We start from the raw sequence: 115,343 nt of genomic DNA, 5'->3' as shown, positions 1-115,343 counted from the left end.
ACCGAGGAGCTGCACGAACAGCCGGGCCACGAGGACGCGCAGCATCATCGGCGCCGGTTCCCGCCCGGCGGGGACGGTCCGGTCCACGGCCCGGACGGCGCACTGCCGCCACTCCCGCTTGCGGTCGGGCGGTATCACCGGCGGCGGGGACTCCTCGGGGTCGCCGTCCGGCCCGTCCGGGTCCTCGTCGTCGGTCACGGCCTCGGCGGTCAGCCCCCAGCGCGGCCCGAGGGTGAGATCGGGGGTGCCCGTGCCACCGAACAGTTTCAGGGTGAGGGGCCGCCCGATGGTCCGCTCGCATTCGTCCAGGTAGGCGGCGTAGCGGTCGTGGACGGCCGACGCCTGCGCCGGTGCGGCGGCGGACCGGGCGGGCAGCGCGGTGCGGTTCTCGGCGACGAGGTCGGACAGCCGCAGCAGGTCGTAGCGGAACCGGCGGCCCAGCTCCTCGTCGGTGAAGATCTCTTCCTCGGTGTAGCCGTGGCGCAGGCGCGGCCGGTTCGCGTCCGCCTGGCGCCGGGCGCAGCGCGCGGGGTGGACGACGAAGACGGGCGGCGACTCGGCCCGGCCGCCCGCGTGCGGGTCGGCGATCCGCACCACGGCGCCCGCGAACTCGGGGACGGCGAATTCCTGCGAGGTGCGCCCCGCCGGGACGGTTCCGACCGTGGTCCACGACCCGGGCGAGCCGTCCGGCGACACCTCGACGGCGACGTCCACGTCATAGGGACGCGCCAGAGTGACCTGGAGCAGGCCCGCGCCGGTGAGCAGCGCGCCGAGGACGAGCAGGCTCGGGCGTGCCTCCACCGGCCGGACGGTGCGCCGCCCGCGCAGATGCGTGACGGCGACGGCGGTGCCCTCCGGCAGCAGTGGCGACGGCACCTCCGCGAGCACGCCCAGCTCGCAGTTGCCGCCGCCCGCGACGTTGTCCAGCAGCGCGGCGCCGGTGAGGTTGGCGCTGCCCGTCAGGGCCGTCCACCGGTCACCGGTCCGCCATTCCAGCAGCTTGCCGTGGCGCGGCACCTGCTCCGCCAGCAGCCGCAGCTCTGCGCCCGGCGAACCGGCGAGCGACGCGAGGACGGCGTCCCCGTCGTAGCTGCTCCAGCGTTCCTGAACACCGAGCACGACCCGCGACGGCGCGAACCGCTCGACGATCCGGGCCAGGGCACGGCCGCTCCGGTCGACGAACGGCGCGTACAGATGCAGCTCGTCGACGGGCCCGTCGGGCAGCTGGTCGATCAGCCCGGTGCCGAGGTTATGCAGCACCCGCGCCGGATGCCGGACGGCGGGGAACTCCGCGAGCCGCGCGGAGATCTCCGCCAGCAGCTCCGCCGCGTACCGCGGCATCGGCACGGGCCCGCCCAACGCGGCCAGCCACCGGCTCAGCTCGCGGAACGACTCGGGGGCGCCGGTGTCGTGACCGCGCAGGACGGTCCACAGCTCGTCGTTGTACCCCCATCCGGCCATGGTCGGGTTGCCCGAGCCGACCGCCGCGACGGCCTCGCGAGCGCCGATCAGCAGCGCGAGCTTCGGGTGGAACGCGCCGCGGCAGGCGGCGAGGCCGTGGAAGTAGGACCGTCCGGCCATCCGCACGTCGACCGGGTCGTACAGGCCCTGCCCCGCGTCGCCGATCACCGTGATCCGCGCGCCGAGCGCACGCGCGGTCGGGACCAGCGTCTTCTCCAGGAACGGCAGGTCGACGGTGAAGCCCAGCAGCAGGAGCTCGTGCAGCTCGGCCTCGTCGGTGCGGTCGCGCCATTCGCCGAGCAGCGTGAGCGGCGAGGTGAACTCCCAGGTCATTCCCCCACCTCCAGCAGCTCGGCGCCGAGCGGTGTGAGCGACGCCGTCTCGTCCTCGGCGCGGTATTCGAGGAGGCCGAGCTGCTCGGCGATGTCCCCGGTCTGGTGCAGGCGGGTGCCGATGTCGCCGTCGCCCTCGTCGCCGGTCTTGTAGTAGCGGCCGCCCCGTTCGTGGACGCGGGAGAACACCTTCATCCGCCCGTTGGCGTCGGGACGGGTCTTGGCCAGCGCGACGCGTCGGGCCTGCGCGAGCATGTCGTCCACGAGCCGGACGGACAGGTCCCGCATCGGCCGGTCCGCGAAGTCGTCGATCAGCCGGGCCACCCACAGCGGGTTGAGGATGTCGTGCTGCGCCCCCAGGAACGTCGTCCGCGCCTCGCCGGACAGCTCACCGGCGCGGCGCCCGCCGGCCAGCAGCAGCCTCACGTTCAGGAGCGGGTCGCGGCGGTCGGTGTCCTGCGTGATCTGGCGTTCGGCCGGTGCCGGATGCCCGCCCGCCATCGTGGCGGGCAGCTCGCCGAGGCAGGCCCGTAAGGACGTGGCGGGCATCGGGTCGGCCAGCCATGCGCGCAGCTCGTCCCGGCTCCGGTCGGCTTCGCCGTCCTGCGATCCGATCGACCGGACCAGCGCCGCCCAGAGCCGCCGCCACGCGCCGACCGAGTAGTTCCGCAGCAGCAGCCCCCGCCACCCAAGAACGTTGTCCACGCGCCGGAGCACCGGATCGGTCTCGACCTCGTTCCCGAAGGCCACAGCGGACCGGACGCACTCCTCCCAGCCGTGGGCCGCGTCGCCGCCGTGCAGGCCCGCGGCACGGCCGAGCATCCGGAACGTCGCCCGGCGCCGCCGGTCGTCGGTCCCCCACTCCTCCGGGTCGTGGCGGCCGTCCCGGGTCGCGGTGAACAGCCCGCGCATCCAGCCGGCCTCCGGGCGTTCCGGGGCCTGCATCGCGAGCGGCGCGAGCGCCTCCAGCCGCGTGCCGTCGAGGACGTCCGCGCCGGACTCGCGCCACAGCGGCGCGAACAGGGCCGCGACCTCCGGAGGGCAGACGTGCCTGCCGGGACACGGCGCGCCATCCTCGTTGACGGCCGTGCCGAGGACCGCGCTGGGTCCGAGGTAGGTCTCCCAGGACCCGGAGCGCCGCGACGAGTACGCCTGGTCGCCGTCCAATTCGGCCGCCGCGCCGACGTGGAGGACGTCGCCGTCGAGCGAGGGCCGCACCTCGTCGACGGCGTGCGCCATGCCCGGCCGGCCGTACGGGTCGTCGTACAGGCGCGACACCCCGGCGAGGACGACCTCGCTGCGCCGCAGCAGCCGCAGGCTCGCCGCACCGTCCAGGTCATGCTCCGCCGCGTGGGCGCCGAGTGCCGCGTACAGGGCGTAGTAGCGGACGTACCTGGTCACGGACGAGATCCCCGGGACCAGCAGTTCGATCGCCCGCAGGATCGGCGCCTCCACCCGCAGCGGATACCGTCCCGCCCGTTGCTCGATCCCCCGCTGCGACCATTCCGGACCCTCCATCAAAGCGATACGCCCCTCTTCTCCCGTTCACCAGGAAATTTAGAGAGAACGCCCTACCCGCGCCCGCTAGATGGGGAAACGCGACCCTGAACCGTTATCGCTCCGCTTCGGCGGTCGTATCAACGATCTGCGGGATGGCCGAGAGAATGCGGGCAGATCGCGCACCCTCCCGGAACGCGGTGCGGAACACTGCGTCCACCTGGCCTTTCGTCCGTCCGAGGCGGCGACGCGGTTCCCGGACCCGCGCACGATTTCCCAGGGGACGCGGTGCGCTGCACCCCAGGCGTACGCGCCGACGGCCACTCCGAAGGCGAGAAGCGCGCCCCCACGCAGCAGCCCAGCCCGCGCACGCCGTCCATGCCGAACCACGGCCACAAGGCCGCGCGCGACCGCCACCACGCCGACGACCAGCCCGGCCAGAGAACCCAACAGCAGGACGAGCGCGAACATGATGGCTCCCCTGAGGGACGGTCTCGGGAACGAACGGCTACGCGATCAAGGATAGAGCGCCGAACGCATCAAGATCAGTGGATGACCCCGCGCGCGGCACCACCACAGCCCGGGCCGCCGATCCCCCGGCGCATGGAGCGTTGAGTGTCGAGATTTCCGGACCGGGATAATCGTCGTACTCCTGTACTCGCCAGATGGCCGGAGTCAGCAAGAGGAAAGCCAGGAATAGCGAGGGGACGCTGATGAAGCTCGCCCAGAAGGGCGACCTCCGCACGGCGGTAAATGCGACCAGGGCCGAGATCATCGCGAGCACGAATGCCGTCAGCGAGAACACTGGAACAATGAACGGATACCCTTTCGTCCACTGCGCCGTCAACGGGTTCACGTCACATGCCCGATAGGTGGCACGGACAGCCCGATCTCCAAGAAGATTCATCAGCCAGAGAAGCAAGGCCCCCGAGACGCTGAAAACCGCCGCGCCCAGGCATGACCACCTCCAGAGCCGTTGACTTCTTTCGCTTGATCCCACAGCAGATCCCGTCGTCAAGACGACCCCCGGGCGGCCTGCGCCTCGCGGAGGCGCCTCCCACCCGGGGGTGTCAGGAAATAGCAATTACCGAGTGCTTCGTCACAGCGTCGGCCCGCTACCGCTCAGTCTCCTCGGCCCGGACGCCACCCCACTCGGCGTCCTCCTCGCCCGTGCCATTGCTTCACCCACGGCAGCACTTCACAAAGGCCCGCCAGCAGCGGCGCCAGCTTCTCCGAGTCCCAGGCCCGACCTCGGCCCGGTCATTGACGAGGTTGCCAATGGCCTGCGCCTAATCCTCGTGATCCCAGCCGGCCCACCCGAGCAGCAACGAGTCATCTGCGTCCGGACTGCCCCAGATACGAAATGAACCGCTCCTTCGGCGCGTACTTCGGCGGAACCGCGATGTCGAGCCGCTTCCCCGTCCGGTCATCCTCGCTGGTCCTCCCAGGGCTGCTCCCACTCCTCACGCTGCCGCAGCCCAGTGTCCTTGTACCGAAGCGCCGCAAGCTACGGCACATCGGCACGTGTTCGTCCGCGACGACCTCGGCCAGCACCTCCGCCAGCGGCAGACCCCGCTTCCCCAGATGATCGGACGCATGCAGCGCCGCCACTCTGCATGTCCGCGTCCTCCTTGAACAGGTCGGCGAGCTGACTGGGCACGCCGGTCACACACGGGCAGAACCCAACGGAGATGGTCGCGAATTACTGAACAGTGACGCTATCCCGTGCCCGAGCCATCTTCTGTGAAGTTCGCCCGGTTCGTTCCCCAGTGGCAGCCCCGATCGCGTTGCGGGAGCACCGTGGCGGGTGCCCCTAGGGCCTGGTGCCCGGCACAGGGACCGCCGCGCGCCCACGCACGTCGCATGCATCAGAACGACGAAGAGGCCGCTTCCGGAAGATCGAAAGGGCCTCTGAACTGGGTGTCTGCAGGGTGGGCGATACTGAGTTCGAACCAGTGACCTCTTCGGTGTGAAGGTCCCGGACAGCGAACCGCCCGCCGACGAGTAGTCAACGGGCGGGCTCAGATCCACCAGCTCAGGTCGCCGCGCCCTCGAAGGTGAAGCTCTCGTACTCGAAGCCCGGGGTTAGCTCCACGCTGACCGTCTTCAGGTCCGCCGCACCCTCGGCCGCGAACATGTATTTCACCGTGGCCGTCCGGCCGGGCGCGACGGTGCCGGTGAACCCGTCCCCGTAGCCGCGCTCGCTGTCGAAGACCTGGTCGGCCTCGGTGCCGTCTGCGCCGACCCGCGTCCCGATCTGGAACATCGTCGTGTCAAATCGGGTCTTGCCGGTGTTGCGGATCTGCACGGTGACGATGACGGCCGGGCCGCCGGGCTTCCCGCCCGCGGCGTAGGCGCCGACCTTGGCGCGCTTCAGCTTCGCCACCCGGAACGAGAGGCCGTCTTCAGCGGTCGCCCACGTGCCGACCTTGGTGACGTTGTCGCCCTCGTCGGGCTCCTCGCTCCCGCCGGCCTTGGCCGCGGACGTGGGGGCGCCGGGCTTGGTGGACACCTCTTGCGGTGCCGCGCAGCCGGTCAGCAGCAGACCGCCCAGGAGGGCGATGAGCACCGCGATCTTCTTCATGTGGGGAAGTTCCTCTCGCAGAGTCCGCGGCGGGGGACGCGAGTACGACGCTGGATCACGCCCTGCCGGTTCACAGCGAGAGGCTGCTGTCACCATCCGGCCACGCTCCGGCCGGGGTGCGCACGATGCGTCTTATCTAAATGATCACGCACCAGGAACGCATGGGATAGAAAACGGCCCCCTCCTCGGAAGTCGAGAAGTAGGCCGTGACCTGCGGGTGGGCGATACTGGGTTCGAACCAGTGACCTCTTCGGTGTGAACGAAGCGCTCTCCCACTGAGCTAATCGCCCTGGACGTCGGAAACTCTAGCGCATGTTGGGGGATGTGTGCGCCTTCACGGTCACGTCCAGAAGGTGGGGTTTTCGATGTTCCAGGGGACGACCAGACCGTAGAGGGCCAGGTAGGCGGTGAGGGTGGCGGCGGCTAGGACGGCGGTCAGGGTGCCTAGGACCAGGTTGCGGCGGCGGGCTCGGGGGTCCAGGGCCTGTTCCTTCGCGCGGTCGGCGGCGGCCTTGGCGCGCTGGAGGGCGCGCTGGGCCCAGGCGAACTCGGTGGCGAGGATGGCGAGGCCGACGACGATGCCGAGGATGCCGGGGCCGGGGGTGACCATCATGACGAGGCCGCCGAGGAGGACGGCGGAGCCGACCGCGAAGACGCCGAGGCGCCAGGCGGTGTTCAGGAGCCGGTTGCGCCGGACCCGTTCGCGGAACCGGTGCAGGCGGCGCTGCTGTGTGGGTGGGGCTTCCTTTTCGGTCTTGATTGCCACGGATTTACCTTAAAGGCAGGTGGACGGGGGTGGGAACACAGAGGTTTTACCGCACCGATCGTTCGGCCGGGACGGGGGCACATGGCGGGAAACATCCGTCTTTGCGCAGGTCAGGCGCGGTGAGATGAGTCACAAACGCCGGGGACGCCGGAATGTTCGGCCGCGATCAGGCAGTTAGGCGTCATAGATCGCGGGGATGTCCGTGGGGAGGACAAGCACTCACGGGGAGCCCCGCCTGCGGGACACGACGTTATGGGGAATGGCCTATGAACACCACAGTCTCAGCGCAGCTGGGCCTTCGGCTCGTCGTCCCCGACCGTACGACCGTTCCCCTGCTCGCCGGGCTGGAGTACGCGGCCGACGATCCGTACGCGATCCGGATGGCCTTCTACGTCGGCGATGACGAGCCGGTGGAGTGGATCTTCGCCAGGGAGCTCCTGACGGTCGGCATCGTGCGGAAGGTCGGGGACGGGGACGTGGAGGTCTGGCCCGGCTCCGATGACGGCACGCTCAACATCGGGCTGTCGTCCCCGTTCGGGGACGCGCTGTTCGAGGTGCCGCTGTCGCCGCTGGCCGACTTCCTGCACCGGACGTACCAGACCGTCCCGGCGGGCGAGGAGACCGAGTTCATCGACATCGACGCCGAGCTGGAGAACCTGCTCTGGCCGTCCTAGGAGGACAGCCGGGCGATGTGGCGCATCTTGTTCATCGCGTCGAGCGCGGCGACCTTGTAGGACTCGGCGAGCGTCGGGTAGTTGAACACGGCGTTGACCAGGTAATCGACGGTTCCGCCGCAGCCCATGACCGTTTGGCCGATGTGGACCAGTTCCGTGGCGCCCGTGCCGAAGACGTGGACGCCCAGGAGGCGTCTGTCCTCGGGTGAGACGAGGAGTTTCAGCATCCCGTAGGAGTCGCCGATGATCTGGCCGCGGGCGAGCTCGCGGTAGCGGGACACGCCCACCTCGAAGGGGATCTTCGCCTCGGTGAGGGCGTCCTCGGTGCGTCCGACGAAGCTGATCTCGGGGATCGTGTAGATGCCGATGGGCTGGGTCTCGTGGATCTCCGCGACGGGCTCGCCGCAGGCGTGGTGGGCGGCTAGGCGCCCCTGCTCCATGGACGTCGCGGCGAGGGACGGGAAGCCGATCACGTCGCCGACGGCGTAGATGTGCGGGACGTCGGTGCGGTAGTGCTCGTCCACCTTGATGCGGCCGCGGTCGTCGGCGGCCAGGCCGGCGGCGTCCAGGCCGAGCTCGTCGGTCATGCCGTGCCGTCCGGCGGAGTACATGACGGTGTCGGCGGGGATGCGCTTGCCGCTTTCGAGGACGGTGATCGCGCCCTGCGGCATCCGTTCGACGGACGCGACGCTCTCGCGGAACCGGAACGTGACGGCCAGGTCGCGCAGGTGGTACTTGAGCGCCTCGATGATCTCCAGGTCGCAGAACTCCAGCATCCGCTCGCGCCGCTCGACGACGGTGACCTTGGTGCCGAGCGCGGCGAACATCGAGGCGTACTCGATGCCGATCACGCCGGCGCCGACGACGACCATCGTCTCGGGGATGCGGTCCAGGTTGATGATGCCGTCCGAGTCGATGATCGTCTTGTCGTCGAAGGCGACGGTGTCGGGGCGGGCCGGGCGCGTGCCGGTGGCGATCACGATGCGGTCGGCGGTGACCTTCTGCTCGCGGCCTCCGTTGCCGGCGATCCCGATCACGTTCGGTTCGAGGAACCGGCCGTGGCCCGGCAGGACGGCGACGCGGTTGCGGGCGAGCTGGCTGCGGACGACGTCGGTCTCCCGGCCGATGACGTGCTGGGTGCGCATCCCCAGATCGGCGACCGTGATGTCCTCTTTGACCCGGTAGCTCTGGCCGTACAGCTCGCGCTGGTTGAGGCCGGTCAGGTACAGGACGGCTTCGCGGAGCGTCTTGGACGGGATCGTCCCGGTGTTGATGCAGACGCCGCCGATCATGTCGCGATGGTCGACGATGCCGACCTTGCGGCCCAGCTTGGCGGCGGCGATGGCGGCGCGCTGCCCGCCGGGGCCCGATCCGAGGACGAGGAGATCGAAGTCATTCACGTGCCCAGTCTGAGGGGCCGTGGCCGTCCGGTTAAAGGTTCGGCTCAGGATCGGCCGGCGATCAGGCTCTCGGACGGTCGGTGGGCAGGGTGCCGGGCGGTGTCGTGAGCAGGGTTTCGGTGAGGGTGTCCAGGCCGGTCTTGATGCGGTCCAGGGGCATGCCGCGGGTTCGGCGCTGGTAGAGGAACAGGTTCGCGGCGAAGGGGGCCAGGAGCGCGTCGGCGAGGTAGGCGGTGTCCGCGCCCGGACGGATCTCGTCGAGGAGCATCGCCACGTGCCGGTGGTAGAGACCGTAGGAGCCGTCCCGGAAGCGGGCGTCGGACGGGCCCGACTCGGCCATGAGGAGGAGGTCCGCCTGGGCCTCGGTGCGGTCGGCGAGGGCGTGGAGGAACGCGCGGAGGCGGTCGGACGGGGACGCGCCGGGCCCCAGGGGCGGCGGGCCCTGGATGAACGCGGTCTGGAAGTCGCGTTCGCGCTCGTCGATCACGGCGTAGACGAGGCGGGCGCGGTCGCCGAAGCGGCGGTAGACGGTGCCGACGCCGACGCCGGCGGCGCGGGCGACCTCGTCCATGGAGACGGCCTCGGGGCCACGGGTGGCGATCATCTCGGCGGCGGCGCGGAGGATGCGGCGCCGGTTGAGCGCCGCGTCCGCGCGCTCGGCGGGCGGGCTTCCCACGACCGGCAGCTCGCGCATTCCGTCCCCTCTCGGCACAGCACAGCAGACTAACCGGACTTGTATCCGGAGAACTCTCCGGTTAACCTCACTAAACGGAAACTTCTCCAATTAGGGCCGGAGGCTTGGACATGACGGCTGAACTCGCAGGACGCGCAGCTCTGGTGACCGGAGGCGGGCGCGGCATCGGCGCCGCTATCGCGCTGCGGCTGGCGCGGGAGGGCGCGGACGTCGCCGTCACGTACGTGCGGGCCCCGGAACGGGCCGCGGAGGTCGTGCGCGGGATCGAGGCGGCCGGACGGCGCGGGCTGGCCATCGCCGCCGACCTCTCCGGGTCGTCGAGCGAAGCTCGTCCGTTGAACGGCGGCGGGCGGGGGCTAGCGGACGGTCCGTCGAGCGGAGATCGTCCGTTGAACGGCGGCAGGTCGGAGCTGGAGGACGGTGCGGCGGTCTCAGCCGCGGCCGTGGCCGTGGACCGGGCGGCGGCGGAGTTCGGACGGCTCGACATCCTGGTCAACAACGCCGGGATCGCGCCGTTCGGGCCGCTGGAGGACGTCACCGCCGAGGAGCTCGACCGCACGCTGGCGCTGCACGTCCGGGCGGCGTTCGTGGCGTCGCAGGCGGCGGCCCGCCATCTCGGGCCGGGCGGGCGGATCATCAACATCGGCAGCAGCCTCGCCGAGCGCGTCCCCTACCCGGGCTGGACGCTGTACGCGATGAGCAAGTCGGCGCTGACCGGGCTCACCCGGGGCCTGGCCCGCGATCTCGGACCGCGCGGGATCACCGCGAACGTCGTCCAGCCGGGGTCGACCGACACCGAGATGAATCCGGCCGATTCGCCGGACGCCGAGTTCGAGCGGGGGTTCACGGCGCTCGGCCGGTACGCGCGGGCGGAGGAGATCGCCGCGATGGTCGCGCACCTGGCGGGTCCGGGCGGCGACTACGTCACGGGCGCGGCGATCGCCGTGGACGGGGGGTACGCCGCCTGATGGCCTGGGTACTGCTGGTCGTCGCCTCGCTGATGGAGCTGGTGTGGGCGACGGCGCTGAAGGAGTCGGACGGCCTGACGAAGCTCTGGCCGACGGTCATCGGGCTCACGGTCGCGGTGCTCAGCGTCGTGGTGCTGTCGCTGTCGCTGCGGACGCTGCCGGTCGGCACGGCGTACGCGATCTTCGTCGGGCTAGGCGCGGTCGGTGTGGCGCTGGCGGGGATGTTCGCGTTCAGCGAGAGCGCGTCGCCCGCCCGGCTGGGGTTCCTCGCGCTCATCGTCGTGGGCGTCGTCGGCCTGCAACTGGTCGAGGACTCGTAGGCCCGCCCCAGGCGGAGGCTCGCACGCGCCAACCCCAAGCCAAGACTCGTACGCGCGGCCCCAGGCAGAGACTCGTAGGTGTGGCCCCCATTGGGCACAGTGAAGGCATGGGCACGGAGATGCTGGGGATCGACATCGGCGGGTCTGGGATCAAGGGGGCGCCGGTCGATCTGTCGGACGGCTCGTTCACCAGGGACCGGTTCCGGGTGGACACGCCGCGGCCGTCCAAACCGAAGCCGATCATCAAGGTCATCCGCGAGATCGTGGAGCATTTCGGGTGGGACGGCCCGGTCGGCGTCACCTATCCCGGGGTGGTGATCGACGGCGTGACGCTGTCGGCGGCGAACGTGTCCAAGCACTGGATCGGGCTGGCCGCGGCGTCCATGATCGCGGACGCGACCGGGCGGGACGTGACGCTGCTCAACGACGCCGACGCCGCCGGGCTCGCCGAGATGCGGCTCGGCGCGGGACGCGGGCGAAGCGGGACGGTCGTGGTGCTCACGCTGGGGACCGGCATCGGCAGCGCCCTGTTCACCGACGGCGTCCTCGTGCCGAACACCGAGTTCGGGCATCTGGAGATCGGCGGGCGGGACGCGGAGGAGCGCGCGTCCGCCAAGGCGCGGGAGGACGAGGGGCTCGGCTGGGAGAAGTGGGCGAAGCGGCTCGGAATCTACATGCGGCATCTGGAGGCGCTGATCTCCCCGTCGCTGATCATCGTGGGCGGCGGGGTGAGCAGGCGGTCCGCGCATTTCGTCCCGCTGATCACGGGGGTGCGGGCGGAGATCGTCCCGGCGCGGCTGGTGAACAACGCGGGCATCGTGGGCGCGGCCATGGCGGCGGCCCGCACGCGGTCCGTTTCTAAGGTCTGAGCCGTACCGTCGCGATCTCCCATGGGCGCAGGGCCAGCGCGGCCGTCCCGTCGTGGACGTCGATCGGCAGGCCGGGACGTCCGCGCAGGTCGACGCGAGTGGCCTCGGTGAAAGGGCCGCGCAGGACGGCGGTCGTGGGCTCGTCCGACTGGGCGACCATCCGGGTCTCGATCCAGCCGTCGCGGGACCGGAGGGAGGTCATGACGACGCCGTCGCCCGAGATCGCGACGCCCTCGCGGGGCGGCGGGGGCGGCGCGGTGGCGGGGCCGTAGCCGGCGGCGGTGAGCAGGTCGTGCCGGTACGCCTCGGCCGCCCGGAGGACGTCGGTGCCTGGACGCTCGGTGCCTGGACGCTGGGCGGCGTACGGCATGATCGCGAAGGTGGCCGTCCGGGTGCCGGGGCACTGGGCCTGCGGGGTCGGGAGCTGCGGGCCGGCGGGCTGGTCGCGGTAGGCGTTGTGGTCGCGGGACAGGTGGCCGATCGAGCGGAGCAGGGTGAGCGCCAGCTCCCGTCCGCCATCGGTGATCTCGTACTCGGTGGCGTGCTCCACGAGGACGGCGAGCCCGCCAGCGGCCACGAATCCGGACGCCGGGTACGTCGGCACGGGACGTTCCCCGAATCCGCCCTCGGCCGTCAGCCCGCGCTCGGTGATCGTGAACTGGCCTTCGGCGAACGACGACGCGGCCTGGTGCGGCAGCGGCAGGTGGAGGCGCACGCGGTGGTCTTCGCAGCGGTTGTCGAACGTGACGCGCAGCCGCAGGAACGGTTCGCCCGCGCGGAGTTCGGCCCGGGTGGTGACGGTGACGTCCTCCTCGGCCGCTGAGCGCGCGTCGCCGTCGAAGTCGCCCGACGCGGGCCAGCGGTACGTCCGGACGATGTCATACGCGGCCAGCAAGGGCCCATCCCAGACGGGTTCGACGTGCACGGACAGCGGGGTCTCGATGAGCCGGTCGGCGGCGGGTGGGGCGTGGTTGTAGGAGTCGCCGAGGTCGCCGCCGTCCACGATCCGGCCGAGGCCGGTGGTGACCTCGCCGGACGGGGTGCGCAGGCCGAGCGTGCCGTCTTCCTGGATCTCCGCGCGCAGCAGGCCGTTGTCCAGGACGTTCTCCGCCGCCGTGACCGGGCCGTCCACACCGACCGGGCCATCTGGCGTGGTCGGGGTCACGGTCGTCAGGCCCAGGGCGGGCACGTCGACCAGCGCGGCGACGGTGCGGCGCGGGTCGGCCAGGATCCGGACGCGCCACTCCCCCGCCGCCCCGCGCAGCGCCTCCCGCACGTCGCCGATGTCGAAGGGGACGTCGGCGCGGGACGTCACGTGGAAGGCGAGCGTGCGGTCGTCCCGTGACACCGTCCAGTCACGGATCTCCTGCCCGAACAGCACCCGCCCGTAGATGCGCTCCAGCACGATGGGCAGGTCGGAGGCCGGATGGACGGCGTCGTCCAGCACCGTCGGCGCGATGTCGAGGGTCTGCACCGGCACGGGACGCCCGTCGCCCGTGACGAGACCCGGCTCCCCGTCCGGCGCCGGGACGTCGACCGTGATCAGGCCGGTGCGAGGCACTGGGGTCGGGTTGAACACCAGGTGCGAGCCAAGAGGCACGGACGCGGCGCGCTCGGCGGTGACGAGGTCGCAGACGGCGCGTCCGAGCTGCTCGGCCTCCGCCATGTGCGCCGCGACCTGCTCGGCGGTCTCGTCGCTGCCGCAGCCGGTCACCGAGTCGTGGCAGCTCGTCTCGATGAGCCGCCGCCACGCCAGGTCGAGGAAGATGCGCGCGTCGCCCGCGTACCAGAGGGCGGTCAGCGGCTCGGCGTAGCGTTCGACGATCCGCTCGGCGCGTCCCAGCAGCTGCTTGAGCCGGACGCGTGCGGAGATCACCCCGGGCAGGATGTTGGCGCGGGCGTGCGACCGCAGCTCGCCCCGGACGCGCGGCAGCCCGTCCACCGACACCGGCTCCCCCGCGAAGTACCCGGCGAGGGTGTCGAGGCGCATGCCGGGCCCGGCGCCGGAGATCCGGTCGGCGAGGTCGGCGGCGGGCGCGGTGTGGTCGGCCCCGTACATGGCCAGCAGCGGCCCGCCGCGCGGATACCAGCGGGCCATCGCCGCCGCGAATCCGGCGGCCCGGTCCGGGAGCAGCGACGCACCGTCCTCCAGCCCCCGCCCACCACCATCCAACGGACGAGCTCCGCTCGACGGCCCGTCGCCGAACTCTTCGAACATCGACGCGGCGTTGCCGTAGCCGCCCTCGGGCAAGTACTGGGTGCGGATGGAAGTCCCATCAGGGGCTTCCCAGGCGAACGCGTGCGTCTGGACGCGGCCCGGGACGCCGCGCCACACGCACGCGTGCTCGATCCCCGCCAGCCTCAGGATCTGCGGCATCTGCGCGCAGTGCCCGAACTGGTCGGGCAGGTAGCCGACCATCATCGCGGCGCCCAGCTCCTCCGCGCGCCGCATCCCGAGCTCCAGGTTCCGGACGATGTTCTCCCCCGAGCACAGGAACTCGTCGTGCAGGATCTGCCAGGGCCCGACGGCCAGCCGTCCCTCGGCGACCAGCGCGGCCACGCGGGCGCGCCGTTCGGGCCGGATCTCCAGGTAGTCGTCGACCGCCGCCATCTGCCCGTCCAGCGTGAAACGCCAGCGCGGGTCGGCGTCCATGTGGTCGAGGACGCCGTCGAGCAGCGACACGAGCCGGAGCCGGAAACGCTGGAACGGCAGGTACCACTCGCGGTCCCAGTGGGTGTGGGGGACGACGACGATCTCCGGAGCCTCGCCCTGCCCCGCGGCCTCTACCCGCACAGTGCGATCACCTCGTTCTCGTGGGTCTCCAGGCGATGCATTCCCGGGCCGTGCGCCGGCATCCGGACTCGGTCGCCCCGGATCGCGGCGCGCCGCCCGTCCGGCCGGACGAGGACGGTCCCGTCCGCGCCGATCGCGATCAGCTCGCCGTCGACGCGCAGCAGGACGGGCTCGTCCGGCCCGGCGGAGATCGACGTCCGGCCGGCCGCGAGACCGCCCAGCACGTCGCCGTCCTCCGCGAGGACCCAGGTGACGGGCTCACCGACCTGCTTGACCTGGTCCGGGTCGTGGAAGTCGCTGCCGCCGAGCGGGACGACGCCGCCGGGACGCCACACGTCCGCCCAGGCCAGCGGCGCGCCCCAGCGCCGGTCCCACCAGCTCGGATGCCAGATCTCGGCGAACCGGGGCCGGGACGCGGACGGCAGCGGGTGGCGCCAGGCGCAGTCCCCGCTCAGCGGATGGTTGATCGACATGAGCCCGCCGCGCGCGTCGGCGAACGCGGCCCAGTCGGCGCTCGGCCGCCGGAAGTCGACCCAGCCGATGTCGCCGAACACGTTCGCGTGCCCGAGGTCGGTGGTGACCTCCTGGCCGGGCAGCAGCGCGATCCCGGCGTGCGCCCCGGCGGCGGGCAGGTGCGGATGGTGGCTGACGGTGTTGTGGTCGGTGACGGCGAGGAAGTCCAGCCCGCGGGACGCGGCGAGGCACGCCAGCTCGTGGACGGTGAGCGTCCCATCGCTGTGGACGGTGTGGGAGTGCAGGTCACCGGCGAGCCATCGCATGCCGTCCGACGCGGGCAGCTCCCGGCGGGGCGGGCGTTCCGGCCGTGGCGGCGGCGGTGTCTCGTCCGTCCTCGGCGGAACCGTCCCGGAAGTGGTGACCCTGACCTCATAGGGGACGCCGTCCGGCGGGATCCGGTGCAGGCCGAGCCAGACGTGCCACGTGCCCGGTTCGATCTCCCCTGGCAGGTATCCGGGCGTCGCCCACTCGGCGCTCACCGTGTACCGGTGCCGCGCCCCACCGGACCAGCCGCGGAACCCGTCCGGGCCGTGGCAGCCCAGGTCGATGACGCCTCCCTCGTAGGACAACTCGACCGTGAGCGAAGCCGTCCCTGGCCGGACGTCGAAGGGCAGCTCGCGGAGCCCTTGTTCCAGGCGGTCCTCCAGGCTCCAACGCCCTCGATGCACCGTCACCGTCATCCGGATCCCCCGTCCTTGATCGTCAGGGAGTGGCTTGTGGCGTCCTGGATCGTGAAGGCGAGCGGAACCGCCTCCCGGTCGGCGACCGCCTCGCGGTCAGGGACCGGCGCTCGGTCACGGGTCCATGAGCTCGGCGGAACGGGAGGCGAACGCGGCCATGGCCTTCGCGGTGATCGGGCCCGGCGCGGCGGGCAGGACCGTTCCGTCCACCGCGCGGATCGGCTGGACGTCGCGGGTCGTGGAGGTCAGGAACGCCTCGTCCGCGCGGTACAGGTCGTCCAGCGCGATGTCCTCCTCCTCGCCGCCGCACCACTCCAGCACCAGCGCGCGCGTCACCCCGGCCAGGCAGCCGGACGGCAGCGGCGGCGTGACGAGCCGCCCGCCGAGGACGACGAAGATGTTCGAGCCCGTCCCCTCGCACAGGTTCCCCACCGTGTTGCCGAAGATCGCCTCACCGCCGCCGCGCTCCCTCGCGTACGCGAGGGCCAGGGCGTTCTCCGCGTAGGACGTGGTCTTGAGCCCGGACAGCGCGCCGCGCTCGTTGCGCACCCACGGCACGACCGTCACGTCCGCCGTCGCCGGGAACGGATCCTGCGGCGCCGCGATGATCGACACCGTCGGCCCGGCGTCGCCGCGCGCCGACCCGAGCGGCCCGGGGCCGCTGGAGCAGGTGATGCGGACGCGGGACAGCGGCCACTTCGGCGCCGCCGCCAGCACTTCGAGGGTGCCCTGGGCGAGGGCGTCGTGGTCGGGCTCGGGCAGGCCGAGGCCGGCCGCGGAACGGGCCAGCCGCCGCAGATGCCGGGTCAGCGCGAACGGCTCCCCATCCGTCGCCTTCACCGTCTCGAAGATCCCGTCGCCGACGAGCATGCCGTGATCGAACACCGACACCGTCGCGCGCTCGGGGTCGACGAGTTCCCCGTTCAGCCAGATCGGGACCTGCGCCGTCACCGGATGCCACCTCCAAAGCCGAGCCGCCCGCGGCCCGGTCTCGCACCGTTTCGCAAAGCGGACCGGCCCCGCGTGATGCCCGCGAGAGCGCCGCGCATGGTGGCCGCGTCCACCCAGCCGATGGGCCCACAGTACGGCCCGCGCCGCCCCGTTTCGAGCCTGCCCCACCCGCCTGGGCCGGATCTCACGGCAGGACGCAACCGAACGAATCGGCCAGCCCCGCCAGCCCCTTCTCCGTCACGGTCAGCGCCCGGCGCGTCGTCCCCCGCTCGAACCAGCCCAGCTCGATCATCCGCGCCGTCAGCGCCGCGCCCAGCGCACCGTTCAGATGCGGGCGACGCTCCGTCCAGTCCAGGCACTGCCATGCGAACCTGCGGCGCGCCTTCCGCAGCGCCGCCACGTCCAGGCCCAGCGCCCCGAACCGCTCCGCGCCCTTCTCGGTCACCTCGAACGCGTCGTCGCCGGCGGCCTCGATGAGCCCGCCGTCCACCAGCGCGGCGAACAACGCGACCCCCGCCTCCCCGGCCAGATGGTCGTAGCACGTCCGCGCCTCGTGCAGCCGCCGCGCGTCCCGCGACTGCCGCAGGCTCCGCACCTCCATCGGCGGGCTGATCCGCGACAGCGCCTCGATCAGCTGCGCGACCTCCCCGCCCCGCAGCCGGTAGTACCGGTGCCGTCCCTGCTTGACCACCGTCACTAGCCCGCCGTCCAGCAGCCGCGCCAGATGCGCGCTCGCGGTCGGCGCGCCGACGCCCGCGACCCGCGCCAGTTCCCCCGCGGCGAGCGGGCGCCCGTCCAGCAGCGCCGTCAGCATCGCCGCCCGCGCCCGGTCCGCCAGCAGCGCCGCGACCGGCGCGAAGTCCGCCCTCAGAACGTGCTCCGTGCCCATGCCCCGACACTAGGCGACGCATCCTTCGTCGCAGGTCGAAGCATCCGGTCGCGAAACCGGTTTGGGGAACCGCCCAGGACGCGCTAAGGTTTTCCCCGTCGCCGCCAAGCGGCGCAAGCGGAAGTGGCTCAGGGGTAGAGCATCACCTTGCCAAGGTGAGGGTCGCGGGTTCAAATCCCGTCTTCCGCTCTGAGGGGCCTTTCAGGCTGTGAACCAGAGGGTCTCCTTCTGGTGGAGTGGCCGAGAGGCGAGGCAACGGCCTGCAAAGCCGTGTACACGGGTTCAAATCCCGTCTCCACCTCGCAAGGGCGATTAGCTCAGTGGGAGAGCGCTACCTTGACACGGTAGAGGCCACTGGTTCAATCCCAGTATCGCCCACCACATCAGCCCAGGTCAGGCCACGAACGCCGACCTGGGCTCTTTCGTTTTGGTGCAGTTGGTCCCGAAATCGGGAGCACGCTGCTCCCGGGCCTCCAGCCTGCGGCTCCCCACCGCAGCAGCGCCCAATCGGCAGCGTTCCGCTGCTAGGCGATCGTGCCCCTGATGGCAGCGCGGGCCGGCCTAGGGCGCGCTGCGCGCCGTGACGTGCGGCCTCTGAGGTGCCCCAGGCTCGTGAAGTCCGTGATCGTTGGCCGGGTCGGCAAGGACGATCAATTGCCCGGCGCGCCCGAGCGGGACGCCGTTGTCGGTGACATTGCCTCACTGGCCGAACAGGGGCAGGATCGCCCGGATGGTCTCGACGACGCCGTAGATCAGCGGGATGCCGACGATGGACCACGAGATGACGAGCCGCGGCAGATCCGCGGCGCCCCTCCCGGTCCGGCCGTCGTCCGGGCCGCGGTCCTCGGTTGCTGCCATTGGTGCGCTCTTCCTTCGGTGTCGGGCCGGAGCGGTCGTCAGGTGGCGGGGCTGGGGTCGGAGACCGAGGGCTCCGCCGCGGACGTGCGATGTCGTTCGGCCACCGGCCGGATGAACAGGTTGGCGGCGAATCCGATCGCGAGAACTCCGACCATGGTGAAGAGGGCGGGCCGGTAGTCGGCGGCCACCAGGGCGCCCGGCTCTCCGCGAGCGTCGAGGAACCGGTTCACGATCAGCGGTCCGGCGATGCCCGCCGCCGACCACGCGGTCAGCAACCGGCCGTGGATGGCACCCACCTGGTAGGTGCCGAACAGGTCCCGCAGGTAGGCCGGGACGGTCGCGAACCCGCCGCCGTAGAAGGAGATGATCAGCGCGGCGAGGGCGATGAAGAACGCGGTGGAGGCGTCGCCGAACAGCGCCAGCAGGACGTAGGCGGCCATCCCGACGCCGAGATAGCCCACGTACGTGGGTTTGCGGCCGATGTAGTCCGAGGTCGAGGACCAGACGAACCTTCCGGCCATGTTGAACATCGACAGCAGCCCGACGAACCCGGCCGCCTCGGTCGCCGACACCGAGGTCGAGGCGCCCGAGCGGAAGAAATCGCTGATCATCGGCCCGGCCTGCTCGAGGATGCCGATGCCCGCGGTGACGTTGCAGAACAGCACCGTCCAGAGCAGCCAGAACTGCGGTGTCCTGATGGCCGACGCCGCCGAGACGCTGTGCGCTGTGACCATCGTCCTGGAGCGTTCCGACGCCGGGTCGAAGCCCGCCGGACGCCATCCCGGGGCGGGGACCCGGACGTTGAACACGCCGAGCATCATCACCAGGAAGTAGGCGGCGCCCAGCGTGACGAAGAGCAGGGCGACGGCCGCGCCGGACGGAGGGGAGCCGTCCGGGTCGTAGAGGGACAGCAGCCTGCGGGACAGCGGCGAGGCGACCAGCGCGCCACCGCCGAATCCCATGATCGCCATGCCCGTCGCCAGCCCGGGCCGGTCCGGGAACCATTTGATCAGCGTCGAGACCGGCGAGATGTAGCCGATGCCCAGGCCGATGCCGCCGATGAACCCGTAGCCGAGGTAGACCAGCCAGAGTTGCCCGGTGGCGATGCCCAGCGCGGCGACGAGGAACCCGGACGCCCAGAAGCAGGCCGCGGTGAACATCGCGCGCCGCGGCCCGACCCGGTCGACCCAGGTGCCCATGACCGCGGCGGAGGCGCCGAGCATGACGATCGCGATGGAGAAGATGACGCCGATCGCGGTGAGGCTGACGTCGAAATGCTCGACGAGGGCGGTCTTGTAGACGCTGGTGGCATACGCCTGGCCGATGCAGAGGTGGACGGCCAGCGCCGCCGGCGGAATCAGCCAGCGGTTGTAGCCCGGTTTCGCGACGGTGTGCCGCTGGTCGAGGAAGGAGAGCGCCACTGCGGGCCTCCAAGTTCGGGGAGCGTGCGGGGGGCGTTGTCTGGTGCCGGACAGGTCGTGAGGCCCCGATACCGAAGAAACATAGACACGAACGTGCTACTAGAACAGTCCTCTGCGCAGTTGAAGTGTTGAGCGTGCCGTCTGTCCGGCACTACCGGGCCGTGCCCTCCAGCAGGAGAAAGATTCGACCAGAGCGGTGCCGATGAGGGCGGTCGCTTCCGGACTGCTGCCGTGCCTGACGCTCCGCTCGCCTATTGCGCGGGCGCAGTCCTGCGCGAGGGCAGCACGTTGACCGAGTGGAAAGCAGGGCGCGGGCCATTCGAGGCAGCCGTCTGGATGAGGTCGAGAGTGCCGTCCGGGGCCACCGCGAACGCGTTGACGATGCTTTCGGTGTAATCGCTGACATACAGATGGCGTCCGTCCACCGAGAACCCGACGCCGATCGGACTGGCCATCGTGACGCGCCGAGGCGTTTCGGTAAGCCTCCCGTCGTCGCCGATCGTGAAACCAAGCACCTGGCCCGCGCGCGCATCCGGGTCGTTACTCTCCACGCCGACCGCGGCGACGTACAGTCCGCGTCCGTCCGGGCTTATCGCGGCGCCCTCCGGGAAGTCGCCGCCGTCGACGGGTGAGCGCGGCACGCGAGTCAGGGTGCCGCCGGAGCCGATGCGGAACCCGTGCACATCGTTCGAGCCCTGGTTCACGACGTACACGAAACGGCCGTCCGGGGTGATGACGGTCTCCGCACCGGAGATCCCGATCTCCTTCCGCGCGACCTCGCGCCCCACGGAGCCGTCCGATCGCAGAGCGAAGCCGGTCATCACGGTCGGCGTGGTGTCGCTTGGCGAGCCGTGGCTGACGTACACGAACCGTCCGTCGGGGGTCACGGCGACACCCTTGGCGGCCTCCGCCCCGGTGTCCACCGGGCGCAGCGGATCGAGCTCGCCCCCTGCCCCGACCGTGAACGGCGACACCATGCGGGTGCCGGAGTTGCTCACGTAGATCGTCTTTCCGTCCGGGGCGATCGCCATCGCGAACGGTCCCGGAGTCTCGACCTCACCGAGACGTTCGAGCGCGCCACCGGGCCCGATCCGGAACCTCACCACCCGGTTGACCAGGGTGTTCGCCAGGTAGGCGAATCGCAGGTCGGGGGTGAAGACCATGCTGCGCGCCCCGCCGCGGTCGCCCAGCGCCACCGCGTCGACCGGCGTCAGGGCGCCGGTGCCGCCGATCGAGAAGCGGGTGACATTGGCGGCGCCGCCGACGTTCGCACTGTTCGTCACGTAGACCGTGCGCCCGCCAGGGGACGCGGCGCTCCGCCACGCGGCCGCCGCGTCGGCCGGTGCGGCCACCGATAAGGGCGCGACCACGGCCGCGGTGGTGAGCAGGCCGATGGCCGCGTCGATCGCCACCCGGCCACGAGCGAGTCGTCGCATGGTGCAACCTCCCATGTGTGTTCATCAAGCCGGCGCACGTCGACGACGCCGTCACACCACACACGTACCACGCGGAGAATCGGTTCAAAAACGCACACATATTCCGCGGTGATGCGGGGCGGAGGACGAAAAGAATTGACTGCGGGCCGGAAGACTCGTGATCATTCGCGGCCGGCGGCTCAGGCGGGAGAAAGCCGGGCGTCGGGTGTCTGGCCGACATGGATTGGGTCCCCAGAACAGGAACGGGACAGCGTCGTGGGTTTCCCAACTTCGGGGCCCAACGGGCGAATTACCTATAGACCGTTGACCAGGGCGGAAAGTCACGCGAGAGCGCGCGCCACTTGATCCCGTTGTCGACCACGCAGCGGATCGCGTGCACGATCTCGCGGCGCGGGTGGGCTTCGGGGCGGCCGCCGGTGGGATCTGACAGGCCGGGACGGGAAGCAGCGGTTCGATCAGTGCCCACTCGGCGGCCGTGGTGTCGGAAGGGTCGCGGCGCCGACGCATGGCAGAGCTCAGGGGTTGCGTGGTCACCGGGCGGCGCCGGCGAGGACCACCATGTCCAGGCCCGCCTTCATGCCGGAGATGTGCTCCAGGGCGAGCCGGGCGAACTCATGACGGAACACGCATCTCCTCGCCACGCGTGCCACGCGGACGGCTCCACGGGTACTACGTCGAACCCGGAAACCGGAATGGCGGATATGGGCATGGCCGTGCCGTCACGCGCGCGGATGTCGTCCTGAACGACGAGGTCATGGGGCGAAGGGCGGCGAGGAAGAGACTCACCCGCGATTGACCGGCTCAGGCCGGGCACCCTGCGCTATTTACTCGGTTCGCGGCCTGGGATACGAGAGGGGACGGAAATGATCAATGCCGATCCCCCGGGAGGTACGGGATGCCGCGCTCTCCGCTCCGGCCAAGGCATGCGACCCGCGTCCTGGCACTCATCATGATCCTGGCTCCGGCGACCGTCCTAGCCGCCGTGCCGGCCGACGCGGACACCGCGACGCCAGCCGCTCCGCCACGGCCGCGGGGGCCGATGGCGCCGGGAGAGTTCAAGGCCCGGCAGGACACCTCCGGCGATCTCGGGCTGCCGGAGCGCGCCCTGGTCAGGGCTTCGGAAGCGGCTGCGAAGGGGCCCAGGCTGCCGGTCGAGTGGCGCTCAGAGGGGCCCGCCAACATCGGCGGCCGGGTCACCGGGATCGCCGTCGATCCCAACCGGCGGGACACCGTCTACATCGGCGCCGCCAGCGGCGGGGTCTGGAAGAGCACCGACCGGGGCACCACCCTGACCTCCGTGTGGCCGCGGCGCAACCCGCAGGCCATCGGCGCGATGGCGGCCGGCTCCGACGGGGCGATCTACGCCGGGACCGGCGAGGCCAACCCCGGCGGCGGCTCCATCACCTACGAGGGCGACGGCGTCTACAAGTCGACGGACGGCGGGCGCTCGTGGACGCGGCTCGGCCTGCGGAACTCCGCCACCATCTCGCTGATCGCCGTCGACCCGGAGAACCCGCGGCGGATCTTCGTGGCCGCGACCGGGTCGCTGTTCCGGCCGGGCGGCGAGCGCGGCGTCTACCGCTCGGAGGACGGCGGCCGTACCTGGACGCTGGTGCTGGCCGGGGCCAACGACACCACCGGCGCCAACAGCGTGGTCATCGACCCGGGGAATCCGCGGCGTGTGTGGGCGTCGATGTGGGACCGCCGGAGGAAGCCCGACCTGCGGCGCTACGGCGGCGTCGGCTCCGGGCTGTTCCGCTCCGACGACGGCGGGAGCACCTGGCGGCGGCTGGAGAACATCGTCACGCCGACGCCCGGCGACGACATCGGGCTCCGGTCCGACCCGCGGCTCGGGCGCATCGGCCTCGGCGTGGCGCCCGGCGATCCGGACCGGGTGTACGTGCTGACCTCCACGTTCAGCCAGTTCGGCGACGTGAAGGGGTTCTATGTCTCCGACGACGGCGGCGGCTCGTTCAGGACCGGCACGCTGCCGGCCAGCGACGTCCCCTTCTGGTGGACCGGCCACCTCTGGGTGGACCCCGCGGACCGCGACCACCTCTACATGCCCTCGGCCAGCCTGCGCGAGTCGGCCGACGCCGGCCGGACGTGGAAGGTCAACCAGGGCATGCACGTCGACCACCACGCGATGGTCTGGGACGCGAAGGTGCCCGGCCGGGTGTACGAGGGCAACGACGGCGGCCTCTACCGTTCCGACGCCAATGGCGCCACGCAGACCTGGATCAAGGCGGCCAGCGAGCCGTACACCCAGTTCTACAGCGTGACCGCCAGCGCGCAGGACGTCACCCGTATGGCGGGCGGCACCCAGGACAACGGCTCGGTGCGCACCTGGAACGGCCCGCGCTGGAACGAGTTCCTCGGCGGCGACGGTGAGGCCAACGTCATCCACCCGCAGAACCACGACATCCTCTACAGCTGCTACCAGTTCGGCGCCTGCTTCCGCTCGGACGACGCCGGCGACACCCTCACCGAGTTGCGCGGGGCGGCGGCCGACCGCTTCAACTGGTTCAGCCCGATCGAGCTGCACCCGGCCGATCCGAGCGTCGTCTACTTCGGCGGCGACCGGCTCAACCGGTCCGCCAACGGGCTCGACTTCACCCCGATCAGCCCCGACCTCACCGGCGGACCCGGCCGCGACGAGGTGTACCCGTTCGGAACCCTCACCACCGTGGCCGCCGCCAAGACCGCCCCGGGCACCGTCGTCGTCGGCTCTGACGACGGCCGCATCTCCCTCACCCGCGACGACGGCGCCCACTGGTCGCAGGCACTGAAGGACCAGCCCTGGGTCACCCGAGTCGAAATCGATCCGCAGAACGCCCGCCGGATGTTCGCCACCCTTTCCGGCTACCGGGCCAACGGCACAGGCGGGCACGTCCTGTACTCCGATGACGGCGGCGACACCTGGCGCGACATCAGCGGCAACCTCCCCGGGGCACCGGCGAACGACATCGTCATCGGCCCGCACGGGCTGCTGCTGATCGCCACCGATGTCGGCGTGTACGCCGGGCCGCCGTCCGGCGGCTTCTGGTTCCGCCTCGGCGACCTCCCGCTGGCCGCGATCACCGACATCGAATTCCAGGCGTCCTCCAGCCGCCTCATCGCCGCCACCTTCGGCCGCGGCATCTACAGCACCCGAGTTCCGCGCGGCCTGGCCGGCAAGGTCCAGGCCGCCGGCCGTCAGACGCCGTAGGCCGCCGCGCCCGTTCGGCCCCGGAGCCCTAGCTCCCTGCCTCTGGAAATCGGGGCGAAGTCCGCCCCGACATCGATTGCGGAGCCGGCGCGCGTCTTCTGCTCGCTCTCATGCAGGGACTCCACGTCCTCGCCTGAGCGGAAACCGAGCCCGTCGACTCACCGACGCCATCGACACCCCCCTCGCCCCGCTGACCGTCCACGGTGGCGCTCCGCAGGCTGACGCTGCCGACGAGCACCCCGCAAACCCCTTGGTCTTAGCCGAGGTCGCGCAGCACCATAGTCCGTACCCAGCCCCGACCAGGTCCAGCCGTCCGGCCGAGCGGGGCCGGCCGCCGCCAGCAGGAGCCGTCTCGCGCGGGCTTTCGCGGACCCGGTCAGCTCGGCGGCGCGCCGGAGGGTCCGTCCCGCGGTGAGGTGACCGCCCGCGTGGCGTGCCAACGCACCGCCGCGCGCCGGCCTCGCGTCCTCTATCGATCCGGCGACACGCGCACACTCCGCCGTCCGCCCACCAGCCCTTCTATGAGCTGCCGCCCATCGTCGACCCCCTGCGGAAGCGCTTCCTGCCAGAATCAAAATTGCTCAGGATCAGAACTCGATGAGAGCCAGAGCAGCCTCTCGTCGAACGAGTACGGGGTTCGTCTTCAGTCCCGCCCCGATGGTCGCCCAACCATTGCCGCTCGCACATCCGGGCAGGCACTGACTTTCCCAGCACCGCAGCGCGAGTCCAATCCCGTGGACGCCCCTTCTCCTGACCCGACTCGTCCAGCACTCCGATGGCAAGGTTGTTGCGGGAGACCAGGGTTTCGGTGATCGAGGCCCAGGGCACGCTCCTTCTCGGAGCAGGGTCCTGTACGGCCCGTGATTTCAAACGCCGATCATCGGGAGGTGAAGTCACCGGTCTTGCCGGTGTGCTCTGCATTGATCCCGTCGCGGCGCAAGCCGCGCCTGGAGAGCCGGGCAGCGATCCGTGAGATTCAGATGAGGGCGTCAGACGTCTCCGGCGTGCTATCGGCCTCCTCGCGAACGGGGGCCTGTTCGTGGCGGGTCAGCAGACCGATCACGATCGCTCCGGCGGCGACGATGGCGGCGCTGATCAGGGTCGTCACTTGTAGTCCTGTGGTGAAGGCGTCCCGTGCGGCATCCAGCATCTCGGGGCCGGCCGGTCCGGGAAGCCGTTCCGCGGTCTCAACGGCGCCGGCGAGACTCTCCCGGGCCGCGCTCTCGGCGGCGGGCGGGACCCCGGTGGGCAGGGAGTCGCTCAGGTCGCTCCGGTAGATCGCCGTTCCCAGGCTGCCGAGCAATGCCAGTCCGGCGGCGAGCCCGAACTCCTGGCCGGTCTCGGAGATCGCCGAGGCCGCGCCGGCCCGCTCCGGGGGTGCCGTGGAGATGATCCGGTCCATTGCCAGGAGGATCCAAGGGCCGAAGCCCAGGCCCATCACGACCAGCCCAAGGATGACCCATGCCAGGCTGCCGGTGCTGATCAGTAGCACGCCGGCCGCGACGACGCCCATGGATCCCGCCAGCACCATCGCCGGGCGGAACCTGCCGACGACCCTCGGTGCGAACTGGGTGCTCAGCAGCACCGAAGCGGCCTGCGGCAGCATCCACAGACCTGCTTCAAGGGGCGACAGGCCCCGGACCAGCTGCAGGTACTGGTTGACGAAGAGCATCACGCCGCCCATCGCGATGAGCCCCACCATCATCGAGGCGAGCGAGACGCTGAAGTTGCGGTAGCGGAACAGCCGTAGATCGATCATCGGGTCGGCCAGGTGCCGCTGTCGACGCACGAAGACCACGCCGAGGGCAAGGCCGGCCACGATGGTCACCGCCACTGTCGCGTCCGTGCCATGGGTGGCGATGCGCTTGATGCCGTAGATGAGCGAGAGCACGGTGCCCAGGGAAAGGACGGCGCTCAGAAGGTCGAGCCGTCCGGCCTCCGGGTCGCGGTACTCGGGCAACAGGAACGGCCCGGCGAGCAGCAGGATCGCCATCACCGGAACGCCCAGCAGGAAGACCGAGCCCCACCAGAAGAACTCCAGAAGCAGCCCGCCGACCAGCGGACCGATCGCGGACCCCACCATGAACCCGCCCATCCATACGGCCAGGGCCTTGGTGCGTTCCGCGTCGTCGGTGAACATGTTGCGGATCAGCGACATGGTCGACGGCATCAACGTCGCTCCCGCCACGCCGAGCAATGCGCGGGACACGATGAGCATCTCGGCGGTGGTGGAGTACGCGGCCAGAAGGGACGCCGCACCGAAGGCGGCCGCGCCGGCCAGCAAGACCTTGCGCCGCCCGATCCGGTCCCCCAGCACCCCCATGCTCACCAGGAATCCCGCGATCATGAAGCCATAGATGTCCAGGATCCACAGCAACTGGTTCGCCGTCGGGCCCAAGTCAGCGCCCAAGTGCGGGACCGCCAGATGCAGCACGGTCATGTCGATCGAGATGAGCAGCGTGGGCAGGGTGAGCACAATCAGCCCGATCCACCGCCTGCGAACGGCCACCATAACCGGTCCTTCCTTCGCTCGGGGGCTCAGCCGTCCGGCCGCGCGCCTACGAGTAAGAAGCCATCAACTGAGCACTCGATTCCGCGAAGTCGCCTGGCTCGGCCGAAGGTCTCGCGCCGGCTCGGTCACGCGGCCTAGGCCGTGTCTCGAAGTAGGTGGAGCCATTCATTGATGGCGGGTGATCTCAACGACGGCCTGGTAGCGGACGGAGAGCTTGTCATGGCGAGTCGCCACGGCCCGGTGCCGCTTGAGACGGTTGATACCGCACTCCACTGCATGGCGGCCGCGGTAGCCGCCTGGGGCGAAGGCCGGCGGGCGGTCGTCCTGGCCGGCGCCGGTCGGTGAAGGTCCACTTACGGTCGACCAGGTTGCGGTGCCATCGGAGGACCGTGGCCGGGTCGACCGGGAAGACCTCGGACCACTGCCGCCGGTTCACCAGCCGCGTCACCGTCGCCGGCCACAGCCGGTCGGCGTGCTCCCACCGCGGCCGACCACGCATCTGCTGGCGCAGCACCTGGTTCTCGTCGCGGAGCACCAACAATTCCGCGTTCTTGGACAGGTCCGCGGGACCCGCATGGATCGGCACGCCACAACTCGCAGACTGCGGCGGCTCGCAGCGGCATCTGTGGTGCGTCTACCGCGGATGGACCCTGCACATGCTCTGGCGCACCTTCGTGACCACCATGCTCGACGCCGGCGTCGACCCCCGCGACGTGCGAATCGCCGCACGCCACACCGACCCACGCACCACCATGTGCTAGGAACGAGCCCGCAACAACCTCGACCGACACCCCCACTGCATCCTCGCCGCCTACACGGCCTCAGGCACCTGAACCAAGGGGCTGCAAGTAGGTACGCGCTGGTCTACCGACGAGCACGTGTTGTGCTTGGTGATCGGTGGTCACCGCGCCGACGGTGGGCAGCCCTCACTCTCAGCCGCCGTCAACACGCTCTATGACGATTGAGTGTCCCGACGACTCGTTTCCCGAACGCTTCGCCGCCGTCGGCCGATGGAGGCTGCCCAACGGGCACCTTGGCGTCATCATCGAAATCCCGGAATGGAAGGCGCAGCTGTGCCTGGTAAGTCGGCTCTAGCCCTCTAGCCCTCTAGCCCGCTGAGCTCTCTTCAGTTCGCCGGTGGGGTGAATTGGCTTGTGGTGAAGGCGGCGCCCTGCGGGTCGCGGACCACCGCGGCGCGGGTCCAGTCGGTGTCCTGGGTGCTCACCACCGTGCCGCCCAGACGCTCGACTTTGGCGACGGTGTCGTCGCGATCGGTAACGGTGAAGGTCACGTGCCAGCCAGGCTGCTCGTCGGCAGCGGCCGCCGTCAGCCAGCCGATCGCATCGGCGAAGCCGGGTGGCGCCTCGATCGCTGCCTGGCGCTCGTGGATGTGAGGATCGACGGTCGCGGCGAGGTGGTCGCCGTAACCTGGTCGCCGGATCATCGCACCGAACCCGATGTCGGTGACCTGCCAGCCGAACACCGCGGTGTAGAAGTCGGCGGCCCCTGCGGGATCGGCCGAGTGGAGATCGCTGAAGTTCCAGGTGCCGGGTGCGTTGGTCAGCTGGGCACCTGGGCGGTTGCGGGCTTCCCATAGCCGAAACGGCACGCCGCCGGGGTCCTCGCACAGCGCCAGCCGTCCGCCATCGCCGGCCGTTGTCGGAGGAAGGACGACACGCCCACCCGCTGCGGTCACCTGAGCCGCGGTCCGGTTCGCGTCGTCGACCGCGACGTAGGTGTTCCAACCTCCGCTGCCGGGCACGGCGGCATCGGCACGCTCGGCGAGCCCGGCGACATCCCGGCCATCGAGCTGCGCGACGACGTACTGCAAACCTCCACCCCCGACCCTCAGGAACGTCCACCCGAAAAGGCCGCTGTAGAACTCACGGGCGGCGGCGAGGTCGGGATGCTCGACATCGATCCACGAGGTGACTCCCGCCGGGTAGGTCCGCTGCGCGTCGTGCCGCATCTCCATGACAGCGACCCTAGGACACATTCAGGTCAGATGACGTCCGCAATAATCCAAGACGCTGCAGGTCTCAGTGCCGATTCACAGTCTCGAGCCCTACAGGGCTGGCTTCGGGGGCAGGCGGGGCTGGAGGCGGCGTGCTCGTCCACCATGACCGGATGACGCTGATCCGTCCGGCACGGCGTGGTTGCCCGATGCGGCGTATCCTTCGTCCGTGGAACTGCGCTTCGGGACGCGCCGGTCCGACTCGCCGTGGGTCGACGCCGTCTGGACCTGCACGAGCGAGCAGGTCACGGCCAGCCGCCCAAGCCGACACTTGGGCAGGCACACGCCACCACCGGGCAGCAGGTCACGCAGCAACGCGTAAAAGCTGGTTCGTCGTACGCACCGGTGTGGGTGCGGACGTAGTCGGCGGTGGTCCGGGTCTTGCGCAGGATGAGGGCGGGGGTCATCGGGTCTTCGCCTCCCATGCTCTGGTTGTCGTTCGGTGGACCGTGGCGGTGACGGTGATCGGCGGCGGCCGTTGGCGCCGCGGGAGACTCCGGGTCAGAACCCGCCGAGGCCGTGGTCATGGGTGGTGCGGGGCGCTGCCGTCGGCTGATGCCCGGCCTGGGTGGCTTGGGTGGCTTGGGTGGCTTGGTGGGCGTGGATGGCGACGTCGACTGAGGCGTAGATGGGAAAGACCCGGGTGAGCTGGGTGTCCCGCAGGACGACGCGGACGCCGCGGTTGACACCGGCGAGAGTGACCGAGCCGTGGCGGGCTTGCAGGTGGTTGTGCAGTGCGAGCAGGACACCGAGCCCGCCTGAGTCGATCAAGGGGACCGCGCGCAGGTCCAGGATCAGATGGCGGGCGCCGGAGGCGACCAGGCGGGCCAGGTTCTCGCGCAGGTGGGCGCTGGTGGCCACGTCGATCTCACCGGCCAGGACCACCACTGCCAGGTCCAGGTGACGGCGGTGTGTGATGGTCAAGTGCATGGCGCTCCTCCCTCCCGTCCCCGCGCTCGGACTGCACCGCACCCTTGGCTCGCACGGCGCCCCGGATCGTGCGTTCAGGGTGGAGCAGCCGCGCTACCCGGGCCGCTCAGCTCGTTCAGCCGGCGGGCGAGTTCGTCGCGTTCGCGGGTCACCTCGGCCAGCGCATGCTGGAGCTCGAAAATGCGGCGAATGGCAGGCAGGGTCATGCCCTCGCCCACCATGCCGACGACCTGCTGGATGCGGCCGATCTCATACCGGGAGTAGCGGCGCTGCCCGCCCGCCGAGCGTTGCGGGGACACGACCTGGTGGTCGTCGATGCGGCGCAGGAACGCCTGCTGCACGTGCAGCATGTCGGCGACCTGCCCCACGGTGAACAGAGCCGCGTGCTCGTCGTCCATGGGCAGCGTCACAGGCCCCTCCCTTCGTTCATGACCCTTCAGGCGCGACCGGTTGCCGGGTGACTGGTGTAGCCGCGCCGACCGGTCGGGAAGGCGGGCGGCCCCGCTCGGCGAGCCGGCGCTGTGACCCTGAACGCCGATGCTCGCCGAGGCGGGGCCGTACGCCGGCTCGCCGCTACTGGCAGTGGCCGCCGGCTCATGCGCGGCGAGCCGGAGACCAGCAGGCTCAAGCCTGGATGGACTTGTGGTTGTCGCCGCTCTGCTGGATGGCGACCTTGCGGGGCCGGGCCTTTTCCAGCACCGGGATCCGCACGGCCAGCACGCCGTTGTTGTAGGCGGCCTCGATCTTGTCGGCGTCCAGGTGGTCGGATAGGTAGACGCGGCGGGTGAAGGAGCCCATCGGCCGTTCGCGGACGAACACCCGCTCGTCCTCGCCGAACTCCTCCTCGCGCCGCGCGGTCACCGACAGGACACCGCGGTCGACGGTGACCTCGATCGAGCCGGGGTCGATGCCGGGCAGGTCGAACCGCAGGACGACGTCGTCGGCGCGGCGGATGCCGTCCATCGGCATGCTCGTGCCGTTGGCGTGCCCGGTGACCTGGCGGACGGCCCGGTCGAACTGGCGCTCGAACTCCTGCACGAAGGGGTCGATCGACGTCAGCAGCATCGTTGCTTCACCTCCGAAGATCCCCGGGTTCTCCAAGCCCGGGGCATGTGGGCCGAACAAGAAGGAAACTTGCAACTCAAAGTATAAGTATCTGCTCTTCGTCGTGTCAACCCACCGCCGCGGGCCGCCCGCCGTCTCCCTGACAGAGATGCGTACTGACCTGCACATCCGGCACGCGCCTTCCTGCTTGACGAGGTGTTCCACCGGATCGCATGAACCACTACGCCGGGCCCGCCAGAGGAGGATCAAGGCCCGCGACAACGCCCTGGTCTTCAAGACGACATTGGATACCTTTAACTGCACTTGGCAGTTTCTTGAGCCTGAGTTCGCAGAGCTGATCTGCGCCGACGGCCCGTGGCTAGGCGAGGAAGCTCCAGGAGAACGGACGTGCACCACCCGCTACACCTTCTGGCGTCGTGGTCGTTCGTCTAATCCCGTCCAATTTCGTTCCGCCGGTTCTCTGGACGGCCGGACGCATATTCGATGTGCGGGGGTCTCCTCGGGGCGGAGGCAACGGGGGCTGGATGTTCATACACGGGGGTAACGTGAGCGGACGCAACGGGGAATCGGAGATATCCGTCAGGGTGCTGGGTCCATTCCAGGTGGCGGTGAACGGACGTGCGGTGTCCTTGACGGCGGGCAGGCTGCGGGCCCTGCTGGCGGTGCTGGCGCTCTCGTCAGGGCATACGGCCTCGGTCGATCACCTGGCGGCGGCATTGTGGACGGACGGGGATCGGCCGGGCAACGTCCGGCGGAGTGTGCAGACCTATGTCGCGCGGCTGAGGAACGCGCTGGGCGCGGAGTCGATCGGTTCGTCCCCGAATGGATATGTCCTGCGCACCGAGCCTGAACAGGTCGACGCGCTCCGGTTCACCGAGATGCTGCGCAAGGCCGATGCGGCGGCGGACGCCACGGTGGAGCGGATGTGGCTCGGGGAGGCGCTCGCGCTGTGGCGGGGGGAGCCTTTCGAGGGGGTGCCGTCCGCCCGGCTTGAGGAGTCGGAAGCCTCCTGGCTGCTCGAGCGCTACCTGACCGCGCTGGAGCGGCGATTCGACCTGGATCTGGCGGCCGGCCGGCACTTCGAGTTGATCGCGGAACTCAGTGAGGTGGCCGGACGGTATCCGTTGCGAGAGCCGTTGTGGATGCGGCTGCTCATCGCTCTCGGCCTGGCCGGACGCCGCGCCGAGGCGCTGGCGCGGTACGAGACGATCCGTCTCCGGCTGGCGGCCGAACTGGGCGTGGACCCCGATCCGTCCCTGCAGCGGGTGCACGCCGATCTGCTGGTGCGGATGCCGCCGCGCCCGGCGCATATCCCATTGGCGGGCACGCCGTGATGATGTTCGGAATCGCATTCCACTCGACCGTCATGATCGGTCAGAATACTGGCCATGGTCTCCGGGGAAGACGACAGCGGCGGCGAGACGAGGGAGCAGGTAACGGTCGGTTCCCTTCCGCTTTCGTCCGGTGAGGTCGAGTGCCCTTACCAGGGGCTCGCTCCTTTCGAGGCCGACCGGGCGGATCTATTCTTCGGACGCGTCCAGGCGACCCGCGATCTCCTTGACCGGCTGGCACCGCGCCTGGAAGGGCAGGGGACCATCCTGCTCGTCTCGGGTGCTTCCGGTGTGGGCAAGTCGTCGCTGCTGAGGGCGGGCCTGATCCCGGCATTAGCGAAAGGCGCGCCGCCGCTCAAGGAATCAGCGGATTGGCCACGGCTGATCGTCACTCCGACCTCCGTTCCGCTGCGTGCTCTGGCCGAGGCATGGACGCGGACGTTCGGTGGCGATCCCGGTGAGACGCACCAGCGCCTTCTGGACGATCCCCATGAAGTCTTCTCCGGCGCCGATCGCCTCATCCTGGTCGTCGACCAGTTCGAAGAACTGTTCACCCTGGTCACCGACGAGGCGGCGCGGCAGGCCTACGTCCGCGCCCTGCACGCGCTGGCCGCCGGGCCCGCGGCCGCCGGAGTGGTCATCGGCCTCCGCGCCGACTACTGGGACCGGTGCGCCGCCTACCCCCGGTTCGCCCACGCCATCCAGGACGGCCAGGTCATCGTCGAGCCGATGGACGAGGACGACCTGCGGCTGGCGATCACCGGCCCGGCCGCCGCCACCGGCCTGGAGATCGAACCCGGCCTGGTCGAGACCATCCTGGGCGAGCTCCGCGCGGACCGCGGCGGCGACCGGTACGAGGCGGGCGTGCTGCCGCTGCTGTCCCAGGCGCTGCGGAACACCTGGGACAGGCGGGAGGACGGCCGCCTGACCGTCCGCGGCTACGAGGAGTCCGGCAGGGTCCGCGACGCCGTGCGCCGCACGGCCGAGGACGTGCTGGAGACGCTGGCACCGGGCGACCGCAAGACGGCACTGCGGATCTTCCGCCGCATGACGCTGATCACGGCGGGCGGGCGGCTGGCGCGGCGTCGCGTGACGCTGCGCGAGCTCCACACCGCCGCGTCCGGCGACACCGAGGAGCATCGGGTGGCGGTGGACGCGCTGGTGTCGGCGTTCGCCGGCCGGCGGCTGCTCACCCTGCACGAGGACGCCGCCGAAATCTCGCACGACGCGCTCCTCACCTCCTGGCCCAGGCTCCGGCAGTGGATCGAGCCCGATCTGACCGCGCAGCGCGTGTACGACCAGCTGATCGATGACGCCGAGGCGTGGGCCGAGCAGTACCGCGACCCGGACATGCTGTACCGGGGCGCCCGCCTCCTGTCCGTCCAGGACAGCGAGCGCCGATGGGAACGCGACCCGGGCAGCTTCCCGCCCCCCGGGCCCACCGTGACCGCGTTCCTGGCGGCCTCCACCTCGGCGGCACGGCGGGCCGGTCGGCGCCGCCGCCTGATCATGGCCTCGCTGGCGGGCCTGACCGTGCTGGCCGTGGCCGCCGCGGGCATCGCCGTCAGGGCCGCCGACCGCGCCGACGCCCAGCGCAGGGTGGCCGTTTCCCGCCAGCTGCTGATGCAGAGCGAGATCGAGCAGGATCCCGCCGTCTCCGCGCTGCTGGCCGTCACCGCGTGGCGGATCGCCCCCTCCGCCGAGGCCCGGCACCGCCTGCTCGCCGCGGCGACGCGCACGGAACGGGGCGCCCTCCCCCCTCAGGGCGGGAAGGTCACCGAGCTGACCTTCAGCCCGGACGGGAAGATCATCGCCACCGGGACCGTCGACGGGTCCGTGCGGCTGTGGGACGCGGCGTCCCGCCGGCGGCGGGGCGCCCCGATCGTCCACGACGGCGATGACTGCGCGACGGGAATGCACGCGGCCTTCAGCCCGGACAGAAAGACTCTGGCGACGGGCTGCTTCACGACGATCCGCTTCTGGGACGTCGCCACGCACCGTCCCCTCAGCGGCCCGCTGAGCATGGGCGAGGAGAGCGCCGGGTTCACCGCGTCCGTGCGATCGATGGCGTTCAGCCCTGACGGCAGGCTCCTCGCGACGCCGAGCTATGAAGGCACGATCACTCTCTGGGACGTCCCGGGCCGGCGGCGGCTCTCCCCCGTCATCGGCCGTCCGTCCAGCGACGCCGGCAAGGGCATCAACGCGGTGGCCTTCAGCCCGGACGGAAAGCGCCTCTACACCGCCGGCGCCGACGACACCGCGCGGGCATGGGACACCGCCACGCACCGCCAGATCGGCGACGATTTCACCGGTCACACGGATGACGTCGTCGGCATGTCCCTCAGCCCGGACGGCAGGACGCTCGCCACCGCCGGCGACTCGACCGTCCGGTTGTGGGACACCGCGACCCGGCGCCAGATCGGGCCGCCTCTCCGGGACACCCGGGAGGGCCGCCCTTTCAGAGGGGTCGCCTTCAACCCGGACGGGACGAGGCTCCTGACTTCCGGCGAGAACGGCCAGATCCGGCTCTGGGACTTCCCCGGCCGCCGTCCGGTCGGGCCGCCGCTCAACGAGCAGCGGATCTATGGCGAGAAGGTCGCGTTCAGCCCCGCTGGAAGGCTCGTCGCGGCCACGGATCTGGACGACTCGGTGCGGCTCTGGGACCCGGTGCCGCACCGGCAGATCGGCCATTCGATCCCGGCCATGTCCGATGTCCGGTTCAGCCCGGACGGCGCGACGCTCGCCGCCCCCGGTCCCGGGCTCAGACCCGAATCGAAGGCCGCCGACCGCGCCGTCCGGATATGGGACGCGGCCACCCAGCAGCCGATCGGCCGTCCGCTGTACCCGAGCGGCGTCCCGGACACCGTGTTCACCGAGGTGGGATTCGGGCCGGACGGGAAAGGGCTCGCCACGGTCGGCAACAACGCGGTGTGGCTGTGGGAGACGTCCACGCAACGTCAGATCGGCCCGCCCGTTCTCACCGACAAGCGCAACTGGCGGGCGAGCTTCAGCCCCGACCTGCGGTTGCTGGCCATCAGGGCAGAGCGCTCCCTCGTCTTCTGGGACGTAGCGCAGCGGCGTGAATCCGGGCAGGGGATCACGATTCCCGAACACACCGAGTCCATCACGGCGCTCTCGTTCAGCCCCGACGGGCGAATCCTGGCCACGGCCAGCCCGGAGGACCGCACCGTACGCTTCTTCGACACGGCCACCCGCCGCCAGATCGGCGCGCCGCTGAACGGCGCGATCGACAGCGGCGTCAGCCATGACGTGGCCTTCAGCCCCGACGGAGAGACGCTGGCCGTCACCTCCCCCAACGGAACGGTGCGGCTCTGGGACGTGGCGCGTCGCCGGCAGATCGGGAGCACCTTGACCGGCCACACCGGCAACGTCTACGCGGCCGCGTTCAGCCCCGACGGAACCACGCTGGCGACCGGGTCGGCGGACAAGACCGTTCGGCTGTGGGACGTGGCGACCCAACGCCAGATAGGCGCCCCGCTGACGGGCCACACGGACTACGTGCACGTCCTCGACTACGCGCCGGACGGGACCCGGCTCGCCGCCGTCGACACCGACGGCACCGCGCGGATCTGGCATGTGGCCATGCCGGCGGACCCGGCCGCCGCGGCCTGCGCGGCCGCGGGCCGTTCCTTCACTCGGGGCGAATGGAACCGGTATGTGCCGGGGGAAAAGTTCCAGCGCGTGTGCCGATGACACGACCGCCACTTCACGGACGGACACAGCAGTGATGTTCATTCGAGGTTTCAGGAGAAGGACCGGAAGGCCGACTCCCGAGCTCGCCGAGCTGTTCCGGTCGATCGTCGAGGACGGGCGGCGGTTCCATCCGATGGCGTCCGACTTCCTGAACCATTTCCTGGACGGGGCCGCCGAGTCCCGGACGCTGCCGCAGCGCTGGATCCGGTCGTTCCGGGTGATCCGGAAGGCGGAGCGAAAGAACCGGCGCAGGTTCGAAAGGCAGCTCGAACAGGCGGCCCGGAGGCTGCCCGACGGTGAGTCGTCATGGCTGAACGATTACTGGGACGCACGGATCAACGCGTTCATCGGCACGGAGCTGTTCTACGTCAGCCGGATGAGTTCGCTGCGCTCGCGGGGCTCCTTCGTCCTGACCAGATCGGGTGCGGAGGTGCGGTTGTCCGGGACGGTCAGGCACCACTGGTTCGATCCCTACGACTGGGATCGCGGCCGGTGGGTGTTCATTCCCCGGCACGGTTTCGTCCCGATCTCGGTCGGCCGGGAGCTGGTCGAGAACGACGAGGCCCGCAACTTCCTCATGGAGTCGCGCCACGTGCAGACGCTGGAGGGGACCTGCCGGGACGCCCGGGGGCTCCGGCGCACCCGGTCGCGGTTCGACTGGACGCTGGTGACCGGATGACCGAGGACCATCCGTTCCCACCAGGTTCGCCACCGCCCGATCCCACCGGGGCGGGCACGGCCGAAGAGTTCGTGCAGACCCTGGTCGAGCTCAGGAAGTGGGCGGGCGAGCCGTCACTGAGCAGGCTGCGGCAGCTCGGCGGTCAGACCGAGTCGCCCGAGGGCGCCACGATCGACCTGCTGCCGAAGAGCACGGTCTCGCACACGCTGCGGCAGACCGACCGGCTGCCGCGCTGGGATTTCGTGCGCGCGTTCGTCACCGCCTGCTTCCGCTACCGCGACCATCCGGCCGGGCGGATCCCCGGTGAGCTGGAACGCTGGCGGGTGGCCAGGGCGGCGTTGACCGCGCCGACCCCGACCTCGTCCACCCCGGACGGGGCGCCTGCCAAGGCCACGCCGGACGGGGTGCCCACCGAGGCCACGCCGGACGGGGTGCCCGCCGAGACCGCGCCAGAGGGGGTGCCCGAGGAGGCCGCGGCGTCGGCGGCCGGTCACCGTCCGGCGCTGGACCCGGCCATGGAACTGCTGGCGCGGCGGGTGGCCAACGAGGAGGACCGGGCGCGCAAGGGGCTGCTCGGCGGATACAGCCTCGCACCGGTCTCCTTCGGCCCGGGTTCCGCCGACGCCGGGGAGAGCGTCGACGGGATCGGGACGTTCTTCGCCACGCTGAGCCCACCGCGGCTGCTGGTCGTGGGGCCGTCCGGGGCGGGCAAGACCGTCCTCGCGATCGAGCTGGTGCTGCAGCTGGTCGAGCCGTTCCTCGCGGCCGGCCCGCCGGCCGGTGACCGGTCGATGGTCCCCGTTCGGCTGAACGCGGCCCGCTGGAGGTCGGGAGAGGCATTCGAGCCCTGGCTCGCCGAGCAGCTCGTGCAGAACCACGGGCTTGCGGGCCGGGACGCGGCGCGGCTGGTGCGCGACCGCCGTGTCCTGCCCGTCATCGACGGGCTCGACGAGCTCGATCCGGAACCGTCCACCGGCCCGCCCCGCCGGGCCATCTCGCTGCTGGCCGAACTCAACCGGTACAGCGACCTTTCCGGAAGGCGGCCCGGCGCCGCCGTGGTGACCTGCCGCTCCGACCGCTACGCCCAGCTGGCCGGGGCGCGGACGGGGCTCGACAACTCCACCCGCGTCCACCTGCACCGGCTGACCAAGGAGCAGATCGGCTCGTACCTGCGCACCCGCTGGCCGGACGGGCACGGCTGCGCCCCGTACCGCGACGAGATCCTCGCGGCCCTGTCCGGGGCCTCGGGCGAGGCCGCCCACATCGCGCTGGCGACACCGTGGCCGCTGCTGCTGGCCGCGACCGCCGTGGAGTCCGGCGCCGACCCGGACGGGCTGCTCCGCGCCGACCCGGACGCCGATCCCCGCGCGGAGGCGGAGCGGATCACCCGCAAGCTCCTGGACGCCTACGTCCCCGCGGCGGCCAGGCTCACCCCGCGCAGCGGGCACGGCGCCGGATACAGCCCCGAGCAGGTGCGCGCCTGGCTCGGGCACCTCGCCTCCCACCTGCGCTGGCAGGCCGTCCACGCCTCGGCGGACCGGTCCCCGCCCGGCCTGACGGCGACCGACCTCGTCCCGCACCTGCTGTGGCCGATCGGCGGGCGCCGCCGGATCCGGCTGCTGCACGGCCTGTGCTGCCTGGCCCTCTCGATCACCGCCATGGCGGCGTTCTGGGTGGGTTCGGGACTCGACCGCACCGGCGACCTGCTCGACCGGCCGGCTCCGGGACAGGTGCTCACGCTGGCGCTGATGGCGGGCTGGGTGGCCATCGCCACCGTCCTGTCGCTGTCGCCCTGGCCGGCCGCCGCCGGCGGGCGCGCCAACGTCCCCTGGCGGCGGCGCGCGGCCGGCGGCCTGATCGGTGCCGTGGCGGCCGCACCGGCCGGTGTCCTCGGCGGCCTGTGCGGGCTCGCGCTGACCGGCGGCCGCGTCTTCGGCCCCGGCTTCGCCGTCGCCGCCGGAGCGCTGGGCGGCGCGGTGCTCGGAGCGGTGGTCGGGCTGACCGCCGCCGGGCAACGCCGGGCCGGACGCCTGACCGTGGCCCAGGCGGCCCGCGCCGGCCCCCTGAGCCTGCTTGGCTTCGGGCTGTGCGGAGCCCTCACGGGGCTGCCGCCGCTGCGGCTGTCAGGCGCCGGCCCCGTCCCGCTGGTCGCGGGGCTCTCCGGCGCCTTCGCGCTGGCGGTCGCGCTCGGGCTGGTGTTCCGGATCGCCACGGGCGGCTGGAGCAAGGACGCGGAGCTGGCCCACCCCCGTGAGGCCCTCCACCGCAATCCGACGATCGGCGTGGCGTTCGGCCTCACCGGCGGCGTCGCCGCGTTCCTGGTGTTCATCATCGATCAGGACCTGCCCGTGTCGCTGGCGAGCGCGATCATCGGAGGGATCGCCTTCGGCCTGTCCTTCGGCGCCATCGCCTGGTCCCGAACCATGATCGGCCTGCTGGTCGCGGCCGCCCGCGGCCTGCTCCCCCTCCGGTTCTGGACCTTCCTCGACTGGGCCTGCGAGGCCCACCTGCTGCGCGTCAGCGGCGCCACGTACCAGTTCCGCCACCGCCAGCTGCAGGACTTCCTCGCCTCTCCCGAAGGCGCGGCCGGTGTTCCCCGTACCGGCCCTCCCTCGTGACCGGGCCCGCTTCCCCGTCGCGGGCCCGGTCACGACGCTACGGCCGGTCCGTCAGCATCCGTGCAGCCACTGGTGGGAGGAGTAGTCGTTGTCGTTCATCCCGGCGTCGTACGTCTCCCCGGGAAGGACGCAGATGTCCATGTTCGAGTAGCCGGCGTGGATGTACACCGCGACGTTGTCGGGCACGGTGCTGCTCGACCGGGCGTTGTTGAAGACCGAATCGGCCCGGTCGTTCATGTTCTTGTCGCCCCAGTTCCGCGAGTTCCCGAACCACTGGGCGAAGGCGCCCTTGAACCCGTCATTGTCCCAGGCGCAGAAGTAGCCCCGGCCGCATTGGCCCAGGTCCGCGCTGGCGGTGCCGGGGACCGCCACGAGCGTCGCGGCGACGATGGGCAGGCCGATGGCCAGGGCCTTGAGAGACTTGATCACGAGACTTCCCTTTCGGTCGTTTCCGTCGAACGGTTCTGCGGGGCTCAGCTCCCGGCCAGGGCCTGCCTGGCGCGGGGAACGGCTCTGTGCTCGAAGGACCTCAGCGCGTCGAGCTCGCGCGCGAACCTCCTCTCGATCTCCGGTCGGTACCTGCGCTCCAGGGCCCCGGTGGTCCGGGAGAACCCGGTGGAGGCGGCGCACTCGGCCTCGGTCCTGGCCGCGGCGATCTCGCGTTCCCCGGCCTGCTCACCGGCCGGCCTCGCCCCCTCAGGGGCGACGAGTGCACGCAGCTCGCGCGGGGAGGACACCGCATACCCGCGCCCGCGCACGCACCCGGCCCAGGCCGCGAGCCCGGTCCGGTACTCGGGGGCCGCGGTCACCTTGCCGGCGACGTAGCTGCCGAGGTGGTCGACGATCCGCCGCACGCGGTACCAGCCGGGGAGATCCCCGTAGAGAGCTCGCGACGCTTCGGCGGTGCAGCCGTTGTCGGGTGCCGAGAACCGGCCCAGGTCCGGCAGGTCCACGGCAAGCCCGCGTCCGGACCCCATGAGGGTTCGCTGCCAGGCACGCTGCCGTTCAGGTGTCAGCTTCGCCAGGTGCCCGGAGTTGACGTCCTGATCCCACGCACCGGGCCTGCCCAGCAGGCTTCCGTACCCATGGGCGCGGGCACGGCCGACATCGCCGAGCACGTACCGGAAGTCCGGCTCGGTAGGCGCGGGCGGCGGCTGCTCGGTGTAGGCGAAGCCATGCCGGGCCATGCAGCGTGCGATCAGCCGCTCCGAGGCCCGGTGCAGCAGTTCGTCACCGGTAGCGGTCACGCGCTGCTCGCCGCGGGACGCCGCGTTCTCGGCGGAGCCGGTTCGATCATCGGTGGCCACCCACGCGGCCCCGGCGCAGAGAACGACGGCGGCAGCGGCACCGGCGAGCTTCAGCCCGCGCGGCCTCGTACCGCCGTCCCGCTCACCGGTCGCCTCGTGTGAAGGCCCGGAATCGTGCCGTGGCATGCGCCGTACTCCTCAGTGTCGGTGTGTCACCGCCACGCCGGCGTTCGACCACGTTGACCGGCGCCGGCGAGCTGATCGCTGCACCATCGTCACGTCGACCGCATTCACAAAAGCTTCAGAAAGGCTTCACCGCTGATCAGCCCCACCACAGGCCACCCACCGAGCGGACAGCACCGACGCGGCCGGCGCGGGAACCTGCACGACACCGAGTCCGCCCACTGCCGCTGAACGTCCACATCTCCGGCCCTGTCGATGTGAGACGAGCGCTGCGCCCACGCCTAATCGGCTCCCTCACCTTGTTGGAGCCGCGCTGAAGAACTCATGGGCTCGGAGACCCGACCGGGGTGAAACTTCCCAGCGGCCCGGACGTCTCCCACCAAACCGCCGATCGGCCTTTCGCCGGGCGGGACGGCAGGTCAGGGGGAGAGACGATTCCCGACCTCGGTGCCGATGACCTTGCCGCCGTGTCTGATGATGATCTTTCGGCCGCGGATCTCGTAGGTGTAGCTGCCGTTGTGAGCGATGTAGCCGCGCGACGTCCTTTCGGCCTGAAGATCGATCGATGAGGAAGGGTCCCCCGTCACCTCCCCGTGGTAGACGTACTCGCCCGAGGACGTTCGGCAGATCATCACGTCGTGTTCGTCCGTCCGGTAGGCGACCACCAGATCCAGGGTCGTACTGTCCTGCATCTGCGGGGCGACCTGCTGCGGACAGGTGCCGGCACTGGCTTCCTCGGTGGGAATGTGCTCCCGAACGAACCGCGTGAGGTCATCGAGGCGGCTCATCGAAAAGAGCAGGACCACTGCCGCGAGAACGCCCGCCAGCAGCTTCCTTCCGGCGCGTGACCCGCCCCTTGGCGGCAGGGGCGGGCCGGCGGGGGGCGGCGGTGCTGCGGGCCTCGGAGTCCCCGGCCGGTACCCGGCGCCCGTGGGCGGTACGAAGATCTCGTCCGGCGGCTTGGGACGTTCCGCACCCGGCTCGCGGAGCCGAGGGCCGCCCCGTGGCGGCGCGGCTCCCGTGCCTCCACTGCTCGCGGACGCCCGTGGAGAGAAACACCCGATGCATTCCTCCGCATCTCCCGCGTTGAAGGTGCTGCAGGAGCCGCAGTGCCACTGTGAGGCCAACGGTGCTCACCCCTTCACGGGCTCGCGGCGTGGCCGGATCCGCGGTTCCGCGCCCAACCGGCCAGGCCGTCGCGCACCTCGACAGTGCCGGTCATCGGAGAGAAGAACGCCCACTCTTCGTTCCGCGTGGCGTACCAGACGGTAGGCCGTGCCTCCGTGGGCGCAGGTCGCGGTACACAGCGACTGAGCCGTTCCGCCATCATTTCCGCATCGTGCAGGTAGGGCTCGTCCACAAAGAGCCGCAGGACGATCAGTACAGGAGATTCCTTCGCGCTTCCGGCGTCGGGCGCTGAGGGTGCTCCGAGCGCGAAGTGCAGCACGAACTGGAGTGTTCGCGCCCCAGGGAGCGGCCGCACCGCAACTCGGACGCACCAGCCGATCGGCAGGCTCTGATGCCCTGCGCCGGGCACGGCCAGTTCGACGCGTTGACCGTCGAACGCCAACTCGGCCCCTCGGCAGTTCAGCACCGGCCTATCCGCCGTCAGCGGTTCTCCGGGAGCCGTCGCGAACTCGCCGGTCTGCCCGGCGGCATCCTGAGACTGTTTCGGCTCGTCTCCGGACGGTTCGGCGGCGTGCTTGGCCTTTCCAAGCTTTCGCTTCATCTCAGATGCTGTTCGCGATCGTGTTGATGATCTCGCTCATCTCGACCTCTTCCAGCCCCTGGCCCGCCGCCGAGGGGAACAGGATCGTCATGTTCCACTCATCCGCGATGTCCTTCCAGGGGAACTCGTCGGGGGCGAAGAGCACGAGCCGCTTGGCCGAGTTCTCCATGAGGGCCTGCTGGCTCCGCGCGTAACCCCATTCCTCCAGCAGCGCGTCCCCGTCCAGCGGTAGCCCGGCGGGGTAGGTGTGCGCGGCGCGCGCCTTCGGGTCTCCGAGGGGGTGGGCGGGTGCGTCGGTGAACATCACGATGACGTGGCGGCGGCGGTCCAGGCCGCGCTCCCACGGCGCCCGGATCGCGAGTGCGAGCGCCTCCAGCCCCGACTCGGGCGCATCGCCGCCGCCCTCCGGTGTCAGCCCGCGGACGAACGACTCGAACTGGGCCAGATCATCCGGGATCGCGAAGAAATCGCTCTCCTCCATCGCGTCATCGGCGAAGTCCGCGAAGTCGCGGAAGGCGATGACCTTCAACCGGAACTGGCTGATGGCCTTGCGCTTCTGCGCCATCTCCGCCTTGAGCCGCGCCGGGAAGGACAGCGCGCTGTTCTTGACCTCATCAAGGACGGGCCCCATGCTGGCCGTCGCGTCGATGCACATCACGATGTCGACCGCGTAACGCAGGTTGCCGCGGTATTGGCCGGTGTCGTCGGTCATGTCGATTCCAATCCGGGTCAGGAGCGGTCATCGCCGCCGAGGTTGATCCGCAGCCGGGAGATCTTGTCGGGGGACGGCGCCGGAACCGCCGCGGTGGTGGACACCGACGGGCCGGGCTTCGCCGAGGACGGTGAGCCCTTCCGCGGATCTCCTGATCCCCTGCCACGCAGGCGCGTCACCGGCCTGGCCTCCGTCGCGGACTCGGCCTTCGTCGCCGGCTCGGCCTTCGTTGCCGGGGCGCTCAGCGCACAGAGGGCCGGATCCTTCATCGTCTCCAGGAACTCGCCCACATCGGGACGCTCCGTGGGAGCGGCGAAGGTCATCGCGGTGAGGAGGTCCCGCAGGGGCTCGCTCAGCCTCGTGTCCCACCTCAACGACCGGCCCGCCGCGACGGCCTCGGCGGGCGCGGCGAAGGCGTCGCCGTGACCGGGCGGGCTCTCGGTGAGGTAGTGGTGGGTCAGCAGGGCCAGCGAGAAGACGTCGGCGGCCACCGTCAGGTCGCGCGCCCGGACGGTCGAGTCTCCGTGCAGGTAGCGGATGAACTCGGGTGCGCCGAAGAACTGGTCTCCTCCCATGATTCCGGCGGCGGGAGGGTGCCCGGAGATGTACGCGTCGTCGAAGTCGATGAGGCGGGCGCGGTAGAACGCCGAGTCGTCGGCCTTGCGCTGGATCAAGATGTTGGTCGGTTTGAGATCCCCGTGCACGATCCCGATGCCGTGCAGCGACTGCAGGCTGAGGCCGAGTGTCCGCAGGAGTGTCAGCTTCTCCCTCGGGGAGAACGACTCCGGTCGGCGGTCGGCGACGTCGACCTTCTCGGTGACCTTGTAGTAGGTCGAGCCGTCCGCGAAGAAGTCGAGGGGGACGACCAGGTTGCCGGTTCCCGGCAGGCCGTGCCGCTTCTCCAGGGCGTCGGCGACTTCCTGTTGCCGCCGCTCGAACTCCCGGCACTCCTGAAGCCGCAGCTCCCTGCTCCGTGAACCGGCCGTCGAGCCGCTGCGAGGCCGCTTCGGCTCCAGGAAGCGCTTGATGAAGTACTGCGAACCGTCCTTCATCGCGAACGCCCACACGCTCTTACCCGCGTCGTCGTTCCCCGGCCGGGTGATCACCCGGTAGCCGTTGATCGTGTCTCCGAGTTTCATGCTCCCTCTCCAAGGCCGGTGGTGGCATGAGGCGTTCGTAGACGCCCCGGTAGCTGTCCCAGGTCTGCTGCCGCCACTCCCTTTCACGGCGGTCGGCCCGCTCCTCGGCGCCGGGACCATCCGGGCGCCTCCCGTCCAGGGGACCCGGGCTCTCTCGCGGGCGGCCGCGCCAGTACAGGTGCTCCAGGTGCCGGCCGCGTCCGGCGAACGCGGCGCGCAGGGACGGGAAGCCGGCGAAGCCGAGCGCGACCACGCTGAGCGACGCGTCGTCCGCCGCGTAGCCGGAGATCTCCCGGCCGAGCCGCCTGCACCAGTCCGCCATCGACTCCGAACCTTGGAGCACCGCCAGGAGCCGGTACTCGAAGTGGGCGGGCGTCTGCACGTAGCCGAAGAAGCCGTCGGTCGCGCACAGCAGCACGCACGGCAGTTCGAAGGACAGCCGCTGCTCCTGGACGAAGAACGGCGCGTCGGCGCAGATCACGTTGGCGAGCGGCGGATCCTGCAGGAGCTGGACGAGGCCGTCCTCCTCCTCGGTGTGATCCCGGCTGAGGACCTGGAGACCGTCGCCCGGCGTCAGCACGTAGGCCCGGCTGTCCCCGGCCCAGAGGGCCCGGCAGTCGGCGGCTCCGTGCTGCAGCCGGTATTGCAGCGCGGCCATCGTCGTGGGCAGTTCCTTATGCATGCGCCCGACGATCCGGGACGGTGTCGTCGGCCGCATCGCCGCCAGCATCTGGGCCAGTCGCGTTTCCAGATCCGCGACCTCGAACCGCGCCCGGTCCTGGACGGACACGCCGAACCAGGACTCCAGCGCGGTCCTGGCCACCCGCGCTCCCAGCCATGCGCCGGTGCGCGGCTTCCCATCGGAGGTCCAGTAGGCGGGAGTCGATCCCGCACCACCGGAACCGTCGAAGACGCCGATGATCCCGTGCCCGGTCGCATGGTGATGGACGAACAGCGGCTCGGCGTCCTGCCCGCTTCCCGGGACGGCCTCGGTCCAGACTCCGCCGGCCGCCGCGTCGCCGAACTCGCAGGACCACTCCCGCGGGCCGGGCACCAGCTGCCCCGGGTCGTTCATCGCCCGGGCTCCCCTGTGCGGAAACCGCGCAGTCGGCTCACTGGGCCTTCGCCGGGGCTTGCGCCGGAGGCGGCGTCGTCGGCTTCGGTGTCGTCGGCCGACTGCTCCCACGCGGCGTCCGAGTCCCACGCCGTGTCAATGCGCGTGCCCGAGTCGCGCCGGGGCCCCGTGTCCGCGAGGTTCGGCGAGTCCCCGAGGCCGCCCGGTGGTTCATCGTCGGGCGGGCCGGTCGGCGTCTCGGCACCGGCATCGGTCAGGGGCACGTGGTGCTCGTCGTCCCGCCTCGGCCGTGGACGGGAGCCGCCCGGCTCCTCCGCGGACGCCACCTCGTGCGGCGGCTCGTGCGGCGGCTCGATGCTGCCGATGATGCTCGGCTTCATCGAGCCGCGCAGCCGCCCGGAGCGGGTGCCGCCGAAGGGCGCTGAAGAGCCCTCGATGTACTTCCCCAAAAGTTCCTTGTGCGCCTCGATCAGGAGGTACGGCTCGACGGGCTCGTCGGTGTGCTTCAGCACCGTCTCCCAAGCGTTGAGGATCTCGCTCCGCTCCTCCCCCTCGATCTCACGGATCCGTGCGAGTGCCGCAGCCGGCCCCTCTCTTTCGAGGATGTCGGCGATCAGCCCTTCGACGCCCGTGCTGCGCAGCCGATCGAGTTGGTGGTCGATCTTCACGTCCGCGAGCCGCTGCTCGCGGATCACGTCACGGAACGACCGCCCGCTCTCGGCGGCCTCCTCCTCGTCCACCAGCAGCTCGATATGGATGCCGTGCAGCCGGATCGCCGCATCGCCGGTGAAGTAGCGCATCTCCCGGTTCAGTGCTTCCTGCGCGGGGTGGAAGTCGCCGATGTCGTAACGCTTGGCGGCCTCCTGCAGAATGGTCTTCAACGGTCCGTACAGCGCTCCGCTCATGTCGCGGATGTTGCGGGCGACCACCTTCTCAGGAGCGGTGACCTGGCAGGTCAGGGTGGTTCGCGCGTTGAACGCGAAGGTGTGGTCGCGGCTGAGCAGTGCGAAGTCCAGGGTCAACCGGTGCTCGGCCACGTCGACCAGGTACAGGCGGCGGTAGTCGGCGAACCGGGCGCCCGGGATGGGGTCGCCGTGCCGGATCGTGAGCATCGGGCCGCGTCTCGGCGCGAGCACGAGGGCCTCGTCGACCTCCGGCGCGCGCGGTGCGATCACCCTGACCCGCGAGAGCGCCCGCACCTCGATGATCGGGTCGTACGTCGTGTGGTCCATGGTCACCTCTCCGTCCGGGGGGTGGCGTGTGCGGTGGTGTGCCGGCGGGACGTCCCGCCGCGCAGGAGGGTCGCCCGGATGTAGGCGGCCGTCTTGTTGGATCGCTTCCTGTCGTCCGCCCAGAGGCCGAGGTAGTAGAGCAGCCGCTCCCGGTGCTGGCCGGGCTGCGCCGCGACCCCGACCAGCAGCTCGCGCATCTGGGTGCGGACCGCCGGGTCCCGGTCCGCGTGCGTCTCCATGCAGCTCCGCAGCCTCGCCAGCGCCTGCGTCTTCACCGGGTTGCGCGCCAGGGACCGCGCCCACAGCGCGACGAGCTGCGCGTGGTGCTCGGCGGCGTGCGTGAGCAGGAGCGGCGCGGCGTCCTCGTCGGTGGCCGGGAGGCCGAGCCTCGACCGGTTTCTTCGCGGTTCGTCCGCCGTCGCGCGGACCGCCAGACGGAGTTCGGGGGCGGGTTCCGTCGAGGCGAACACGAAGGCGGACAACGTCTTGGTGACCAGCGGGGACGTATCCTGTGCCGCGCTCCACTCCAGCAGCGCCGCGAGGACCTCGCGGGCCCGGCCGAACTCGATCAGCTGCAGCAGGCTCGCCGCGACCGTGGGCAGCAGGGCCCAGTCGTCGCGGTCGAGGGCCGCGCGCAGAACCGACACCGCGCGGTCCGGATCGCGGCTGCCCATGATCTGTCCGGCGGCGGCACCGGCGGTGAGCGCCAGCCGCCGCGGCAGCGCCCCGGTGCCGCCCTCCGCGGCCCACGAATCCAGCAGGGTCCAGATCTCGCCGGCCAGCCCCGGCCTGGTGCTGAGCAGGTCGAGTGTGGTGGCGGCGGCCTGGCGCAGCAGCGGTGAGCCGTCCAGCGCCCACGGCCGGACGAGCCGGTGCAGCGCGTGCGCCGGGTCGCTGCCCGCGAGCATGCCCGCGGCCACGGCGGCGCGGGCGCGGACCTCCACGTCCGAATGCGTCACCAGCCGGCGAAGCCACAGGACGAACGCCGGCCGGTCGCTGTCAAGGTACGTCCAGGCGTACTCCAGGACGGCCTGCTGTAAGAGCGGCCTGCGGAACCGCACCTGGGGGGTACCGGGGCGCCCGTCCTCGCCGGGAGAGACGGCGACCTCGATCCAGTTCTGCTCCGCGCCGAGCCGGTCGCGGAACCTGATCCGCGACAGCGGTGGAGTCTCCTCGTCCGGGACGAGCATCGCGTAGAGATCGAGCGCCGCGTCGGACACGGTGAGGTAGCCCGAGCCTTCGAGCACCGCCGACGCCACGGCGAAGCTCACGTACTCGGGGTCCTGGTATCGGCTGAGCCGCCGGTGCACCTCGCCAGTCGGGTCGCGCAGCTCCTGGACAACCGTGGTCAGGTTCAGCCCGGTGTCGACGGCTTCGGCGATCCGCGCCGCCACGCGGGGTTCGGGGTATTCGTGCAGGAGACGCTCGGCGCCGCACGCCGTGAGCTTGGCGTGTAACTCCCGGCGCCGGACGGGATCGTGGTCGGCGCCGAGCACCCGCCGTTCGATGATCTGCATTGGGGGAACACGGCCGAGCATCGTGACGACGTGCGCGGAACGCTCCGCCGCTTCCAGCAGCGCACCGCGCGCCGGACCGGTCAGCACGATCATGTAGCCGTGCGTCTCCCGCAGCGCGGCGGCCGTCTCGGCGATCCAGCGCTCGTCGATGCGGTCGGCGGTGAGGCCCCCGTCCTGCCGGTGCGCGTCGATGGCGCCGTCGAGGTCCACCACGAACGCGCCGTGCCGGATGTCCGGCCGCCAGCCCGGCGTGTCCAGCGGGGCGGTCTCCGAAAGCAGCATCGATTCCGGCCGCGTGTTCCCGTTTCCCGGGTTGGGGAGCCGGTCCAGGAGGTTGTAGACGGCCGCCTCCCGCCCGGTGCCGGGCGGGAGCGCCAAGATCAGCAAACGCCGTTCGCGCAGCACCTGGACCGCCGGGGCGAAGTTCGGAGGCTCGACGAAGCCGGTCAGATACGAGCCGAGCCGGTCGAGATCGATCCTGGAGGATGCCCGTCGCCGCCGCGCAGCGCCGCCCGTGTTGAAGTCTCCGCCGAACTCCACGGTGTCCTGGAACAGCGCGAGCGTGCCGATGGAGGGCCCGGCGGCGTCACCCGCGTACCGTTCGGTGATCTGCTTGATGATGTCCAGATACTGTGCGTGCTGCGACGGGCGGCCGGAGTCCTCGCCTTCGCCGAGTGCGCGGAGGGCCTCTTCCTCCGAGGCGGGGTACCCCTCGCCGGAGGCGGCTTCCTCGTCCTGCCGGGCAGAGGGCTCGGCGGGCTTCTGCTGCTCTTCGGCGCCGCCGCTTTCCTGTTCCTCCGCCGGCTCCCTGCTCTTCGCTCCGTCGTCGGGTTGGCTCATGGCTCGTAACCTTTGGATTCCGTGCGTATGGGGTTGTGCGGGGTGGAGTCCGTGCGGACAGGAATGTGCGGGGCGGAACCGTTCAGCAGTTCCAGTCGCCCATCTGCACGTCGCCGTTGAACGTCACGACCTTGCCGACGCGGTTCGCGTTGACGACGGTGCCGGTTCCTTGGGACGGGGCCTTGTCGAGCCTGTCGATGAGTTTCCGCAACGATTTCAAGAAGGGGCCGTGGCTGAGCATGCGCGCGACCAGTGCGTCCCGCAGCTCCTGAACGGCGCCTGCCCGGTCGGGCGCGGTCTCGACGGCGGCCAGCGCGCGGAACCCCGGAGTGTCCGGCCCGAATTCCCGCTGCACCCTGTCCACGAGCTTGCGCTCGACGGGAGCCTGAATCACGACTCTCCCGGACAGCGCCCGCCGGGCGCTTTCCGCGACGGCCATGGCGGCGACCTCGCCGATCTCCTCGATCCCGCGGTGCGCCTCGGAACCCTGCGGCGCTTCGTCCGCTCCTTGGGAGAACCCGCCGGGTGAGGCAGGGGCGTCTTGGGTTGTTGTGCTCTCCTGCTCGCTCTCGGCTCGGTCCACGTGGACTCCTTCCGGGGTGTCGCGATCGCGTGATGCGTTGGAGGGCGGCCGCAGCGGGAGTTCCTCGGTGAGGATCTGCTGATGCAGGCGCCGCAACGCTTCGCCGGGTTCGTGCCCGACCTCTTCGATGGAGCGGGAGCGGTGCCGCCGGTACATGTTCAGGGCATCGTCCTGCCGCCCCGACAAGTACTGCGCACGCATCAGCAGTGCGGCGAGAGCGTCGTCGGGCGGATCGGAACGCGCTGTCAGCCGCTGCAATTCGGGGACGAGCGCGGCAGGGTCCCCTATACGCAGTTCCAGTTCCAAACAGGACGTCAGCGCCTGGTAATACTCGGTACGCAGGGAGGAGCGGGTCGAATCGATCCATTCGCTGTCGCGCAGGCCGCCGAACGGCTTCGCCGTCCACGGTCCGTCGGGCAGGGGCCCCCACTGCTGCATCGCATTCCGGTAAAGGCGTGCCGCTGTCAGGTCGTCGTGTCCCCTGGCGCTCTTGGCGTTCTTGACGAAGTCCCGGAAACGGCAAAGATCGACCTGCCGGCGATCGACTTCCACCCGATAACCGCTCTCGCTTCGCGGTAGCAGTGAACGGGCGCCCTTCTTGGCCGCGTCGAGGCTGCCGCGCAGCTTGGTGATGTGGTCCTGCAGCATCTGGCGGGGATTCGCGGGCGCCTCGGGCCACACCCGGTCGATGAGCACCTCGCTGGAGACCAGCATTCCCGGCTGCTCCAGCAGGATGGCCAGGACCAGGCGTCTCTTCTGGTCGCCGAGCGGTATCTGCGAGCCGTCCAGCTCCGCCCGGACGTTGCCCAGGACGGTGAACGCGATCTCGCCGGGTTCGGGCCGGTCCGCCGGGGGCTGTTCGCCGGGCGCCGCCGCGTTTCTCATCGCACCACCTGGAAAGTCACCTGGAAAATCTCCTGAAAGGCGCCGGAGAAACCATTGATAAACCACCTGGATGCCCGTCCGATGCTCTTTTCAGAGCGGCCGAGTGGTCGCCGCCGAAAAGAAGGGAAACGGAAATGGGTGGTTCCGACAGCAGGCTGGCCGCCGGCCTCTGGCGCAAGAGCACGCGGAGCGAGGGCATGGGCGACTGCGTGGAGGTGACCGTCGCCCACTGGGTCGGCGTCCGCGACAGCAAGGACCCGGACGGGGCGGTGCTCTGGTTCACCGGCACCGAGTGGAACGCGTTCCTCGCCGGGGCCAAGGACGGCGAGTTCGACCTGCGCTGATGAGGGGGGACCGGCGACGCGGACGCCCCGCGCGGACGCGCCGCCGGTCCCGTCTTGTCCGGTCGCCGACCGGCCGGAGCGAACTCGCTCGTCATGTGCATTCCGGCAGCCTCCGCAGGCTCGCCGCGATTTCGGAGAGAAGATCTTGCTTCGCATCGTCGAAAACCGCCATTTGCCGGAGCAACGACCATCGGTCCTCGTAAAGCGCGATGTCCTCCGGCTTGTGCGCGGTCACTCGCGCGTGGATCGCTTCTGTGATCACGATCGATTCCTGTTCCAGGGCGTCATCCGCCGCGTAGATGACGAAACTGTGCGAAAGGTAGGTGAGCGCGCGGGTGCTCTGCGGGATGAGCCCGATGGACACGTTCTCCAGCGTCGCGAGGGAGGTGAGGCGGTCCAGCTGGGCCAGCTGGTCCGCGACCGATCCTGGCCGCCAGCGCAGCGCCGCCTCGGTGATGAGGAACTCGAAGCGCCGCTCCGTGTCGAACAGCGCCAGCTGCCGGTCGAGCCGCCCGGCGACCGCCGCCGCGAGATCCTCCTTCGCGTACGGCACCTCCCGGTACAGACCGAAGACGAGCCGGGCGTACTGGGCCGTCTGCAGCAGGCCGGGCACTACCGAGTGCTGGAAGCAGCGCGTCCTGCGCGTGCGCGCCTCCAGTTCTCCGATCTCGTCCTGCAGGTGGGGCCGATCGCCGAGCACGGTCAGCCAGGCGTCCACCTCGGTGTAAGCCGCCTCGGTCATCGCGATCAGCCACGCCTTCGTCTCCGCCGTCGCCTTGACCGCGGTGGCCCACTGCTTCACCTGCGGCATCGTCGGCGGCGTCTTCCCCGACTCGATCCTCGATATCTGCGACTGGCTGATGCCGATCCGGCCGGCCAGCTCGCGGCCGGACTGACCGGACAACTCGCGCAGGGCTCGCAGCTTCTCGGCCAGTTGATGACGGACGCTCGGCGCCTCGTCCTGCCTTCTCGCCGCGGTCATTCTGGTCGTCCCACCGTTCCGGGAGACCTCGGCGACGGCCCGACCCGATCTGATGCGGCTTCATGCGAATCGGCCCCAGATCTCGCCGTGCTCGAAGTGCTCCTGTGCCCCAAGTCCCAAGTTGATCTCCTGATGTGCGATCGGCACCCCAAGAGGGGATGATTCTATATGACCCCAGATGATTCTGTGCCTCATGACACTGTTTCGCAGGGTGAGTGGAAAGAGACGGAATGTGGCGGTACGCGGCCGAGGCAAGCCTGCCAGAGCGACGCCCTTGCCACGGGGCGAAGAACACCGGATCGGCCCAAGGTGGCCATGATCGCGCGGCGCGGCCCGGTCACCTTCCCCGCCGGCGCGGCCCGCAGATGCGCGATCTTCATCGTGGACATCAAGGACTTCACCGCCGAGGACCGCGACGACCTGGTGCAGCTCGGCCTGCGACGGTTCCTCTACGGCCTGCTGTCACGCTCCTTCAACTCGGCGGGCATTCCCTGGCGGCTGTGCGTGCGGGAAGACCGCGGCGACGGCGTCTTCGTGGTGCTGCCGGTGCCGGTGCCGGCTTCAGCGCTCGTCCCGTCCCTGGTGGCCCGCCTCGTTGCGGGACTGCGCGATCACAACCGGTCGGCCCTGCCTCGTGACGGGGTCAGGCTGCGCGCCGCCCTGCACTTCGGCGTCGTCCACCGTGACCTGTACGGCATGGCGGGCAGCTCGGTGAACCAAGCCTTTCGGCTGGTCGACTCCGATGCCGTCCGGGAGGCGCTCGACTCCTCGGCGGCGGACCTCGCGCTCGTCGTCTCCGAGGAGGCGTACCGCGAGCTGTACCGGACCGGCGTCCCGTTCCGCCCCGTGATCGCGGAGACGAAGAAGACCGAGCTGTCCGCCTGGCTCTGGACCGGCGCCGATTAACGCGAAACCAACAAATGCTGATCTGGAGTGAGGGCCGCAAACTACCGCGAAGTGCACTATGTTCGGGCGGCGCCTAACACGATCGGCTCGGAAGAAGGCATCGCCTACACGCCGAAGAACTCCAACATCGGCGGCACCGCAGTGGTGGACAACGTGATGAGGCAGGCAAGGGAGGCCTCTTTGACTCGACCACGAAAGTCGCTTACAGCGAGTTGCTCATTCCGTGAGCGGATCAGGTGGGCACCTCGTTCACGACCGCTTTCTGGGTCGGTTTCAGGGGGTGCAGCGGGTGAGTCTTGCGACCGTGTCGTCCAGTGCTTGGACCTGCGAGGTCTCGCCGGCGTAGGCGTGAACGAGCGTCAGAAACTCCTGTAGGCCGTCGGGGAATTCCAGGCACGTGCGGACGATCGAATGGACGTCCAGGTGTGGCTGGGGTCGGCGTGGAATGCGGATCGCGATGTCCTTGCGCAGGGCGTCCACGATCTGCTGGCGGCCTTCGCTTGTCGTCAGCAGCGGAATGTCCATGAGGCGATCCACGATCTCGAAGAGGGCGGGAAGACCGTTGCTTTCCGCCTTTTCCGATCGTGCGTCGATACTGGGGCCGGGCGGCTCGGCCTCGCTGACCGGGTGCGGGTCCACCCGCGCGGGCGCTGCTGTGGCGCTCCCCGTAGGTGCGGGCGGTTGCGTGGTGCGCACGCAGAGCCAAGCGGTGGTGTTGGTCTCCTTGACGCGTACATCGATCGGCCGGAACTCCGTGGGGTCGATGGCGCCGCGGCTCTCGCGGATCACCTCGCCGTAGAACTTGTCGGACGCGAGGATCCCCAGGACGGCCGGCACGGCGGCGAGCTCCTCCTTGAAGGATGGCGCGTCGAGGAGCCGGTTGACGTGGTTGACGGTGGTGCCGACGATGCCGTTGTCGTCCGATTCGAGCGGCCCGCTGTGCAGCGCGATCCGCAGGCGCATCCGGGCGTGTTCGGCGGCGAGCTCGTTGTGTCTGCGCAGAAGACCGCGCAAGTGATCGGGCAGCGGGTGGACGAGACCCGCCGCGTCGTACGACGGCGGCAGCACGACGATGACGCCGTCGCCGCGGTCCTCCCGGTAGCAGCCGTCGAGCGGCATGCCCGACGCCTCGAATCCGCTCCTGAGGCTCTCGTAGAGGACTGTCCGCAAATGGCTTTGAGTGCGGTCCGCACGTTGCCCGAAACTGATGATGTCGCAGACGAAGATCGTGCAATGGCCGGTCGGGGTCCAGTCGCTCCCCGCATCGCCGAAGCCGTTCCGCATGACCGCTGCTGCCCCCTGAACGGTTGGATTGCTCCCAACTGTGCACGCATGGTGCTCGCTCGGCAAGTGGTATGCCGATCGACAGCGGCCGGACGGTTGTTTTTGCGGTCGCGTGTAAATCCATTGTGTCCGACGACGCAGACCCACCTGGCGGATGGGGCCTAGATTGACCGGCGTAACGGCCTTGGGCGGAAGGCGGTAACGGCGCATGGCGGACGACGAGACGAGGTCACCGGCCTTGGTGCCGAAGACGGCGATGTCGCGAGGGCACGCACCGGATCTGGTCCGTGCGGAGCAGACGACCGCCGAGATCGTCGCGATGCTCTTGGACGTATCAGATCTGCGGGAGCCGGCCGGCCGTTCCATCGTCGTCCATTACATCGGTGAGCACGTGCAGGCACCGCTGCTGCTGCCGGATCTGCCGCAGCCGAGATATTTCCTCTACAACCTCGTGCTCGCCTGCCGGGAGATACCCGACGGGCTCCAGTTGCTGGTCCGCGCGGTGGAGTTCGTGGCCGGCCCGACCACCGCAGTCGCGCGTCTGAAGCGCATGCTGAGCCCGGTCCGCGCCCACCTGGAGCCGGTCGCCGAGAGCCAGATCGAGGATCTGCTGACCGGCCTGCGGGTGCCGTCCATCACCCGGCTCTACATGGCCGCCACCGGAAACAGCATCGCCACCGTTCCGTTCCGTCTCACCGACGCCTGGGACGCGTTCTCGGCGCTTCTCGACCACAACACGGCGCCCGGGAAACCGTCGCCGCACCTGATATTCGTCGCGATGCTGCTGCAGACCATGCAGACACAGCAGTCCGCGGACAGCAGCGGTACCGAGCAGGCATGGCGGCTCAAAAAACTGCGCGACTGGATGACCCTGCACATAGAGCAGCTGCGTGCCGGGGGCCATGACGCCCAGGCCGATTATCTCGACCGAATGCGGGACCGTTCCGGGGCGCTCGCGGCGGGCGCCGACAAGCCGATCTACCTCATCATCCAGCTCGAACCGCTCCCGGATCTCGTCGAGGGCGAGGTCACGTGCCGGCTTTCGCACTGGCGGCAGATACATCCGCTCGAATGGCGTCCCGAGCCCGGTGAGGACCGGGTGGTGCCGCTGAGTGCCGTGCCCGAGCAGGTCGGCGCCCTGATCCACGAGGCCGAGCGCAGCTGGGCCTACGAACTCGACGACTCGCTGGTGCTGGAGTTCGTGCTGCCGCTGGACATGATCAATCTTGATGTGGACCAGTGGACGCGCGACGCACCGGAGACACCGGACCCGCCACCGCTGGGCGCGGAGTACGAGGTCCTCGTCCGGAGTCAGGAAAGGCTGCGCGCGCTCGGTTTGCATCGCGCGTGGCGTCGCCGATGGCAGGTGCTCGTCGACGCCATCGACGGCATCACATATTGGGCGACCGCAGAGGAAATCGGTCATCCGCGTCCGATGGGCGATCAGCTGCTGAGCAACCGCGAGATCGTCGCGTGCGTGCTGAGCTGTCCGCCCGACCGCGAGCCCGGTCGCAGCGAACTCTGGAAGGCGCTGCGCGCGGGGGTGCCCGTGGTGCTCTGGCACCGGGCGGACGGGCTGGCGACGGAAATTCGGGAGGCAGTGCGGCAGATCGTTGACCGTCCCGACATCAGGGCCCTGCCCACCGACATCATGCGGCTTCGCGGAAACGCGCCGCCGGCCGATGACCATAATGCTCGGTCCGCTTTGGAGGTAACCCTCCTATGGGATGACCCGAATCACTTCTTGGACGACGCCCGTGCCTTGCGCGCACCGGCATCACGGACAGGACAGTCGATGTGATCAGTGCGAAGAGCCATCTAACTCGGGCAAGACCTTGCGATGTGGCACGCCGGAGGGGATCCTCGACTTAAGGTGGCTTTCACGGGTGCTGCCCGAGATCGGCCATCCCGCAAAACCCAGAAGCCACACCAGAAGGGGACATCGTCGATGGCCGCTGACGTGCCGCCCGAGGTCCCTGGGCCCCGCGACGCTCCCACCGGTCCGGCGCGCGCTTCCGCGGACGATCGTGCCGCGTGGTGGATCTATCGCGGCAACGGCCGTCCCCTGCCGGAGGGCAGGACCGCGGCGGCGCTGCCGCCGCCGCCCCCGTGGCGCGCCTTCGACGGCGGGCCGCCGCTGCCGCCTCCACCCGGCGACGAGCAAGACCTGATCCGCAGGCTCGGTCCCGTCAGCGCCCGGCCGCCCCGCATCGCCGACCCGGCTGAGGTCGACGCGGTCAACGCGGCGCTGTTCCTGCGGCGACCGCTTCTGGTCACCGGCCAGCCAGGTGTCGGGAAGTCGACCCTCGCATACAGGATCTCCCGCGAGTTAGGGCTCGGGCGGGTGCTGCGCTGGCCCATCGGCAGCCGGAGCACCCTGCGCAGCGGGCTCTACGAATACGACGCGATCGGCAGAGCGCAGGACGCGGCGACGGCCCGCAGGATGCCCGCCGGCCAGGCCGGAGATCTACCAGAAGCGCCGGCCTCCGACGATTCGAGCGTCGCCGCCCTGACCGACGCCGGATTGGGGCACTACCTTCGGCTCGGCCCTTTGGGAACCGCGCTTTTACCTTATGAACTGCCCCGCGTACTCCTCATCGATGAACTCGATAAAAGCGATATAGACCTGCCGAACGACCTCCTCCATGTATTCGAGGAGGGTGAATACGGAATCACCGAGCTTTACCGCGTCAGTGCTCGCGAACCCGTGGTCAGGGTGCACACCGCCGACCCGGAGGGCATGGCCGACATCACGCGGGGAAGAGTGCGGTGCCGGGCGTTTCCCGTGGTCATCATCACCAGCAACGGCGAGCGGGAGTTCCCGCCCGCGTTCCTGCGCCGGTGCTTGCAATTCACCATGAAAGAGCCCGACGAGAGCCGGCTCGTCGACATGGTGACGGCACACTTCACCGAACGGTCGGATGACCCCACCCGGCGGCTGGTCCGCAGTTTTCTGGAGCATCGCTCAAGCCAGCGAGGGCTCGCCGCGGACCAGTTACTCAACGCCGTCTACCTCGCGACCTCCGGCGCGCGAGATTCGAACACAGGCTGGGAACGACTTCTGGACCTCATCTGGCAACGGTTGGAAGTGGCGGCCCCTGAGTGAGCGACCGGATCGGAGACGCAGCGGAGCGCGGCGAGGGACGTCCCGGCGCCCCCGCGAGTCTTCCCGTATGGCACCAGCTCTCCGACGCCGTCTGGCTGGCGGCGCAGATGAACGCCGCGGAACGCGAGGCCGGTAACGCCGTCCGGCGGCCTCCTCGGACCGGGGCCCGGCCGCCCACCGGTGAGTCCCCCGGTGCCGATCGCGCCAGGTCTCCGGGAGGCGACGACCGCGACGAGGCCGACCGGGACGAGGCTTCGCGCGGCTCATCCTCCCGCGCGCGGTCAGGGGCGCCGTCCACCGCGGGCGGGACCTCACCGGCGGCGCATTCCCGGTTCTCCCGAGCCGGCGGCCCGCTGGACCCGCTGCCCCGCCGGGCGCTGCAGCGGAACGGGCACGCCGTACCGGTCCCCTACCTCCTCTCCGGACGGAGCGACCCGTTCGCCGGGGTACGGCCGCTGGCCGACCGCCGCCTCCTTGAACGGGCGCTACGCCCTTTCAAGCGGGCGGTCGCGTCCCGCCGGGGGGAGGTCGAACTGGATGACGAGGCGACCGCGATCCGCGCGGCCCAGGACGGGCTCTGGCTACCCCAGACACGCCCCGTCCCGGAGCGGTGGCTCGATCTCGATGTCGTCGTGGACAACGGACGACTCGCCGCGCTCAACCGGCCGACGACCGGCCGGTTCATCGACTGCCTCGAATCCGTCGGCGCCTTCCGGGTCGTCCGCACGCACCTCCTCGACACCGACACCGGCGAGGACGGGACGCTGGAGCTGCGCGCCTCGGGGCCGATGGCGGCCGCACGAGCGGCCACGGGGCTCAGCCACCAGGGGTGCCATGGCCGGCAGCTCATCTTCGTCCTGACGGACGGGATCGGGGACGCCTGGCACTCGGGAGCCGCCCAGCGGCTGCTGGCCCGATGGGGCCGGGACACGCCGATCGTGCTGATCAATCTGCTCGCCCGGCGCCAGTGGCGGCGCACGGGCCTCCTCACCCGGCCCGCCAAGCTGTACACGGCGGGGCCGGCCATCGCCAACCACCTCTACCGCGTGCGCTACCCCGCGGCGCCGTTCGGCGGCGACCCCGAGATCGCGGCGCGACGTGCGGAGCGTTCGCACGTCCACGTGCCCGTGATCGAGCTGGATCCCGGTCAGCTCGCCGGCTGGGCGGGGTTCGCGGCGGCGCGCCGCAGTGACTGGTACGGCGCCGTGGCCGTCTGCGGCGCCGCTCCGGAACCCGCTCTGGCACCGGATCCGGCGGACGGCGACGACATCCTGTCCGAGGCGTCCGCGCCCGAGATCGTCCGGCGGTTCCGGGCCGCGGTCAGCCCGACCGTCTACGCGCTGGCGGTGCATCTGGCCGCGGCGCCGTTGAACACGCCCGTCATGCGGCTCGTCCAGCGGACGATGCTCCCGGAATCGCGGCCCTCGGACCTCGTCGAGCTGGTCGGCAGCGGCCTGCTGCATCGGCTCGGACCGGAGCCCGGGCAGGCGGCCGACGCGCGGGACGAGGTCGTCTACGACTTCACACCCGGGGTCCGGGACGAGCTTCTCGCCGGAGGGCGCCGTTCCGACACGACCCGGGTGGTGATCACGGTGGCCCGGCATCTGGGCGACCGCATCGCCGGGCTGCATGATCTGGCGCGGTTGGTCACCGCGCCGGAGCAGGGCGAAATACCCGAATTGACCGCCGAACTGGCGCCATTCGCCGTTCCGGTCGTCCACGTTTTCAAGGCGCTCGCGGGCCCCTATCTTCGTCCGGCCAGAGAGCTGGACGCCAAATTGCACGGCAAGCTTGGGCACGATTCTACAAAAAGGCCGGATAGAGTACGGGATGCGGGAAGGACCGGTTCCATGCAATCGCTGGACATCACCGATCTCGACAGGCTCACCGGACCCGAAGACCTTGTCAAGGCCCCCCACCTTGGAGTCGGTGTGATAGTTCGGGATATTCCGGAAAAAAACGGACGCAAGGCGAACGAGCCGCCGCCCGTCTGGGGTAACGTACCTCCCCAGAACATCAACTTCACCGGACGCGAAGAACTGCTGGAGCAGTTGCATGAGCGTCTTTCACTGGGAACGACCGCGGCGGTCCTCCCCCAGGCACTTCATGGGATGGGCGGGGTCGGCAAATCCCAGATAGCGATCGAGTACGTCTACCGCCATATGGCCGAATACGACGTGATCTGGTGGATCAGATCAGAACGGTCCGGTCAGATCCAGCAGGACCTCGCCGAACTGGCCGCCGAGCTCGACCTGCCGGTCAGCCAGGAGGTCAACGTCGCGGTGCCGGCCGTCCGCGAGGCGCTGCGTCTCGGCCGCCCCTACCGCAACTGGCTGCTGGTCTTCGACAATGCCGAGGAACTGCAGGACGTCCAGGGCTTCTTTCCGACGAACGGCCCGGGCAAGATCCTCATCACCTCCCGCAACCAGGACTGGACGAAGGTGGCGAACTCCCTGGAGGTCGACGTCTTCGCCCGGGAGGAGAGCAAGGCGCTGCTCCGCCTGCGGGGTCCCGAGCTCGCCGACGACGAGGCGGACGAACTCGCCGATGTGCTCGGCGACCTTCCGCTGGCGATCGCCCAGGCCGGAGTCTGGCTCGCCGAGACGGGCATGCCGGTCGACGAGTACCTGCAGCTCTTCCGGGAGAAGCACGAGAAGGCCGCCGAGCTGCTCGCGGACACCGCACTCGTGGCCAACGAGCTGCCGGTCGCCGCGGCCTGGAACGTCTCGCTGGACCGGCTGCGGACGAGCGACCCGGCGGCGCTGCAGCTGCTCCAGGTCTGTGCGTTCTTCGCGCCGGAACCCATCTCGCTGGGGATGCTGTCCGGCGCGCGCAACGTCGACGGCCCCACCGAGCTGGTGGAAGCGCTGGGAGATCCGGTCAGGAGGGGACGCGCGATCCGCGCGATCCACCGGTATGCGCTGGCCAGGATCAGCCACAAGCACAACACCATCATGTTGCACAGGCTCGTGCAGCGTGTCCTCGTCGGGCAGATCCCCGCCGGGGAGGCGGAAGAGCTCCGGCGGTGCGGTTACCAGCTGATGGCCAACTTCGACCCGCGCGACCCCACCGTGCCGGACAACTGGCGGCGGTACGCGGATCTGCTGCCGCACGTCCACTACTCGGGGATCATCGGCTTCGACGATCCCTGGACGCGCCGGCTCGTCCTCAACGAGATCGACTTCCTCTTCCAGTGGGGGGACCACCGGGGCTTCCTCGAACTGGCCGAGACCGCGGTCAAGACGTGGTCGGAATCGCTGGGCGAGAGCAATGAGCAGACCCAGGAGGCCATGCTCCACCTCGGCCGTGCGCTCCGCCTGCAGGGACGGTTCGAGGAGGCGTACGCCAATCACGTGCGTGTTCGCGATCTGCGTGCGGAAGAGCACGGTGTCGACGATGAACGCACGATCGAGGCGCAACGCTTCGTGACGGCCGACCTGCGTTACATGGGTGAGTTCAAGCGCGCTCTCGAATACGACAAGCGATCCTTCGAGACACTGCGCCGCATGTACGGCGAGGACGACCCGATCACGCTGCAGCAGGCACATCTTTACGCCATCAGCCTCCGGCTCAACGGTGAGTTCCGGTCGGCGCGCGATCTCGACCGGCAGACCTACCGGCACCTGCTGAACGTTTTCGGCGAGAATCACACCCGGACCCTGTCGTCCCTGGCGGCAATCGCCGTTGACGAGATGGAGATGGGCAACTTCGATGAGGCGAGAGAACTCACGCGGCAGAACGCGCAGCGGCTGGAGACCGTCTTCGGCAGCAGCTTCGCAGGACTTGCCGAGAGCCTGACGGCATTCTCCGTCATGGAGCGCAAGGCCGGTGAGCACGAACGGGCGCTCGACCTCTCGACCGAGGCGCTCGAACGCTACAACGAGCAGTTCGGGGAATACAATCCCGGCTCAATCTCCGCCGCACTGAACCACGCCGTGAACCTGCGCCAGGTCGGCAGGCTGGCCGACTCGATAGAGCTCGCACGCGTGACGGCGCAGAACTTCCTGCAAATGTTCGGCCCTGATCATCCCAACACACCGACCGCGAACATCAACCTCGCGGTCGCCCTCCGGCTGAACGGGCAACTGGAAGAGGCCAAGAAACTGGACGAGACGGCGTTGGACGTCCTGACCCGCGTGCTCGGCCTTGATCATCCGCGCAGCATCGTCTGTGCGATCAACCTGGCCAGCGACGGCTACGCGATCGGCAATTTCCAGGAGGCCATGGAGAGGGACAGGGGAACGCTGGAGCGTGCGCGCCGCGTCCTTGGCGATGAACACCCCACCACCCTCGCCTGCATGTTCAACCTGGGGCTCGATCTGCGCGCCCTGGGCGAGGAAGAAGAAGCCGATGAACTGACGACGCGGACCATCGACGGCATGCGCAGAGTGCACGGCCCTCAACACCCCGCCACCACTGCCGCACGGGAGGGTATCCGCGCGGACTGTGACATCTATCCGATTCCGGTCTGAGCCGAACCGAGCGGCAAGGACGGCCGCCTTCCGGGCGCCCCGCTCTGACTAGGACTTGTTTCATTGAAGGTCAACTTGGGTAAGTTTCGATCTCGATGTAGCGTCCCGTTGCAGGCGTCAGGACCGTAATTTCCGGACCTGGACACGACTATGTCCCCCACGTATAGTAGGGAGACAAATTGTGCGCCTGCACGAGTCGTTTTATCATTGGCAATTATCGGCGATCACATGAGCGTCGCGGGAATCTGCCGATCCGGCCGCCAAGGGATCGGGCTCGCGGACAGCGCCGTCCTCTCACCGAAACCCACGCGATGCTCCCGAGGACGGAAGAGGCGATGGGCGGTCAAGGAGACTGGGACAAGGCTTCATGGCGCAAGAGCAGGAGATCTGGCACGGACGGGGGGTGCGTCTCCCTTGCCACTTCTGCCTCGCGCGGAGCCGTCCGGGATAGCAAGAATCCGTGCCGGACGACCATCGTCCTCCCCAAAGCCGTCTTGCGCAGGATGTTAGAGGAGATCAAGAGCGGGGCCTTCGACCTGCGGTGATGCGGTCCGGCTCGGCACCTGTTGGAGGCGCGGGGGCCGCCGGTGCCGCGCACCGCGCGATCCGCGCCTCCACTCCTGTCCGCTTAGCCGTCGAACGCCTCGGCCTTGACCGCGCCGATGAACGCGCGCCAGGAGTCCATGGACAGCGAGAGCAGCGGGCCCTCTGGGTCCTTGGAGTCCCGGATGGCGCGAGTGGTGCCGATCGAGGCCACCTCCACGCACACCGCGAGGTCAGGGTCGCTGCTCCGGCTGCTCTTCCTCCAGACAGGCGTGGACGAGCTGGGATGACTCATATCTGAATGCTCCTTATAAAGAATTCGGCGCCACCGGGATGACCGTTGAGTCATGCCGGTGACGCATGGCGGGGCTTAACCTATCGCATGGAGCATGCCTTGGCCGTTATTCCCCGCGTGCCACTGCCGGCGCCCGTCGCAGATAGTCCTGCTCAAGCATGAGGCAACCATTGCCCGATACGGAGTAAAAAGCGCAGAGAGTCCGATGAAGTGAAATTTTCTCCAGCGGAAACGGCCTGATACTCACGTGTTCTAGGAGCTGGTGGCTCCGCATGCCTTTCTCGGGCGCCGCCGCCGTACCTATCTCCGGCTTCCCGAACTGATGGGCGCGGGCGGGGTGAGTCGATCGGGTCAACCGGTCCGGGGGCTTCGTGTGCGCTCTGGGGGGTCGACGCGCTCGGTCGGGGCGGGCTGAGGGTGTGCGTGTTTTCGGCCGGGGAGCCACCATGCGGCCGGGCCGAGCAGGCTCATCACTGCCGGTACGAGCATCATCCGGATCACCGTGGCGTCCACCACGACCGCCACCGCCAGGCCGATGCCGACCATCTTCACCAGCGGGTTGTCGATCGCCGCGAAGCTGAGGAACACCACGGCCATGATCGCCGCGGCGGAGGTGATGACCCGGCCGGTCGCGGCGAGTCCGGTGACGACGCCGCGGAAGGCGTCGCCGCTCTCCAGGTAGTCCTCCCGCACCTTGGACATGAGGAAGACCTCGTAGTCCATGGACAGCCCGAAGAGCACGGCGAAGAGGAACATGGGCACCACGGACATGATCGGCACCGGTTCGGCGATGCCCAGTAGCGACAGCCCCCAGCCCCACTGGAACACCGCGACGATCACGCCATAGGCGGCGCCGATGGACAGCAGGGTGAGGACGGCGGCCTTCACCGGCACGAGGATCGACCGGAACATCAGCAACAGCAGCAGGAACGACACCACGACGATGCCGCCGACGACCCAGGGCAGCCGGGCCGCGACGCGGTCGGCCGTGTCGATCATCGTCGCCGTCAGGCCGCCGACGTAGCCGCGCGCGCCGGTGCCCGCGAGAGCACGGGGCAGGACGTCGGCGCGCAGCCGGTGGACGAGTTCGGTGGTCTTCGCGTCCTGCGGTGCCGTGGCCGGCACGGCGGTGAGCAGGGCGATCCGGCCGTCCTGGCTCAGCTGCGGCGGGGTCACGCGCGCGACGCCGGCGGCCCCGCCCATCGCGGCGGCCGCCCGGTCCGCCGCCGTGCGGTCGCCGCGGGGCAGTTCGACGGCCACCAGCATCTGGCCGTTGTAGCCGACCCCGAACGATGCGGCGATGAGGTCGTAGGCCCGGCGCTGTGTCGTCGACGGGGGCTGGACCCGGTCGTCGGGCATGCCGAGCCGGAGTGCCAGGAGGGGCGCGGTCAGCACGAGGAGCAGCACGGTCACGCCGATCGCGTAGGGCCAGCGCAGCCTGCGGACGTGCTCGCCCCAGCGGAGCCACCCGTCGCGGGAGGCGCCGCGCCGCCGCAGCCGGAGGCCGTCGATCCGGGTGCCGACGACGCCGAGCAGGGCGGGCAGCAGGGTGAGCGCGGCCAGCACCATGACCGCGACGACCAGCGCGGAGGCCAGGCCCATGGCGCCGACGAACGGGATGCCCGCCAGGTACAGGCCGAGGATGGCGACCATGACCGCGCCGCCCGCGAACAGCACCGCCTTGCCGGACGTCGCGGCGGCCATGGCGACCGCGTCGAGCACGTCCGTCCCGTCTTCGATGTGCTGCCGGTAGCGGGTGACCATGAACAATGCGTAGTCGACGCCCGCGCCCAGGCCGAGCATCACGGCGACGATGGGGGCGGCGCTCGGGATGTTCACGGCCGCGCCGGCGAGCAGCACCAGCGCGGAACCGGTGCCGAGTCCGACCAGTGCGGTGGCGATCGGCAGTCCCGCGGCGACCACGGACCCGAAGGCCAGCAGCAGGACCAGGCCGGCCGCCACCAGGCCGACGATCTCGGCCGGCCCGGTCTCGGGCCGGCTGGCCTGGTCGACCACCCAGCCGCGGAACTCGACCTGGACGCCCGCGGCGCGGACCGGCGCGGCGGCCGCCTGCAGCCGGTCCAGCGCCTTGACACCGAGCTCGCCGGTCGGTCCGCTGTACTGCACGGAGGCCAGGGCGGTCCGGCCGTCCGCACTGACCATGCCGGTCCGCACCGGGTCGACCGCGGAGGTCACGTGGGGCTGGCGGCCGACCTCGCCCAGCATCGCGGCGATGGCGGCGGCCGGCCGCGCGTCCCGCACCGAGCCGGAGCCGGCGTGGAACACGACGTCCGCGCTGACCTCGCCGGCCGAGCTGAAATGCGCGCGGGTGAGGTCGAGCGCGCGTTGCGAGTCGGCGCCCGGTACCCCGAAGTCGTCCACGAACGCTCCGCCGGCGAGCTGACCGCCGCCGAACAGGCCCGCGAACAGCGCCAGCCAGAGACCGATCACCAGGAAACGCCGACGAGCCGAGAACCGGCCGACTCGGGCGAGGACCGTCGACATGCCGCCAGAAAATCACACCTGGTGCATATTCGCAACGAGGGCAGATTGGCTTGGCCCCCTAGGATGGTTCCGTGGTGGAGAACGTTGGCCTGCGCGAACGCAAGAAGCGCCGCACCCGCCGCGCGCTGATCGATGCGGCACTGGAGCTGTTCGCCGACCGTGGTTACGACGAGACCACGATCACCGAGATCACGGCCGCCGCCGACGTGAGCAGGCGGACCTTCTTCGCCTACTTCAGAAGCAAGGACGACCTGCTGTTCGCCGACGCCGACGAGCGGCTGGAGGCCCTGCACGCGAGTTTCGCCGAGACGGTGCCGGGAGAGCGGCCGTTCGAGGCGCTGCGCCGCATCACGCTGGACACCCTCCCCCAGGCCGCCGACGAGATCCTCGGACGGCACCGCGACGCGCGCCTCCAGGTGCTGATGACACGTCCCGAGCTGCGCGCCCGCTGCGTGCAGCGGATGCTCGACGCGGAACGGCAGATGGCCGCCGGGCTGCACGCGGCGTTCCCCGACGAGCTCAGCGAGCACCAGGCGGTCGCCGTGACCGGAGCGATCATCGCCGTCGCGATGCGCACCATGGAGGATCCCGGCGCGACCCACGACCGGCTGCGAGCCAACCTGCTGTGGACGCTGGGCCTGCTCAAGGGGGCCATGGAGTCCTACGACCGGCCCCCGGCCTGATCGCGACACCGTCCGCCGGCACCCGCCCCGGTCAGACGGCCCTGACGTACTGGCGGACCGCGAACGGCACGGCGACCACCAGGATGCCGGCGCACCACGCCAGCGCGGCCCACACGTGCGAGGCCGTCGGCCCGCCCAGCATCAGCGCGCGCACGGCCTCGGTAACGACCGACACCGGCTGGTTCTCGGCGAACACCCGCAGCCCGTCCGGCATCGCGTCGACCGGGACGAACGCCGACGAGGCGAACACCAGCAGCGCCATCACCGGCAGCGACGCCGCCTGCGCCGTCTCCGCGTCCCCGACCGCGAGACCGACGATCGCGAAGATCCAGGAGCAGACGAACCCGAACAGCAGCACCAGCAGCATCCCGGCGACGAACAACCCGATGTTGGTGTGGATCCGGAACCCGACGGCGATGCCGACCACGGCCATGAGCACCGCGACGAACACGTTCCGGGCCAGGTCGGCGAAGGTACGGCCGGCGAGGACCGCGGAGCGGGACATCGGCAGCGACCGGCAGCGTTCCAGCAGGCCGGCGCGGAGGTCGACGGCCAGCCCGGTCGCGGTGTTCATCGCGCCGAACACCACGGTCTGCACGAAGATCCCCGGCACGAGGAAGTCGACGTACGGGTAGGGCAGGAACCGGTCGGACACGACGCCGCCCCACGCGTACCGGAACAGCAGGAGCAGCACGACCGGCTGGATCGTCGAGTACAGCAGCAGCTGCGGCACCCGGCGGTAGGTGATGAGGTTCCGCCCGCACAGGACCGCGGCGTCCCGGGCCGCGCTCACCGGGACGCTCCGGTGACGGTCAGGAACACGTCGTCCAGGCTCGGGTCGCGCACCGACAGCGCGGCGGGTGAGAGGCCCTGCCCGTCCAGCCTCGGCAGCACGTCCATGAGCAGCCGCACGCCGTCCCTGGTGGTGATGCGCAACCGGGGCCCGTCCCGTTCCGGGTGCGCGCCGGCGAGAGTGCGCGCTGCCTCGGCCGCCGAGTCCTCGTCCGGGAAGCCGAGCTCGATCACCGTGCCGCCCAGCTGGGCCTTGAGCGCGGCGGGCGTGTCGTCGGCGACCACCCGGCCGTCGTCGATCACCACGATCCGGTCCGCGAGCCGGTCCGCCTCCTCCAGGTACTGCGTGGTGAGCAGCACGGTGACGCCGTCGGCCACCAGTTCGCGGACCATCGCCCACAGGTCCTCGCGGCTGTCGAGGTCGAGGCCCGTGGTGGGCTCGTCGAGGAAGATCACCGGTGGCCGGTGCACGAGCGAGGCCGCCACGTCCAGCCGCCGCCGGGTGCCGCCGGACCAGGTGCCCACGGGCCGCCCGGCGACCTCCGCGAGGTGGAAGCGGTCGAGCAGCTCGTCCGCGCGGGTGCGGGCCCCCTTCCAGGGGAGCTGCGCCAGCCTGCCGATGAGCCGGAGGTTCTCCGCCCCGGTCAGGTTCGGGTCGACGGCGGCCGACTGCCCGGCGAGACCGATCAGCCGCCGGACGTCCGCCGCGTCCCGTGCCACGTCCCGGCCGGCGACCCGCGCCCGGCCGGCGTCCGGGCGTAAGACGGTCGCCAGCACCCGGACGATCGTGGTCTTGCCCGCGCCGTTGCGGCCGAGCAGGCCGAGCACGCTTCCCCTGGCGACGGCGAAATCCACGCCCGCCACCGCCGTTACCGCGCCGAACCTCTTCACCAGTCCTTCGACGAGAATGGCTGTCTCCACCAAAGTCACCTTTCTCCGGGGACGCTGGAGCCGATCGGGCCTTCCATCGAATATCACAGCGCCGGCGAACTCCCTTTGTAACGCAAGCCGGGCTTTAGAGCCGCGCAAGCGCCGCGACCAGGCTTGGGCGTGAGCCGTCAGGACGGAGGTGGGATCGTGGGTTCGGTAGCCGCCGGAGCGATCGCGATCATCGGCATGTCCTGCAGATTTCCCGGAGCGGCGTCGCCCGGCGAGTTCTGGCGGCTGCTGCGCGCCGGGACGGACGCGGCCGGCGTCGACCCCGACGGCATCGGGCTCTTCGACCCGGAATTCTTCGGAATTTCGCCGCGCGAGGCCGCGGCGATGTCGCCTCAGCAACGGCTTGCGCTGGAATTGGGCTGGGAGGCTTTGGAGGACGCGGGAATCGTTCCCGCGACGCTGCGCGACAGTGCGACCGGTGTGTTCGTCGGTGCGATCGGCGAGGATTACGCGACCCTTCTCCTGCGGCGCGGGACCGCGGCGATCGACCAGCACACCATGACCGGCCTGCACCGCAGCCTGATCGCCAACCGGATGTCCTACACGCTCGGGCTGCGCGGCCCGAGCCTGACCGTCGACAGCGGCCAGTCGTCCTCGCTCGTGGCCGTGCGCCTCGCGATGGACAGCATCCGCAAGGGCGAGTCGGCGGTGGCGATCGCGGGCGGCGTGCACCTCAACCTGGCCGAGGAGAGCGCGGTGACCGCCGACCGGTTCGGCGGCCTGTCGCCGGACGGGCGGTGCTTCACCTTCGACGCGCGCGCGAACGGCTACGTGCGCGGCCAGGGCGGCGGGCTGGTCGTGCTGAAACCGCTGCGCGCCGCGGTGTCCGACGGCGACCCGGTGTACTGCGTGCTCCTGGGCGGTGCGGTGAACAACGACGGCGCCTCGGACGGGCTGACCGTCCCGGACCAGGAGGCGCAGGCGGAGGTGCTGCGTGCCGCGTACCGCGACGCGGGGATCTCTGCCGGGTCGGTCCGGTACGTCGAGCTGCACGGCACCGGCACCCGGGTCGGCGATCCGGTGGAGGCGGCGGCGCTCGGCGCCGCGTTCGCCGGCCGCGACGACGTCCCGCTGCCCGTCGGGTCGGTGAAGACCAACATCGGCCATCTGGAAGGCGCGGCCGGTGTGGCGGGACTGCTCAAGGTGGCGCTGTCGCTGCATCACGGCGAGCTGCCGCCGAGCTTGAACTTCGCGACGCCCAACCCGCGCATCCCGCTGGCGGAGCTGGGCCTGCGCGTGTGGACGGAGCTCGGCCCGTGGCCGGAGGGGCATCGCTCGGCGGGCGTGTCGTCGTTCGGCATGGGCGGGACGAACTGCCATCTCGTGCTGGCGCAGGCCCCGGAGGCCACGTCGCCCCGCGAGGGCATGCGGGCCGCGTCGCCGGCCGCGGAGGTGGTGTGGCCGCTGTCGGGCCGGAGCCCGGCCGCCGTGACCGCCCAGGCGGCCCGGCTGGAGTCCCATCTCCGGGCGCACCGGCCGTCCGACGTGGACGTCGCGGCGACGCTGGCGTCGTCCAGAACGGTCTTCGACCACCGGGCGGTCGTCGTCGGCGACCTGCGCGCCGGGCTGCGCGCGCTCGCGGCCGGCGAGCCGTCGGAACACGTGATCGCGGGGCACGCCGGTGCCGGTGGCGGCCCGGCGGTGTTCGTCTTCCCCGGCCAGGGATCTCAGTGGCTGGGCATGGGTGCGCGGCTGATGCGGACGAACGAGGTGTTCGCGCGGCGCATGCGGGAATGCGCGGACGCCCTCGCCCCCTACGTGGACGTGACCCGGGGCGACCTCGGCCGGGTGGAGTTCGTGCAACCCGCCCTGTTCGCGATCATGGTGTCGCTGGCCGAGGTGTGGCGCTCGTTCGGGGTCGAGCCGGACGCGGTGATCGGGCACTCGCAGGGCGAGATCGCCGCCGCGTGCGTGGCCGGCGCGCTGAGCCTGCCCGACGCCGCCCGGGTGGTCGCGCTGCGCGCCCGCGCGCTGGCCGGCCTCGCGGGCACCGGCGGCATGGCGTCGGTTCAGGTGCCCGCGGCGGAGCTGGCGCTGGACGACGGGCTCAGCATCGCCGCCGTCAACAGCCCGCGGGCCACCGTGGTGTCCGGCGACGTGCGCGCCCTGGAGGCGCTGGGCGGCCGGATGATCCCGGTCGACTACGCCTCGCACTCGCCGCACGTCGAGGCGGTGCGGGAGGAGCTGCTGGCCGCGCTCGACGGCGTCACGCCGCGCCCGGCGCGGGTCGCGTTCTACTCCACGCTCACCGGCGGCGTGCTCGACACCGGCGCCCTGGACGCCGACTACTGGTACCGGAACCTGCGGCACGTCGTGCGGTTCGAGCAGGCGGTGCGCGCCGCCCACGCCGACGGGCACGGCACGTTCGTGGAGGCCAGCCCCCATCCGGTCCTCACGGGCGCGATCACCGAAACCGTGCCCGACGCGGTGGCCGTCGGCACCCTTCGCCGCGACGACGGCGGCCCCGCCCGCCTGCACGCGTCGCTCGCCGAGGCGTACGTGCGCGGTGTCGGCGTGACCTGGCCCGTGGCCGGACGACCGGTGCGCCTGCCGACCTACGCGTTCCAGCGCGAGCGGTACTGGTTCGACCACGTGCCGGCGCCCGCGGCCGTCGCCGGGCGGGGCGACCTCCTCGCGACCGTGCGCGGGCACGTGGCTGCCGTGCTCGGACATCGTTCAGTGGACGAGATCGATCCGCGGCGAACGTTCAAACAGCTCGGCATGGACTCCGTCACCGCGCTGGAACTGCACCAGCGGCTCCGCGCGGCGGGCCTCCCGGCGTCGCCGACCGCCGTGTTCGACCACCCGACGCCTCTTGAGCTGAGCGAGCACCTCCGAGCGCCCGATCGGGCCGATCAGGCACCGGCCAGCGTGCGTTCGGACGAACCGGTCGCGATCATCGGCATGGCCTGCCGCTACCCCGGTGACGTCCGCACCCCGGAGGACCTGTGGCGGCTGGTGGCCGGCGACACCGACGCGATCACCGGGTTCCCCGTCGACAGGGGCTGGGACGTGGCCGGGGACTTCCCGCAGGCCGGGGGTTTCCTGCACGACGCCGCCGGATTCGACGCCGGATTCTTCGGCATCGCGCCGCGCGAGGCGCTGGCGACCGACCCGCAGCAGCGCCTGCTGCTGGAGACCTCGTGGGAGGCGATCGAGCGGGCGGGCATCGACCCGACGTCGCTGCGCGGCGGCCGGAGCGGCGTGTTCGCCGGCCTGATGCCGCAGGACTACGGCGCCCGCCTCCACGAGGCCCCCGACGAGCTGGCGGGTCTCCTGCTCACCGGATCGACGACGAGCGTCGCGTCCGGCCGCATCGCCTACACCCTCGGGCTGGAAGGCCCGGCGATCAGCATCGACACCGCCTGCTCGTCGTCGCTGGTCGCGATCCACCTGGCCTGCCGGGCACTGCGCCAGGGCGAGTGCGGGCTGGCGCTGGCGGGCGGCGCGACCGTCATGGCGACCCCCGGCATGTTCCTTGAGTTCAGCCGCCAGGGCGGGCTCGCCGCGGACGGCCGCTGCAAGCCGTTCGCGGCCGCCGCCGACGGCACCGGCTGGGCCGAGGGCGCGGGCATGCTGGTGCTGGAACGCCTGTCGGACGCGGAGCGCAACGGCCATCCGGTGCTGGCCGTCATCAAGGGAAGCGCGGTCAACCAGGACGGCGCTTCCAACGGCCTGACCGCGCCCAATGGGCCGTCCCAGCGGAGGGTCATCTCGGCGGCCCTGGCGGACGCGGGCATCGCACCGTCCGATGTGGACGCCGTCGAGGCTCACGGCACCGGCACCACGCTGGGTGATCCCATCGAGGCACGGGCGCTGCTGTCGGCCTACGGGCAGGAGCGTGACCGTCCACTGTGGCTCGGCTCCATCAAGTCGAACATCGGCCATGCTCAGGCCGCCGCGGGCGTGGCAGGGGTCATCAAGATGGTCATGGCCATGCGGCATGGTCAACTCCCCCGCACCCTGCACGTGGACGAGCCGACACCGCACGTCGACTGGGAGACCGGCAATGTGCGGCTGCTCACCGAACCCGTCGAATGGCCGCGAGACGACGACCACCGACGCCGAGCAGGCATCTCCTCCTTCGGCATCAGCGGCACCAACGCTCACGTCATCGTCGAGGAAGCGACCACCACCCGCGCCGAGCATGAACGGCAGCGGACCACGTCACCCTCGGCGCCATGGCCGGTGTCGGCGAAGACGGCGTCCGCCCTCAACGCATCGCTCGCCCGGCTCGGTGAGGCGACGACCGGCCTCGATCCGGTCGATGTCGCCTACACCCTGGCCAGACGGCCCAGGTTCGAGCATCGCGCGGTGATCCACAACGGCGACGTCATCACCGGCTCGGGCACGGCACCCGAAAAGATCGTGTTCGTCTTTCCGGGTCAGGGCTCGCAATGGGTGGGCATGGGCCAGGAACTCATGCGCACCAACAAGGTCTTCGCGACCCGAATGAACGAGTGCATTGAAGCCCTCGCCCCTTACGTCGATATTCGCGACCCCGACCTGGACAAAGTCGACCAGGTTCAGCCCGCGCTGTTCGCGATGATGGTCTCGCTGGCGGCGGTGTGGGAATCGCACGGCGTGAAACCCGACGCGGTCATCGGCCACTCCCAAGGGGAAATCGCCGCCGCCTGCGTCGCAGGAGCCCTCACCCTGGACGACGCCGCAAAAATCGTCGCCCTGCGCGCCAAGGCACTGACCCGCCTGGCGGGCACCGGGGGGATGGCCTCGCTGAACGTGGCGGCCGACCAGCTCGATCTCGACCCGCGTCTCAGCATCGCCGCCATCAACGGGCCGAACACCACGGTCGTCTCCGGCGACACCGAAGCGCTCCAGGCACTCGACGAAGCGAAGATCATTCCCGTCGACTACGCCTCGCACTCACCACACGTCGAGGCGATCGAGAACGACATCCGCGACGCACTCCACGACCTCGCACCGCGTTCAACCGGGGTCACTTTCATTTCTACGCTGACCGGGCAGGAAATTGACACCGGTGAACTGGACGCTGATTACTGGTACCGCAATCTGCGTCACACCGTTCAGTACCATCAGGCCGTTCAAACCGCGGGCGATGCCACCTTCATCGAAGTCAGCCCGCATCCCATCCTCGCCACCGACCTGGCGACTCTCCGCCGCAACGACGACGACTTCGGCCGCGCCCTCGCCGACGCCTACACCCACGGCATCGACGTCGAGTGGAACATCGACGGCAACCTCGTCGACCTCCCCACCTACCCGTTCGAGCACAGGCCGTACTGGCTGCCGGCGACGACCGGCCGGGTCGGTACCGAGCACCCCCTGCTGGACGCCGCCGTACCGCTCGCAGACGGCGACGGCTTCCTCTTCACCGGAAGGATCTCCACCCGAATCCACCGGTGGCTGGCCGACCACGTCGTGAACGGCACGACCTTGTTGCCCGGCGCCGTGTTCGCAGAACTCGCCCTGTACGCCGGGCACCGCATCGGCAGCCCGCATGTGGCCGAGCTGACCCTGCACGCCCCGCTGGCCATCGGGACGGAGCAGACGGAGATCCAGATGGTGGCCGGTCCGCCGGACGGCGACGCGCAGCGGACGCTGGCGATCCACGCGCGGTCGAACGGCACCTGGGTCCGGCATGCGAGCGCGACGCTGGCCGAGACCGGGCCTGCCGCCGCCCCTGCACCGCACGTGACCGTCCCCGTCGCCGATCCCGAGACGTACGCGCTCCTCGCCGAACGCGGTTACCAGTACGGTCCGGCGTTCCAGGGGCTGCGCCGCGTGGGGCACGACGGCGACGACGTGCACGCCGAGGCGGTGCTTCCCGAGCCGCAGCCGGGTTTCGGCATCCACCCGGCGCTGCTGGACGCGGCGCTTCACCCATTGCTCCTGGCCGACGGCGTCGGCGGTGCTGGCGGCACGCTCCTGCCCTACTCCTGGACCGGCCTCTCCCTCCACGCCACCGGCGCGACCGCGGTGCGCGTCCACCTGCACCGCACGGCGCCCGACCGAGCCTGCGTCACCGCGACCGACCCGGCCGGCGCACCGGTCTTCACGATCCGCGAGCTGATCCTCCGACCGGCGGCCGGGAGCGCCCTGCTGCCGCACGTCGACTGGGTGCCCGTACCGCTTCCCACGGCACCGGCCGAGGACGGCATCGAGACGGTGTTCCTCACCGGGGACACCCCTGACACCACGGCGAGCCGGGCGCTCGCGCTGCTTCAGCGGCACATCGCCAACGGCACCCGGCTCGCCGTGGTCACGCGGAACGCCGTCGCCACCCATCCGGCGGAGGACGTCCGCGACCTCGCGGCGTCCCCGGTGTGGGGGCTGGTGCGGTCGGCGCAGGCCGAGCATCCGGGCCGTTTCGTGCTGGTCGACATGGATCCGCAGTCGGCGGAGGACCTGCTCCCGGCCGCGCTCGCGACGGGCGAGCCGCAGCTGGCGCTGCGGCACGGCGAGGCCCTCGTGCCGAAGGTCCGCCTGCCACGCCATGACGACGCCCTCGCCGTCCCGGACGGCAACTGGCGGCTGGACGTCACCGCCAGCGGCAGCCTGGAGAACCTCACTCTCGCCCCCGTCGCGCCGGAGCCGGTGGGCACCGGCGAGGTACGGGTGGCGCTGCGGGCGGTCGGCCTGAACTTCCGGGACGTGATGGTGACGCTCGGCCTGGTCGACGACGTCCGGCCGGCGGGTGGCGAGGGCGCCGGGGTGGTGGTGGAGGTCGGTCCGGACGTGACGGCCTTCGCTCCGGGCGACCGGGTCATGGGAGTCTTCAACGACGGCGTCGGACCGGTGAGCGGCACCGACCAGCGGCTGCTGGCGCGCATCCCGGACGGCTGGTCGTTCGTGACGGCCGCGACGGTGCCGATCGCGTTCCTGACGGCCTACTACGGCCTGCGCGACCTGGGGCGGTTGCGGGCCGGTGACACGGCGCTGGTGCACGCTGCCGCCGGCGGTGTCGGCATGGCGGCCGTCCAACTCGCCCGGCATTTCGGCGCGGACGTGCGAGCCACCGCGCATCCGTCGAAGTGGGACGCCGTCGACGTGCCGCGCGAGCACGTGGCGAGCTCCCGGACCCTCGACTACGCGAGCGAGTTCGGCGCGGTGGACGTGGTGCTGAACTCGCTGGCGCACCAGCACGTCGACGCCTCGCTCGGGCTGCTGCGGCCCGGCGGGCGGTTCGTCGAGATGGGCAAGACCGACATCCGCGACCCGGCGGACCACCCGGGAGTCGAGTACCGGTCGTTCGATCTCATGGACGCGGGCCTGGACCGGCTGCGCGACGTGTTCGCGGAACTGATGCCGCTGTTCGACAGCGGCGAGCTGCGTCCGCTGCCCGTCACGGCGTGGGACGTGCGGTACGCGAGGCACGCGCTGCGGCAGCTGAGCCAGGCCCGGCACACCGGCAAGCTGGTGCTCACCCTGCCGGCCCGCCCGGACCCCGCCGGCACCACCCTCATCACCGGCGGCACCGGCACGCTCGCCGGCCTGCTCGCGCGGCATCTGGTGACGCGGCACCGGGTCCGGCACCTGCTCCTGGCGAGCCGCAAAGGCCCGGACGCCCCCGCCGCGGAGCGGCTCCGAGCCGACCTCACCGCGCTCGGCGCCACCGTCACGATCGCCGCCTGCGACACGGCCGACCGGGACGCGCTGGCCGCGCTCATCGCGTCCGTCCCGGCCGCGCACCCGCTCACCACCGTCGTGCACACCGCCGGCGTCCTGGACGACGCGACGGTCGACGGCCTGCGGCCCGAACGGCTGACGCCCGTGCTGCGCCCGAAGATCGACACCGCCTGGAATCTGCACGAGCTCACCGAGCACCTGGATCTGGCGGAGTTCGTGCTGTTCTCTTCGGCGGCCGGTGTACTCGGCAACGCGGGGCAGGCGAACTACGCCGCGGCGAACACCTACCTCGACGCGCTCGCGCACCACCGCCGCAGCCGGGGCCTGCCCGCGACGTCGCTGGCCTGGGGATACTGGGCGCACAGCAGCGGCATGACCGGCCACCTCGACGGCGCCGACGTGGCCCGTCTCGCCCGCGGTGGTCTCGCCCCGATGCCCACCGACGAGGCCCTCGCGCTCTACGACGCCGCGGTGAGCGGGCCGCGGCCGCTCGTCGTCCCGGCACGTCTGGTGTCCACCACCACGGCGCGGACGGCCCCGGCCCGGCAGGCGGCGGCGTCCACGCCGGACGGCACGTCCCTGGCCGACGATCTTCGCCGGCTCTCCGAGGACGAGCAGATCCGCATGCTTCTGGAGCTGGTGCGCGCGCATGCCGCCACCGTCCTCGGACACGGCACGCCCGACGCGATCGGCAACACCCGCACGTTCAAGGAGGCCGGTTTCGACTCGCTGACCGCCGTCGAGTTGCGCAACCGGCTGGCGTCCGCGGTCGGGCGGCGGCTGCCGGCCACGCTCGCCTTCGATCACCCCACGCCGGAGGCCCTGGTCTCCTACCTCCGGGAGCAGCTGGTCGGCGCACGGGCCGACCACTCGGTGATCACGCGTTCCGCCACCGGCGAGCCGATCGCGATCGTCGCCATGGGCTGCCGCTTCCCCGGCAACGTCCGCTCACCGGAGGACCTGTGGCGGCTCCTGGACGGTGGCGGCGACGCCATCTCGGGCTTCCCCGTCGACCGCGGCTGGGACCTGGCCGGTCTCCAGCGGAACACCGGATCCGGGACGTCGAACACCCGCGAGGGCGGTTTCCTCTACGACGCGGCCGAGTTCGACGCGGAGTTCTTCGGCATCAGCCCGCGCGAGGCGGTGGCCACCGACCCGCAGCAACGCCTGCTGCTGGAAGTGGCGTGGGAAACACTCGAACGCGCGGGACTCGACCCGGCCTCGTTGCGCGGCACCGACACCGGCGTGTTCGCGGGCGTGGTCTGGCAGGACTACCTCAGCCGCGTGCGGTACCCGGCGCCTGAGGTCGAGGGCTACATGGTGACGGGCGGAATGGGGAGTGTGGCCTCCGGACGGGTCGCCTACGCGCTCGGTCTTGAGGGTCCCGCGGTCACGATCGACACCGCCTGCTCCTCCTCACTGGTCGCCATCCACCTAGCCGCCCAATCCCTACGCCAAGGCGAATGCACCCTCGCGTTGGCCGGCGGCGTCACCGTCATGGCCACCCCCACAGCCTTCATCGAGTTCAGCCGCCAACGCGGTCAGGCACCCGACGGGCGGTGCAAGTCCTTCGCCGCCGCCGCCGACGGTGCCGGCTGGGGCGAAGGCGCCGGGCTCATACTCCTCGAACGCCTGTCCGACGCCCAGCGCAACGACCATCCGGTGCTGGCCGTGATCCGCGGCAGCGCGGTCAACCAGGACGGAGCGTCCAACGGCCTCACCGCACCCAACGGGCCCTCCCAGCAACGCGTCATCCGCCAGGCCCTCGCCAACGCCGACCTCTCCCCCGCCGACGTCGACGCCATCGAAGCCCACGGCACCGGCACCACCCTCGGCGACCCCATCGAGGCCCAAGCCGTCCTGGCCACCTACGGGCAGGACCGCGACCACCCGCTCTGGCTCGGCTCGATCAAGTCCAACATCGGGCACACGCAGGGCGCAGCCGGCGTGGCGGGTGTCATCAAGATGGTCCTCGCCATGCGACACGGCCTGCTCCCCCGCACGCTGCACGTGGACGAGCCGACACCACACGTCGACTGGTCGGCGGGAAACGTCGAACTGCTCACCCGGCCCGTTGATTGGCAACAGAACGGCCACCCACGCCGGGCGGGGATCTCCTCTTTCGGTATCAGCGGGACCAACGCGCACCTCATCGTCGAGCACGTCCCGACCGCTGCCCCCGGCTCCGAACTGGGGTCGGGGTCGGCGCCCTGGCCCGTCTCGGCGAGAAGCCAGGCGGCGCTCGAAGCAGCGGTGGCGCAGGTCCGCGCAGCAGCGACCAATCTGAACCCGGCCGACGTCGCTTTCACGCTGACCCGCCGTCCCCAGTTCGAGCATCGCGCCGTGATCCACGACGGCGACGTCATCACGGGGTCGGGCACGGCCCCCGAGAAGATCGTGTTCGTCTTCCCCGGTCAGGGCTCGCAGTGGATCGGCATGGGCCGGGAGCTGGCCCGCACTAACAAGGTCTTCGCCGCCCGCATGAACGAATGCGTCGAAGCACTCGCCCCTTACGTCGATATCCGTGACCCCGACCTGGAGAAAGTCGACCAGGTTCAGCCCGCGCTGTTCGCGATGATGGTCTCGCTGGCGGCGGTCTGGGAATCGCACGGCGTGAAACCCGACGCGGTCATCGGCCATTCCCAAGGGGAAATCGCCGCCGCCTGCGTCGCAGGAGCCCTCACCCTGGACGATGCGGCAAGAATCGTCGCGCTGCGCGCTAAGGCCCTCACCCGCCTGGCCGGAACCGGCGGCATGGCATCCATCAACCTGCCCGCCGACCAGCTCGATCTCGACCCGCGCCTCAGCATCGCCGCCATCAACGGGCCGAACACCACAGTCGTCTCTGGCGACACCGAAGCATTACAGGCACTCGACGACGCGAAGATCATCCCGGTCGACTATGCCTCCCACTCCCCCCACGTCGAGGCGATTGAGGACGAAATTCTTCAAGCGCTTTCCGGTGTCCACCCACGCCCGGCAGAGACGACATTCATCTCCACCCTCACCGGCGAGGAAATCGACACCAGCACGCTGGACGCCGACTACTGGTACCGCAACCTGCGTCACACCGTCCAATACCACCAGGCCGTCCAAAACGCGGGTGACGCCACCTTCATCGAAATCAGCCCGCACCCCATCCTCGCCACCGACATAGCAACGCTCCGGCGCAACGACGACGACTTCATCCGCGCCCTCGCCGAGGCCTACACCCACGGCATCGACGTCGAGTGGAACATCAACGGCACCCTCGTCGACCTCCCCACCTACCCCTTCCAGCGCCAGCGCTACTGGCTCGACGCGACGGTGGGGATCACGGACGCGAGCGAGCTGGGCATGGAGGTTCCCGACCACCCGCTCCTGTCCGCGGCGCTGCGCACGGCCGGTGGCGCGCTGGTGCTCACCGGTCGCCTGCCGGCAGGTCACGAGGGGTTGCCGGCGACCGCACTGGTGGAGCTCGCCATGCACGCGGCCATCCAGTCGGGGCTGCCGGGGATCGAGCACCTCACCGTGCACCGGCCGGTGGCGGAACCGGCACGGGACACGCATCTGCAGGTGCTGGTGGACGGTGAGTCCCTGACCGTCCACACGCAGGCCGAGCATGCGGGCGACTGGACGAACCACGTCACCGCGACGCTGTCCGCCGGGGTGGCGCCCGCCGAAGTCCCGGCAGGTGACCAGGTGGAGGTCGGCCACACCGCCGAGCCCGCCGGGTACGCGATCCATCCCGAGCTGCTGGACGAAATCCTGGCGTCCACCGAGTTCCCTGGTCGCTGGACCGGGGTCGAGTTGCACGCCATCGGAGCGACGACCCTGCATGTCCGCAGGACGGAGACCGGCTTCGTCGCCACGGATCCGGCCGGCGATCTCGTCCTGTCGGTCCGTTCCGTCGAGTTCCAGGAGCCGCCCGCGGCCACGACGCCCGCGCTCGGCCACGTCGAATGGACGCCCGTCCGGCTACCGTCAACCACCGCGGCGGCGTCCACGCTGATAGAGGTCGATGTCCCCAGCTCGAGTGACCTGACCACCACCGCACGGCGGATCACCGGCGACGTGCTGACGGCCCTCCAGGCACACCAGGGTTCCGAACCCCTGGTCGTGGTGACCCGCAACGCCATCACCACCGACCCGTCCGACAAATCGGACCTCGCCGCCGCACCGGTGTGGGGCCTGCTGCGGACGGCGCAGGGCGAGCACCCGGAGCGATTCGTCGTGGTGGACACCGACGGCCACGAGGCGTCGGCACGGATCCTGCCGATGGCGGTGGCGACCGGCGAGCCCCAGCTGGTCCTGCGCCGCGGCCAGGCGTTCGCGCCGCGCCTGACCCGCACGGCGACCGGGGAGCCGGGCCGGATGCCGCCGGACGGCACCACGCTCATCACCGGCGGCACGGGAGCGCTCGGCACGTTGCTGGCCGAACATCTGGTCACCCGGCACGGCGTCCGCCGGCTGCTGCTGGTGAGCCGGCGCGGCCCGGAGGCGCCAGCCGCCGCACGGCTCCGGGACCGCCTCACCGAGCTCGGCGCGGACGTCACGATCGTGGCCTGCGACACCGCCGACGCGCGGGCGCTCAAGGCCGTCCTCGACGCGGTCCCCGCCGAGCACCCGCTGGCCGCGGTCGTCCACGCGGCGGGCGTCGTCGACGGCGCCCCGCTCGGCGAGCTGACGGACCGGCACCTGGACACGGTGTTCCGCGCGAAAGTCGACGCCGCCTGGAACCTGCATACCCTCACCGGCGACGTGGCGGCGTTCGTCCTGTTCTCCTCGCTCGCCGCGACGACCGGCCTCGCCGGCCACGCCGACTACTCGGCGGCCAACGCGTTCCTTGACGAGCTGGCCCGGCACCGCCACACACGGGGCCTGCCCGCCACGTCGGTGGCCTGGGGCTGGTGGGCCGAGGACGCGGGGATGGCCGGACGGCTCGCGGACGAAGAGCTCGCCCGGCTGGAACGGGGCGGCACACTGCCCATGTCCGCCACCACGGCGTTCGCGATGTTCGACGCGGCGCTGGGCGCCGAGCGGCCGTTCGCGGTGGCGGCCGAGTTCGACCTCCCGGCGTTGCGGGACCAGGCGACCGCGGGCACGCTGCCCGCGCTGATGCGCGGCCTGGTCCCGCAGCGGCCCCGGCAGGCGTCGGCCGGCGTGCCCGCGTCCCCGGGCGCCGGTCTCGCGGCGGTACCGGAGCCCGACCGGGAGCGGGTGCTGCTCGACCTGGTTCGCGCGCAGGCCGCCGCGGTGCTGCGGCACGCCGGTCCCGACGCCATCGCCCGGGAGCGCGGATTCCTCGACATGGGCTTCGACTCGCTGACCGTCGTGGAGCTGCGCAACCGCATCAGCGCGGCGACCGGCCTGAAACTGCCGACGACGCTCGCGATCGACCACCCGACCCCGGTCGCGCTCGCCGGGCACCTGCGCACCCTGCTGGCCTCGGCCACGAACGGAAACGGAAATGGGAACAGGAACGGGGGCGGGGACGCGCTGTCCGAGCTGGACAGGCTCGACACGGTCGTCGCCGCGCTGCCGGCCGATGACCCGCTGCGCACGAAGGTGACGGCCCGGCTTCAGGATCTGCTCCGCAAACTCGACGACGCGGCCCCGGCCGCCGATCTCACGAGCCGGATCCGGGCGGCCACCCCGGAGGAACTCTTCGACCTACTCGACAAAGGGTTCGATGATGCCCAGTGATGACAAGCTCGTCGACTACCTGAAGCGGGCCACCGCCGACCTGTTCCAGGTCAAGCAGCGGCTGCGCCAGATCGAGGACGAGGCACGCGAACCGATCGCCGTGGTGGCGATGGGGTGCCGCTTCCCGGGCGGGGTGGACGGCCCGGAGGGCCTCTGGCGGCTCGTGGCCGAGGGAGCCGACGCGGTCGGCCCGTTCCCCGTGGACCGGGGCTGGGACGTGGCGAACCTGTACGACCCGGACTCCGGCCGGTCCGGGACGTCCCGCGCGCGGGAGGGCGGTTTCCTCTACGACGCCGGTGACTTCGACGCCGAGTTCTTCGGCATCTCACCGCGCGAGGCGCTGGCCACCGACCCGCAGCAACGGCTGCTGCTCGAAGTCGCCTGGGAGACGCTGGAGCGGGCGGGCATCGATCCCACGTCGCTGCGCGGCAGCGCGACCGGGGTGTTCGCGGGAATCGTGTGGCAGGACTACGCGACCCGGGTTCACGAGCCGGCCCCCGAGGTCGACGGTTACCTCGTCACCGGCGGGATGAGCAGCATCGCGTCCGGCCGCATCGCCTACACGCTCGGCCTGGAGGGCCCGGCGATCACCGTGGACACCGGGTGTTCCTCGTCGCTGGTGACCGTCCACCTCGCGTGCCAGGCGCTGCGGCAGGGCGAGTGCACGCTCGCGCTGGCGGGTGGCGCCACCGTGATGGCCACGCCGGGCGCGTTCGTGGAGTTCACGCGTCAGCGGGGTCTCGCCTACGACGGCCGCTGCAAGTCGTTCGCCGCCGCGGCGGACGGCGCGGGATGGGCCGAGGGCGCCGGTCTCGTCCTGCTGGAACGGCTCTCCGACGCCCGGCGCAACGGCCATCCCGTGCTGGCCGTGATCCGGGGCAGCGCCCTCAACCAGGACGGCGCCTCCAGCCAGCTGTCCGCACCGAACGGGCCGTCGCAGCAGCGGGTGATCGGCCAGGCACTGGCCAGCGCCGGGCTGTCACCCTCCGACGTGGACGTGGTCGAGGCGCACGGTACCGGGACCACGCTGGGCGATCCCATCGAGGCACAGGCGATCATCGCCGCCTACGGGCAGAACCGCGACCGTCCGCTATGGCTCGGTTCGATCAAGTCGAACCTCGGTCACACCCAGGCGGCGGCCGGCGTGGCGGGGGTCATCAAGATGGTGCTGGCCCTGCGCCACGGTGTCCTCCCCCGCACCCTGCACGTGGACGAGCCCACCCCGCACGTCGACTGGACCGCTGGGAACGTCCGCCTGCTCACGGAGTCGACACCTTGGCCGGAGGCGGACCGGCCCCGCCGCGCGGGCGTGTCCTCGTTCGGCATCAGCGGCACCAACGCCCATGTGATCCTCGAAGGCGTCGCCGCCGCCGAGCGGCCCGACGCGCCCGCGTCCGACGCAGCTGAGACGGCGCCATGGCCGGTGGCGACGAAGAGCGCCGCCGCCCTGGAGGCGGCCGTTGCCAGGGTGCGCGAGGCCGCGACGGGCCTCGCGCCTGCCGATGTCGCCTACACGCTCGGCAAGCGCGCCCGCTTCGAGCATCGCGCCGTGATCCACAAGGGTGAGGTCATCACCGGCTCGGGCACAGCCCCCGAGAAGATCGTGTTCGTCTTCCCGGGCCAGGGTTCCCAGTGGGTGGGCATGGGCCGGGAGCTGGCCCGAACTAACAAGGTCTTTGCCGCACGCATGAACGAATGCGTCGAGGCACTAGCCCCTTACGTCGATATTCGTGACCTCGACCTGGAGAAAGTCGACCAGGTTCAGCCCGCGCTGTTCGCGATGATGATCTCGCTGGCGGCGGTCTGGGAATCGCACGGTGTGAAACCCGACGCGGTCATCGGCCACTCCCAAGGAGAAATCGCCGCCGCCTGCGTCGCAGGCGCCCTCACCCTGGACGACGCGGCGAAAATCGTCGCGCTGCGTGCCAAAGCCCTCACCCGCCTCGCCGGAACCGGCGGCATGGCATCCCTCAACCTGCCCGCCGACCAACTCGATCTCGACCCGCGCCTCAGCATCGCCGCCATCAACGGGCCGAACACCACGGTCGTCTCCGGCGACACCGAAGCATTACAGGCGCTCAACGACGCGAAGATCATCCCGGTCGACTACGCGTCGCATTCCGCGCATGTAGAAGCCCTCGAAGGCGAAATCCGGCAGGCTCTGTCCGGTGTCCGGCCGCGCTCGGCCGAAATCACCTTCATCTCCACGCTCACCGGCAAGGAAATCGACACCGGCCGGCTGGACGCCGACTACTGGTACCGCAACCTGCGCCAGACCGTCCAATACCACCAGGCCGTCCAATCGGCGGGTGACGCCACCTTCATCGAGATCAGTCCGCATCCCATCCTCGCCACCGACCTGGCGACGCTCCGCCGCAACGACGACGACTTCGGCCGTGCCCTCGCCGAGGCCTACACCCACGGCATCGACATCGAGTGGAACATCGACGGCAACCTCGTCGACCTGCCGACCTACCCCTTCCAGCGCCGCCGCTTCTGGCTGGACGGGACCCCGATTGGTGCCGATGCGCTGGGCCAGGCGGCGGCCGGTCACCCATTGCTGGGCGCCGCCATCTACACGGCCGACGACGGCGTCGTGTTCACCGGGCGGCTCTCCGCGTACAGCCGGCCGTGGCTGGCCGACCACGCCGTCGATGGCTCGATCCTCCTGCCGGGCACCGCGTTCGCCGACATCGCCCTGCACGCCGGACACCAGACCGGCTGCCCGCACGTGGCGGAGCTGACCCTCCAGGCGCCGCTCGTGCTGGACGCCGGCAACCTCCAGCTTCAGGTGACCGTGAGCAGCGCGGATGAGACCGGCCGCCGCACGTTGACCGTCCATTCGCGGCCGGAGACCGGTGATTGGACCCACCACGCTTCGGCGATCCTCACGCCGCACAGCCCTCCCGCGGCCGAACTGGCCTGGCCCCCAGCGGCTCCCGAGGTCGAGGTGCGCGGGCTCTATGACCGGCTGGCGGATCTCGGCTACGAGTACGGTCCCGCGTTCCGCGGCGTCCGCCGGGCGTGGGTGGACGGCGGCGTCGTGCACGCCGAGGTCGCGCTCGACACCGACGACAGCGGGTTCGGCGTCCACCCGGCGCTGCTGGACGCCGCGCTCCAGCCGGTCGTGCTGAGCGGCGACCAGACGGAGACCCTGCTCCCCTTCGCCTGGACGGATCTGGCCCTGTACGCGTCAGGCGCGTCCCGCCTGCGGGTACGCCTTGAACGCCTCGCCCCTGACCGTGTCTCCGTCGTCGCGACCGACCCGTCCGGCGCGCCGGTGCTGAGCGCCGAGTCCGTGACGATGCGCCCAGGGCACGCCTCAACGCTCGGCGACCTGCATGTCGTGACGTGGACCCCTGTCCCGCCCGGAATGGGCGAGCCGGCGCATGAGCTCCTGGTGGTCGAGACTTCCGGTGACGACGTGCCTGGACAGGCCCACCGTGCAGCCGAGCACGTCCTGGCGCGGCTCCAGGACTGGCTCGCCCGGGACGACGCGGAGGACGAAGCCAAGCTCGTCGTCGTCACCCGCAACGCGATCGCCACCGACCCTGCCGAGAACGTGCGGGACCTCGCCGCCGCGACCGTCTGGGGTCTGGCGCGGTCCGCCCAGACCGAGCACCCGGACCGGTTCGTCCTGGTCGACATCGATACCGACACCGACACCACGGACCTTCCGGCCGGTGCCCTGGCGACCGGCGAGCCGCAGCTCGCGATCCGCCGGGACAAGATCCTCGTCCCCCGCCTGTCCCGCGCCGACCACGACTCGCTCCCGGTGCCGGACGGGAACTGGCGCCTGGACGTCGCCGAACGCGGCACCCTCGACCATCTCACCCTGGCCCCCGCGCCAGAGGACCCGCTCGGAGCAGGACAGGTGCGGGTCGCGTTGCGGGCCGCGGGCGTGAACTTCCGCGACGTCCTCATCGCGCTCGACATGTACCCAGAGGCGGAAGAAGCGCAACTGGGCAACGAAGGCGCCGGCGTAGTCACCGAGACCGCGCCGGACGTCACGGACCTCGCGCCCGGCGACCGCGTCATGGGCCTGTTCCACGATGGTGTCGGCCCGGCGGCCGTGGCCGACCACCGGTATCTCACGCGCATTCCGGACGGCTGGTCGTTCACGACGGCCGCGTCGGTCCCCGTCGCGTTCGTGACCGCTTACTACGCCCTGCACGACCTGGCCCGCCTGGCTGCGACCGACACCGTCCTCATCCACTCCGCCGCCGGCGGCGTCGGCATGGCCGCACTCCAGCTCGCCCGCGACATCGGCGCCTCCATCCGCGCCACCGCCCACCCCACCAAATGGAGCGCACTCGACCTCGACCCCGCGCACCTGGCCAGCACCCGCAACCTCGACTACGCCACCCAGTTCCCGCCCGTCGACGTCGTCCTCAACTCGCTCGCGCACGAGCACACCGACGCTTCCCTCCGCCTCCTCAAACCCGGCGGACGCTTCATCGAGATGAGCAGAACCGACCTCCGCACGGACGTCACGGAGGCCGAGTATCTGCCGTTCACCCTGGACGACGCCGGACCGGACCGCATCCACGAGATCCTGACCGAGCTGACGGCGCTCTTCGCCTCGGGACGGCTCCAGCCGCTGCCGGTGACGACATGGGACATCCGCCACGCCGAGCACGCCTACCGCCACCTCCAGCAGGCCAAGCACATCGGCAAGCTCGTCCTCACCCTGCCGCCACGGCACGCACCCGGCGGGACGGCGCTCGTCACCGGCGGCACCGGCACGCTCGGCGCGCTGGTGGCGAAACACCTCGCCACCGAGCACGGTGTGCGGAACCTGGTGCTGGCCAGCCGGCAGGGACCGGACGCCCCGAACGCGGCGGCGCTGCAGGCGGAGCTGACCCGGCTGGGCGCGGACGTCACCATCGCGGCGTGCGACATCGCCGACCGTGACCAGGTGGCGGAGCTGCTCGCCACGATCCCGGCCGAGCGGCCGCTCACCATGGTCGTACACACGGCAGGGGCGCTGGACGACGCCGTGCTCACCGCCCAGACCCCGGACCGGCTCGCCACCGCGCTGCGCCCGAAGGTGGACGCCGCCTGGCACCTGCACGAGCTGACCGGCGAGCTTGAGCTCGCCGAGTTCGTCCTCTTCTCGTCCCTCTCCGGGACGCTGGGCACCGCCGGGCAGGCCAACTATGCCGCCGCCAACACCTTCCTCGAAGCGCTCGCCCACCACCGCCGCGCCCAGGGCCTCCCGGCCACGTCGCTCGCGTGGGGTTACTGGGCGGAGGAGACGAACCTGACCAGGCACCTGCGCGACCGCGACCTGGCGCGCGGCGGCGTGACCGGCCTGGCGCCCGATCGCGCGCTCGCGCTGTTCGACGCCGCGCTGGGGGCGCGCCATCCGGTGCTCGCGCCGGTGCGGCTCGCCGCCGGTGCGACGTCACCGCTGCTCCGCACGCGGCCCCGCCCGGTCCGCCGGCAGGCCGCCGGCGTGGCCGAGGGGCAGGCCGCGCACGACGTCACGGGTCTGGCGGACACCGTGCGCGGCTGTGCCGCCGCCGTCCTGGGGCACACCGGTGCGGAGGCCATCGATCCCGGCCGCACGTTCAAGGATCTCGGGATCGACTCGCTCACCGCCGTGGAGCTGCGCAACCGTGTCGCCGCCGCCACCGGCCTGCGCCTGCCGGCGACGCTCGTGTTCGATCATCCGACACCGGCGGCGCTCATCGACCACCTCCGGAGGAAGCTGCTCGGCGAGGACGCCCCGGCGACCGTGGCGACCCCCACGACATCGCGGGACGAGCCGATCGCGATCGTGGCCATCGGGTGCCGCTATCCCGGCGACGTCCGCACGCCGGAGGATCTGTGGCGGCTCCTCGCCGATGGGGTGGATGCCATTACTCCGCTGCCTGCCGACCGCGGCTGGGCACTGGCGGACCTGTACGATCCCGACCCCGATCGTCCGGCCAGGTCCTATGTCCGGCACGGCGGTTTCCTCGCGGACGCCGCCGGCTTCGACCCCGGCTTCTTCGGCATCTCGCCGCGCGAGGCCCTGGCGACGGATCCGCAGCAGCGAGTCCTGCTGGAGACGGCGTGGGAGGCGATCGAGCGCGCCGGTATCGACCCGGCGTCACTGCGCGGCAGCTCGACGGGCGTGTTCACCGGCGTCGTGTCGCAGGACTATGCGCCGGAAGCCCTGCCGCCGGAGCTGGAGGGCTATCTGGCGACCGGTATCACCACCAGCGTGGCCTCGGGCCGGATCGCCTACACCCTCGGGCTGGAGGGCCCCGCGATCAGCATCGACACCGCCTGCTCCTCCTCGCTGGTCGCCATCCATCTGGCCTGCCAGGCCCTGCGCAACAACGAATGCTCACTGGCACTGGCCGGTGGTGCCGCCATCGTCCCCACCCCCCGCGTCTTCCTGGAATTCAGCCGCCAACGCGCCCTCGCCCCAGACGGACGCTGCAAACCCTTCGCCGCCACCGCCGACGGATTCAGCATCGCCGAAGGCGCCGGCCTGCTGATCCTGGAACGCGTCTCGGACGCAACCCGCAACAACCACCCCGTCCTGGCTGTCATCCGCGGCAGCGCCGTCAACCAAGACGGCGCCTCCAACGGCCTCACCGCACCCAACGGCCCATCACAACAACGCGTCATCCGCCAAGCACTCACCAACGCCCAACTCACCCCCACCGACATCGACGCCATCGAAGCCCACGGCACCGGCACCGAACTCGGCGACCCCATCGAAGCCCAAGCACTCCTGGCCACCTACGGGCAAAACCGCGACCATCCGCTCTGGCTCGGCTCCATCAAATCCAACCTCGGCCACACCCAAGCAGCAGCCGGCGTCGCAGGCGTCATCAAGATGGTTCTCGCCCTCCAGAACGGTCTCCTGCCAAGGACCCTCCACGTCGACGAGCCGTCACCGCATGTCGACTGGTCCTCGGGGAACGTCGAACTGCTCACCGAGCCCGTCGCCTGGCCCGACAACCGACACCCCCGACGCGCAGGCATCTCCTCCTTCGGCATCAGCGGCACCAACGCCCACCTCATCCTCGAACACGCCACCACCACCACCGAAAAACCCGACACCGCATTCAAACCCGCCCCATGGCCGGTGTCGGCGAAGTCCCGTGCCGCGCTGGAAGAGGCCGTCGTCCACACACGGGAGGCCGCGAGCGGACTCAACCCAGTCGATGTCGCCCACACACTCTCGAAGCGCAGCCTGTTCCGGCACCGAGCGGTCATCCTCGGCGACGGCGAGGTCATCACCGGCTCGCGCACGACCCCCGAAAAGGTCGTCTTCGTGTTCCCCGGCCAGGGCTCCCAATGGGCCGGCATGGGCCAGGAACTCATGCGCACCAACGAGGTCTTCGCCGCACGCATGAACGAATGCGTCGAAGCCCTCGCGCCCTACGTCGATATCCGCGACCCCGACCTGGACAAAGTCGACCAAGTCCAGCCCGCGCTGTTCGCGATGATGGTCTCACTGGCGGCAGTCTGGGAATCGCACGGCGTGAAACCCGACGCCGTCATCGGCCACTCCCAAGGAGAAATCGCCGCCGCCTGCGTCGCAGGAGCCCTCACCCTCGACGACGCCGCCAAAATCGTCGCCCTGCGCGCCAAAGCCCTCACCCGCCTCGCCGGAACCGGCGGCATGGCCTCGCTCAACGTGGCGGCCGACCAGCTCGATCTCGACTCGCGTCTCAGCATCGCCGCCATCAACGGGCCGAACACCACGGTCGTCTCCGGTGACACCGAAGCATTGCAGGCGCTCGACGAAGCGAAAATCATCCCCGTCGACTACGCCTCACACTCACCCCACATCGAGGCGATCGAAGACGAAATCCGCCAAGCGCTCCACGGCATCACGCCACACCCGACCGAGATCACCTTCATTTCCACCCTCACCGGCGAAGAAATCGACACCGGGGAACTGGACGCCGACTACTGGTACCGCAATCTGCGCCACACCGTCCAATACCACCAAGCCGTCCAGTCGGCCGGTGACGCGACCCTCATCGAAATCAGCCCGCACCCCATCCTCGCCACCGACATAGCAACGCTCCGCCGCAACGACGACGACTTCGACCGCGCACTCGCCGAGGCCTACACCCACGGCATCGATGTCGACTGGCGAACCAGCGGTCGCATCGTCCCGCTGCCGACCTACCCCTTCCAGCGTCAGCGTTACTGGCTGCCCGCCGCCTCAGGTCTCTCGATCGCGGATCCGGTTCGGCTGGCCGACACTGACGCGCTGCTGTTCACGGGCACGGTGCACGCGCACGGCCACGACTGGCTGAACGAGCATGTGCTGGCGGGAGTCCCGGTACTTCCCGGTGCCGCGTTCATCGAGCTGGCGCTGCACGTGGGGCACCGCACAGACGCGCCGCACATCGGCGACCTGACCCTGCACACTCCCCTTCCGCTGGGCGACATCGTGCGGCTCCAGCTCATCGTGTCGGCACCGGACGAAGACGGGCGGCGACGGCTGACGATCCACTCCCGGCTCTCCGCAGAGGACACGTGGACCGAACATGCCACCGGCACGCTCAGCGCAGCACCGCCGGCCATGCCGAGTGTCGAAGCCGAGCCCGTGGACGTCCGGCTGCCGGACCGGCTGCTGCCGGAGGCGGCCGGGTTCGGGATCCACCCGGCGCTCCTGGACGCCGCCCTCCGCACGGTGACCGCCGACCCGGACGCACCCCGCGTGCCGTTCGCGTGGAACGGCGTGCGGCTTCATGCCACTGGTGCGACGAGTCTCCGCGTGCACCTCGCGCCCACCGCCACCGCAGGCACATTCACCCTCACCGCGACGGATCCCGCCGGGACACCGGTCCTGACCGTCGAGTCCCTGGTGACCCGCCCGCTGGCACCCGACGTCGTGGCGCCGAGGCGCATCGAGCAGGCTCCTGCCGCGTCCCCGCTGCCGGTGCTCACCGCCGTCGAGGGGTTGGCGGGACGCGATGAACAGGAGCAGGAGGAGATCCTCCTCGCTCTGGTCCGGACGACCGTCGCCGCGGTCCTCGGGCACGGCGACGCGTCGGCGGTGGACCCCGGGCAGCCGTTCCGGGAGCAGGGTTTCGACTCGCTGACCGCCGTGGACCTGCGGAACCGGCTCAACGCCGCCACGGACCTCGACCTGCCCGCCACCGTCGTGTTCGACCATCCGACGCCGCAGGCGCTGGCCACCTACATGCGCCACAAGACGCTCGGCACCGAACAGACCGGCAGTGCGGTCGCCCGGTCCGCAGTGGACGAGCCGATCGCGATCGTGGCCATGTCGTGCCGTCTCCCGGGCAGCGCGCACAGTCCGGAGCAGTTGTGGCGGCTGCTGGTGGACGGCGATGACGCGATCACCGAGATCCCGGCCGATCGCGGCTGGGACATCGAGGCGCTGTACGACCCCGATCCGGATCAGCCCGGCAAGACCTATACGCGGCACGGCGGCTTCCTCGACGCCGCCGGGGGCTTCGACGCCGCCTTCTTCGGCATCAGCCCGCGAGAGGCCCTCGCCACCGACCCGCAGCAACGCCTGCTGCTCGAACTCGCCTGGGAAACACTCGAACGGGCCGGGATCGACCCGGCTTCCCTGCGCGGCAGTGACACCGGCGTGTTCGCGGGCGTCCTGCACAGCGGTTACGGCCGGTCCGCGCGGCACGCCGAGGAAGGCGTCGAGGGCTATCTGGTGACCGGCGGCCTGACCAGCGTCGCGTCCGGCCGCATCGCGTACACCTTCGGTCTGGAGGGACCGGCGGTCACCATTGACACGGCCTGCTCGTCATCGCTGGTCGCCATCCACCTGGCCGCCCAGTCGCTTCGTCAGGGCGAATGCTCGTTTGCGCTGGCCGGAGGCGCGACGGTCCTCGTCAACCCGGACGGGTTCCTGGAGTTCAGCAGGCAGCGCGGTCTCGCACCCGACGGGCGCTGCAAGTCCTTCGCCGCCGCGGCGGACGGCACCGGCTGGTCCGAAGGCGCCGGTCTCGTGCTGCTGGAGCGGCTGTCCGACGCACAGCGCAACGGTCACCGGGTGCTCGCGCTGGTCCGCGGCACGGCGGTGAACCAGGACGGCGCGTCGAACGGCCTCACCGCGCCCAACGGCCCGTCGCAGCAACGCGTGATCCGTCAAGCGCTGGCGAACGCCGGGCTGTCACCGTCCGACGTGGACGCCGTGGAGGCGCACGGCACCGGCACCACCTTGGGCGACCCGATCGAAGCCCAAGCCCTCCTGGCCACCTACGGGCAAGACCGCGAAAACCCGCTCTGGCTAGGTTCGATCAAGTCGAACATCGGCCACACGGGTGGGGCGGCCGGCGTCGCGGGCGTGATCAAGATGGTGCTCGCCATGCGGCACGGCCTCCTCCCCCGGACGCTCCACGTCGACGAGCCGACACCGCACGTCGACTGGACGAGCGGAGCCGTCGAACTCCTCACCGAGCCGACCCCCTGGCCGGACAGCGGGCGCGCGCGGCGCGCGGGTGTGTCCTCCTTCGGCGTGAGCGGCACCAACGCCCACGTCGTTCTCGAACACGCCCCTGTCCCCGAACCGGACCGCAGCGTGCAACCAGCCCCCTGGCCGATCTCTGCCCGGACTCCTGCCGCACTGGACGCCGCCATCACCCAGCTTCGCCAATCCGCAGCCGGCCTCAACCCCACCGACGTCGCATACACGCTGACGAAACGCCCTCAGTTCGAGCATCGCGCGGTGATCCTGGACGGCGGTCAGATCATCAACGGCTCAGGAAAGACACCCGAAAGAATCGTGTTCGTCTTCCCCGGCCAGGGCTCCCAGTGGGTGGGCATGGGACAGGATCTGGCCCGCACCAACAAGGTCTTCGCCGCACGCATGAACGAATGCGTCGAAGCCCTTGCCCCCTACGTCGATATCCGCGACCCCGACCTGGAAAAGGTCGACCAGGTCCAACCCGCGCTCTTCGCGATCATGATCTCGCTGGCGGCGGTGTGGGAATCGCACGGTGTGAAACCCGACGCGGTCATCGGCCACTCCCAAGGTGAAATCGCCGCCGCCTGCGTCGCCGGCGCCCTCACCCTGGACAACGCCGCCAAGATCGTCGCCCTGCGCGCCAAGGCACTGACCCGCCTAGCAGGTACCGGCGGCATGGCCTCGCTCAACGTGGCGGCCGACCAACTCGACCTCGACCCACGCCTCAGCATCGCCGCCATCAATGGGCCGAACACCACGGTCGTCTCCGGCGACACCGAAGCACTCCACGCACTCGACGACGCGAAAATCATCCCCGTCGACTACGCCTCCCACTCACCCCACATCGAGGCGATCGAAAACGACATCCGCGACGCACTCCACGACCTCGCACCACGCCAATCCAACATCACTTTCATCTCCACCCTCACCGGCCAGGAAATCGACACCGGGGAACTGGACGCCGACTACTGGTACCGCAACCTCCGCCACACCGTCCAATACCACCAGGCCGTCCAAACCGCAGGCGACGCCACCCTCATCGAAATCAGCCCCCACCCCATCCTCGCCACCGACCTGCACACACTCCGACGCAACGACGACGACTTCGACCGCGCCCTCGCCAACGCCTACACCCACGGCATCGACATCGACTGGAACATCAACGGCACCCTCGTCGACCTCCCCACCTACCCGTTCGAGCACCGGCACTACTGGCTCTCCGCACCGCCGAACGTCGCGGAGAGCACTGGGCACGCGCTGCTCACCTCGGCGATCCGTACCGCGAGCGACGACCTGGTCCTCAGCGGACGGCTGTCCCTCGCGACGCACCCCTGGCTGGCCGACCATGCCGTGGCGGGCACCCCACTGCTCCCCGGTACGGCGTTCGCCGACTTCGTGCTGCACGCCGGCCAGCAGACCGGGTGCCCGCACATCGACGAGCTGACCCTGCACGCCCCGCTGATCCTCGGCACGCACCACACGGACGTCCAGCTGGTCACGGGTCCGGCGGACGACACCGGGCGGCGCACCGTGACCGTCCACTCCAAGAACGGCGAGGATTGGATCCAGCACGCCACCGCCACCATCGCCCCGACCATCGCGCCGCCCTCGCCCATGGACTGGCTCCCGCAGGAGGCGGTCCCGCTCGACGCCACGGGCCTCTACGAGGACCTGATCGAGCGCGGCTATCACTACGGCCCATCGTTCCGGTGCCTGCGGCGCGCCTGGCACCACGACGGCACCACCTACGCGGAGATCGAGCTCGACGAACCGCCTGCGGGATTCGCCGTCCACCCGGCGCTGCTGGACGCGGCACTCCACCCCCTCGCCCTTGGCCAGCAGGCGGAGACACCGCACCTCCCGTTCACGTGGACGAACGTGTCGCTCCACGCGACCGGCGCGACCGCGCTGCGGGTCGCGCTCACGCGAACGGCCGATGACCGGATCGGCCTGGTCGCGACCGATCCGGCCGGCACCACGGTGGTGAGCGCGGAGAGCCTGGTGCTTCGGCCCATCCGGCCGGACTCGCTCGACGCCCGAACCCTCGACGGCAGTCTGTTCCACCTGGACTGGGTTCCGGTCCCGCTGCCTCCCGAGGGGGCCGAGGCGCCCGAGCCGGATGCCGAGTGGTTGTTCGTGGCCTCTTCGCGGAATCTTCCGGCGGAGGCGCACACGACGACCCACCAGGTCCTGCGCCAGCTCCAGGAGCACCACTCCGGTGCCGGCCCGCTCGTGGTGGTCACCCGGGACGCGATTGCAACGCACGCCGCCGAGGCGGTCCGCGGCCTCGCCGCCGCACCGGTCTGGGGCCTGGTCCGCTCGGCCCAGACGGAGAACCCCGGTCAGTTCGTCATCATCGACGCCGACACCGACGACGCCGGCATCCTCCGGCGTGCGCTGGCGACCGGCGAACCGCAGCTGGCGCTCCGGCAGGGTCACGCATTCGCCCCGCGGGTCGCCCGCGCGGCTCCCGACGACGGCCTCGCCCCGCCCGACGAGAACTGGCGGCTTGACATCGCCCGGCGTGGCTCGCTCGAACAGCTCACGCTGGCGCCGTACCCGGTGACGGATCTCGGGCCGGGGCAGGTGCGGGTCGCGTTGCGGGCCGCGGGCGTGAACTTCCGCGACGTCCTCATCGCGCTCGACATGTACCCGGAGGGGGAGGAAGCACAGCTGGGCAACGAAGGCGCCGGCATCGTCACCGAGACGGCCCCGGACGTCACGGACCTCGCGCCCGGCGACCGCGTCATGGGTCTGTTCGAGGCGATCAGCCCGCGGGCGGTCACGGATCACCGGCTGCTGGCGCGCATTCCCGACGGCTGGTCGTTCGCCGAGGCCGCGACCGTACCCGTGGCATTCCTCACCGCCCACTACGCCCTGCACGACCTGGCCCGCCTGCGCTCCACTGACACCATCCTCATCCACTCCGCCGCCGGCGGCGTCGGCATGGCCGCGACCCAACTCGCCCACCACACCGGCGCCACCATCCACGCCACCGCCCACCCCACCAAATGGCACGCACTCGACATCCACCCCACCCACCTCGCCAGCACCCGCAACCTCGACTACACCACCCAATTCCCACCCGTCGACGTCGTCCTCAACTCACTTGCGCACGAGCACACCGACGCATCCCTCCGACTCCTCAAACCCGGCGGATGCTTCATCGAGATGGGCAAGACCGACGTCCGCAGGGACGTCACCGGGGTCGACTACCGGCCGTTCGACCTGCATGACGCCGGACCGGACCGGCTCCGGGAGATCTTCGACGAGCTGCTTCCCCGATTCAACGACGGCACGTTGCGCCCGCTGCCGGTGACCGCCTGGGACATTCGCCACGCCGAGCACGCCTACCGCCACCTCCAGCAGGCCAAGCACATCGGCAAGCTGGTGCTCACCCTCCCGCGTCCCCGCGACCCGGAGGGCACGACCCTCATCACCGGCGGCACCGGCACCATCGGGGCGCTCGTCGCCCGGCATCTGGTGGCAAGCGGCGGCGTCAAGCGGCTGCTGCTGGTCAGCCGCAGCGGCGAGGACGGTGGCCTGCGCGACGAGCTCAGCGACCTCGGCGCCCACGTCGACGTCGCCGCCTGTGACGCCGCCGACCGCGACGCGCTCCGGGTGCTTCTGGACGCCGTCCCGCAGGAGCACCCGCTCACCACCGTCATCCACGCCGCCGGCGTCCTGGCCGACGGCACGCTCGCCGCCCAGGACGAGACCCGCCTGTCGGCCGTCCTGCGTCCCAAGGTCGACGCCGCGTGGAACCTGCACGAACTGACCGGCGACGTGGCCGAGTTCGTCCTGTTCTCCTCGCTGGCCGGCACGCTGGGCGGCGCCGGGCAGGCGAACTACGCCGCCGGCAACACCTTCCTCGACGCCCTCGCACACCACCGCCGGGCGCGCGGCATGCCGGCCACGTCCCTGGTGTGGGGCTACTGGGCGGACGCGACCGGCATGACCGGCCACCTCGGGGAGCAGGACCTGAGCAGGCTGGCCCGCGGCGGCAGCGCCGGTATGTCCACCGAGGACGCCCTGGCGCTGCTCGACCTGGCTCTGACACGTCCCGGAGTGGTGCAGCTGCCGATGCGGCTGGACATGCGGGCGCTGCGCGCGGCCGCGTCCGACGGTTCGGAGGCACCGCTCCTGCGCGGCCTGGTGCAGGTCTCGCTGCCCACCGCGACGGCCGGGAGCGCGGGAACGTCGCTGGCCGACCGGCTGTCCGGACTGCCGCATCAGGAGCGGCATCGGATGCTGCTGGACCTGGTACGGAACAACGTGGCCACGGTTCTCGGGCACGACGATCCCGCGTCCATCGGGCCGGAGCAACCGTTCAAGGAGCTGGGCTTCGACTCCCTCACGGCCGTCGAGCTGCGCAACCGGCTGAACACGGCGACCGGGCTCCGGTTGCCGTCCACGCTGGCGTTCGACCACCCCACCCCGGCGGCGCTGACCGACCACCTGCACGCCACGCTGCTCCCCGCCGCCGCACCGGCCGGGGACCTGCTGCTGGCGGAACTCGACCGGCTGGAATCGAGCCTGCGGTCCGTCACGCCCGACCCCGGCACGCACGACGCGGTGGCCGCGCGAATGCGGGACCTGCTGTCCCGCTGGCAGGCGCTGGGCGCTGCCGAGCCGGCGCCGCAGCGCCTGGCGTCCGCGACCGACGACGAACTGTTCGAATTCCTGGATCGCAGGTTCGGCGGTACGCGCGCCGAACGCACGGCAACGACCACAGCGGGAAACGGGGAGCTCGAATGAGCAACGAGGAACGCCTCCGCGAGTACCTGAAGCGGCTCGCCGTCGAGCTGGAGGACACTCAGGAACGCCTGCGCGGCCATGAGGAGCGCGCGCGGGAACCGATCGCGGTCGTGGCGATGGCGTGCCGCTACCCGGGCGGCGCGAACAGCCCGGCGGACCTGTGGGACCTGCTGTCGAACGGTGTCGATGCGGTCGGCCCGCTTCCCGGCGATCGCGGCTGGGACGTCGAAGACCTGTATGACGCGGATCCCGACGCACCGGGGAAGACCTACGCGCAGGGCGGCGGTTTCCTCACCGGCGCGGCCGATTTCGACGCCGACTTCTTCGGGATCTCGCCGCGCGAGGCCCTGGCCATCGACCCGCAGCAACGGGTTCTGCTGGAGCTCGCGTGGGAAACGATCGAACGCGCCGGTCTTGCCCCGGCCTCCTTGCGCGGCACTTCGACAGGGGTGTTCACGGGCGTCGTGTCCCAGGATTACGCGACGGGCGGCACGGGCATCCCGGCGGACCTCGACGGCTATCTGGCGACCGGTATCACCACCAGCGTCGCGTCGGGCCGGATCGCCTACACCCTCGGGCTGGAAGGCCCCGCGATCAGCATCGACACCGCCTGCTCCTCCTCGCTGGTCGCCATCCACCTGGCCTGCCAAGCCCTGCGCAACAACGAATGCACCCTCGCACTGGCCGGCGGTGCCGCCATCGTCCCCACCCCCCGCGTCTTCCTGGAATTCAGCCGCCAACGCGCCCTCGCCCCAGACGGACGCTGCAAACCCTTCGCCGCCACCGCCGACGGCTTCAGCATCGCCGAAGGCGCCGGCCTCCTAGTACTGGAACGCCTCTCAGACGCAACCCGCAACAACCACCCCGTCCTAGCCCTCATCCGCGGCAGCGCCGTCAACCAAGACGGCGCCTCCAACGGCCTCACCGCACCCAACGGCCCATCACAACAACGCGTCATCCGCCAAGCACTCACCAACGCCCAACTCACCCCCACCGACATCGACGCCATCGAAGCCCACGGCACCGGCACCGAACTCGGCGACCCCATCGAAGCCCAAGCCCTCCTGGCCACCTACGGACAAAACCGCGACCACCCCCTCTGGCTCGGCTCCATCAAATCCAACCTCGGCCACACCCAAGCAGCAGCCGGCGTCGCAGGCGTCATCAAGATGATCCTGGCCATGCAACACGGCCAGCTTCCGCCGACCCTCCACGTCGACGAACCCACCCCCCACGTCGACTGGACGACCGGAAACGTCGAACTGCTCACCCAACCCGTCGCCTGGCCCGACAACCGACACCCCCGACGCGCAGGCATCTCCTCCTTCGGCATCAGCGGCACCAACGCCCACCTCATCCTCGAACACGCCACCACCGCCGCCGAAAAACCCGACACCCCATCCGAGCCCGCCCCATGGCCGGTGTCGGCGAAGAGCCAGGCGGCGCTGACCGAGGCGGTGGAACGCCTCCGCACCGCGGCCGTGGGCCTCAACCCAGTCGACATCGCGCACACCCTCAGCAGGCGGGCCAAGCTCCGCCACAGCGCCGTGATCCTCGGCGACGGCGAGGTCATCACCGGCTCAGGCAAGCCCGCCGAAAAGGTCGTGTTCGTGTTCCCCGGCCAGGGCTCCCAGTGGGTCGGCATGGGCCAAGAACTCATGCGCACCAACACAGTTTTTGCCGCCCGTATGAGCGAGTGCATAGAAGCGCTCTCCCCGTACGTCGATATCCGCAATCCCGACTTAGACAAAGTCGACCAGGTCCAGCCCGCGCTGTTCGCGATGATGGTCTCCCTGGCGGCAGTCTGGGAATCGCACGGCGTGAAACCCGACGCCGTCATCGGCCACTCCCAAGGAGAAATCGCCGCCGCCTGCGTCGCAGGCGCCCTCACCCTCAACGACGCGGCGAAAATCGTCGCGCTGCGCGCCAAAGCCCTCACCCGCCTCGCCGGAACCGGCGGCATGGCATCCATCAACCTGCCCGCCGACCAACTCACCCTCGACCCGCGTCTCAGCATCGCCGCCATCAACGGGCCGAACACCACGGTCGTCTCCGGCGACACCGAAGCACTCCACGCCCTCGACGACGCGAAGATCATCCCCGTCGACTACGCCTCACACTCACCCCACATCGAGGCGATCGAAGACGAGATCCGTCGATCGCTCCAGGGGATAGACCCCGTCTCGACCGATATCACCTTCATCTCCACCCTCACCGGCCAGGAAATCGACACCGGGCAACTGGACGCCGACTACTGGTATCGCAATCTGCGTCACCCGGTTCAGTACCACCAAGCGGTCCAGGCAGCGGGCGACGCCGTCTTCATCGAGGTCAGCCCGCACCCGATCCTCGCCACCGAACTCGGCACCCTGCGCCGCGACGACGATGACTTCACCAAGGCACTCGCGCGGGCCTACGTCCAGGGCGTGGACGTGCGCTGGAACATCGACGGCAACCTCGTAGACCTGCCCACCTATCCCTTCCAGCACCAGCGCTACTGGCTCGACTCACACACCCCGCCGACCGTGACCGCGCCGCACATCCCCGCCGTCCAGGGCACCCCGGCCAGCCGGCTGACCGGGCCCGCCGAGACCGAGGATCTGGTCCTCGCGTGCGTCGCCGCGGTGCTGGGCCACCCGGACGTCGACGCGATCGACCCGGACCGTCCGTTCCGGGATCTGGGCTTCGACTCCATCACGGCCGTCGATCTGCGGAACCGCCTGACGTCGGCGACGGACCTGCGGCTCCCACCGACGCTCGCCTTCGACCATCCGACCCCGCGTGCACTGGCGGAACACCTGTGGGCCCGGACGACGGGGACGGGCGACGATGCCGTCCCGTACCTGCCGGGGTCCGCGGCGGCGGACGAGCCGATCGCGATCGTCGCCATGGGCTGCCGCTATCCGGGCGGCGCGCGGTCGCCGGAAGACCTGTGGCGGCTGCTGATGGCGAAGGAGGACGCCATCGCGCCGTTCCCTGCCGACCGCGGCTGGGACATCGCGGACCTCTACGACCCGGACCCCGACCAGCCGGGCAAGACCTACGCCCGCGAGGGCGGGTTCCTCTACGACGCCGCCGATTTCGATCCGGAGTTCTTCGGCATCTCACCCCGCGAGGCGATGGCCACGGATCCACAGCAGCGGCTGCTGCTGGAAACGGCGTGGGAGACCATCGAACGAGCGGGCATCGACCCGTCCTCGCTGCGCGGCGCCCCGGTCGGGGTGTTCGCCGGCCTCGCGTCCCAGGATTACGTCACTCGCATCCAGCGGCCGCCCCGGGACGTCGAGGGTTACCTGATCACCGGTGGGATGGGCAGTGTCGCATCCGGCCGGGTCGCCTACACGCTCGGCCTCCAGGGCCCGGCGATCACTGTGGACACCGCCTGCTCGTCCTCGCTGGTCGCGATCCACCTGGCGTGCCAGGCGCTGCGGGACAGTGAATGCACGCTCGCCCTCGCGGGCGGGACGACGGTGATGTCCACCCCCGGCGCCTTCATCGAGTTCAGCCGCCAGCGCGGCCTCGCGCCGGACGGCCGCTGCAAGGCGTTCGCGGCCGCCGCCGACGGCACCGGCTGGGGCGAGGGCGCCGGTCTCGTCCTGCTGGAACGCCTGTCCGACGCGCGGCGGCACGGCCACCCGGTGCTCGCCGTCGTCCGGGGAAGCGCGACGAACCAGGACGGCGCGTCGAACGGTCTCACCGCGCCCAACGGCCCGTCGCAGCAACGCGTGATCCGGCAGGCGCTGGCCAACGCCCGGCTGTCACCGTCCGACGTGGACGCGGTCGAGGCGCATGGCACCGGAACCACACTCGGCGACCCCATCGAGGCGCAAGCGCTCCTCGGCATCTACGGGCAGGACCGCGACCACCCACTCTGGCTCGGCTCCATCAAGTCCAACCTCGGCCACACGGGCGCGGCGGCCGGGGTGGCCGGCGTGATCAAGATGGTTCTCGCAATGCGGCACGGTCTGCTGCCCCAGACGCTGCACGTGGACGAACCCACACCGCATGTCGACTGGGAGACCGGCGACGTGCGGCTGCTCACCGAGCACACGCCCTGGCCGGAGCAGGACCGCCCGCGCCGGGCCGGTGTGTCGTCGTTCGGGGTCAGCGGGACCAACGCCCATCTCATCCTCGAACACGTCACGACCGATGCCCCGGATTCCCCACCGGGACCGGCTCCCTGGCCTGTCAGTGCGACCTCGCCGGAGGCACTCGAAACGGCGGTGGCGCAGCTCCGCACGGCAGCCGCCGATCTGAACCCCGCCGACGTGGCCTACACGCTGACCAGGCGCCCCCAGTTCCAGCACCGCGCGGTGATCCTCGACGGCGGCCAGGTCATTACCGGACCGGGCGCAACACCCAAGAAGATCGTGTTCGTCTTCCCCGGCCAGGGCTCGCAGTGGATCGGCATGGGCCAGGAACTCGCCCGCACCAACGAAGTCTTCGCCAACCGCATGAACGAGTGCACAGAAGCACTCGCCCCGTACGTCGATATCCGCGACCCCGACCTGGAAAAGGTCGACCAGATCCAGCCCGCGCTGTTCGCCATGATGGTCTCCCTCGCCGCGGTGTGGGAAGCGCACGGCGTGAAACCCGACGCCGTCATCGGCCATTCTCAAGGAGAAATCGCCGCCGCCTGCGTCGCAGGCGCCCTCACCCTCGACGACGCGGCGAAAATCGTCGCGCTACGCGCCAAAGCCCTCACCCGCCTCGCCGGAACCGGCGGCATGGCATCCCTCAACCTGCCCGCCGACCAACTCGATCTCGACCCACGCCTCAGCATCGCCGCCATCAACGGGCCGAACACCACGGTCGTCTCCGGCGACACCGAAGCACTCCACGCACTCGACGCACTCGACGACGCGAAAATCATTCCCGTCGACTACGCCTCACACTCCCCCCACATCGAGGCGATCGAAAACGACATCCGCGACGCACTCCACGACATCGCACCACGCCAATCCCACATCACTTTCATCTCCACCCTCACCGGCCAGGAAATCGACACCGGGGAACTGGACGCCGACTACTGGTACCGCAACCTCCGCCACACCGTCCAATACCACCAAGCCGTCCAGTCGGCCGGCGACGCCACCCTCATCGAAATCAGCCCCCACCCCATCCTCGCCACCGACCTGCACACACTCCGCCGCGACGAGGACGACTTCGCCCCGGCGCTCGCCCACGCCTACGTCCACGGCATCAACATCGACTGGCGCATCAGCGGCAACCTCGTCGACCTGCCCACCTATCCCTTCCAGCGCCGCCGCTACTGGCTCGACGCGCCGACCGTCACCGGGCACCCGTTCCTGACGTCCGCCATCGAGACGGCCGACGGCGAACTGGTCCTCAGTGGGCGGTTGTCCCTGGACACCCATCCTTGGCTGGCCGACCATGCGGTGCAGGGAACGCCGTTGCTGCCCGGTACGGCGTTCGCCGAGCTGGCGCTGCACGCCGGCCTGCGGGTGGACTGCCCGGGTGTCGACGAGCTGACCCTGCACGCCCCTCTGGTCCTTGGGCCGCAGCCCACGGAAATTCAAGTCACCGTGACGCCACCGGACGACACCGGCCTGCGCACCCTCACCACCCATTCCCGCCGGGACGGCGGCGAGTGGTCCCTGCACGCCACGGCGTCGCTGTCGCCTGCGGCGCCGGCGCCGCCGCCCCCGGCGGCGGACTGGCCGTCGCCCGGCGCCGTCGAGCTCGACGCGACCGGTCTGTACGAGGACCTGGCCGATCGCGGCTACCACTACGGGCCGGCGTTCCGGTGTGCGCAGCGGGTCTGGCAGGACGGCACCACCACGTACGCGGAACTCGTGCTGCCGCAGCAGGTCGCGGGGTTCGGCGTCCATCCGGCGCTCCTGGACGCCGCGCTGCATCCGCTGGCGCTGACCGAGGAGTCGAGCACGCTGCACCTGCCGTTCACGTGGTCCGGCCTGTCGCTGCACGCCACCGACGCCACCGCGCTGCGGGTCCGGCTCGACCGGACGGCCGGGGACCGGGTCTCCCTCACGGCCACGGACCCGACCGGCGCGGCGGTGATCGCGATCGACACGCTCGTGCTGCGCCCCATGACGGCCGGCGCCCTGAACACGCACGACGAGTGGCTGTTCCAGCTGGACTGGACACCGGTCCCGCTGCCCGACGAGGCACCCGACCCCGGCGGCGACCGGCTGTTCGTCGACGCGCCCACCGACGCGCACGCTGACGTCCCCGCCGGCGCGCATGCGACCACGCTCCGGGTTCTTGAGCACCTTCGTGCGCATCTCGCCGCCGACACCCCGCTCGTGGTCGTCACGCGGCACGCGGTCGCGACGCATCCCGCCGAGGACGTCCGGTCGCTCGGCGCGGCGCCGGTCTGGGGGCTGCTGCGGTCGGCGCAGACCGAGAACCCCGGCCGGTTCGTCATCATCGACACCGACACCGACGACGCCGGCATCCTGCACCGTGCGCTGGCGACAGGCGAGCCACAGATCGCGATCCGCGCGGGCCGGGCGCTCGTCCCGCGGCTGGCGCGCCGCCACCGCGGCGACGTGCTCACCCTGCCCGACGGCGACTGGCGGCTGGACGTCACGCGGGGCGGGAGCCTGGACGACCTGACCTTGGCGCCGTGGCCCGAGGCCCGGGAGCCGCTGGCACCCGGGCAGGTGCGGGTCGCGATGCGGGCGGCGGGGCTGAACTTCCGTGACGTCGCCGTGGCGCTCGGCATGGTGCGGGACGCCCGGTCGGTCGGCGGCGAGGGCGCCGGTGTCGTCACCGAGACGGCCCCGGACGTCACGGACCTCGCGCCCGGCGACCGCGTCATGGGGCTGTTCGCCGCGACCGGTCCCCTCGCGATCACCGATCACCGGCTGTTAACCGGTATCCCCGCCGGATGGTCGTTCGCCGAGGCGGCGACCGTACCCGTGGCATTCCTCACCGCCCACTACGCCCTGCACGACCTGGCCCGGCTCCGCCCCACCGACACCATCCTCATCCACTCCGCCGCCGGCGGCGTCGGCATGGCCGCAACCCAACTCGCCCACCACACCGGCGCCACCATCCACGCCACCGCCCACCCCACCAAATGGCACGCACTCGACATCCACCCCACCCACCTCGCCAGCACCCGCAACCTCGACTACACCACCCAATTCCCACCCGTCGACATCGTCCTCAACTCACTCGCCCACCAGCACGTCGACGCCTCCCTCCAACTCCTCAAACCCGGCGGACGCTTCATCGAAATGGGCAAGACCGACATCCGCGATCCCGCCGACCATCCCGATGTCCGCTACCAGGCGTTCGACACGATGGACGCCGGCATGGAGCGGATCCGCACCCTCTTCGCGGAACTGCGGGAGCTGTTCGACGAGGGCGTGCTGCGGCCGCTGCCGCTGACCGCGTGGGACGTCCGGCACGCGAAGCAGGCGTTCCGGCACTTCAGCCAGGCCAGGCACATCGGCAAGCTCGTCCTGACGTTCCCGGTGCCGCGTGACCCGGACGGCACGACCCTCATCACCGGCGGCACCGGCACCATCGGGTCCCGCGTCGCCCGGCATCTCGTCGAGCAGCACGGCGTCAGGCGGCTGCTGCTGGTCAGCCGCACCGGCAAGGACAGCGGCGGCCTGCGCGAGGAACTCGCCGGACTCGGCGCCCACGCCGACGTGGTCGCCTGCGACGCCGCGGACCGGGAGGCGCTGAAGGCGGTTCTGGACGCCGTCCCGAAGGAGCACCCGCTCACCACCGTCGTCCACGCCGCCGGTGCCCTGGACGACGGTGTGCTGAGCACGCTCAGACAGGACCAGGTCGACGCGGTGCTGCGCCCGAAGGTGGACGCCGCCTGGAACCTGCACGAGCTCACCGGCGACGTGGCCGAGTTCGTCCTGTTCTCCTCGCTGGCCGGCACGATCGGCGCGGCCGGGCAGGCGAACTACGCCGCCGGCAACACCTTCCTCGACGCGCTCGCCCACCACCGCCGCAGCCGCGGTCTCGCGGCGACGACGCTGGCCTGGGGTTACTGGGTCGACGCGAGCGGAATGACCGGCCACCTGGAGGAGACCGACCTCGCGCGGCTCGGCCGGGGCGGCAACGACGCGCTGTCCACGCCGGACGCTCTGGCGTTGTTCGGCGGCGCGCTGGCCGATCCGCATCCGCTGCTGATGCCCGCACGCCTCGACCTGCGCGGGCTGCGCGACGTCGCGGCCGGCGGGTCGCTGCAGGCGGTCCTGCGCGGCCTGGTGCGCGTGCCGCCCCGCCGCGCCACCGCGGCGGACGAGGGCGGCGCGGGGTTCGCGGACCGGGTCGCGGCGCTGCCGGCGGCGCGGCGGCGGCAGGTGCTGCTCGAACTGGTGCTCGGCCACGTCGCGACGGTGCTCGGGCACGCCGATCCGAGCGCGCTGGACGCCGCGCGGCCGTTCAAGGACCTGGGTTTCGACTCCCTGACCGCGGTGGAGCTCCGCAACCGGCTGGCGACGGCGACCGGGCTGCGGCTCCCGCCGACGCTGGTGTTCGACCATCCGACGCCGACCGCGATCGCCGTGCTGCTGGACGACCGGATCGCCCCGGGCGCGGCGGATCCGCTGGCGGTGCTCACCGCGGCACTGGATCAGGTGGACGCGTCGCTGGCCGCCCTCGGCAACGGGCACGGCGCCGCGGTGGCCGCCCGGCTCCAGGAACTGCTGAAGCGGCTGAGCGCCGAGCACGGCGGTGCCGCCAACGGTGCCGAGTTCGATCTCGCCACCGACGACGAACTGTTCGAAGCGCTCGACCACGAGCTGCTGATCCCGCCCGGCGAAGTCACGCAGACGTCCAATTGGGTTGATGGCAAATGACGACGAACGAAGAGAAGCTCCGCGCCTACCTGCGGCAGGCCACCACCGAGCTGCGCCAGACCAGGCAGCACCTGCACGAGGTCGAACGCCGCGCCACGGAACCGATCGCGGTCGTGGCGCTCGGGTGCCGGTTCCCCGGCGGCGTGCGGACACCGGAGGACCTGTGGCGGCTGCTGGCCGAGGGCGGGGACGCGGTCACCGAGTTCCCGGCCGACCGGGGCTGGGACGTCGACGCGATCTACGACCCCGACCCGGACCAGCCGGGCAAGTCGTACACGAGAACCGGTGGTTTCCTGCACGACGCCGCCGAGTTCGACGCGGAGTTCTTCGGCATCAGCCCGCGCGAGGCTCTGGCCACCGACCCGCAGCAGCGCCTGCTGCTGGAGGTGGCGTGGGAGACGCTCGAACGCGCGGGAATCGACCCGGCCTCGTTGCGCGGCACCGACACCGGCGTGTTCGCGGGCGTGATCCCGCAGGACTATCTGAGCCGGATGCGCGAACCGTCACCGGAGATGGCGGGGTACGTCGCGACCGGTGGGATGAGCAGCGTCGCGTCGGGCCGCATCGCCTACGCGCTCGGGCTGGAGGGCCCGGCGGTCTCGATCGACACGGCCTGCTCGTCGTCGTTGGTCGCCATGCATCTGGCCGCCCAGTCGCTGCGGCAAGGGGAATGTTCCCTCGCGCTGGCGGGGGGCGTCACCGTCATGGCGACTCCGGCCGCGTTCATCGAGTTCAGCCGCCAGCGCGGCCAGGCACCCGATGGGCGATGCAAGTCCTTCGCCGCCGCCGCCGACGGCGCCGGCTGGGGTGAGGGCGCCGGTCTGGTGCTGCTGGAGCGCCTGTCGGACGCCGAACGCAACCATCACCCCGTGCTCGCCCTCTTGCGCGGCAGCGCCGTCAACCAGGACGGCGCGTCCAACGGCCTCACCGCGCCCAACGGCCCGTCCCAGCAACGCGTGATCCGGCAGGCCCTGGCCAACGCGCGGCTGTCGGCCCCCGATGTGGACGCGGTGGAGGCGCACGGCACCGGAACCACGCTGGGCGATCCGATCGAGGCCCAGGCGCTCCTCGACACCTACGGGCAGGACCGCGACCGTCCACTGTGGCTCGGCTCGATCAAATCGAACATCGGCCACACCCAGGCCGCGGCGGGCATCGCGGGCGTCATCAAGATGATCCTCGCGATGCGGCGCGGTCTGCTTCCGCAGACGCTGCACGTCGACGAGCCCACCCCGCACGTCGACTGGACGACCGGAGACGTCCGGCTCCTCACCGAGCCGGCGCCCTGGCCGGACAGCGGGCGTCCGCGCCGCGCGGGCGTGTCCTCCTTCGGCATCAGCGGCACCAACGCCCACCTCATCCTCGAACACGTCGCGGCCGACGCCGCCGGCTCCGAGCCGGGGCCGGCGCCCTGGCCCGTCAGCGCCGCCTCACCGGCCGCGCTCGAGGCGGCGGTGGCGCAGGTTCGCACGGCGGCGGCCGGCCTGAACCCGCTGGACGTCGCCTACACGCTGACCAGGCGCGCCCGGTTCCAGCACCGCGCGGTGATCCTCGACGGCGGCCAGACCGTCATCGGCTCGGGTAGGCCCGCCGAGAAGATCGTGTTCGTCTTCCCCGGCCAGGGCTCGCAGTGGATCGGCATGGGCCGGGAGCTGGCCCGCACCAACAAGGTCTTCGCCGCACGCATGAACGAATGCGTCGAAGCCCTCGCGCCCTACGTCGATATCCGCGACCCCGATCTGGAAAAGGTCGAGCAAGTTCAGCCCGCGTTGTTCGCGATGATGGTCTCGCTGGCAGCGGTCTGGGAATCACACGGTGTCACGCCCAACGCGGTGATCGGTCATTCCCAGGGAGAAATCGCCGCCGCCTGCGTCGCGGGAGCTCTGACTCTCGACGACGCCGCGAAAATCGTGGCCTTACGCGCCAGAGCGTTAGCCCGCCTGGCCGGCACGGGCGGCATGGCCTCGGTCAACTCCCCCGCCGACCAGCTCACCCTCGACCCGCGCCTCAGCATCGCAGCCATCAACGGACCGAACACCACGGTCGTCTCCGGCGACACCGAAGCACTCCACGCACTCGACGACGCGAAACTGATCCCCGTCGACTACGCCTCCCACTCCCCCCATATCGAGGCGATCGAGGACGAAATCCGCCAGGCACTACAGGCAATCCAACCCGGCTCGGCGAAGATCACCTTTATCTCCACCCTCACCGGTGAAGAAATCGACACCAGCACGCTGGACGCCGACTACTGGTACCGCAACCTCCGCCACACCGTCCAATACCACCAGGCCGTCCAAACGGCGGGTGACGCCACCTTCATCGAAATCAGCCCGCATCCCATCCTCGCCACCGACCTGCACACGCTCCGCCGCAACGACGACGGCTTCGACCGCGCCCTCGCCGACGCCTACACCCACGGCATCGACATCGACTGGAACATCGACGGCAACCTCGTCGACCTCCCCACCTACCCCTTCCAGCGCCGGCACTACTGGCTGACCGAGGGGGGCCACCCGTTCATCGACACGGTCGTGGAGACCGCGGAATCGCTGATCCTCACCGGCCGCATCGTGCCCTCGGCGCACCCGTGGCTGACCGAACACCACTCCGCCGTCTTCGCCGAGCTGGCCCTCCACGCGGGCGGCCGGGCCGGGCTGCCGCACGTGGCGGAGCTGGCCGTGCACGCCCCGCTCGGCGCGGACACCGTCACCGTCCAGGTGGCCGTGACCGGCGACCGCCTCACCGTCCACACGCGACCGGCCGACGCCGGCGAATGGACGCTCGCCGCGACCGGCCACCTCGCGCCGGAGCCCGCGCCGCCACCGGTCACCAGCGAGAGCACCGTCGTCGCGCTGCCCGAGGAGGTGCGCCACACGGGGTTCCTCATCCATCCGCTGCTGCTGCACTCCGCGCTGGACACCCCCGATTTCGCCCACCACTGGACCGGGCTGTCCGTGCACGCCGTGGAAGCCCGCGAACTCCACGTCCACCGCACCGCCACCGGCTTCACGGCCACCGACCCTTCCGGCCAGCCGGTCGTGACCGTCGGGACCGTCACCACCCGCGAACTCGACCCCGAAGAGCTGGTCCCCACGAACTCCCTCTTCCGGCTGGCCTGGACGCCGGTCACCGGCACCGGTCAGGCACCGGACGTCGGCTGGCTGCCGGTCGAACCGTCCGGAGGCGACGACGTCGTGGCGGAGGCGCACGCCACCGCGCACCGGGTGCTGACCGCCGTCCAGGACTGGCTGGCCGGAGACGACGACCGGCCGCTGGCGATCGTCACCCGGCACGCGATCGCCACGGAACCGGACGAGGACGTCGACCTGACGACCGCCCCCGCCTGGGGACTCGTGCGGTCCGCGCAGACCGAGAACCCCGGCCGGTTCGTCATCGTCGACACCGACACCGACGACCCGGACGCCGTCCGCCGGGCGCTGGCGACCGGGGAACCGCGGGTCGCGATCCGCGCCGGGCGGCTTCTCGCGCCCCGGATCGTCCGCACCCCGGCACCGGAGCCGGGCACGCTCGACCCGGACGGCACCGTCCTCATCACCGGCGGCTCGGGCACGCTCGGCACGCTGGTGGCCCGCCACCTGCTCGATCACCACGGCTGCCGGCACCTGCTGCTGGTGAGCCGCCGACCGGCCGAGGCGTTCGCCGGTGACCCGCGCGTGACCGTCGCGGCGTGCGACGTGGCGGACCGGGCGGCGCTCGCGGCGGTGCTCGCCGCCGTACCGGCGGAGCATCCGCTCACCGCGGTGATCCACACCGCGGGCACGGTCGACGACGCGACCGTCACCGCCCAGACCGCCGAGGGCGTCGACCGCGTGCTGCGGCCCAAGGCCGACGCGGCGTGGCACCTGCACGAGCTGGCGGGAGGCGTCGGCGCGTTCGTGCTCTTCTCGTCGCTCGCGGGCACGACCGGCGGTCCCGGGCAGGCGAACTACGCCGCCGCCAACACGTTCCTGGACGCGCTCGCGCACCATCGCCGCAGCCGGGGACTCGCCGCCGTGTCGCTGGCGTGGGGGCACTGGGCCGAGGCCAGCGGCCTCACCGGGCACCTCGGCGAGGCCGACCTCGCGCGCCTGCGCCGCGCCGGAATCACGCCCATGCCGACCGCGCAGGCGCTGGCCCTGTTCGACGCCGCGCTGGGCGGCGGGGACCCGCTGCTCATCCCGGCCAGGCTGGACCTGCGGGCCAAGCCGGTGGTCCGGGCCACGGCGGCGGGCGGCCCGGTCGCCGCGACCCGGCCCGCGCTGCTGGACCTGGTGCGGGCCCAGGTCGCGACGGTGCTCGGGCACCAGTCGGCGGCCGGGGTGGAGGTGACCAGGCCGTTCCGCGACCTCGGTTTCGACTCGCTGACCGCGCTGGAGCTGCGCAACCGGCTGGCGGCGGCCACCGGGCTGCGGCTGTCGCCGACGCTCGTGTTCGACTTCCCCACCCCGGAGGAGCTGGCCGAGCATCTGCGCGCGAAGCTCGCCGGAGACGAGCGGCAGGCCGCGGCCGTCACGGGCGCGGCGGTGCGGGACGAGCCGATCGCCGTGGTCGCGATGGGCTGCCGGTTCCCCGGCGACCTGCGCACCCCCGAGGACCTGTGGCGGTTCCTGGCCGGCGGCGGCGACGCGGTCACCGGGTTCCCCACCGACCGGGGCTGGGCGCTGGACGAGCTGTACGACCCGGACCCGGACCGTCCCGGCCGCACCTACGCGCGGGAGGGCGGTTTCCTGCACGACGCGGCCGAGTTCGATCCCGCGTTCTTCGGCATCTCGCCCCGCGAGGCGATCGCCACCGATCCGCAGCAGCGGCTGCTGCTGGAGACGGCATGGGAGACCATCGAGCGGGCCGGCATCGACCCGACCGCGCTGCGCGGCAGCCGCACCGGCGTGTTCGCCGGGGTGATCTTCCATGGTTACGGCGTGCACGGCGGCGCCGAGGAGGACGAGGGGCATCTGCTCACGGGCACGACGACGAGCGTCGCGTCCGGCCGCATCGCCTACACCCTCGGCCTGGAGGGGCCGGCGATCACCGTCGACACCGCGTGCTCGTCGTCGCTGGTCGCGATCCATCTCGCGTGCCGGGCGCTGCGCGACGGCGAATGCGATCTGACGCTCGCGGGCGGTGCCACGGTGATGGCCACGCCCGGCGGCTTCCTGGAGTTCAGCCGCCAGCGCGGCCTCGCGCCGGACGGCCGCTGCAAGCCGTTCGCCGCCGCGGCCGACGGCACCGGGTGGGGCGAGGGCGCCGGTCTCCTGCTCCTGGAACGCCTGTCCGACGCCCAGCGCAACGGTCACCCCGTGCTGGCGGTGATCAAGGGCAGCGCGGTCAACCAGGACGGCGCGTCCAACGGCCTCACCGCGCCGAACGGCCCGTCGCAGCAGCGCGTCATCCGCCAGGCCCTCGCCAACGCCGGTCTGTCGCCGTCCGACGTGGACGCGGTCGAGGCGCACGGCACCGGCACCACGCTCGGCGACCCCATCGAGGCGCAGGCGCTGCTGGCCACCTACGGGCAGGACCGCGACCGCCCGCTGTGGCTCGGGTCCGTCAAGTCCAACCTCGGTCACACGCAGGCGGCCGCCGGTGTGGCGGGCGTGATGAAGATGGTGCTCGCGCTGGGCCACGGCGTCCTGCCCAGGACCCTGCACGTCGACGAGCCCACCCCGCACGTCGACTGGACGGCCGGGGACGTCCGGCTGCTCACCGAGCCCGTCGAATGGCGGCAGAACGGGCACCCGCGACGGGCGGGCATCTCCTCCTTCGGCATCAGCGGCACCAACGCCCATCTGATCGTCGAGCAGCCGCCCGACGCGGTCCGCCCGGCCGGCCCGGCCCTTCCGGTTCCGCTGATGCTGTCCGCACGCACCCCCGCCGCGCTGCGCGGCCAGGCCGCCCTGCTGCACGGGCTGCTCGCGGACTCCGGGCGCGAGCCGGGCGAGGTGGCGCACGCCATGGCCACCACCCGCACCGCGTTCGAGCACCGCGCGCTGATCACCGGAGACGAGACGGCCGCCGCGCTCCGCGCGCTCGCCGACGGAGAACGCGCACCGGGCCTGCTCACCGCCGTCGCCGGCACCGGGCGCACCGCGTTCCTGTTCAGCGGCCAGGGCAGCCAGCGGCCCGGCATGGGGCGCGCGCTGCACGCCGCGTTCCCCGTCTTCGCCGACGCCCTGGACGAGGTGCTCGCCCACTTCGAGCCCCGGCTGCGCGAGATCATGTTCGGCGACTCGGGCCTGCTCCACCACACCGCCTACACGCAGCCCGCACTGTTCGCCTACGAGACCGCGCTGTTCCGGCTGCTGACCCACGCCGGGGTACGGCCCGATCTCCTGCTCGGCCACTCCATCGGCGAGATCGCCGCCGCGCACACCGCCGGCGTGCTGTCGCTGGCCGACGCCTGCACGCTGGTCGCCGCGCGCGGCAGGCTCATGCAGGCCGCGCCCGCCAACGGCGTCATGGTCTCGGTGGCTGCGGGCGAGGACGAGGTGCGCGCGATGCTCCCGGACGGCGGCGTCGTGATCGCGGCCGTCAACGGGCCGCGCGCCACGGTGATCTCCGGCGACGCCGAGCCGGTGCTCGCGCTCGCGCAGCGCTGGAAGGAGCAGGGGCGCAAGACCAAGCGGCTGCGGGTGCGGCACGCGTTCCACTCCCATCACCTCGACGAGATGCTCGCCGAGTTCCGGCGGGTCGCGCACGGCCTGGAATACCGCCCGCCCGCGCTGCCCGTGGTGTCCAACCTGACCGGGCAGGTCGGCGACCGGCTCACCGATCCCGAGTACTGGGTGGAGCACGCGCGCGGCACGGTGCGGTTCTTCGCCGGGGTGCGGGAACTGCGCGGCCAGGACGTCACCCGCTACGTCGAGATCGGCCCCGACGCCACGCTGGCCACGCTCGTCACCGACGGGCTCAGCGGCGACCCGGACGTGGTCGTGACCGCGCTGGCCCGGCGGGACAAGCCGGAGGTCGCCACGTTCCTCACCGGCCTGGCGGAGGCGCACTGCCATGGCATGGACGTCGACTGGGCGCGGCTGCTGCCCGCCGGGACACCGGTCGACCTGCCGACGTACCCGTTCCAGCGCAGGCACTTCTGGCTCACGCCCAGGCCGGGGACCGCACCGGGAACCGCGCCGGACGCGGCGGCGCACCCGCTGGCGGGCACGCCGGTCGAGCTGGCCGACCCGGCGGCCCGGTGGTTCGCGCACGAGATCGGCCCGGACCGGCCCGGATTCATCGGCGAGCACCGGCTCCTCGGCACCGCCGTCCTGCCCGCCGCGGGAATGGTCGAATGGGCACTCGCCGCAGCCCGCGCCGCCGGCGGCGACGAGGTCAGGACGCTGCGGCACATCACCTTCAACGAGTTCATGCCGTTCCCGGACGACCTGCCGGTGGCGGTGCAGGCGCGGGTCGGCCACGACGGTGTGCACTGCTACGGCCGCGCCGGGAACGGCTGGACCGAGTACGTCACGGCCGCCGCCATCGCCCCCGCGCCGCCCGGCGGCCCCGCTCACGCGCCGCGCGGCGGCGACGGCCCGCCGGAACCGGATGAGGGCATGACCCCGTTCGGCGAGGCGGATCTCGACCGGCTCTATGCGCGGCTGGACGAGATGGGCATCGGGTTCGGCCCCTCGTTCCGCAGCCTGCGCGCCCTGGCACGGTCGGGCGACGAGGCCGTCGGGGTGGTGGAGGTGGAGGCGGCGCGCCACCCCTACCTGCTGCACCCGGCCGTGCTGGACGGCTGCTGGCAGGTGATGGCCGCGTTCGGCGAGGAGGAGGTGCTGCGCTTCCCCACGGCCATCGACCGGGTCACCGCCTACGACCGGCTGCCCGGCCGGGTGCGGAGCCACGCCCGGCGGCGCGCGGACGGGCTGATGGACCTGTGGATCAGCTCCGAGACCGGCGAGCCGCTCGTGACGGTCGAGGGGATCCGGTTCCAGACCGTGCAGCGCGAGGTGCTGCGGAATCTCCTGGCGCCGCCGCTGCGGCGCTACGAGATCGAGTGGCGGCCGGTGACGCGTCCCGTCCGCGACGCCGACCCGGCGCCCGGCGCATGGGTGGTGGACGACGGCACGCTCGCCGCCGGCGACGTGCCGGACAGTCTCCCGGTCGGCGAAGGACCTCACGGGCTGGTGCTGCTGCCGTCCGGCGGCGACCTGGCGGACCGGGCGAAGCGTGATCTCGCGCTGCTGCAACGGTTCCTGCGCCTGCACGCGGCCGGCGGCCCCACCGTGGTGCTGTGCTCGACCGGCGACGACCCGGTGCGCGCCGCGCTGACGAGGGCGGTGGCGTTCGAGTACCCGGCGGTGCGGTGCGTCCAGGTGGAGCTGGACCGGGTCCTGCCGCTGCCCGCGCTGCTCGGCCCGGTGCTCGGCCTGCCCGGCTCCGGCCACCTGCGCGCACGGGACGGGCGCTGGCTCGAAGCGCGGCTGCGGGAGACCGCCCTGCCCGACGCCGCACCGCTCGCGCTCTCCGCCGACGCCACCTACCTGGTCACCGGCGGGTTCGGCGGCCTCGGCCTCGCCACGGCGACCTGGCTGGCCGATCGCGGCGCCCGCTCGCTGGTCCTCGCCGGCCGCACCGTCCGGGAGCATCCCGCGATCGACGCCTTGCGCGAGCGGGGCGTCCGCGTGGAAGCCGTGGCCGCCGACGTCGCCGACCGGGACGCGGTGGACCGGATCCTCGACCGGATCCACCGCGACCTGCCGCCGCTGCGCGGCCTCGTGCACGCCGCCGGGGTCACCGACGACGCGATCATCGAGGACGCCGACCCGGACCGGCTGGACGCGGTGCTGGCCGCCAAGGTCCTCGGCGCGCGGCACCTCCACGAGGCCACCGCCGGGACGGCGCTGGACTTCTTCGTCCTGTTCTCGGCGATGGCGTCGGTGATCGGCTCGGTCGGGCAGGTCGGATACCTCATCGGCAACTCCTACCTCGACTCGCTCGCCCGCACGCGGCACGACCAGGGGCTGCCCGCGCTCAGCGTCGGCTGGGGACCGTGGTCGGAGGCGGGCATGGCCCGGCGGGCCGGGCTGCTGGACCGGTTCGCCGAGTCGGGTTTCGGCGGGATCGGCAGCGCCGAGGGCGTGGCCGCGCTCGGCCGGTTGATGACCGCCGGCGTCCCGCACGCGGGCGTCGCCCGGATCGACTGGCGGCGCGCCCACGCGGCGAACGCGGGCGGCCTGCCCTACACGCTGCTGGCAGACCTCGCCCCCGCCGACACCGTCGAGCTGGCGCCCGTGCACCCGGAACGCGCCGAGGAGCTGACCCGGCTCGTGCTGGACGACCCGGACGCGGGCCGCGCCGCCGTGCTGGACGAGCTGTTCGACCGCGTCGCCGCGCTGCTCGGCCTGACCGCCGAGGACCGCGACGGCCTGCGGCCCTCGTTCGGGCAGGCCCGGCTCAACGAGCTGGGCCTCGACTCGCTGATGACCGTGCAGCTGCGCAACCGGCTCATCACCGACCTGTCCACCGACGTGCCGCCCGACCTGCTGCTCGGCGGCGGGAGCGCGCTGGAGGTGACCGACCTGATCTGCCAGCAGCTCGCCGTGCTCAGCGTCATCGCCGGCGACGACGACGCCGCGGGCGGCGACGAGGAACTGGAAGTGCTGACGCTGTGAACGGGGACACGATGGACGGTTCGACGACGACCACTCAGCCCGCGCTGCTGCTCGACCTGGCGCGCGCGGGAATCAAGATCAGGCTGGCCGAGGACGGCCGGCTGGCGGTCAGCGCGCCGAAGGGCAGGCTCTCCGCCGACCTGCGGGACCGGATCGGCCGGCACAAGGGCGAGCTCATCGCCTGGCTGGCCACCGCGACGCCCGATCCCGGCCAGGACGAGCTGCCGCGGGTGGAGCCGGACGAGGCCGCGCTGCACGAGCCGTTCCCGCCGTCGGACCTGCAGATCTCGTTCCTGGTGGGCAGCGGCGAAGGCGTGGAGTACCACGTCCGGCCGCACCAGTACATGGAGCTGGAGTTCCCCGACCTGGACCCGGACCGGTTCGCGGCGGCGCTCAACCGCTCGCTGCACCGGCAGCGCCGCAACATCGCCGTGGTGCGCGACGACATGACGCTGGAGACCGTCCGCGACCTCACGCCGCTGCGGGTGCCGGTGACCGACCTCCGCGACCGCGACCCGGACGGCGTGAACCAGGGCATCGAGGCCGTCCGGGCCGAGATGCTCGCCACCGAGCTGCCGCTGGACCGCTGGCCGTGGCTGGACGTCCGGATCACCCGGCACCCGGACGGCGCGCGCCTGCACTACCACAACAACAACTTCTTCAACGACGGCCCGGCGACCGGCAACCTGCTGGGCGGTGCCTTCCAGTACTACGAGCACCCCGATCAGGAGCTGCCGGAACCCCGGATCTCCTACCGCGACGCCGTGCTCGCGCTCGCCGACCTGGAGGAGTCGCCGCTCGGCCGCGCGTCGAAGGAGTACTGGTGCGGCCGCATGGCCGGCTGGCCGTCCGCGCCGGAGCTGCCGCTGATGTCCGGGGCGGACGCCCGGGAGCGGTCGCGGCTCGGGCGGCGCGAGTTCATGTTCCCGGCCGCGCGGTGGGCGGAGTTCAAACGGCGGGCCGCGAGCCGGGGACTGACCGCCACCAACGCGCTCTACGGGGCCTACGCCGAGGTCATCGCCTACTGGAGCGGGTCGCGGCACTTCCTGCTGAACAACATGATCACCCACCGGCTGCCGTTCCACCCCGACATCGGCGCGATCGCCGGCAACTTCGCCTCGCTCTACCCGCTGGAGGTGGACTGGCGCGGCGACCGCCCGTTCCACGAGCGGGTGCGGCTGCTGCAGGCGCGGGTGATGGCCGACGTGCAGCACGTGCACTGGAGCGGGGTGAAGGTGCTCCAGACGCTCAACCAGGTGCGCGGCACGCCCGGCCGG

General features: G+C 71.0%; 57 protein-coding genes, 4 tRNA genes and 1 pseudogene (2 of these 62 cut by a window edge). 25 read left to right on the top strand and 37 right to left on the bottom strand.

The window, feature by feature from the left end; genetic code table 11:
- The 6 genes from ACH34S_RS20510 to ACH34S_RS20485 all read right to left on the bottom strand — a co-directional run.
- A protein-coding gene (locus tag ACH34S_RS20510; protein ID WP_395954291.1) for a hypothetical protein crosses the window boundary here: on the bottom strand, nucleotides 1-1,794 show its 5' portion. The gene continues 786 nt to the left of window position 1, outside the view; 1,794 of the gene's 2,580 nt are visible here — the first part of the coding sequence; the start codon lies at nucleotides 1,792-1,794; its stop codon lies beyond the left edge, outside the window.
- Nucleotides 1,791-3,311: a hypothetical protein gene (locus ACH34S_RS20505; protein ID WP_395954290.1), complete on the bottom strand. Its 1,521-nt coding sequence runs from the start codon at nucleotides 3,309-3,311 to the stop codon at nucleotides 1,791-1,793. Before ACH34S_RS20505 ends, ACH34S_RS20510 begins: the two co-directional genes overlap by 4 nt.
- 487 nt (nucleotides 3,312-3,798) lie before the next feature.
- Nucleotides 3,799-4,095, bottom strand: coding sequence for a hypothetical protein (locus ACH34S_RS20500; RefSeq protein WP_395954289.1), 297 nt, complete (start codon nucleotides 4,093-4,095; stop codon nucleotides 3,799-3,801).
- A gap of 1,230 nt (nucleotides 4,096-5,325) precedes the next feature.
- On the bottom strand, nucleotides 5,326-5,874 hold the full coding sequence (locus ACH34S_RS20495) for a hypothetical protein (protein WP_395954288.1): 549 nt from the start codon (nucleotides 5,872-5,874) through the stop codon (nucleotides 5,326-5,328).
- A gap of 218 nt (nucleotides 5,875-6,092) precedes the next feature.
- Nucleotides 6,093-6,164, bottom strand: a tRNA-Val gene (locus ACH34S_RS20490).
- 50 nt (nucleotides 6,165-6,214) lie between these two features.
- Nucleotides 6,215-6,640 (bottom strand): TIGR02611 family protein, encoded by a 426-nt coding sequence (locus tag ACH34S_RS20485; RefSeq protein ID WP_395954287.1) that lies wholly within the window; start codon nucleotides 6,638-6,640, stop codon nucleotides 6,215-6,217.
- Between the two features lie 266 nt (nucleotides 6,641-6,906).
- Between ACH34S_RS20485 and ACH34S_RS20480 the strand changes: the two genes are divergently transcribed.
- Nucleotides 6,907-7,314 (top strand): SsgA family sporulation/cell division regulator, encoded by a 408-nt coding sequence (locus tag ACH34S_RS20480; protein WP_132175929.1) that lies wholly within the window; start codon nucleotides 6,907-6,909, stop codon nucleotides 7,312-7,314.
- On the opposite strand, the gene sthA is transcribed toward ACH34S_RS20480, so the two are convergent.
- Together sthA and ACH34S_RS20470 are read right to left on the bottom strand one after the other, a co-directional pair.
- Nucleotides 7,311-8,714 (bottom strand): Si-specific NAD(P)(+) transhydrogenase, encoded by a 1,404-nt coding sequence (sthA, locus tag ACH34S_RS20475; RefSeq protein ID WP_395954286.1) that lies wholly within the window; start codon nucleotides 8,712-8,714, stop codon nucleotides 7,311-7,313. The genes ACH34S_RS20480 and sthA overlap by 4 nt on opposite strands.
- Nucleotides 8,715-8,775: 61 nt before the next feature.
- Nucleotides 8,776-9,408 carry a TetR/AcrR family transcriptional regulator gene (locus ACH34S_RS20470; protein WP_395954285.1) on the bottom strand — a complete coding sequence of 211 codons (633 nt, stop codon included), beginning with the start codon at nucleotides 9,406-9,408 and terminating at the stop codon, nucleotides 8,776-8,778.
- Between the two features lie 110 nt (nucleotides 9,409-9,518).
- Here ACH34S_RS20470 and ACH34S_RS20465 point away from each other — a divergent pair, with 110 nt between their 5' ends.
- The 3 genes from ACH34S_RS20465 to ppgK all read left to right on the top strand — a co-directional run bounded on the left by ACH34S_RS20465 (nucleotide 9,519) and on the right by ppgK (nucleotide 11,565).
- Complete coding sequence (locus ACH34S_RS20465) at nucleotides 9,519-10,376, top strand: SDR family NAD(P)-dependent oxidoreductase (protein WP_395954284.1); 858 nt, start codon at nucleotides 9,519-9,521, stop codon at nucleotides 10,374-10,376.
- Entirely contained in the window at nucleotides 10,376-10,696 is a 321-nt protein-coding gene (locus tag ACH34S_RS20460; RefSeq protein ID WP_395954283.1) for a DMT family transporter, read from the top strand. The genes ACH34S_RS20465 and ACH34S_RS20460 overlap by 1 nt, the downstream gene beginning before the upstream one ends.
- Before the next feature lie 107 nt (nucleotides 10,697-10,803).
- Nucleotides 10,804-11,565 carry a polyphosphate--glucose phosphotransferase gene (gene ppgK, locus ACH34S_RS20455; protein ID WP_395954282.1) on the top strand — a complete coding sequence of 254 codons (762 nt, stop codon included), beginning with the start codon at nucleotides 10,804-10,806 and terminating at the stop codon, nucleotides 11,563-11,565.
- Here the strand turns inward: ppgK and ACH34S_RS20450 are convergent.
- From ACH34S_RS20450 to ACH34S_RS20435, 4 genes are all read right to left on the bottom strand, one after another.
- The gene (locus tag ACH34S_RS20450) at nucleotides 11,555-14,359 is read right to left on the bottom strand and encodes an alpha-mannosidase (protein WP_395954281.1); all 2,805 of its coding nucleotides are present in this window, start codon (nucleotides 14,357-14,359) and stop codon (nucleotides 11,555-11,557) included. The two genes, ppgK and ACH34S_RS20450, sit on opposite strands and share 11 nt — an antisense overlap.
- On the bottom strand, nucleotides 14,350-15,555 hold the full coding sequence (locus tag ACH34S_RS20445; protein WP_395954280.1) for a CehA/McbA family metallohydrolase: 1,206 nt from the start codon (nucleotides 15,553-15,555) through the stop codon (nucleotides 14,350-14,352). The genes ACH34S_RS20450 and ACH34S_RS20445 overlap by 10 nt, the downstream gene beginning before the upstream one ends.
- A 114-nt stretch (nucleotides 15,556-15,669) precedes the next feature.
- Entirely contained in the window at nucleotides 15,670-16,506 is an 837-nt protein-coding gene (locus ACH34S_RS20440; protein ID WP_395954279.1) for an aminotransferase class IV, read from the bottom strand.
- Nucleotides 16,507-16,690: 184 nt separating this feature from the next.
- Nucleotides 16,691-17,395, bottom strand: coding sequence for an ArsR/SmtB family transcription factor (locus ACH34S_RS20435; protein ID WP_395954278.1), 705 nt, complete (start codon nucleotides 17,393-17,395; stop codon nucleotides 16,691-16,693).
- Between the two features lie 117 nt (nucleotides 17,396-17,512).
- Between ACH34S_RS20435 and ACH34S_RS20430 the strand changes: the two genes are divergently transcribed.
- The 3 genes from ACH34S_RS20430 to ACH34S_RS20420 all read left to right on the top strand — a co-directional run bounded on the left by ACH34S_RS20430 (nucleotide 17,513) and on the right by ACH34S_RS20420 (nucleotide 17,776).
- Nucleotides 17,513-17,584, top strand: a tRNA-Gly gene (locus ACH34S_RS20430).
- Between the two features lie 41 nt (nucleotides 17,585-17,625).
- A tRNA-Cys gene (locus ACH34S_RS20425) sits at nucleotides 17,626-17,696 on the top strand.
- Nucleotides 17,697-17,701: 5 nt separating this feature from the next.
- Nucleotides 17,702-17,776 (top strand) — tRNA-Val (locus ACH34S_RS20420).
- A gap of 318 nt (nucleotides 17,777-18,094) precedes the next feature.
- Here ACH34S_RS20420 and ACH34S_RS20415 read toward each other — a convergent pair.
- The 4 genes and pseudogenes from ACH34S_RS20415 to ACH34S_RS20400 form a co-directional block, all read right to left on the bottom strand.
- Nucleotides 18,095-18,253, bottom strand: a complete 159-nt coding sequence (locus ACH34S_RS20415) for a hypothetical protein (RefSeq protein ID WP_395954277.1) — start codon at nucleotides 18,251-18,253, stop codon at nucleotides 18,095-18,097.
- 38 nt (nucleotides 18,254-18,291) lie between these two features.
- On the bottom strand, nucleotides 18,292-19,674 hold the full coding sequence (locus ACH34S_RS20410) for an OFA family MFS transporter (RefSeq protein ID WP_395954276.1): 1,383 nt from the start codon (nucleotides 19,672-19,674) through the stop codon (nucleotides 18,292-18,294).
- A 251-nt stretch (nucleotides 19,675-19,925) separates the two neighbouring features.
- Nucleotides 19,926-21,086: a lactonase family protein gene (locus ACH34S_RS20405; protein ID WP_395954275.1), complete on the bottom strand. Its 1,161-nt coding sequence runs from the start codon at nucleotides 21,084-21,086 to the stop codon at nucleotides 19,926-19,928.
- 316 nt (nucleotides 21,087-21,402) lie between these two features.
- Nucleotides 21,403-21,617: pseudogene (locus tag ACH34S_RS20400) on the bottom strand (transposase); the annotation flags it as partial.
- A 388-nt stretch (nucleotides 21,618-22,005) separates the two neighbouring features.
- Here ACH34S_RS20400 and ACH34S_RS20395 point away from each other — a divergent pair.
- Nucleotides 22,006-24,318: a WD40/YVTN/BNR-like repeat-containing protein gene (locus ACH34S_RS20395; protein ID WP_395954274.1), complete on the top strand. Its 2,313-nt coding sequence runs from the start codon at nucleotides 22,006-22,008 to the stop codon at nucleotides 24,316-24,318.
- Nucleotides 24,319-25,294: 976 nt separating this feature from the next.
- Here the strand turns inward: ACH34S_RS20395 and ACH34S_RS20390 are convergent.
- Nucleotides 25,295-26,830 carry an MFS transporter gene (locus tag ACH34S_RS20390; RefSeq protein ID WP_395954273.1) on the bottom strand — a complete coding sequence of 512 codons (1,536 nt, stop codon included), beginning with the start codon at nucleotides 26,828-26,830 and terminating at the stop codon, nucleotides 25,295-25,297.
- Nucleotides 26,831-27,219: 389 nt separating this feature from the next.
- Between ACH34S_RS20390 and ACH34S_RS20385 the strand changes: the two genes are divergently transcribed.
- On the top strand, nucleotides 27,220-27,591 hold the full coding sequence (locus tag ACH34S_RS20385; protein WP_395954272.1) for a hypothetical protein: 372 nt from the start codon (nucleotides 27,220-27,222) through the stop codon (nucleotides 27,589-27,591).
- 365 nt (nucleotides 27,592-27,956) lie between these two features.
- Here the strand turns inward: ACH34S_RS20385 and ACH34S_RS20380 are convergent, their stop codons facing one another.
- The 4 genes from ACH34S_RS20380 to ACH34S_RS20365 all read right to left on the bottom strand — a co-directional run bounded on the left by ACH34S_RS20380 (nucleotide 27,957) and on the right by ACH34S_RS20365 (nucleotide 30,839).
- On the bottom strand, nucleotides 27,957-28,805 hold the full coding sequence (locus ACH34S_RS20380; RefSeq protein WP_395954271.1) for a VOC family protein: 849 nt from the start codon (nucleotides 28,803-28,805) through the stop codon (nucleotides 27,957-27,959).
- A 540-nt stretch (nucleotides 28,806-29,345) separates the two neighbouring features.
- Nucleotides 29,346-29,768 (bottom strand): STAS domain-containing protein, encoded by a 423-nt coding sequence (locus ACH34S_RS20375; RefSeq protein ID WP_395954270.1) that lies wholly within the window; start codon nucleotides 29,766-29,768, stop codon nucleotides 29,346-29,348.
- 80 nt (nucleotides 29,769-29,848) lie between these two features.
- A complete protein-coding gene (locus ACH34S_RS20370) occupies nucleotides 29,849-30,184 on the bottom strand; it encodes a MerR family transcriptional regulator (RefSeq protein ID WP_395954269.1) in 336 nt (111 codons plus the stop codon).
- A gap of 214 nt (nucleotides 30,185-30,398) precedes the next feature.
- Nucleotides 30,399-30,839, bottom strand: a complete 441-nt coding sequence (locus ACH34S_RS20365) for an Hsp20/alpha crystallin family protein (protein WP_395954268.1) — start codon at nucleotides 30,837-30,839, stop codon at nucleotides 30,399-30,401.
- 623 nt (nucleotides 30,840-31,462) lie between these two features.
- On the opposite strand from ACH34S_RS20365, the gene ACH34S_RS20360 reads away from it, so the two are divergent.
- The 4 genes from ACH34S_RS20360 to ACH34S_RS20345 are packed head-to-tail and all read left to right on the top strand — an operon-like array spanning nucleotide 31,463 to nucleotide 39,181.
- On the top strand, nucleotides 31,463-32,173 hold the full coding sequence (locus ACH34S_RS20360; protein ID WP_395954267.1) for a BTAD domain-containing putative transcriptional regulator: 711 nt from the start codon (nucleotides 31,463-31,465) through the stop codon (nucleotides 32,171-32,173).
- A 54-nt stretch (nucleotides 32,174-32,227) separates the two neighbouring features.
- A complete protein-coding gene (locus tag ACH34S_RS20355) occupies nucleotides 32,228-35,884 on the top strand; it encodes a hypothetical protein (protein ID WP_395954266.1) in 3,657 nt (1,218 codons plus the stop codon).
- 34 nt (nucleotides 35,885-35,918) lie between these two features.
- The gene (locus ACH34S_RS20350) at nucleotides 35,919-36,563 is read left to right on the top strand and encodes a hypothetical protein (protein ID WP_395954265.1); all 645 of its coding nucleotides are present in this window, start codon (nucleotides 35,919-35,921) and stop codon (nucleotides 36,561-36,563) included.
- The gene (locus ACH34S_RS20345) at nucleotides 36,560-39,181 is read left to right on the top strand and encodes an NACHT domain-containing protein (RefSeq protein ID WP_395954264.1); all 2,622 of its coding nucleotides are present in this window, start codon (nucleotides 36,560-36,562) and stop codon (nucleotides 39,179-39,181) included. Before ACH34S_RS20350 ends, ACH34S_RS20345 begins: the two co-directional genes overlap by 4 nt.
- Before the next feature lie 51 nt (nucleotides 39,182-39,232).
- On the opposite strand, the gene ACH34S_RS20340 is transcribed toward ACH34S_RS20345, so the two are convergent.
- The 10 genes from ACH34S_RS20340 to ACH34S_RS20295 all read right to left on the bottom strand — a co-directional run bounded on the left by ACH34S_RS20340 (nucleotide 39,233) and on the right by ACH34S_RS20295 (nucleotide 50,323).
- Complete coding sequence (locus tag ACH34S_RS20340; RefSeq protein ID WP_395954263.1) at nucleotides 39,233-39,610, bottom strand: peptidase inhibitor family I36 protein; 378 nt, start codon at nucleotides 39,608-39,610, stop codon at nucleotides 39,233-39,235.
- A gap of 44 nt (nucleotides 39,611-39,654) precedes the next feature.
- Nucleotides 39,655-40,614: a hypothetical protein gene (locus ACH34S_RS20335; RefSeq protein WP_395954262.1), complete on the bottom strand. Its 960-nt coding sequence runs from the start codon at nucleotides 40,612-40,614 to the stop codon at nucleotides 39,655-39,657.
- 416 nt (nucleotides 40,615-41,030) lie between these two features.
- Nucleotides 41,031-41,399, bottom strand: coding sequence for a hypothetical protein (locus ACH34S_RS20330; RefSeq protein ID WP_395954261.1), 369 nt, complete (start codon nucleotides 41,397-41,399; stop codon nucleotides 41,031-41,033).
- Between the two features lie 353 nt (nucleotides 41,400-41,752).
- The gene (locus tag ACH34S_RS20325; RefSeq protein ID WP_395954260.1) at nucleotides 41,753-42,340 is read right to left on the bottom strand and encodes a hypothetical protein; all 588 of its coding nucleotides are present in this window, start codon (nucleotides 42,338-42,340) and stop codon (nucleotides 41,753-41,755) included.
- Between the two features lies 1 nt (nucleotide 42,341).
- Complete coding sequence (locus ACH34S_RS20320) at nucleotides 42,342-43,052, bottom strand: vWA domain-containing protein (protein WP_395954259.1); 711 nt, start codon at nucleotides 43,050-43,052, stop codon at nucleotides 42,342-42,344.
- Between the two features lie 17 nt (nucleotides 43,053-43,069).
- Nucleotides 43,070-44,191 (bottom strand): lipopolysaccharide kinase InaA family protein, encoded by a 1,122-nt coding sequence (locus tag ACH34S_RS20315; RefSeq protein WP_395954258.1) that lies wholly within the window; start codon nucleotides 44,189-44,191, stop codon nucleotides 43,070-43,072.
- Entirely contained in the window at nucleotides 44,124-45,266 is a 1,143-nt protein-coding gene (locus tag ACH34S_RS20310; protein WP_395954257.1) for a hypothetical protein, read from the bottom strand. The genes ACH34S_RS20315 and ACH34S_RS20310 overlap by 68 nt, the downstream gene beginning before the upstream one ends.
- The gene (locus ACH34S_RS20305) at nucleotides 45,263-46,498 is read right to left on the bottom strand and encodes a hypothetical protein (protein WP_395954256.1); all 1,236 of its coding nucleotides are present in this window, start codon (nucleotides 46,496-46,498) and stop codon (nucleotides 45,263-45,265) included. Before ACH34S_RS20305 ends, ACH34S_RS20310 begins: the two co-directional genes overlap by 4 nt.
- Nucleotides 46,499-46,500: 2 nt before the next feature.
- Complete coding sequence (locus ACH34S_RS20300) at nucleotides 46,501-48,855, bottom strand: hypothetical protein (protein ID WP_395954255.1); 2,355 nt, start codon at nucleotides 48,853-48,855, stop codon at nucleotides 46,501-46,503.
- Between the two features lie 82 nt (nucleotides 48,856-48,937).
- Complete coding sequence (locus ACH34S_RS20295; protein ID WP_395954254.1) at nucleotides 48,938-50,323, bottom strand: BTAD domain-containing putative transcriptional regulator; 1,386 nt, start codon at nucleotides 50,321-50,323, stop codon at nucleotides 48,938-48,940.
- A gap of 134 nt (nucleotides 50,324-50,457) precedes the next feature.
- Here ACH34S_RS20295 and ACH34S_RS20290 point away from each other — a divergent pair, with 134 nt between their 5' ends.
- On the top strand, nucleotides 50,458-50,667 hold the full coding sequence (locus ACH34S_RS20290) for a DUF397 domain-containing protein (RefSeq protein WP_395954253.1): 210 nt from the start codon (nucleotides 50,458-50,460) through the stop codon (nucleotides 50,665-50,667).
- 91 nt (nucleotides 50,668-50,758) lie between these two features.
- Here ACH34S_RS20290 and ACH34S_RS20285 read toward each other — a convergent pair whose 3' ends face one another.
- Complete coding sequence (locus ACH34S_RS20285; RefSeq protein WP_395954252.1) at nucleotides 50,759-51,649, bottom strand: helix-turn-helix domain-containing protein; 891 nt, start codon at nucleotides 51,647-51,649, stop codon at nucleotides 50,759-50,761.
- Between the two features lie 315 nt (nucleotides 51,650-51,964).
- Here ACH34S_RS20285 and ACH34S_RS20280 point away from each other — a divergent pair, with 315 nt between their 5' ends.
- On the top strand, nucleotides 51,965-52,555 hold the full coding sequence (locus ACH34S_RS20280; RefSeq protein WP_395954251.1) for a hypothetical protein: 591 nt from the start codon (nucleotides 51,965-51,967) through the stop codon (nucleotides 52,553-52,555).
- 273 nt (nucleotides 52,556-52,828) lie between these two features.
- Here ACH34S_RS20280 and ACH34S_RS20275 read toward each other — a convergent pair whose 3' ends face one another.
- Entirely contained in the window at nucleotides 52,829-53,905 is a 1,077-nt protein-coding gene (locus ACH34S_RS20275) for a hypothetical protein (RefSeq protein WP_395954250.1), read from the bottom strand.
- Nucleotides 53,906-54,047: 142 nt separating this feature from the next.
- Here ACH34S_RS20275 and ACH34S_RS20270 point away from each other — a divergent pair, with 142 nt between their 5' ends.
- From ACH34S_RS20270 to ACH34S_RS20255, 4 genes are all read left to right on the top strand, one after another.
- The gene (locus ACH34S_RS20270) at nucleotides 54,048-55,640 is read left to right on the top strand and encodes a hypothetical protein (protein ID WP_395954249.1); all 1,593 of its coding nucleotides are present in this window, start codon (nucleotides 54,048-54,050) and stop codon (nucleotides 55,638-55,640) included.
- A gap of 147 nt (nucleotides 55,641-55,787) precedes the next feature.
- Entirely contained in the window at nucleotides 55,788-56,945 is a 1,158-nt protein-coding gene (locus tag ACH34S_RS20265) for an AAA family ATPase (protein WP_395954248.1), read from the top strand.
- Nucleotides 56,942-61,417 carry an FxSxx-COOH system tetratricopeptide repeat protein gene (gene fxsT, locus ACH34S_RS20260; protein WP_395954247.1) on the top strand — a complete coding sequence of 1,492 codons (4,476 nt, stop codon included), beginning with the start codon at nucleotides 56,942-56,944 and terminating at the stop codon, nucleotides 61,415-61,417. The genes ACH34S_RS20265 and fxsT overlap by 4 nt, the downstream gene beginning before the upstream one ends.
- Before the next feature lie 311 nt (nucleotides 61,418-61,728).
- Complete coding sequence (locus ACH34S_RS20255) at nucleotides 61,729-61,962, top strand: DUF397 domain-containing protein (RefSeq protein WP_395954246.1); 234 nt, start codon at nucleotides 61,729-61,731, stop codon at nucleotides 61,960-61,962.
- Nucleotides 61,963-62,045: 83 nt separating this feature from the next.
- Here the strand turns inward: ACH34S_RS20255 and ACH34S_RS20250 are convergent, their stop codons facing one another.
- Together ACH34S_RS20250 and ACH34S_RS20245 are read right to left on the bottom strand one after the other, a co-directional pair.
- Entirely contained in the window at nucleotides 62,046-62,255 is a 210-nt protein-coding gene (locus ACH34S_RS20250) for a DUF397 domain-containing protein (RefSeq protein WP_395954245.1), read from the bottom strand.
- 351 nt (nucleotides 62,256-62,606) lie between these two features.
- Nucleotides 62,607-64,760, bottom strand: coding sequence for an MMPL family transporter (locus ACH34S_RS20245; protein ID WP_395954244.1), 2,154 nt, complete (start codon nucleotides 64,758-64,760; stop codon nucleotides 62,607-62,609).
- A 71-nt stretch (nucleotides 64,761-64,831) separates the two neighbouring features.
- On the opposite strand from ACH34S_RS20245, the gene ACH34S_RS20240 reads away from it, so the two are divergent.
- Complete coding sequence (locus ACH34S_RS20240; RefSeq protein WP_395954243.1) at nucleotides 64,832-65,443, top strand: TetR/AcrR family transcriptional regulator; 612 nt, start codon at nucleotides 64,832-64,834, stop codon at nucleotides 65,441-65,443.
- 31 nt (nucleotides 65,444-65,474) lie between these two features.
- On the opposite strand, the gene ACH34S_RS20235 is transcribed toward ACH34S_RS20240, so the two are convergent.
- Nucleotides 65,475-66,236, bottom strand: coding sequence for an ABC transporter permease (locus ACH34S_RS20235; protein WP_395954242.1), 762 nt, complete (start codon nucleotides 66,234-66,236; stop codon nucleotides 65,475-65,477).
- Nucleotides 66,233-67,156, bottom strand: coding sequence for an ATP-binding cassette domain-containing protein (locus tag ACH34S_RS20230; protein ID WP_395954241.1), 924 nt, complete (start codon nucleotides 67,154-67,156; stop codon nucleotides 66,233-66,235). Before ACH34S_RS20230 ends, ACH34S_RS20235 begins: the two co-directional genes overlap by 4 nt.
- 156 nt (nucleotides 67,157-67,312) lie before the next feature.
- Between ACH34S_RS20230 and ACH34S_RS20225 the strand changes: the two genes are divergently transcribed.
- The 5 genes in view from ACH34S_RS20225 to ACH34S_RS20205 are tightly spaced (at most 11 nt apart) and all read left to right on the top strand, a layout consistent with a single transcriptional unit that may run on beyond the window.
- Nucleotides 67,313-80,467, top strand: coding sequence for an SDR family NAD(P)-dependent oxidoreductase (locus tag ACH34S_RS20225; RefSeq protein ID WP_395954240.1), 13,155 nt, complete (start codon nucleotides 67,313-67,315; stop codon nucleotides 80,465-80,467).
- Nucleotides 80,457-95,639, top strand: a complete 15,183-nt coding sequence (locus tag ACH34S_RS20220) for an SDR family NAD(P)-dependent oxidoreductase (RefSeq protein WP_395954239.1) — start codon at nucleotides 80,457-80,459, stop codon at nucleotides 95,637-95,639. Before ACH34S_RS20225 ends, ACH34S_RS20220 begins: the two co-directional genes overlap by 11 nt.
- Nucleotides 95,636-104,452: an SDR family NAD(P)-dependent oxidoreductase gene (locus ACH34S_RS20215; protein WP_395954238.1), complete on the top strand. Its 8,817-nt coding sequence runs from the start codon at nucleotides 95,636-95,638 to the stop codon at nucleotides 104,450-104,452. The genes ACH34S_RS20220 and ACH34S_RS20215 overlap by 4 nt, the downstream gene beginning before the upstream one ends.
- Nucleotides 104,449-114,066, top strand: a complete 9,618-nt coding sequence (locus tag ACH34S_RS20210) for an SDR family NAD(P)-dependent oxidoreductase (protein ID WP_395954237.1) — start codon at nucleotides 104,449-104,451, stop codon at nucleotides 114,064-114,066. Before ACH34S_RS20215 ends, ACH34S_RS20210 begins: the two co-directional genes overlap by 4 nt.
- Nucleotides 114,067-114,077: 11 nt before the next feature.
- Nucleotides 114,078-115,343, top strand: partial view of an amino acid adenylation domain-containing protein gene (locus tag ACH34S_RS20205; protein WP_395954236.1) — the start only. The gene runs 2,961 nt beyond the window's last position; only the first 1,266 of its 4,227 coding nucleotides appear in the window; the start codon lies at nucleotides 114,078-114,080; its stop codon lies off the right edge, out of view.

This window comes from Actinomadura sp. 3N508 (assembly GCF_044326375.1).
In the GTDB taxonomy this organism is placed as follows: Bacteria; Actinomycetota; Actinomycetes; order Streptosporangiales; family Streptosporangiaceae; genus Spirillospora.
Note: the sequence above shows the minus strand (reverse complement) of the source record. Positions and strands in the feature narration are given on the sequence as shown.

Coding starts and splice junctions, on each gene's coding strand:
- ACH34S_RS20505 (WP_395954290.1), bottom strand. CDS start 3,311: ATGGAGGGTCCGGAATGGTCGCAGCGGGGGATCGAGCAACGGGCGGGA.
- ACH34S_RS20495 (WP_395954288.1), bottom strand. CDS start 5,874: ATGAAGAAGATCGCGGTGCTCATCGCCCTCCTGGGCGGTCTGCTGCTG.
- ACH34S_RS20480 (WP_132175929.1), top strand. CDS start 6,907: ATGAACACCACAGTCTCAGCGCAGCTGGGCCTTCGGCTCGTCGTCCCC.
- ACH34S_RS20470 (WP_395954285.1), bottom strand. CDS start 9,408: ATGCGCGAGCTGCCGGTCGTGGGAAGCCCGCCCGCCGAGCGCGCGGAC.
- ACH34S_RS20465 (WP_395954284.1), top strand. CDS start 9,519: ATGACGGCTGAACTCGCAGGACGCGCAGCTCTGGTGACCGGAGGCGGG.
- ACH34S_RS20460 (WP_395954283.1), top strand. CDS start 10,376: ATGGCCTGGGTACTGCTGGTCGTCGCCTCGCTGATGGAGCTGGTGTGG.
- ppgK (WP_395954282.1), top strand. CDS start 10,804: ATGGGCACGGAGATGCTGGGGATCGACATCGGCGGGTCTGGGATCAAG.
- ACH34S_RS20445 (WP_395954280.1), bottom strand. CDS start 15,555: ATGACGGTGACGGTGCATCGAGGGCGTTGGAGCCTGGAGGACCGCCTG.
- ACH34S_RS20435 (WP_395954278.1), bottom strand. CDS start 17,395: ATGGGCACGGAGCACGTTCTGAGGGCGGACTTCGCGCCGGTCGCGGCG.
- ACH34S_RS20415 (WP_395954277.1), bottom strand. CDS start 18,253: ATGGCAGCAACCGAGGACCGCGGCCCGGACGACGGCCGGACCGGGAGG.
- ACH34S_RS20395 (WP_395954274.1), top strand. CDS start 22,006: ATGCCGCGCTCTCCGCTCCGGCCAAGGCATGCGACCCGCGTCCTGGCA.
- ACH34S_RS20390 (WP_395954273.1), bottom strand. CDS start 26,830: ATGGTGGCCGTTCGCAGGCGGTGGATCGGGCTGATTGTGCTCACCCTG.
- ACH34S_RS20380 (WP_395954271.1), bottom strand. CDS start 28,805: ATGGAGATGCGGCACGACGCGCAGCGGACCTACCCGGCGGGAGTCACC.
- ACH34S_RS20365 (WP_395954268.1), bottom strand. CDS start 30,839: ATGCTGCTGACGTCGATCGACCCCTTCGTGCAGGAGTTCGAGCGCCAG.
- ACH34S_RS20355 (WP_395954266.1), top strand. CDS start 32,228: ATGGTCTCCGGGGAAGACGACAGCGGCGGCGAGACGAGGGAGCAGGTA.
- ACH34S_RS20350 (WP_395954265.1), top strand. CDS start 35,919: ATGTTCATTCGAGGTTTCAGGAGAAGGACCGGAAGGCCGACTCCCGAG.
- ACH34S_RS20345 (WP_395954264.1), top strand. CDS start 36,560: ATGACCGAGGACCATCCGTTCCCACCAGGTTCGCCACCGCCCGATCCC.
- ACH34S_RS20335 (WP_395954262.1), bottom strand. CDS start 40,614: ATGCCACGGCACGATTCCGGGCCTTCACACGAGGCGACCGGTGAGCGG.
- ACH34S_RS20330 (WP_395954261.1), bottom strand. CDS start 41,399: ATGAGCCGCCTCGATGACCTCACGCGGTTCGTTCGGGAGCACATTCCC.
- ACH34S_RS20325 (WP_395954260.1), bottom strand. CDS start 42,340: ATGAAGCGAAAGCTTGGAAAGGCCAAGCACGCCGCCGAACCGTCCGGA.
- ACH34S_RS20320 (WP_395954259.1), bottom strand. CDS start 43,052: ATGACCGACGACACCGGCCAATACCGCGGCAACCTGCGTTACGCGGTC.
- ACH34S_RS20315 (WP_395954258.1), bottom strand. CDS start 44,191: ATGAAACTCGGAGACACGATCAACGGCTACCGGGTGATCACCCGGCCG.
- ACH34S_RS20310 (WP_395954257.1), bottom strand. CDS start 45,266: ATGAACGACCCGGGGCAGCTGGTGCCCGGCCCGCGGGAGTGGTCCTGC.
- ACH34S_RS20305 (WP_395954256.1), bottom strand. CDS start 46,498: ATGGACCACACGACGTACGACCCGATCATCGAGGTGCGGGCGCTCTCG.
- ACH34S_RS20300 (WP_395954255.1), bottom strand. CDS start 48,855: ATGAGCCAACCCGACGACGGAGCGAAGAGCAGGGAGCCGGCGGAGGAA.
- ACH34S_RS20295 (WP_395954254.1), bottom strand. CDS start 50,323: ATGAGAAACGCGGCGGCGCCCGGCGAACAGCCCCCGGCGGACCGGCCC.
- ACH34S_RS20290 (WP_395954253.1), top strand. CDS start 50,458: ATGGGTGGTTCCGACAGCAGGCTGGCCGCCGGCCTCTGGCGCAAGAGC.
- ACH34S_RS20285 (WP_395954252.1), bottom strand. CDS start 51,649: ATGACCGCGGCGAGAAGGCAGGACGAGGCGCCGAGCGTCCGTCATCAA.
- ACH34S_RS20280 (WP_395954251.1), top strand. CDS start 51,965: ATGATCGCGCGGCGCGGCCCGGTCACCTTCCCCGCCGGCGCGGCCCGC.
- ACH34S_RS20270 (WP_395954249.1), top strand. CDS start 54,048: ATGGCGGACGACGAGACGAGGTCACCGGCCTTGGTGCCGAAGACGGCG.
- ACH34S_RS20265 (WP_395954248.1), top strand. CDS start 55,788: ATGGCCGCTGACGTGCCGCCCGAGGTCCCTGGGCCCCGCGACGCTCCC.
- ACH34S_RS20255 (WP_395954246.1), top strand. CDS start 61,729: ATGCTCCCGAGGACGGAAGAGGCGATGGGCGGTCAAGGAGACTGGGAC.
- ACH34S_RS20250 (WP_395954245.1), bottom strand. CDS start 62,255: ATGAGTCATCCCAGCTCGTCCACGCCTGTCTGGAGGAAGAGCAGCCGG.
- ACH34S_RS20245 (WP_395954244.1), bottom strand. CDS start 64,760: ATGTCGACGGTCCTCGCCCGAGTCGGCCGGTTCTCGGCTCGTCGGCGT.
- ACH34S_RS20220 (WP_395954239.1), top strand. CDS start 80,457: ATGCCCAGTGATGACAAGCTCGTCGACTACCTGAAGCGGGCCACCGCC.
- ACH34S_RS20215 (WP_395954238.1), top strand. CDS start 95,636: ATGAGCAACGAGGAACGCCTCCGCGAGTACCTGAAGCGGCTCGCCGTC.
- ACH34S_RS20210 (WP_395954237.1), top strand. CDS start 104,449: ATGACGACGAACGAAGAGAAGCTCCGCGCCTACCTGCGGCAGGCCACC.